Here is a 115343-nt window from a genome sequence, read left to right on the forward strand (position 1 = left end):
CGTGAGAACACGCCGCCGCCTTTGGAGATCAGCTTGGGGTCGTAGTCTTCCCAACTGGAGCGCGGCAATCGGAACAGGCGCTTGCGCTCGGCGAAGCTGACTGCCGGATCGGGATCCGGGTCGATGAAGATATGCAGGTGATTGAACGCCGCCTGCAGGCGGGTATGCGGGGAGCGCAGCATGCCGTTGCCGAAGACATCGCCCGCCATGTCGCCGATGCCGATTGCCGTAAAGGGCTGGGACTGGACATCGATGCCGATTTCACGAAAGTGGCGTTTGACGCATTCCCAGCCGCCGCGTGCCGTGATGCCCATTCTTTTGTGGTCATAGCCGACCGAGCCGCCCGATGCGAAGGCGTCGCCGAGCCAGAAGCCGTATTCTGCGGAGATGCCGTTGGCGATATCCGAAAAGCTTGCCGTGCCCTTGTCGGCGGCGACGACCAGGTAGGGATCATCGCCGTCACGCCGCACGAGCTGCGCCGGGGGCACGATGCGGCCATCCAGGATATTGTCGGTGACATCCAGCAGGGCGCGGATGAACATGCGATAGCATTCGATGCCCTCACGCTGTGATTCCTCGCGGCTGGCGCTCGCCGGGATACGCTTGGGAACGAAGCCGCCCTTCGCACCCACGGGAACGATCAGGGTGTTCTTGACGTTTTGCGCCTTCATCAGGCCCAGCACTTCGGTGCGGAAATCCTCGCGCCGATCGGACCAGCGGATGCCGCCGCGGGCTACCAGGCCCATGCGCAGGTGTACGCCTTCCACGCGCGGAGAATAGACGAAGATCTCGAAGGCCGGATGCGGCTGTGGCAGTTCCGGAATGTTGCGCGAATCCAGCTTGAGCGCCAGCCAGGGTTTGTGGCGCCCCTGTGCGTCGAACTGGAAGTAGTTGGTGCGCAGGGTCGCCTGAATGGCGCCGGCGAAGCGGCGCAGGATGCGATCCTCGTCCAGGCTGCTGACGCCGTCCAATCGTTGGGCGAGTTCCCGCTGCAGCCTGGCGATGATGCGGCGGCGTTGCGGCATCGGCAGCGCAGGATCGAATTGCGCCGCGAAAATCTCCCATAACAGCCTGGCGATCGGGGCGTTGGCGCACAATACCTGCTCCATATAGGCTTGGCTGAAACTGGTGCCGGTCTGCAGGACGAAACGGCAATAGGCACGCAGTACGCTCGCCTGCCGCCAATTCAGGTCCGTGATCACGACCAGACGGTTGAAGCCGTCGTTCTCCACCAGGCCGTTGCGCACCGCGGAAAAGGCCTCCGTCACTCGATGATCGGGTGCTTCGGCCTTAGCAAGGGTGCTCGTGACCGAGGTTTTTGTCGGCCTGGCCATGTCGAACGGCCGTCCGTCGCGCCGTTGCATTTCGACATCTTGGAGCCAGATCGGCTGGGCACCCGGCACGCTGATGAGGTAGGGACGTTCGCTGAGCACGAAAAAGCCCATGTTCTCCAGGATGGGCAGGGTTTGGGACAGCGGAATCTGTTCATTGGAGCAGAACAGGCGCAAATGGATGATGGATCGCGGCGCATCGGGGCGCGGATCCGCGGTCATACGCATCGGCACGAGTTCCGGATCGACGATCACCTCGTTGACTTGCATGATGTCATCGACCGCCAGCGCAACGGGTACATCTTCTTCATAAGCCGCCGGGAAGGCGCTGCGAAAGCTTGTTGCGAGTTGCCGCCCGCGGATTTCACCATGTTTGTCGATGAGCGCGTCGTCCAGCTCATCGGTCCAGGTGCGTACAGTCCGCTCGATCAGTTTTTCCAAGGCATCCGCATCGATCCTGGGAACCCCCTTGTCGGGCAGGCGAATGATCATGTGTACTCGCGCGAGTGCCGATTCCGACAGGCGCACCTGAGATTCGATACTGGTGGCGTGCAGGTGCTCCTTGATGAGAGTTTCCATGCGTTCGCGTACCTGGGTGTCGTATCGGTCGCGCGGCACCAGGATGAGGGCGGAGTAGAAGCGGTTGAAGGTATCGCGGCGCAGGAACACGCGCACCTGCTGACGCTCGTATAGATTGACGATGCCGCGCACCGTGCGCGTCAGACTGGCGATGCCGGCCTGGAACAGTTCGTCCCGGGGATAGGTTTCCAGGACGTAGGCGACGGCCTTGCCGTCGTGGCTGGCAGGATCGAGTGCGAAGTGGTTCAAGATGCGCTCGATCTTGTGGCGCAGCAGCGGGATATCCCGCGGACTGCTGCGATAGAGCGTCGAGGTGAACAGCCCCAGAAAGCGTCTTTCACCGGTGACGCGGCCGGCTGAATCGAAGGTTTTCAGACCTACGTAGTCCAGGCGGCTCGCCCGGTGCACGGTCGACAGAGCGTTGGCCTTGGTGACTATGAGCAGTTCCGCTTCACGCGCACTTTTGCGCAACTCGCCGCGCAAGGGTGTGGCGGTGAGCTTGACGCCGGGCCGGGCTCGCAGGATGCCCAGTCCGGTCTGCGGCAGCGGTTCCAGCAGATCCTCGCTGCGTCCACGGCGCAGACGATATTCGCGGTAGCCCAGGAAGGTGAAATTGTCATCGGCCATCCATTCCAGCATCGCCTTGATCTCACCGAGTTCGCCGGACGGTACTGGAACAGACTGCTGTTCGAGCTGACCGGCGATGTTCAGCGCCCGCTCGCGCATGGGCTTCCAGTCCGTGACCGCCAGGCGCACATCCTGGAGCGTGCGCTGGATTTTTCGCTCGAGCTCGCGCAGTTGCTTAGCGTCTTCGATACGATCGATGCGAATGTGTTGCCAGGATTCGCGTATCGTGCGTCCGGCGACACGGCGGCTGGATGGTGAGCGCGCGCGCAGGCGAATCCCGCTTCGGCCGGCACCGGCTTGGGGGGTATCGGTTACGCCGCCGGATGCGCCGGTGGCCGTGTCCGCCAGTTCGACCAGGCGCCCATTGTGATCGCGGCACACCATCAGCACCGGATGCACCGTCAGATGGATCGCCAGTCCGGCCTGGGTGAGCACCATGCTCAGGGAATCGACCAGGAACGGCATATCCTCCAGTGTCGTTTCAACGATGGTGTAATGTTCGGTGCCTGGTACCGCCGGATCGGTATTGTAGACCCGTACCAATGTCTGACCTGGTCTGCGGATGCCGGCGAAACGTTCATGAGCGAGCGCCGCGGCGGCGAGTCGTTCGTCGGGATGTTCTGCGAGATCCTCTTCGGCTACGCCGCGATAATACTGCCGGATGAATGCCTGCGAGTTCAGCGGATCGCTGCGTTTGCTCAGACGGCGGGCGGCAGCGGCAATCCTTTCGATGATCTTCTGGCGCGCAGCGGGAATGGTGGTGGACATTTTAGCGAATCACCTATGGTACTGAAGTCGGTCGATCCAAATGATCTGGTTCAATATTCGAGTTCTAGGCTCATGGACGGCGATGACGCGAAGCATCGCCGTTCGTCCGGGCCGGCGGCTGTTTATCCTTTGTTATTGCAAAAGAGCCGGCATGCGAGCTGCGGACGGGCTAGGCGGAACGAACCATGCCGCCAGCCGGAGCGGATTCCAGCGATAGGCCGGCCGATGTTTTGGCACATTCCGTCAACACGTCGATGAGCCGTCCGAATGTGCGGCGATCGGCCGGGCTGAGAGAATCGAGCAGCGACTGTTCATAGTTCAGCGCCATGGGAGCGATTCGTTTGTATACGGCATGACCTATGGGCGAGAGCCGCAGCATGGAGCGACGCCGGTCTTCCTTGTCGTAGCTGCGCATCAGGCGCCGTGAGGCGAGCAGGGTGTTGACCCCTCTGCTGACCGCCACCTTGTCCATTGCGCTGCGCTCGGCCACCTCCCCCGCAGACAGATCGGGGTAGCATGCCAGTACGGCCATGATTCTCCATTGGGAGATCGACAGGCCGAACTCGCGTTCGCAGACATCGGCAATACGCCTGCTGATCAGGCTGGAGAGCACCGACAGACGATAAGGCAGGAAATGCTCCAGGCGCAACGGGTCCACGGGATTGCTCATGGACTGGCGGGTGGTGCTGCGGTTCTGTTCGCTCACGATCTGGCTCACGCTGGTTTGCGTATCGGCGCTGCACATCTTGGTTCGTCAGGTATAAATAGTTTCATTTGAAACAAATGGATCAATATCCGGCGTATCCTACCGCGGACCGGGTTGCGGCGCTGCAATATGCGGCAATATGAGTGAGCGGACGGAGTTTTACGAGAACTTGCGCAACTTTCGCGAGATTCGCTACTTACGACAGCGAGGGCAAGGCCATCGGCTGGCTCGCTCGTGCGAGACCCGCCATCGCATCGACCGGATACGGCGCGGTGTCATCTATCGCTCTGGCCACGACTTTTGGATGTAGTCATGTGCAGCATTTCTGCCGGCGGCGCCTGTGGCGCAGGCCGGTTATGTGGTTCGGGCAATGCGGAACTCGCGTCGTGCAGCCAGGGCGAGCCCTGATGCCGTCGCGGCCCATACGGCCAGCGCGATCCAGACCATTACACGCGATATTGAATGCAGAGCAGGAAAATCAGCCGCCAGCGATAACTGGCGGCTCGCGGCAGCGTACATGCCTAGGGGAAAAACCAGGCTCCAGAACATCGGCGTATAGGTTAGAGGCACGCGGCGAAAGCCGTGCTTCCATACGCCGAGAATGATCAGCAGCGGAATCCACCAGGTACCCCAGGCCCACAAAACCAGCGTCGTGCCGTCGATGAACGGCCGCATCGCTTGCAGAAACGGCATGCCGTTCTCGGCGAGAATGAGAGTCGATCCCGCATTGGTGCTGATGGCGGCGGCGCCCATGACCACCCACAGCAATGGGGTGACATCGTCAGGTCCGACATCGTGGAAAAAGATGCGGTAGGCGAACAAGGTGATGAAAATACCGTAAAGCACCAGGCCAACGCCCCATAGCATGTGCAGCAGGACGAACATGCTCTGCGACAGACTGCCTAGATCCGGTGCGACGAGGGTACCGAGGATGACCAGGGACTCCGTTCCGACGATCGCGATGAGCCAGCCGCCGTGGACCACGTTTGCGCGGTGAGCGGTATTGAGAAAGGTCAGCACGGAGAAGCTGAAATAGATGAGTAGCAGCCATACCGATAAAGCGAACATCCACATTGCCAGCGCCAGCGTCGTGAAGCCGCGCTGGTAGATGCCGACACCGAGCACGTTGCCGGCGGCCACCAGCGTAAAGAAGGAGAACACCAGGCGCGGATCCGTCAGGTCTTGCCAGATACGCGGCCAGAAGCGGATGACCCGCAGCATCGTCAGGGCGAGCAGCCAGGGATAGGCGGCGATGTTCACAGCGAACAGAAGATCCGACGGTAACCGGTGCCCGGTGAACAGCAGCACGTTGGAGATGATCCCGGTGGCCATGACGAAGGCAAAACAGCCGGGATAAAGATCCGCGAGCATGCGGCGCAGCCAATTCGCCACGGCGGATGCGCAGGTGCGCTCCATGGTACGGGTTGCGGCGGCGGACGATGCCGGGTTCGAATGACATGAGTGAGTTTGCATTCGCCAATCCTATGCTGCTCGAGGCGCCGTGAGCTGACGTAGCGCAAAAGCTGACGTGGCACAAGCAGCCGGCTGCGGAATTCGTGAGGATCGCTTGACGAAAGATCCGGCTGGGGCTCCCGCCGAGACTCCCGCCGAGACTTGTGCGGCCGATCACAGCGGTTGCGTGACTTGCAGCGCGGTATGGCGCGTGGGCACTCCCAATGGGGTAAAGAGGCAGGCGACTGTCGAATCCGAGTGTGAACCGGGACGCTTATCGGCATTCCCGAAGTCGGGTAGGATGCGCGCGCTGTCGGCCTGGACGCGGCCGGCCTCTCAATCAATTGGTATGGAATAGGAAGAGATGATGAATCAAAAGAAGACTTGCTGGATGTCGAAGATCGCGGCGCAGGCACTGGTGCTGGGCTGTGTCCCGGCGACCGCGGCCCTGGCGGCGGACCCCGGTTTTTATTTCGGTATCAGCGGCGGCCTGGCCACGTTCGACCTGCCATCCAGGGGCAGCCTCGATGCGGAGCTCGAAGAAGAAGGCTTCCTATTGGAATCCTCCTCCCTGGATGATGACGACAAGGCCTGGGGACTGCAGGTGGGCTATCGCTGGAACTCCTATGTGGCCGCGGAGGTCGGCTATGCGAACTTCGGCACCGCCGAGTATCGGGCCACGGATGGTATCGACGGCAATCTGTCGCTACGTGTGCGCAGTTCCGGTCCCACCCTGTCGGTGCTGGGCATGCTGCCTGTGGCCGAGCGCTTCGATCTGCATGCTCGCGCAGGAGTGTATTTCGCCGATACCCGGGTGCGTTACCGGGAGGCAGGCTTTGACATCGGCGAAGACTATTCCGAGGGGAGTAAATCCAGCTCGGAGAATCCGTTCCTGGGCATCGGCGCCGCCTGGAACATCAACGACAGCTATGCGCTGCGCGTCGAGTATCAGCGCTTTTTCGATGTAGGCAAGGACGATATCGGTAAATTCGATATCGATCTGCTGAGTTTCAGCGTCCTGTTCCGCTGAGTTTCCCGCGCCCATCCCGGGTCGCGTGATTCCGGGTAGCCTGCTCCACGGCAGGCTACCCTTGGACGCAAGGTCCAAACCGGCCTGACCTCGCCGGCCAGACCGACCCTGACCGGTCGATTCCGGGGATCGACTCCGCAGCCCCGTCCTGTAAGCCCGGACCCGCGGATCGGCACTGCGAGTTCCATCCTGCATCGGTCCTACGAATCGATCCCGAAGGCCGATTTCGCAACTCAGTCTTGTCCGGGTGCTTCGATCCTGCGCACCGATTCGATGGTGATCGTTTCCACCGGCACGTCCTGGTGCATGCCCTGGTTGCCGGTCTTGGTCGCGGCGATGGCGTCGATCACTTCCATTCCCGAATCGACGCGGCCGAACACTGCATAGCCGTAATTGCCCGGGCGATGATCCAGGAAGTCGTTGTCGACCAGGTTGACGAAAAACTGCGAAGTCGCGCTGTCGATATCGTTGGTGCGCGCCATCGCCAGTGTGCCGCGCTTGTTCTTGAGGCCGTTGGCCGCTTCGTTCTTGATCGGGGCGTGGCCGCGCTTGTTTTGCAGGTCGGCTGTGAGTCCGCCGCCCTGCACCATGAAGCCGGGGATGACGCGATGAAAAACGGTGCCTGCGAAAAAACCCTCATCGGCGTATTTCAGGAAGTTCTCGACCGAGATCGGCGCTTGTTTATCGAACAGCTGCACCGTGAATGTGCCGAGGGAAGTCTTGAATTCGAGCATGGCGAAGCCTTTGAAATGAAATAATCTGAAAAATCTTAAAGAGGGCTGCGTACGGGAGCTGCGTCTGCCGTTCTGCCTCAAGCGGCAGCCAGACCTTCGATCAGGCCTTCGGTGACGCGCTCATGACCGGCCAGGTCAGTATACGAGCGTACGTGAGTGAAGCCGCCGCGCACAAGCCGATCACGTACCGCGGACGCCTGTTGCCAACCATGTTCCAGGATCAGCCAGCCGCCGGATGTCAGATGCCGGGGCGCCTGTGCAATGATCTGCTCCAGCGCTTCCATGCCGGTGCGTCCGGGTATCAGCGCCAGTTCCGGCTCGAAACGACGCACGTTCGCAGCCAGTTCGGGATCGTCCTGGGCGACATAGGGCGGATTCGCGGTTAGGAGGGCGAAACGCTCGCCTGCCAGCGGCGCAAACCATGAACCTTGGACAAAACGGACATTACCGATCTGCAGCCGGCCTGCATTGCGAAAGGCGATATCGAGCGCTTTCCTGGAGACATCCACGCCGATCACTCGCGCGGTGGGCCGCTCGCTCGCCAGCGCCAGCGCGATGGCGCCGCTGCCCGTCCCCAGGTCGACGATCTGCCCGCTGCTGTCCGGTGGCAGATGCGCCAGCGCCCGTTCCACCACCAGTTCCGTCTCGGGCCGTGGAATCAGCACGGCCGGAGAAACTTCCAGCAACAGCGACCAGAAAGCCTGCTGACCGCGAATGTAGGCCACGGGTTCTCCTTTCAGGCGGCGCTTGATCAGCTGCTGAAACGACCAGCCGGCGCTCGCCGGCAGCACCCGTTCGGGGGTGGCGTGAAAGCTGGTTCTGGACAGTCCGGTCACATATTCCAGCAGTAGTTCGGCGTCCAGACGCGCCGAGGGCGAGGAGCGCGCCAGCAGCGCACTGGCGGCGTGCAGGGCTTCGCCGAGTGTTTGCGGGGAATCCGCGATATTCATGTCCGGCGCTGCTGCGAAGAATTTGCGGTATTCATGAGCGGCGCCGTGGTCGGGTGAGATCCAGGGTCGGTGTGCGCATCGGGGCGGTTTCGCCTGAGCGACCTGCGGCATGGCCGGGCCGGACCGCCGAGTTCCAGGCCGAGTTCCGAGCCCGATCCCGGGGTGAGAAATAATCGCTGCAGCTCACGTACAATGCTGGGTGGTTTCGATGCGGACACGGATTGTAGCCGCATCCCGGGCGAGCGTGTGGAGGCCGGCGAATGCATATCTACCAGAACGTCCTCGAGATGGTCGGCCGTACGCCGATGCTGCGTCTGAACCGTCTCGATACCGGCCCCTGCGCATTGTTCCTGAAGCTCGAATCCCTCAATCCCGGCGGGTCGATCAAGGATCGCATCGGCATGTGCATGATCGAAGAGGCCGAGCGGCGCGGTGAGCTCAAGCCCGGAGACACGATCGTCGAGGCCACTGCCGGCAACACCGGCCTTGGCCTGGCGCTGGTGGCAGCGCAGAAGGGCTATCGCATGATCCTGGTGCTGCCCGACAAGATGAGTCAGGAGAAAATCTTCAACCTGCGCGCGCTCGGTGCCGAAGTGGTGCTGACGCGCTCCGATGTCGGTAAAGGACATCCCGAGTATTATCAGGATCTGGGTGCGTCGATTGCCGCAAAAACCGGCGCTTATTTCATCAATCAGTTCGGCAATCCCGACAATCCTCGGGCCCATGAGTTGACGACCGGCCCGGAGATCTGGGAGCAGACCTCCCGGCAACTGGATGCCGTGGTGGTGGGCGTGGGATCCAGCGGTACGCTCGCCGGGCTGGCCGCGTTCTTCAAGCAGCATGCACCTCACGTGGAAATCGTGATCGGTGATCCGCAGGGATCGATCGTGGCGGACTACGTGCGTACCGGAAACTTCGGCGCCAGCGGCGCATGGCAGGTGGAAGGTATCGGTGAGGATTTCATTCCCGCCATCGCCGATTTCTCCTTGACGCGGCACGCTTACAGCATTCCCGATGCCGAGTCTTTCTCGACCGCGCGCGAACTGTTGCAAAAGGAAGGCATACTGGCAGGTTCCTCGACAGGTACCTTGTTGGCCGCGGCGCTGCGCTATTGCCGCGAACAGACGACGCCGAAACGAGTCGTGACCTTGGCGGCGGATACCGGTGCGCGCTATCTATCGAAGCTGTTCAACGACTTTTGGATGGAAGATCAGGGCTTCATCGAGCGTGCGCGCCATGGCGATCTGCGCGATCTGATCGGCCGTCCGCACGGCGAGCGCGCCACGATCACCGTTGGTCCGAATGACGTGCTCACGACGGCGCACAATCGTCTGCGCAACGCGGGCTTCTCGCAGCTGCCGGTCATGGAAGACGACCGCCTGATCGGCGTCGTGACCGAGGACGACATCCTGCGTTTTGCGTTCGGGCGCCCGGAGCGCTTCAATGAGCCGGTGAAGGCGGCGATGACCACCGCATTTCTGCGCGTCGACAAAAGCACCTCCTTGAACAACCTGGTGGCGATGCTGGAGGTACGTTCCTCCGCGGCCGTCATGGATGACGACAAATTCCTGGGATTGGTCACGCGCTCGGACGTGTTGAATTATCTGCGCCGCCAGATGTCCGCGCAGACGCCCGTCCAGGCCACTACCCAGACCACCACTCAGGCCGCAGCCTTATCTGCGGTGGATTCGGCCGCGGCAACGCCCGGGGCATGAGACCGGCTTGTCTTTCGCCCGACTGCCGTTTGCGCCTGCTTCCTTGCGGGGTTTTTCCAGCTGACCATGGCGGATCATCATGTCTTTCAAATCGACCGACACGTTTACCTCTACGTCCAAGCCGGCATCCGGCCTGCGTTTTTCGACGCGCTGCATTCACGCGGGACAGGCGCCGGATCCCGCCACCGGGGCGGTGATGCCGCCGATTTATACGACCTCCACCTATGCGCAGAGCAGCCCGGGCGTGCACCAGGGCTACGAATATTCGCGCACCGCGAATCCGACCCGCGGCGCCTGGGAGCGTTGTATCGCTGATCTTGAAGGCGGCACGCATGGCTTCGCCTTTGCGTCGGGGATGGCGGCGACGGCGACCTTGCTGGAACTGATCGATGGGGGCAGCCACATCGTGGCGATGGATGATCTGTACGGCGGTACGTTCCGTTTGTTCGAGCGGGTACGCCGGCGTACGGCCAATCTGGAGATCACCTTCGCGGACCTGGCGCAGCCGGGGGCGCTGGAGGCTGCAGTGCGTGCCGATACGCGCATGATCTGGATGGAGTCACCGACCAATCCCTTGCTGCGGCTGGTGGATATCGCCGCCGTCTCGGCGTTCGCTCGCCGGCAGGGTATCTTGACTGTGGTCGACAATACCTTCGCGAGCCCCTGGGTGCAGCGCCCGCTGGAGTTGGGTGCGGACATCGTCATGCACTCGGCGACCAAGTACCTGAATGGGCATTCGGACATGATCGGCGGGGTGGCGGTGACCGGCGATGCCGCGTTGGCGGAGCAGATCGGTTTCCTGCAGAACGCGGTCGGCGCGGTGAGCGGGCCGTTCGACAGTTTTCTGGCCTTGCGGGGACTGAAGACCTTGGCGCTGCGCATGCGCCAGGCCAGCGAGAGCGCCCTGCGCATCGCGGACTGGCTGCAGGCGCAGCCGAAGGTGGCGCGGGTTCTATACCCGGGGCTGCCCAGCCATCCGCAACACGCGCTGGCAAAGCGTCAGATGCGCAACGGTTTCAGCGGCATCGTGACGTTTTTTATCAAGGGTGGCCTGGATGAGGCGCGCAGCTTCCTGGAGCATTGCCGGCTGTTCACAATCGCGGAAAGCCTGGGCGGCGTGGAAAGTCTGGTCGATCATCCGGGGCTGATGACGCATGCGTCCATCCCGCCGGACAAGCGCCAGGCACTGGGCATCGACGATACGCTGATCCGCCTGTCGGTCGGTATCGAGGACGTGGAGGATCTGATCGAGGATCTGCGCAATGCCTTGGGTAATGTCCGGGATTAATGCCTCGGTGTTCCAGTGTCAATGCCTCCAGCTAATACCCAGGGTAATACCTCAGGGGCATGGCGGCCGGACACACCGCATCGTGCCGTGGGATCCGATCCTATGGTGAGGAAGCGGTACTGAGTTATACAATGTCTAAATTGCACGCAACTCATTATTGAGAGCCGCCATTGAAAGCCGTCATACAAACCCCTGAAGCCTACGATGACCACGTCATACGTCTGTTCCTGCTGGCTGCGGCCGTGTGGGGTATCGTCGGGATGTCGATCGGGGTCCTGGCCGCGACCCAGCTCGCCTGGCCGGCATTGAATTTCGAGGTGCCCTGGCTCACATTCAGCCGCATCCGTGCGAATCATACATTCGGCGTGATTTTCGCGTTCGGCGGCTCGGCGCTGATGGGGTCCTGCTACTACGTCGTACAGCGCACCGGACACACGCGCCTGGCACTGGGCAAGCTGGCGCTGTTCACGTTCTGGGGTTGGCAGCTGGCATGCGTCCTGGCCATGGCGACGATGCCCTTCGGCATCACCCAGAGCAAGGAGTATGCCGAGCCGGAGTGGTTCGTAGACCTGCTGGTGGCGGTGGTGTGGGTGTCTTTCGGCACGGTGTTTTTCGCTACGCTGGCGCGGCGGCGCATTCGTCATATCTATGTGGCGAACTGGTATTACGGTGCCTTCATCATCGCCGTAGGCCTGCTGCACATCGTCAACAATCTCGCACTGCCCGTGTCCTTGACGAAGTCCTATCCGGTCTACTCGGGCGTCGTGGATGCCATGGTGCAGTGGTGGTACGGCCATAATGCGGTGGCTTTTTTCCTGACTGCCGGCTTCCTCGGGATGATGTATTACTTCGTGCCGCGCCAAGCGCAGCAGCCGCTGTGGAGCTACCGCTTTTCGATCGTCAATTTCTGGGCGCTGATCTCCATCTACATGTGGGCCGGCTCGCATCACCTGATGTACACCGCCCTGCCGGATTGGGTGCAATCGGTGGGCATGGCGTTTTCACTTGTCCTGCTGATGCCCAGCCTGGGTTCGGCGGCAAACGGCTTGCTGACGTTCAACGGCGCATGGGACAAGTTGCGCACCGATCCGGCAGTGAAATTCATGGTGCTGGCGCTGGTGTTCTATGCCGCCTCGACGTTCGAGGGGTCGATGCTGGCGATCAAATCGGCCAACTCGCTGTCGCATTACACGGACTGGACGGTTGCGCATGTGCATTCCGGAGCGATCGGCTGGGTGGCGATGATCACGATCGGTTCCTTGTATGCAATGGCGCCGCGGGCGCTGGATCGCCCGGCGATGCACTCCAAGCCGGCCATGGAACTGCATTTCTGGCTGCACACGGCGGGACTGCTGTTGTACGTGGCCTCGATGTGGGCGTCGGGCATTACCGCGGGATTGATGTGGCGCGCCACGAATCCGGATGGATCGTTGACCTACAGCTTCCTGGCGAGCTTGATCGCCATCAAGCCCTACTACTGGATTCGTGCCTTCGGCGGGCTGCTGATTCTTTCGGGAATGGTGGTGATGGCTTGGAACTTGTGGCATACCGCGGCGATGGCCCGGGCGAAGCTGATCAAGCCGATCCTGGTGCCGCTTCCGGAACATATCCCCGATCCGGTCGAAGGCCAGGTGCCTGCACCGCTGCCGGCACGTACCTGAGGCCGGCCCGAACAATCTGTCTGGGAAATCGAACATGGGATTGCGCTACAAACATTTCGAAGCGATCGAGAAGCGCGCGGGTCTGCTCGGCGTATTGACCGCGGTCATGGTGTCGCTCGGCGGACTGGCGGAGATCACCCCCTTGCTCATACGGGCACATTCGGTGACGCCGCCGGCGAACGTGCAACCCTATGACGCCCTGCGGCTGGCGGGCAAGGACGTCTATGTGCGCGAGGGCTGCTATTTGTGTCACTCGCAGATGATCCGTGTGCTGCGCTTCGAAACTCAGCGCTATGGCGAGCATTCCACCGCCGACGAGTCGATCTATGACCGGCCGTTCCAGTGGGGTTCCAAGCGTACGGGACCGGATCTGGCACGTATCGGCGGCAAGTATTCCGATCAGTGGCAGCGATTGCATCTACTCGATCCGCGGTCGCTGGTGCCGGAGTCGAACATGCCCGCCTATCCGTGGCTCGAGAAGCGCCAGGTCGACGGCCTCGACGTCCAGGCGCGCATGCGCACATTGCGTCGCCTGGGGGACCCCTATACGGATGAGGAAATCGCGGTGGCACCCGAAGCGGTCGCCGGCAAGACCGAGATGGATGCGCTGGTGGCCTACCTGCAAGGGTTGGGGCTGCGCTCCACGGCGTCTGCAGAAATCGCGGCGCTCCAGGATGATGGGGCGGACAGCGAAACTTCCGGGGGTGCCGGAACGGGAGCTGCGCCATGAGTGCGTTCTGGGGAAATTTCGCCGGGGTGGTTACGGTGATCCTGATGGTGTGTTTCATCGGTATCTGGGTGTGGGCCTGGCGGCCTCGTCATCGGCGGGTGTTCGATGCGATGGCTCAGGTGCCGATGGGCGATGCGCTGTCGCTGCACGATGCGGTGACCGCCGCGCCGGAGGCGTCGATGAATGACTCGAGCGGCAATGGCCGGATGCATGAGGACGCGACGCGATGAGCACCTTCTGGTCCGCTTGGGTGATGTTCCTGGTGGTGCTCAATTTAGGCATCACTTTTTTCCTGTTCCTCTGGGCTCCGCGGGTCAAGATTCCGGTCTTGCCCGACGGCACGACCGGCCATGTGTGGGCGCATGGCGCCTTGCGCGAATCGGTGCGCAAGCTGCCGACCTGGTGGATAGGGTTCTCTGCCAGCATGTTTTTGTGGGGATTCATTTATCTGGCGCTGTATCCCGGCTTCGGGGCGTTCAAGGGTCTGCTGGGATGGACTTCGGGCGCGCAGCTAGAACAACAGGTACGTGTCAACGACGCGCTCAGGGAGCCGATATTGCAGCGCGTGCGCGCCGGCACGGTCGAGGCGCTGGCCGGTGATGCGCAGGTGACGGCCATCGGTCATACCTTGTTTCAGGAAAACTGCGCGGCCTGTCATGGCAGCACAGGGCGGGGCAACACCGTGTTAGGCGCGCCGAATCTCGTGGATGACGATTGGCTGTATGCCGGAGATGGAGAAACCATCCTGACCAGCATTCTGGATGGGCGCCGCGGCGTCATGCCGGCATGGGGCGGCGCCCTGGGGCGTGAAGGCGTGAACCAGGTGGCGGCCTATGTGCTGAGCCTGGGTGGAAGCGAGGCGCCCGAGGACTGGGTGGCAGCAGGCCAGACCCATTACGCGACATTGTGCGTCGCCTGCCACGGTGCCGATGGCCACGGCAATCCGGTGCTGGGCGCGCCGAATCTGACGGATGACATCTGGTTGTATGGCGGTGATTTCGCGCGAATCGCCGAGACCATCAGGGATGGGCGTGCCGGCGAAATGCCCTCCTTGCGGGCTCGCCTGGGCGAGGATCAGGCTCGCATCATTGCCGCCTGGGTCTATGCTCAATCGCACGCTGCCGCCGGCAATCCGCCGGTAGATTCGTCGATGGATTCACCGGACGGCGAACCGTCTTCCGGTGCGCAGCCGCACGAGGCCGGATGAGGGATCCCGGAGCGGGCGGGCGGCCGGCTGTATCGCGGTCGCACTGGTATCACCAGCCGGTGGCATGGCTGGGTGTGCTGATCTTTCTGGCCTCGCTGGCCGGATGTGTGTGGCTGATCATCGCCTCGCTGCGCTATGACGAGAATGCATTGCCCGACAGCGGTGAGCAGTTGCTCAAGATGCCTCTGGAGCGGGTGCCGGACTCGGGTGTCCAGCCGCTTCCCGGCCGGTAGCCTCCCGGGGTGGAATCTGTCGCGCAAGGCTCAGGCTTGGAGAATTTTGGCCTGTGGGATGGATGGGTTCTGAAGAGTGGATCGGACTTGGACGGTCCATGACGGCCGCTCGTCAGTCGGCCAGCCTGGAGAGTTCCTCGGCCTGATATTCCTGCTGCAGGGGCTGGATCAGCTCCTCGAGCTGGCCGCTCATGACGTCCGCGAGCTTGTAGACGGTCAGGTTGATTCGATGGTCGGTGACCCGACCCTGCGGGAAATTGTAGGTACGGATGCGTTCGGAACGATCGCCCGAACCGACTTGCAGCTTGCGCGATTGAGCTTCGGCCTTTTCACGCCGTTCGCGCTCCGCAGCCATCAGGCGTGCTTTCAGCAGCGACAGCGCGCGCGACCGGTTCTTGTGTTGGGAGCGTTCATCCTGGCATTCCACGACCATTCCGGTCGGCAGATGGGTGATGCGGATCGCCGAATCGGTCTTGTTGACGTGCTGACCGCCGGCGCCGGAGGCGCGAAAGGTATCGATGCGCAACTCGGCCGGATTGATTTCCACCTCGCCGGCTTCATCCAATTCGGGAAGGATGGCGACGGTGCAGGCCGAGGTATGGATGCGCCCCTGAGCTTCCGTGGCCGGCACGCGCTGCACCCGGTGCGTACCGGACTCGAACTTGAAATGCGAGAAGGCGCCGCGGCCGACGATGCGGCTGATGATTTCCTTGTAGCCGCCATGTTCTCCGGGGCTTTCCGAGAGTATCTCCACGCTCCAGCATTGTTCGTCTGCGTAGCGGGAATACATGCGGAACAGATCGCCGGCAAAGATCGCCGCTTCGTCTCCCCCGGTGCCGGCACGTATTTCCAGATAAATATTGCTGTCGTCGCGGATATCCTTGGGCAATAGCAGCTTGGCCAGTTCCTCCTGTTCGCGTTCGATGCGCGCATCGAGGCTGGCAAGCTCCTCGCGGCCGAGTTCCCGCAATTCCGGATCGGTACCGTCGACCATGTCCTGCGCCTGGCTGCGCTCGATCAGGGTGCGCATATAGCCCTGATAGCGCGATACCACGGGTTCCAGCCGCGCATATTCCATGGACAGTTCCCGGAACCGGGCGGTATCGGCGATCACGGATGCGTCGGCGAGCATGGCGCTCACTTCTTCATGGCGTTCGGCGAGGGTTTCCAGTTTTTTGCGTATCGAGTCTTTCATTCGCTGGGGTCGGCGGCGAGCAGTGCGCGCGTGGTTTCGAGCAGATGCTCTTCGCCACGCTCGGCAGCATCGCGCAGGCGTTGGATGGGACCGTGCAACAGGCGATTCGTCAGTGTCGCACCCAAAAATTCCAGGACTTCCCGCGGGTCGCGTCCGGCGGCCAGCATGCGTCGCGCCTGGGCGGCGGTCTGATCGCGAATCATGTCCGCTTCATCCCGCAGCTGGCGGATGGCCGGCACGGCATGCAATGTTTTCAGTTGCAGTTCGAATTGTGCGGTTTCTGCGGCCAGCATCTGGCTGGCATCCTTGGCCGCGGCACGGCGCGATTCAAGATTCTCATTCACCACATTTTGAAGATCGTCGATTGTGAACAAGTAGACGTCCTGGAGTTCGGCGATGGCGGAGTCGATGTCGCGTGGCACGGCGATATCGACCATGAAAATAGGTTTGCGCCGGCGCGCGCGCACGGCCGCCTTGACGGCTTCCAGCGTGATGAGGGGAGTCGGGCTGGCGGTCGAGCTGACTACGATATCAGCTTCGGGCAGGTGGGCGGCGAGGGCATCGAGGTCGATGGCCGAGCCGTTGAACTCGGCGGCCAGTGATTGGGCGCGCTCCTGGCTGCGGTTCGCAACGATCAGGCGGCGCAGGCCGTTGGCGTGCAGATGCCGAGCCACCAGTGTGATGGTTTCGCCGGCGCCGACCAGCAGCGCGGTGTGATCGGAAAAACGCTCGAACATGGTTCGCGCCAACGACACGGCGGCGGAAGCCACCGAGACGGCGTTCGCGCCGATACGGGTCTGGGTCCGTACCCGCTTGGCGACCGCAAAGGCGGTCTGCATGGCCCGATTCAGGTAGGGACCGGTCACTCCCTGGCTCAGGGCGGTACGGTAGGCGTCCTTGAGCTGGCCCAGGATCTGGGATTCACCCAGCACCAGGGAGTCCAGGCCGCAGGCCACCGAAAACAGGTGCTGCAGGGCGGCGGTGCCGCGCAGCCGGTACAGGGCGCCGCCGGTTTCCAGGTGCAGCGCGCTGAGTTCGTGCCAGCCGGCCAGCCAGTTCACCAGGATGCTGGTGTCGACGTCGGTGACGCAATACAGCTCGGTGCGATTGCAGGTGGAGACGATCAGCGACTCACGCACGCCGGGAACCGTGGTCAGCTCTTGCAAAGCTTCCGGCAGTTCCTCGCCCGCAAAGACTACTTTTTCGCGGATCTCGACGGGGGCGGTGCGGTGGTTTATTCCGATGACGACGAGTGGCATGCCGGTGGTTGTTGCAACCGGATCGGGATTCTCAGGGATGGGGGCTCGGATGACAAGCGACTCACGTTTCCAAGAGGCTGCGCGCCGCCCGGAAGAACGGCCTGGAGGCTGCTATAGTGCGGTGACGATGATCCCAGCTCATGCTTCGACGTCAGCCGCCGCGCTGATACTTGTGATCCTATCCCTGTTGTCGGCCTGTACGCTGCCGGGGCAGCGTGGAGACCGGCCAGCCGGATCCGATGAGGAGATGCTTCCGGCCGATCCGGACGCGCTGGTGCTGGGGGCCGAGGTGGCCTTGCAGCGTGGCCGGTATCTGGATGCCAGCCGCGCCTACGTGCGAGCGGCACTGGCGAGCGAGGATGAGACTGTCGCGGAGCAGGCAGCTCGCCTTGCGTATGAGCATGAACAATGGACGCAGGTTCTGGCAGCAGCGGATCGCTGGCTGGCGCTGAACCCGACCAACGAGGAAGCGCAGCGCTTTGCGGCCTTCGCGGCCTTGCACCTGTACCGGATCGATACCGCCGAGGAGCATCTGGGCATATTGCTGAACACGGCATTCATCAGTCCGCAGGCGGGTTTTCTGGCGCTGCTGCCGCAACTCGTCGAGGAAGCCTCACCGTCGGCAGCCACGGCCGTGTTGCAGAGGTTGGTGCCTCGTTTCGATGACATGACCGAGGCGCACTATGCGCTGGCGCAGGCGGCGATACGGTCCGATAACTACGCGCTGGCGCGGGTGCATGCCCGCCGGGCGCGTGAACTGGGGGCCTACTGGGCGCCGGCCGGCTTGTTGCTGGCGCGGGTGCAGATGCTGCAGGGCGAGACGGATGCAGCGCTCGCCACGGCACGGACCGTGATCGCGCAGGAGGATCTGGATGTCTATCGCCTGGAGTATGCACTGATGTTGCTGCAGGCCGGTGAGGAGACGGAGGGCCGCAGGCAGCTGCTCGCCCTGAGTGACAGCGAGACGGCGGGAGCGATGGTGGAGCGCGCCCTGGCCGATATCGATTTCCAGCTCGGCAATCGCAGCGCGGCCGCCAGGCGTTTCGGCCATCTGGTCTCGACCGGCCGTTTCGTCTACGAATCGTTGTTTTATTTGGGTGCGCTCGCCGAGCAGCAGGACAATCCGGAGGATGCCCTGCAGTTCTATGAGCGCGTCACCGGCGGGGATATGGCGATGGCCTCGCAAGCGCGTGCCGCGCGCCTCAAGGCGCAGCGGGAGGGGCTGGAAGCCGGTTTGGTGCATTTGCGGGAGTTTGCCGCGACCCGGCCGCAGTATCGTATCGATACCCTCGTGGCGCAGGCATCTCTCAGGGGGAGCAATGCCGATTCTGCCGGCGCGCTGGCGTTGTTGGATACGGCTCTGCAGGACTATCCGGATTCGATCGAGCTGCGCTTTGCCCGGGTATTCCAACTGGAGAAAACCGACAAGGTGGCCGAATCGGTGGCCGCGCTCAGGAAGATCGTGGCGGACCGGCCGGGCGATCCGACAGCCGAAAATGCGCTGGGCTATACGCTCGTGGATCGCACCCGGGCGTACCAGGAGGGTTTCGGCCTGATCGAGCGCGCGCTGGCCCAGGCGCCCGACAATGGCGCGGTGCTGGACAGCATGGGGTGGGCCCTGCATCGCCTCGGGCGTCATGTAGAGGCGCTGAAATATCTGGAGCAGGCCAGAGGCCGTATCGATGATCCGGAACTCGATCTGCACCTGGGTGCAGTGCTGCTGGCGCTGGACCGCAAGGCGGAGGCGCGCGAAGTGTGGCGCCAGGCGAGCGAGCGATATCCCGACAACGCCGAGCTGAAGCGGCAGCTGCAAAAGCTTGAATAGCCCGAGGCGCTCATGAACTCTCCATGCTTGCGACCGGCGGCCGATCCTGGCCGGCCGGCGGCGATGCCGGCGTGTTTCCCAGGATCGCTGCTCATGGCCCTGCTGCTGCTCGTGATGACGGGTTGCGCGGGTGTGCCGCGCTCTGCGCCATCCCTGCCGGTGGATCTTGCAAGTCTGGATCGATGGCAGGCCCACGGCAGGCTGGGTGTCTCCGGGACGCAGCGAGGCGGTTCCGGCTCGTTCGACTGGCAGCAGCAGGGTCGGCGTGCCGAGGTCCGTATTCGCGGACCTTTGGGATTGGGCAGTGTGCATATGCAATTGCTTGGGGATGCCGCGCGGCCAAAGCTGCGGCTGGAAACCGGCGATGGCCGGGTGCTCCATTCACAGGCTGCCTGGGATGAGTTGGAAGCGCGTCTGGGCGAGGATGTGCCGGCCGGCAACCTGCGCTACTGGTTGCTGGGCCTGGCGGCGCCTGGAGAATATCGCTGGCATGATGATGAACGCACGGGCGATGTGGTTCTGGAGCAGGATGGCTGGCGTATCGATTATCAGCGCTATTCGACCGAGGCCGGTGCCCGGGTGCCGGTAAAGATGCGTGCTTCCAACGGTCAGGCACAAGTGCGCATCGTCGTGGATCAGTGGCGGTTGGGACAATGAACCGGGGTGCGGCGCTGGGTCCGGATTCGCCCTGGCTGGCGCCTGCAAAACTTAATCTGTGCCTGCATATCCTCGGGCGGCGTGCGGATGGCTATCACCTGCTGCAAAGCGCCATCCAATTCATCGATCTATGCGATCGGTTGAGATTCTACCGGCGCGAGCGAGGCCGGATCGAGCGTATCGACGGACCGGCCGAGGTTCCCGCCGAGGAGGACATGGTCATCCGTGCCGCACGCCTGCTGGCCTCCCGCCATGAGGTTCCATCCGGGGTCGCCATCGCGCTCGACAAGCGTATTCCGATGCAGGCCGGCCTGGGCGGGGGCAGTTCGGATGCCGCCACCGCGCTGCTGGCATTGAACCGACTGTGGGGGCTGGGACTGGGCCTGGAGGTGCTGGCGGAGCTGGGCTTGAGTCTCGGGGCGGATGTGCCGGTGTTCGTGCATGGGCGGGCCGCCTGGGTGGAGGGTATCGGGGAACGTCTCACGCCGGTGGATTTTCCTACCGGGGTTTATTTGCTGCTGGAACCGGGGGTGCGGGTGAGTACGGCCTCCGTGTTTCAGGATGCTGAATTGACACGTAATTCCCCCGTCACGACAATACGCGACTTTCTCTCCGGGGCGGGCCGCAACGATTGTCTCGCCACGGTGTGCAGACGCTATCCAGAGATCGCTGAAGCGCTTGATTTTATTGATAAATTCGGAAATGCAAGGCTGACCGGAACAGGTGCTTGCGTGTTTGCGGCCATGCCTGATGAGCGCGCGGCGCGCGGCGCACTGGCACAATTGCCGCCACGCTGGCGCGGCCATGTCGTACATGGATTGAACCGCTCGCCGGCATGGGATCATCCTGCACTCGATCGCTGAAGAAGTTGGGGCGTAGCCAAGCGGTAAGGCAGCGGGTTTTGATCCCGCCATCCGGAGGTTCGAATCCTCCCGCCCCAGCCATTCCTATGTGGGAGCCTTGATGGATCGTTCAACGATGGCGGTATTCGCGGGCAGTGCCAATCGGCAGCTCGCCCACGATATCGCCCGCCATATGATGGTGCCGCTGGGCCGCGCGTCCGTCGGCCGCTTCAGCGATGGCGAGACGACGGTCGAGCTGCTGGAGAATGTCCGCGGCCGCGATATTTTCATCGTCCAGCCGACCTCGCCGCCGGCAAACGAACATGTGATGGAACTGCTGGTGATGGTCGATGCCTGCCGGCGGGCTTCCGCGGCGCGCATCACCGCCGTCGTGCCCTACTTCGGCTATGCTCGTCAGGATCGGCGGCCGCGCGCCACGCGAGTGCCGATCACCGCCAAGCTGGTCGCGAACATGATCGCGAGTGCCGGTGTCGATCGTGTGCTGACCGTCGATCTGCATGCCGATCAGATCCAGGGCTTCTTCGATATCCCGGTGGACAATGTATATGCCTCGCCGGTGTTGTTGGGCGACGTCTGGCGGCGCAAGTATGACAATCTCATGGTGGTCTCGCCGGATGTGGGCGGAGTGGTGCGCGCCCGGGCCTTGGCGAAACGTCTGGACGATGCGGAACTGGCGATCATCGATAAACGCCGTCCGCGCGCCAATGAATCGGAGGTAATGAACATTATCGGCGAGGTGGCCGGCAAGACCTGCGTGCTGGTCGATGACCTGGTCGATACCGCCGGCACTTTGTGCCATGCGGCGCAGGCGCTCAAGAAGGCGGGAGCGCAAAAAGTGTACGCCTATATCACGCATGCGGTGTTGTCGGGACCGGCGATCGAGCGGATTACGAAGTCCGATCTCGATGAACTGGTCGTGACGGATACGATTCCGCTGTCGGAGGCCGCCAGGCAATGCACGAAGATTCGCCAGCTCAGCGTGGCTGGACTGTTGGCGGAAACGATGCGGCGCATCCGCGACGAGGAGAGCGTCAGCTCGCTTTATATCGATTAATGATGCGCCTGGTGAAGCGACGCTTCGCCAGGAGGCGGGGCGATAGAGGCTGAGCGATAGAGCTTGGGCGATACGGCCCGGGCGATGCCGCGATGACGATACAACGATTGATGGGTGCGCCGCCTGCCTTTGGTCGCGAAGCAGGCGTCGCGTATTGTTCCTTTGTTTGGAGTCCGACATGAAAACTTCTTTTGAACTCGTCGCCGATCCGCGCGAGGTGCAGGGGAAAGGTGCGAGCCGCCGCCTGCGTCGAGCCGGAAAGGTTCCGGCGATCCTGTATGGCGGCGGTGCGGAGCCGGTGCAGCTGGTTCTGGACCAGCAGAACTTGTTGACCATGACCGCCAATGAGCGGTTCTTTTCCACCATCCTGTCCGTGAAAAGCGGCGGCAAGGTGCAGCCAGCGATCCTCAAGGATTTGCAGCGTCATCCGGCAAAGAACCAGATCCTGCACATGGATCTGCTGCGTGTGCTGGAAGATGAGAAGATCCGTATGATGGTGCCGTTGCACTTTGTCGGTGCCGCAGGTTCCCCGGGCGTCAAGACGCAGGGCGGTTCGGTGTCGCATCTGCTCAACGAGGCGGAGGTCAGCTGCCTGCCGAAGGATCTGCCGGAATCGCTGGTGGTGGATCTGTCCGAGATGGAAATCAACCAGATGAAGCGCCTGTCGGATATTCCGCTGCCGGAAGGTGTGGAACTGACGGCGCTGACCCACGGCCGCGACGAAGCGATCGTCTCCATGCATCGTCCACGCGCCGAGGAGGCGGAAGCGCCTGCCGCGGCGGCGGCGGCTGGCGGCGATGCGAAAAAGGACGAGGCTGCGGCGGGCGCCAAGAAGGACGCCGGCAAGAAGTAAGGCTGGCGGCCCTCCGGCGGCTTCAGCGCCGGAGGGCCGCTCGTCGTTGCGCTGTCTCGCGGGGTCCGCCATGGACTTCCTCAAAAGCATCTCCGCGTTCGCGACGAATGCGCTGGCGGCACGGCGTGAGGATTCCGACCGCCGTTGCCATGGATATCCCTCATGCCTGGCACTGCCTTGAAAATCATCGTCGGGCTCGGCAATCCCGGTCCCGAGTATTTGCTGACGCGCCATAACGCAGGTTTCTGGTTCGTCGATGCGCTGGCGGCCCGCCTCGGTGGTCATTTTCGCGGGCAAGGAAAGTTTCACGGCGATATTTGCCGGACAACGATCGCAGCCGGGGAAATCACGCTGCTCAAGCCCATGATCTACATGAATCGCTGCGGCTTGGCAGTGAGGGCCTTGTCCGATTACTTGCAAGTTCCACCTGAGGAAATCCTGATCGTCCATGACGAGCTGGATCTGCCGCCCGGCGAGGCGCGCTTCAAGTTCGCCGGCGGCGCCGGCGGCCATAACGGGCTGCGCGATGCGATCAGTCATATCGGCACCGGCTTCTGGCGCCTGCGCCTGGGCGTCGGTCATCCCGGCGAGCGCTCGGAAGTAATCGATTATGTATTGCGCCGCGCGCCGAAAGCGGAAGAGGACGTCATCCTGGATACGGTGCAGCGGGCCCTGGATGCGCTGGAGACGTTTCTGGAACAGGGATCCGAGCGCGCCATGAACGATCTGCACAGGAAGAAATAATGGCCATCAAATGCGGTATCGTCGGCCTGCCCAATGTCGGCAAGTCGACGCTCTTCAATGCGCTCACGCGGGCGCAGATCGCCGCGGAGAATTATCCGTTCTGCACGATCGATCCGAACGTCGGCGTGGTGCCGGTGCCCGATCCACGTCTGGATTCTCTGGCGAGCATCGTCAAACCTGAACGTATCCTGCCGGCCACGGTGGAGTTCGTGGATATCGCCGGACTGGTGGCCGGGGCGTCCAAGGGAGAGGGGCTGGGCAACAAGTTCCTGTCCCACATCCGGGAAACCGATGCGATTGCACATGTCGTACGTTGTTTCGAGGATGACGATGTGGTGCACGTGGCTGGACGCATCAAGCCTCTGGACGATATCGCGGTCATCGACACCGAGCTGGCGCTGGCCGATTTGGACACGATCGAGCGGGGGCTGCTGCGCGCGGAGAAGGCCTCCAAGGCGGGTGACAAGGATGCGATCCGTCTGCGCGATTTGCTCAAGGGCCTGCGCGATCACCTGGACGCGGGCCGGCCGGCACGTTCGCTGCGCCTGGATGCCGACGAACGCCGGCTGTTGCATGATCTGCATCTGATCACGCTCAAGCCCCTCATGTACGTGGCGAACGTGGCGGAAAACGGCTTCGAGAACAACCCGCATCTGGACGCGGTCAGGGTGCTGGCAGCCGACGAAGGCGCCGAAGTGGTGGCGGTGTGCGCCGCAATCGAGGCGGAGATCGCGCAGCTGGAAGAGGCCGACCGCGCTGATTTTCTCAATGATCTCGGCCTGGAGGAGCCGGGTCTGAATCGGGTCATTCGCGCCGGCTATGCCTTGCTGGGGCTGCAGACCTATTTCACCGCCGGGGTGAAGGAGGTGCGTGCCTGGACCGTGCGGGTGGGCGCGACGGCGCCGCAGGCCGCCGCCGTCATTCATACGGATTTCGAGAAGGGATTCATTCGCGCCGAGGTCATCGCCTATGAGGATTTCCTGCGTTACAAGGGCGAGCAGGGGGCGAAGGAGGCTGGACGGATGCGCCTGGAAGGCAAGGAGTACGTCGTCCAGGAGGGGGACGTGATGCACTTTCGGTTCAACGTGTGACCCTAGAGAGCCATTTCTCAGCATTTCACAAGATTGCTTAGAACCCAGAAAGCAGCGCTAGAACCCCGGAAATTCCGGGGTTTTTCGTTTCCATGGATTGCATGGGATTGCTCGGCCTTGCTCGCGTAAAGTGACTACGCTGGTGTATACGAAGATTGGACGGGGCGATAGAAGGTGTATATGATCCTCCTGTCGTTCCTCATTGCCGATCTCGTGACACCGTGCTTACAGATGCCCACTGCCGTGCTGCCAAACCGAAGGAGCAGCTCTACCGCCTGAATGACCTTCGCGGCCTTTACCTCGAAGTGAAGCCCAATGGGGTCAAGGCTTGGCGCTACCGCTTCAAGCTGGGCGGTAAGGGGTCGTGGTTTGCGCTGGGCGACTACCCCACCGTCAGCCTTGCCGAAGCGCGGGACAAGTGCGAGGAAGCGCGGAAGCTGGTCAAGCAAGGCATCAACCCCGTCCAGCATCGGCAGCTTGAGCGCCTCAAGCGCGAACAGGATTCCGCCAATACCTTCGAGACCGTCGCCAAAGAGTGGCTGGCTCTGCGGGACTGGGAGGACATCACCAAGAAACGCCGCCTGGACATGCTGGAGCGGGTGGTCTTCCCCAGCATCGGCAAGCTCCCGGTGCGCGACATCACCCCGGCGCACGTTCTCGACATCCTCACCAAGACCGTGAAGCGCGGTGCGCCGACCGTCGCCGCCGAAGCGAAACGCACCATGTCCGGCATCTTCGAACTGGCGGTCGCCACCTTGCGGGCAGACAACGATCCCGTCTGGCCCGTCCGCAAGGCGTTGCCCGCCAACAAGACGCAACACAAGACGGCGCTGACCACTGCGCAGATCGGCAAGCTGCTCAACGACTTCGACAACCACCGCTGCGGCTATCAGGTCAATTTCTGCATACAGTTGATGTGGTGGACACTGGCGCGTCCCAGCGAAGCGGCAGAAGCGGAATGGGCTGAATTCGATCTCGATGCCGCGCTTTGGACGATCCCAGCCCGGCGCATGAAAGCCCGCCGCGAGCATGTGGTGCCGCTGCCAACGCAGGCCATAGAGATGTTGCGTCGCCTGCACGCCATCAGCGGCGACCGGACGCACATCTTCCCCGGCAGGGATGACCGCAACAGGCCGATGTCGGTACATTCGATCCGGCAGGCGCTCAAGGTACTGGGCTGGAGTGGCACCTACAGCCCGCATGGCACCAGAACCACGGGCAGCACCCGGCTGAACGAAATGGGCTATCGCCCGGATGCCATTGAAGCGCAGCTTGCCCACGCGGAACCCAACTCGGTGCGCCGCACCTACAACCATGCCACCTACCTCGAAGAGCGGCGGGGCATGATGCAGGCGTGGGCGGACAAGCTCGAAATCTGGAAGCGGGAGAGCACAGGTGAAGTCAGTAGAACACAGTGAGTACCTGCCCGACACGGAGGCAGGACACTCACTATTCAGGGAGCGCCTGATTGCAAAAATTCAGCAACATCGCGATTTCAAGGCGCTGCCACACGAAATTCAGTCGAGCTTCTTTGAGAGGTTAGCTGAACTCACCCTCTTCGGCACCAACAACTGTTCGGTGGAGACACATAGCTCACGGATACGCAAGCTCGAAAAACTGGCCGACAGTTATCGCCGGGTTGCCAATAGCATTGCGCTGCTTTCGGAAATAGATGAGCTGCTGCTCGATGATGCCTTTCAACACAGCATGCCTTTGCAACAGCAAAAGAAACTGATGCGACAGCTGGCTGCCCAAGTTGATGAGCTGATAGGCGGGATGCGGCAGACGTCTACCAGCACGTCTGAGCGGATTTTGCTACGCCTGCAAGGTGCAAGCCTGCTTAAACAATTGGGCAAACTAGGGGTTGCCTGCAAAATCAACAATGACTTTCAGAAAATCACCCAAACTGATGCAGTGCTCAGCGAGGAAACCGAGCAAGCACAACGTTTTCTGCCGGATCTGTCGCAGAGCATGGCCCTTGCCATGCTCTGCACCATGCTGGTTCTCTTCAACAGCGGCCAGGTCGTTGAATGGAGCTACTGCCGCAGACTGCTGTTAGAAGGAGAAAAGGCTCTCAGGCAAGCGGCAGATTGAACCCATTCCAAGCATCAGGGGCTCAAGGTAACGGAGGCAACCCCAACTCAGCCAGATACTGATTGTGGCGCGCCTTGGCGTCTGCAATCTTCTTCTCGGCGGCAACCAGGTCGGCATGAACCGCTGCCAGGTCGATCTCTTCCTCAGTTTGCGCGGTGCTCACGTAGCGCGAGATGTTCAGGTTGAAATCGTTTTTCTCGATTTCTTCCATGCTCACCCGGCGAGAGTAACGCGGCGCTTCCTTGCGGTAGCGGTAGGTGTCGATGATTTGGTCAATGTGCTCCGGCAAGAGCTGGTTCTGGCGTTTGCCCTTCTCATAATGCTCGGCGGCATTGATGAACAGCACGTCGTCCGGCTTCTTGCACTTTTTCAGCACTAGGATGCACACCGGTATGCCAGTGGAGAAGAACAGGTTGGCTGGTAGGCCGATCACGGTGTCGATGTGCCCATCCTTGAGCAGTTTGGTGCGAATGCGCGCCTCGGCCCCACCCCGGAACAGCACACCGTGGGGCAGGATGATCGCCATCACACCGTCTTGCTTGAGGAAATGGAAGCCATGTAGCAGGAAGGCAAAGTCAGCGGCGGACTTCGGTGCCAGGCCGTAATTCTTGAAGCGCACGTCTTCGCCCAGCGCCTCGCTTGGCTCCCAGCGATAGCTGAACGGCGGGTTGGCCATCACCGCGTCGAACTTCGGCATCTTCGCTGGGTTGGTTTCGCGCAACATGTCCCACTCGTTGAGCAGGGTATCGCCATGGAAAATCTCGAACTCCGAGTCCTTCACCCCGTGCAGCAGCATGTTCATGCGCGCCAGGTTGTAGGTGGTGATGTTCTTCTCCTGGCCGTAAATCTTACCAATGCCATGCGGCCCCATCAGGCGGCGCACATTGAGCAGCAAGGAGCCCGAGCCACAGGCAAAGTCGAAGACACTATCCAGATGCGAGCGCTTGCCTGTGGCAGGCTCCTGGCTGTCCAGCGTGACGATGGCCGACAAGATGTCTGAAATGCGCTGCGGCGTATAGAACTCGCCAGCCTTCTTGCCCGAGCCTGCCGCAAACTGGCCGATCAGGTACTCGTAGGCATCGCCCAGCGTGTCACTGTCGGTAGAGAACTGCCCCAGTCCCTTGGCGATCTCGGCGATGATCTTGCACAGGCGGGCATTGCGCTCGCTGTAGGTTTTGCCCAGCTTATCCGACGCCAGATTGATCTCTGAGAACAGGCCCCGGAAGGTGCTGGCGAAGGACTCTTCCTCGATGTACTTGAAGCCTTTTTGCAAAGTGTGCAGCAGCTCGGCATCCTGCGTGCGCGCCATCTCGGCGATGTTGCCCCACAGGTATTGGGGTTCGATCACATAATGCACCTTGCGGCGCATCTGCTTCTCGAATTCCGGCACATCGTCCAGGTTGCATTCGTACCAGAGCTGCAACGGCGTAGAGACTGAGCCATCAATCTGCTGCGGATAGTCTGGCCCCAGCTCCTTCTGAGCGGCGGCCTCGTAGTTGTCCGACAGATAGCGAAGGAAGAGAAAAGCCAGCATGTAATCGCGGAAGTCGTCCGCATTCATCGCGCCACGCAACTGGTCGGCGATGGCCCAGAGGGTCTTGCCTAGCCTTTGTTTTTCGAATTCAGTCATTATTTATCCTGCATGCAATGCAAATTTGTATTTTTCCAGCAACTTGGCGAAGATATCTCTAAATACTGCCTCAACTGCGGGCGGCATAAGATCGCTCTGATAATAATAAGCGTCTTTATGGGAAAGTGAGTTGATAACGTTGGCGGCATTTTCGTGATCTTCAATGCCTATTTGGGCGAGGGTGTACCCAATATTTCCTCTCCCAAAGAATGAAGCAATGTTCTCAAGCGCTTGTCGCAGCATGACGACATGATGGGTGTAAAGCTGGTCTCGGCTAGCCTCTTCAAGAATCTGAAGAAGGTGCAAGTGAAATAGAAAAACACTATTCCTTGGCGTCCCTAAGGCATATGCACCGGCAATGTTTTTTAGGGAAAAAATCTTGGTTAAATTCTTGTACCTATCGCTTTTCTCACCTTTTTTCAAACGATCCACCAAAATTGAAAACAGTCCTATGTGATGGGTCGTTATTATTATTTTTTTCTTGAGATAGTGCCGCTCAATTTGCTGAAACACTGTTTCAGCGGTAACGTAAATATTATGTTCATCAAGGCTAGATACAGGGTCATCAATGAAAATATGCGCGTCCTGAGTATTGGACCACCCATCAACCTCTAAGAGAGCCAAGAAAAAGCACCAAACAAAAATTCTCTCTTCGCCGCGAGAGATTTTTATCGGCACATCTTCATCATCGTTGGTGACGAAAGTGATCGACTCAATTCCGTTCTCAAGATTTTCGTAGGGATTCAGCTTAAAATTAAATTTTGGCGAATACATCGCCAACTTATCCATGACTGCATCTGGATTCTCATACAGAAAGCTATGGAAGCGGTTCAAGCTGCTGGGCAAAATATTGAGCTTTATGTTCGCACCGCCATTGTCTTCATCGTTATCCCAGACAAAAAGGTCTTCGCTGAATGCGTTGTAGTAAACGCCAGTGTGTTGGCCATTATCAGAGTTTTTAGTTGCATTTTTGTATGCCACCGATAATCTGGTTTTTCCTGTGGCATTGAATGCATAAATGAGAATAATGTTCTCACCCAGCTTTTTTAGCTGCTCTGCAATATCTTCAATACTCATTACCCTACCTCGGACATGACGGGAAATAACTGTTCCATCAGGCCCTTCTTGTGGATCATGAGGACATCAATTTTCTGGCTTTGGGCGGCGATGAAATCGTCGAGGGAAGACAAACAGTTGGCGATACGATCTTGCTCTGAAAACTCTGGGACAAGCAATCTGACTGCCGAAAACTGGGTCTTGTTTATAATAGGAACGGCCTGAATACCTGCGAGTTTGGCGATGCGTTCTGCGTTCAAGCTGAGGATGTAATACACGAATCCGCCTGAATGCTCAGAATTTGGGATTACGGAGTTGATCTGCTGATTGGTCGCGCAGTCCCGAACATTTTGAGTCACTTTCCCGATAGTTGACCCGATGCACACAAACAGAACGCTGTTCGCTTTGATCGGACGGGTTTTTTCAAACCCCAAAGCACTCAAAGTGGTCTTTGTGTCGCTCACCCATCGCAGATCGGAAATGTCGGCTGGGGAGACGAATGGGATGCCACCGCCATAGAACTCTGGATGTGCCGTGCTAGGGGTACTTCCAGTAATAATTTCTCCGAAATCACTAATGGATTTCTCCTTCCACTCCCCCAAATTCCGAAATTCCGGAAACCGTAACCGCGGCACAGTTTCGCCTTCGCAGGGGAAAAGCTGCTGCATCAGGCCCTTTTTGAGGGTCTTGAAGGTGTCGAGCTTGTAGGTTTCCGCCGCGATCAGATCATCCAGCGAAGACAGGCAGTCGGCGATTTTTTTTTGTTCGTCCAGCCTGCTTGGATAGTACAACTTCACATTTCCCAGCCGAGTTGGCGATAGTCCGAGCACCTTTGCACCTTGCGCTTCTCGCTGTATCTGTTTTCTCAGCCCCTCAGACGAGAAGAGATAAGCGCCAAAGCCCAGAGCCATAGAACCTTTATTTGGTCTTGCAAGAATGGTGTGCAAACCAGATACAAGCGGGACATCTCCTGCATCAATGATTTCGATGGCCTTGCCGATGTCCGCCATATCCTCGGAAGCATCGGCGAAAACCATGTCACCAGCCATGCAGTAGTTTTCGGGACGAATTGTGGAGTGCGACTCCCCTTCATTGATGTAGGGGACTGGCTCGGCATCAGCATGGAAATGCTGAGCAAACTTTGTATGGATATCTCCGTAATGAATATTCCTGTAGGAGCCATTGGTGTAATTCAGCTTATCCCGAGAAAGGGAGTTGTTTCCCCTGAAGGTATAACCCGCCGACATCGGCAACAAGCGCCACTCATCCTTAAACTCCGGGAACCGCAACCGCGGTACCAACGGCTTTCTTTCATGACCACTCATGCCGCTTGCTCCTGTGGCCGTGCCACGATGGCCTTGAACAGATTTCCAGCCCGGTCGTCGATCAGTTCAATCTGCGGCCAGGCCCGCAAGGCGCGCAGCAGGCCGCTACCCAGTCCGCGATACGGCAAGAGCTTTGCCGCAAAAGAGGCCAAAATCGGGTTGCGCATATTCGAGTTGCCCGCCTTGATGTTTTCGATGGTCAGGTTGTTGGGCAGATGACCAGGGCTGATGATCTCGACCCGATCGGCAAACACCAACACGCGCACCGGCGCGCTGATGAAATAGTCGCGGTGGATGAGCGCGTTGGCGACCAGCTCTTCCCAGACGATGCGCGGAATCTCCGATTGGCCTTGGGAGTTGAAGCCCTGTTCACCCTGAGTGGCACGGGTGTTAGCGACGATGAAGCCGAGCGTCTGCTGGAATACATCGGCCAGCTTACCGGTGATGTCGCGGCTGTCGATGTAGCGCTGGTCTTCGATCTCATTGCCGACAAAAGCCACCGCCTTGACGATGAAGGCAGGCAGTGCGTACTGCGGCGCTTTGGCAAACAGCAGGCTGCCCGCCACATTGAGCTGCCCCTGGTTCATCAGGTTCATGTTGGTCAAGAGCTGCGGCAGCGGTTGCTTGTGCTGGGAGAGCGGCTCGCCAAATTGCTGTTCGAAGAAGGTTGCGAAATAGGGCAGGTCCACATCGCCCGCACTCAAGCCCGCCACGGGCGTCTCATCCGCATGCACCAGCCCAGCCTGCTGGAACAGGCGCTGGATTTCCTCGCGCGAGGTGGCGCGGCGCTTGTCCGAGCCGTTCTTCACCCAGATGGCTCCGTTCTTGTCCATGTAGGGTTTGCTGACGCCTTCAGTAACGGTGACCACCATCACGGTGCCATTGGGGTGCGGCACGTTTTCGGTGAGCGGGTTCACCGCAGGCCGCACATTTTGTGAGGCACTGTTCGAGATGAGCTGGTTCAGGCGGTCGATGTCCGCGTGAGACAAGCCCAGCACCGTGCCGTCGTTTTGCACGCCAATGAAAATCTGCCCGCCAGCGCTGTTGCTGAAAGCGACGATCTCCGCCGCCAGCGCGTCGGCATTGGTGAAGTTCTCTTTGAACTGATGGCGGCTGTCTTCGCCACGGCTCAAGCAGTCGATCAGTTCTGTGGTTTCCATAGGTTGTAAACCTCTTTGCGTCGGTTGAAGGCTTCCTGGCCTCCTTCCATGATGTTGATGATGGCGTCCTGCACCGGACGAGCGTCGATGCTGCCGCTTTGTACGGCGACTTGCTCATCCTGATAGCGGCAGGCATGCACTTGCTCCGCATCACCCAGCACCGGAAAGTTGGCGTTGTGGGTGGCGAAGATGAATTGGGCGTGAGGCTTCATCTCGCGCAGTAGCTTGATCACGTCGTCGTAGATGGTCTGGTTGTCCAGATCGTCTTCCGGCTGGTCAATTATGATCACGTCGTTCTGGCGCTGGCTGAGCACATATAGCAGCAACGCGGAAGCACGCTGCCCGAGCGAGTGGTGCTTGAGTTCCTTGCCGCGATAGCGAATGACGAAACGGTTAGGCACCTGATAGACCACGAACTCCATCAGGTTTTGCATGAAAGTCTTTTCGAAAACCTCCGGCGTGCTGCCCGCTTTTTTCAAGGCGTTTGGCAAATCACGCAGCAGCCCGCCGAAATCGGCGTAATCCTCCATCACTGCGCGCAGGGTGGTTTCGCGGATGTTGCTGCCCTTGAAGAGCTGCTGCATGAAACTGATGGCGGCTTCCTTGTCGCCCTTGAAGTCGGCTTCGATCTGCAAGGCGGTATGGCCAGCGTTCACCCGATCCAGTTCGGCCTTGATGGCGTTGAACTCGCGCAGCCACAGGCCGTTGAGCTTGTCGATCTCGGCAAACAGTGCGTCGCGGATGCTACTTTGCTGGCTTTCCTGCTTGGCCAGCGCCTCCAGCATTTGCTCCGCCTTGGTTTTGCGCTGCTGTTGGGTCAGGAAGTCATCCGGCTGGATGGCCGTCATGCCGGTCTGCTTGAGTTCCTGAGCCAGCTGACGTTCGACCTGGGCAAACTCTTCCTGAAGACTCTGGCGCGCGGCATCGAACTCGCCTTGTTTGAATTGAAGCCGGGAGGTAACAGCGCGGGCCTCTTGCTCGATTTGCTTGAGCTGATCGACTTTGGTAACGAGGTTGGCAAATTCGGCGTAATAAGCAGTGAAGAAGTCGGGGTTCTGCTTGGAGACGTAGCTCGTGGCATTACGCAGATCGTCTTCGTGCTCGGCGATCAATTGCCCCAAGGCGAGCACGAAGCTGTCTGCCCGCTCCTTCATGCGTGCCAGTGCACTGGCATCCTGCTGGAAGCCAAGGCGCTTTTGCAGCTTGTCGGCAACCCCGTACTCTTCAAATTTCTTCAGTCGGAAGTTGGCATCGGTGAGCTGGGACTCGTAATCACGCCTGAGTTCGGCAGTATTGCTGAGTTTGAGCCAGCGCTGCGCAGCATCACGCACATGCTGGCGTTGGGTTTCGATTTCGTCTCGCAGTGTGCGGAGCTTTTCGCCCACCAGCTTTTCCACTAGATCGGTCTCGAAACCTTCGCCGGTGCTGGAAAGGTCTTTCTGCCCGAAGTAGATCGGACGGCGCAGCACGGTTTCCCGGATCGATACACCGGGCTGCAATTTGCCGTCCAGATAGACGTTCGGCGCTTCGCGGAAAATGCGGGAGATGGTGAATTCCTGTCCGTATACGTCACAGGCCGTCAGCGTCACCTTACCGCCGCTGCCCAGAGTGTGGCGGATCAGTTCATCCTTGTACTTGGTGTCCTGCGCTTTCTCCCCGCGAGGAATATCGAGAGCGTAGCGCACTGCTTCCAGAATGGAAGACTTGCCGCTGCCCCGGATGCCGATCAACGTGTTCAGTTCAGGCGAGAAATGCAGCGTTTTCCCGTCAAGGATGCCCCCGTCAAAGTGAATGCTGCGGATGTGCGATGCGAGATGCTTGGGCGGCTCCGTGACGACCCGCGAAGCAGGATCGCTCAAGGCAAACTTGACCGCATCAAAGGACAGTTCACCCAATTTGAGGTAACAGGCTTTACCCTGACCAATCTCTTCGATGCATTTGGCGTCGCAACCTTCGAGCTCGGCGGGGTACCAGCCACCTAGATGCTGCTGCGTTTTAGTCCGGCAGGGTTTGTTTTTCTCTTGCAGCTTGTTGTACGTGCGTACCTTTTGGAAGCCCAACGTGCGACGGCGGAAGAATTCGTTCTGGCCCAGCTCGGCAAGACGCCCCCCGTCCAATTCGGCCCACAGCCCGCTCGGTGCTTCGACATGGGCAAAGACAAGGAAAAAGTCGCGGTGATAGCTTTCCAGCTTCTTGATGGTTTCCAACAGTGACAGAGAGGAACGCCCGTTTTCCTGCTCGTACTGGGCAGGGACTTTTCCTTCAAAGGCAACACCCAGGAAGGGGTTGATATGGTCATGACCATCGGCCAACCAGTCGTCGGAAAAAACGACCAAGGTGTGGATGCCATTGGCCCCGTCATTGACCGACAGCTCGACGCCGGGCAACAGCGCAATATCCTTCTTCTGCGCTGTCTTGCGCAGCGCTTTGAACTCCTCGAAATCGAACTTGTTGTGATTGGTGATGACGCCCAGCTGAATACCTGCTTTCTCCAGTGCGTTCACATAATTGCTGTTGTAGAAGTTGTCATCGCCTGTGTACTTGAACTCACGATCTGCGCGGGTGTGCAGATGGAAGTCCGCACGAACCCACTGCGCCCCCTGTGTAAAGACGGTTCCCATCATCGCCCCTCCTCATAGGCAGCCAAACCAGCAATCTCTCGACCCTGGGCGAGCTTGTGCAGCAGTGGTGTCAGCTCTTCCATCAGGGCCAACTCTTTCTGCGTGCGGGCTTTCCATCCAAGTTCCAGCGGGGCCATCAACTCGGAGAGGCGTTCGCCATCGAAAATGCGGCGGCGCAAAATGTCATCGACAAAGGCTTGCAGCGCTGATGCGTCCAGTGTGTGGCGGTTGGCGAGATCGGTGAGTTCCCGTGTTTTTTTCTCTGCCTTGAAGCGGTCGAATCCGCTGCGGATTTGATTTTCGTCCAGGGCTTCATTGACTGGCAGGCCACGGATGTACTCGGCGATGTCCTCGCGCTCGTCGATGAACTTGGCATCGGACTGAATCAGGCTGATGAGCTGCTCACGGTTCATGGTGAGCTTGCCGGGCTTCTGCTGGGTCAGCTTGGCGATGAGGCCCATGATGTAGTCGTAGTCGATCACGCTTGAGGCGAAGAGTACGAATTCAAAATCAAGCTGCTGCACTTCTGGCGGGGTCTGGTCGCGATCCTGCTGTTCCTTAAAGCGCTTGGCCGTTTCGAGGTACACACCTTTGAAGCCCTGCATCTGATCGGGTGGCGCAATCTGGGTGATCTGCGCCTTCTGCTCATCCGAGAGATCGGTATATTGATCGAGCTGGGTCTTGAGGCGCTGTACTTCCTTGAACAGATTGACGAACTGCGCCCGTGCGGCATCGCCTTTCAGGTTGGCCACGTCTTCCGGCGCATTGCCCACGCCTTGCGACTGCATGAAGTCAGCCAGCTTCTGTGTGGCGGTTTGCAGGTTATCGATGACCTTAGGCGCGGGGTCTACCAGCCAGATTTCACGCGGGTTGTCGATCTTCTCGCCAGAGAACAGTGCAATCGCCTCTTCGACCGGCTTTTGCTGCTGACGGAAGTCGAGGATGTTGCCATAGGGCTTGCTGTCGTTGAGCACGCGATTGGTGCGCGAAAACGCCTGGATCAAGCCGTGATGCTTGAGGTTCTTATCCACGTACAGGGTATTGAGGTACTTGGAGTCGAAACCGGTAAGCAGCATGTCCACCACGATGGTGATGTCGATCTTTTGCGCGGCGGGGAGATCGCTGTTGGCGTACTGCTGATCCTTGATGCGCTTTTGCACATCCTGGTAGTACAGGTCGAACTCGCTGATGCGATGGTTGGTGCCAAAGCGCGTGTTGTAATCGGTCACGATGCGCGTGAGCGCCGCTTTTTTGCCTTCGGGGTCTTGCTGGTTATCTTCTTTCTCTTGCGGCAGGTCTTCCTGAATCTGCTGTACGTCCTTATTTCCCTCGGCAGGTGGGGAGAATACGCAGGCAATGTTCAGCGGACGGAACTCAGGGTCTTGCTCGGTCTTTTGTTTTTGAATCTCCGCGAACAGTTCGAAATACTCGATGGCATCGTTGATGCTGGCCGTTGCCAACACCGCGTTGAACTTGCGGCCATTGGTCGCTGCATCGTGCTTGGCGAGAATGGTTTCAATGACCTTGGGCTTGGCCACACCTTCACCAGGCTTGGGAGGATTCTTGCCTTCGGGCTTGAAGTAATCCACGTGAAAGCGCAGGACGTTGCGATCCTCGATGGCGTGGGTGATGGTGTATTGATGCAGGCAACGCTGGAAGAGGTCGTCGGTCGTGCGGTAACTGGCTTGCTGACCTTCGATCTGCTGGTAGCTGGCGTTCTTCTCGAAGATGGGTGTGCCGGTAAAGCCAAAAAGCTGGGCGTTGGGGAAGAACTCCTTGATGGCTTTGTGGTTGTCGCCGAATTGTGAGCGGTGGCATTCATCAAAGATAAATACCATGCGCTGGTTGCGTAATGGCTCCAGCCGTTCCTTGTAGTTGCGCCTGTTGGCCCCATCCAGAGCCAGGCCCAGCTTCTGAATGGTGGTGACGATGACTTTATCGGCGTAGTCATCCGACAGTAGGCGGCGCACCAGTGTCTCGGTGTTGGTGTTCTCTTCGACGCAGCCTTCCTGAAAGCGGTTGAATTCCTCGCGAGTCTGGCGATCCAAGTCTTTGCGATCCACCACAAACAGACACTTGTCGATGTCCGGATTGTCTTTGAGCAGGGTGGACGCCTTGAACGAAGTCAGCGTCTTGCCTGAGCCGGTGGTGTGCCAGATGTAGCCGTTGCCGCAATTCTGGTGGATGCACTCCACGATGGCTTTGACGGCATAGATTTGGTATGGCCGCATCATCAGCAGCTTCTGCTCGCTGGCCACCAGCACCATGTAGCGGCTGATCATTTGCCCTAGAGTGCACTTGGCCAGGAACTTCTCGGCAAAACTATCGAGCAGCGTGATTTTTTTGTTGTCTTCGCTGGCAAACTGGTAAACCGGCAAGAAGCGCTCATCTGCGTTGAAGCTGAAGTGCCGTGCGTTGTTGTTGGCGAAATACCAAGTGTCGGTGCGGTTGCTGACGATGAAGAGCTGCAGGAAGCACAGCAGCGTCTTGCTATAGCCATTGCCGGGGTCAGTCTTGTAATCAACGATCTGCTGCATGGCCCGGCGCGGGCTGACCGCCAAGGTCTTCAGCTCGATTTGTACCACCGGTACGCCGTTGATGAGCAGCATCACGTCGTACCGGTGATGGCTGTTGTCAGTGTTCATGCGCAACTGGTTGACGACCTCAAAGTCGTTCTTGCACCAGTCCCGGATGTTCACCAAGGTGTAGTTCAGCGGCGTACCATCGTCGCGCTCGAAGCTGTTGATGTTGCGAAGCCGCTGGGCAGCGCCGTAGACATCGGGCGTGATGATGCCGTCGAGCAAGCGCTGAAACTCGCTGTCAGTCAGATGCACGCGGTTCAGCGCTTCGAACTTGGCTCGGAAGTTGGCTTCGAGCGCGGCGCGGTCGCGAATGCCGGGGCGATAGGTGTACTTGAGGTCGCCGAGCTTGGCGATCAGATCGAGTTCGATTTGTTGTTCTGTGGTCGTCATGAACCTTGCCTCAAAGACCCAAACGGTTTGCTACCGCCGTTGTTCTGGCGGGGGAATGCCATGGAGCTCATGTATGCCGACTCCCCGGCTCACCGACATCTTCATCTGCGCCGCCTGCACGCACCCATTCATCCACTTCGGAGAGCTGGAACTTCCACAGCCGCCCCACGCGGTGTGCGGGCAGACCCTTGCGCTCGCGCCAGCGGTACACGGTGTCCTTGGCCACGCCCAAGTGCTGGGCGACGTGATCGGCGGTAACCCACGGTTCTGTACTCATGTCGATGAAGCTCGGAGGTTGCGATTGAAAGTCGTCTTAAGTCGTTTTGAGTCTATCATTTGAATGCTGCGGAAGCATAAAAATTGTTATTGGCTACTGTCGTTGTGAGTTGAATGTGGTAACACGGGGCGCAGAGCCACACTGTCACCACCATGGCTACACACTGTCGCCACAGGGTGACCACATTGTCGCCACCATCCTTGCCACCCATTCAACACATTGTTCGCACAAGGCTGCCACGTTGTTGCCAGCATGCCGCCACACTGTTCACACAGTAAGTCGGCAGCCTGATCTGATCGCACAGATAATTTTCGCTGGTCACAAAGCCCCATGCCCCGTTACTCCCTCGCCTGGGCACAAGATAAGCAATAACAGTCAAGGGATTTGGAATCTACGTTGTGCAACTTTGGAATGTACGTAGCTGGAAATAAGTTTTTCGCTGTCTGATCATGTGCCCGAACAACAGAGCATTGGAAAGAACGTTGCGCCTTGTTGGAAACAACGTAGTGCCAGATAGGGAGTAACGGGGCATGTGACCATGCTAAAAGTCATGCGATCTGCGCCGCAGGATTTGGAAACCCGACGACTGGAAACAGCGTATTTTTTTGCCTACTCAGTTGGCGGCATGTCCGCATTGCCGCTGCTGCGGAAATGGGCGTCAACCACGCGGGCGATGTCAGCAGGCTGGGCTCCTGCGTTGAATGCAAAACGCAGCGCCCGCTCCAGTTGTTGCCAGCCCTGCGCTGAAGAGACATTACTGCCCACTGTTTCAGCTAGGCGAAAAATCAGTCCCTCCAGCAGTTCTTCGTCCCCGACGTCCGCCGCCACCTGCTCCGCCAATGCCAGGAGAACGTTGTGTGCTGATGCCAACGAGTCGATTGGCACCCCGGCCAATGCTGCAGGGGTGGTGATGACACGATCCACCCTGACGACTGTCGCCAAATCAAGGGCTTGATCGACGCCCGGCTCGATCTCCATGCGGATCAGCACATCGCCAGCCAACAGAAAGCGGGTTTTGATAAGCCCCGGCTGTTCATCCTGAAACAACCACACCGGCTGCGTGTTGGCCAGCAGCGCGCTCAGCACGAGCCTGCTGTCATTCAGTGCCCCGCGATCCTGCCACTGGTGCAACACGTCGGTACGCAGGCGACCGCCTTCCACACCGAGGTGGTGCAGCAGGCCGACCAGTCGTTTGGCGGAGATCACCTGCTCCTTGCCACGCAGCCAGACCGAGAGGTTGGCAGTACGGATGCCGGTGGCTTCGGCGATCCGCCCCAGCGTTTCCCCGCGCAGTCGTATCAAGGCGGCGGCAAAGCGTGGCAATTGTTCGTTGGCAATGCTTGGCATGTCGGGCTCTGTGAATTCACTGTAAATCACTATAAGACTTATTGACCGACAAGACGAGCGTACGGAGTTTGGCGATTCGCGCAAACCACTGTTATAGTAATTTATAGTTAGGCTATTTGAGAGGCCATCATGCGTAAGCCAAAGCAAGCCCGTCCGTTGCGCCTGCGGGAATACGAAGCAGCCATTGCTGCACTCAAGGCGCAGCATCCCTGGCTTGCCCGGCAGATCGTCGAACCCGCGCCAGGGCATCTGGCCGTGGTGGCACATCTGTTTGCCCAGGTGGAATACCTGCTGCCACCCGCAGTGGTCGCACGAAAGGGCTCACTGTCAGTGAGCTGCAACCGGGATCGCTTGGCCATTCATTACCAGCCACCGCGACACCACAGCGAACGTGCAGCGGCCGTGCTCGATCTGATTGCCCAGACCAAGCATCTTTCGCAGCAACAATGCCCGGTTTGCGGTGTACAGGTTGTCGGGGACGGCATCCGTCCGCAACGCTGTCCGCAACACGACGGCATCCAAGGATTGTTTGCCGAAGAAGTGCGCCGCAGCCGCCAGCTCATCGTCGAACAGGGGGTACAGCAGGTGGTGCACGATCTGGGCAAGGTGACGACTGAAGATGTACGCGCCGCCATGGCTGTTGAGGATGAGCCCGTCCCGAGTGAAGCCAAACCGGAGCAGGTTCAGGAGCAGCCGACAGAAACCGCTAAATCAATGCCCTTGCCGAGCATCGTCTTTCTCGATGAAGCCGGGCTGGAGGCGTTCGTGGATCGCCACCGACCAAAAGGCGACGACAAGTTCAAGCGTGCACAGGCGATGGCAGAGCGGATCAAGCGGGCGGGCCATGGCAGCCGCCAACTGGGCCTGCTACCCCCGGACTGGAAAGCCCTGCTGGATGAGTTCGCGCTGGCTTTTCCAAACTTCCATGAACTGGCCGAGCTGCTGCGTGACCACTTTGCCTTGTCCAGTCTGGGCGATGGCCGGGTGTCCTGGCCTGCCGTGTTGCTGGTCGGCCCGGCGGGCATCGGCAAAACCGAGGCGGCACGCTGGCTTGCCGATCAGCTCGTGCTACCGTTCCGGGTCTTCGACATAGCGAGTACGCAATCAAGCTCGCCGCTCGCCGGTTCCGAATCGTTCTGGAGTAATTCGGAACCGGGTCAGCTGTTTGAGTTGCTGGCTTACCAACCGCTGGCCAACCCGGTGGTGGTACTCGATGAACTGGACAAAGCCAGTAACGGCAGACCGCAATACGATCCGCTGGCAGCACTCTATACCTTGCTGGAACCGCGCAGTGCGCGGGATTTCAGCGACTTGTCGATCCGCGACTTTGCCATTGACGCCAGTCATGTCAATTGGATGGCGACCGCGAATGAGCTGGAGGCGATTCCGGGGCCGCTACGCTCACGGCTGACGGTGTTGCACATTCAACCGCCCAGGCCGGAGCAGATCAGAAGCATCGCGCAGTCGATTTACAACCGACTCCGCGACGAGTCGAGCTGGGGCACGGCCTTTGCCGAGCGACTGGATGATGATGTCCTGTCCCGCCTGCAAGCCTTGCCACCGCGCAGTGTGCGTCTGGTTCTGCAGCGGGCCTTGGGTTCGGCAGCTCGTGATGACCGAGGAATCGTCCAGGTGCAAGACATCAGACCGCTGGTCGAGATCAGCCGCCGTGGCGTTGGCTTTGTCAGCGAGGGATGGAATTGAGGTTGCTCAGCGTTGTCCGGATAGCCAGGCCGCACCGGCGGCCAGTGCATCGGCCTCGCTGGGGTAAGTGGTCGATGGGCCGCTGATGATGCAGGGCTGGGTTTCGCCGTCGCCTTCCACCGTCCACAGCTCCCAGGTTCCATCGTTTTTCCAGCTGGGGATGGCGGTGTAAGGTTTGTCTTTCAGCGCAGCCAGCGCGGCATCCACTTCGGGGCGAATCTGCAACTCACCCGAGTAGATATAGGGTGTCGCGCAGCGGGCATCAGATCGGCTCATGTTCCTTGCTCCAGAAAAGATCCAGTAGCACGCTCGCCTGCAGGTAAATACCGGGGTTGCGTGCTTCACTCGGGCCAGCAATGTTGAGAATAGCGACGGGATGGCTAAGCAACCAGTCTTGCCATGCCGCCAACAGCTCTTCTGCAGGGTCATGCAAATCGCACAGCAGTAGCGGCTTGCCGTGTCCCGTCGCCAGATCGCGAGTGAGCAGGCTGCCACCTTCGATCCTGTCCCGGTAAATGATCAGTGTGGCATCAGCGTCCAGCACATTGCGTTTGGTGCGCTGGCGATAACCGCTGGATTCGGTCTCCATCAACTGGTAGCGAGCATCCAGTACGCCATCAGCGGCCCGTCGGCCTGCCGGGCACCAGCCGCCGTGCGGAATCTGCCGGGCAATGGCGAAATCAAGCGCCGCCCGGTCTACGCCGGTCTGGCCGCCGGAGAGGATGCGCTGAATGCTCACCCTTGCTCCGTTGCGGCGACCGTGCAAGTCACTTGAACCTCTGCGCCGGGCTGATCTGCCGAGAGCTGGCCGATGCGTCCGCGCTGGCTGGCAAGTGTCAGTTGCTTGCGCACCTGTGCCAGGCTGCGCTTTTCGATCACTGCGGTATAGCTCGCACCCAATTCACCATCCGGGTCGATGAACAGCTCGATCCGCTTCACCGGCAGGCCGAATGCCGTGAAGCTGCGCGCCGGCGTCAGCGACCAACTGCCGGGAGCATTGGGCGCAATGCCGTCCAGTACGTGCAACGGCAAGGCTTGACGGCATTCCACGGCGGCTACGATGGCTGGCTCGATCCGCAACCAGTGGTTGAGGTCTGGGGCAGTGCCATCCATCAGCACCACCGGCATGGCTGCCAGTAGCAACGCTTTCATCCCTTGATATTCCTGATCCAGAAGCGACGGTCATCGACCGTGAAGTTGGGGTCATAGCCGACCAGCGTCAGCAACGAGCCGACATAGTAAAGGCCGAACTGATTCATCAGCCAGCGCTCCATCGCCGGGTCGCTGGGCAGCTTGCTGTACGGTGGAATCGGCCCATCGCTGCGAACCTGGCCGCTGGTTTTGCCGGAGATGGAAAAGCTCTTCCAGGTCAACACGAAGTTGTTCGACTGTTTCGGCAGCTCCGGCGCGCAAAGCGACAGATTGCTGAAGCGCTCGGAGCGCTTGGCGTCGTGCCAGAGCACTGCGTCAAAGCGAATGCAATCACTGGCTTTGAGCGTGAGGCTACGGGTCAGCGTCATCTGATCAGCCGGAATTTGCAGATTTCTGATCACCACCTTGGGCCACTCCGGGGTGCGACCGTCGGTAGACAGATTCTGGCGCAAGGCGTTATGCAGTGGAGTGCCCAGCAAGCTGTTGCGGTTTGCCGCGCTTGCGGGCGTAGCCGCTTGCGCCAGACTGGTTCCAATGGATTGTCCCAGTCCGTTTAGGGAATCCAGCGCCCCCTGCATGTCGGTTGTGGCACAACCTGTCAATACAAAAGGCAGAAACAGCAAGCTCCGGTAGTGTTTCATCGCAGTTCCTCGCGAGGTTATCCGTTGAAGAGGGCATTGAGCCGGGCACACCAGGTTTCCGCCGCCCGGCGGCTCATGGGAAAACTGAGCAGCGGTCGCTGCGGGTCGGCGGTTTGCAGCTCGATGGCGAAGTCTTTGGCACGCACCGTGCGCTCGAAGGTCGGCACGCTCATGCCGCTGGCGTTGATCTGACGGCTACCGCCGTTCATCTCCATGCTCTCGACCTCGCGCCAGGTCATCTGCCAGCCGAGCAGCCAGGAGAAGTCGTGCAGTTTGTATGCGTCATTGACCACATCGCAGGCCGCGATCTTGCAATTCCGGGAGTCAAAAACAAGGAATGCTGGCGCGGGATAACCCAGGAGATGTCCAGCATCGAATGACAGGCCCTGCTGGGCGTTGATCCTAGCGACAAGGGCCTGACAGCGGGCCTGCAAGCGCGCTAGAAAGCGGAAGGACAGCGAGAAGATCACCAGTGAAATCAGTAGATAGAGCATCAGCTCACTGGTCAGTAGCCCCCACAGCGATGTTTGTGACATGCGCGCTGGCCCCACGCCGAACATCGCCAGAACCAAAATCAGCGTAAGACCAGCGACCGCGAGACCTGAAAGCCCAGCCACCGGAACAGCCAGCCCCGCAGCCGCTCCCACTCCCACTCCAACAGTCTTCCAGACGCTTGCCATACGTCACTTCTCCATTTTGTTACTCATAGAGGTCATTCTATGGCGCTTGCATTCAATTGTCACTCATAGTGCGGGCACTTATCGGGCGTAGCCCTATAGAGGGGGTACTCATAGAGTCATTTCTCTTTAAGAAGAGAGAAATATGGCCCTTGATCCCCGACTACGCTTCGGCCTGAAGCTGATAGAAATCAGAAAGACCAAAGGGTGGTCGCAAGAGCGCCTGGCGTTGGAGAGCGGCTTGGCCCGTAGCTATTTGGGTGGGGTTGAGCGCGGCCAGCGCAACATCGCGCTGCTCAACATCTTCAAGCTGGCCGAAGCGCTGGAAGTGGGGCCTTCGGTACTGCTGGAGGCGCCTGCAGCTGGACAGGAGGCAACATCAGTAGCACCGTAACATCGTAGCGCTACGTTATCGTAACGTTACGATGTCATCTGACAGGGGGTGAGTTGCCCCGGCAGGCCTGTCGATAGCATGTTGAGAAAACCGACGCCAAGTAGCCCTGTTTTTTGAGTAACGAGTAGCCGCGCAGCGACCGGAGGGAGCAAAGGATTTTCCACAGCCGCAGGGCGGTAGCTACTAGGTATTTATAAATACTAGGAAAAACCTAAAAGCAGAACTACTAGAGGCGGTCCCTCCATTTCGCTGAATTCCCGCTCCAGTGGGACTTACAGGCGATTTCGCTCGTCAGTCTTGACTAGCGATGTCACGTAAAACGGCTAGTGATGTCACGTACCGATGACTAGCGATGTCACGTGGATAACTTGCAGAAATGGCACCAAAGCCAGTTCTGGCAAGGGTTTTAGCCTTGCTAGTGATGTCACGTGGACAACCCGAAAAGCCCACAGGCTTACCCCCTCCTCTTGGTGGCTGCGATATGCAGGCGTGCAGGGGTGAGGATCAGGTGATCTTTCGTTTCCTCGATGTGGCTCCGAGCCTCGGGATAGAACAGCAGCGCTTCGTTTAGTCGGAGGCGGAAATTGGTCTTGAAGTTGGCCAGCCCCTTGGGAGTATTCGCATAGCCAGAGCCGAACTGCATCATTAGGCCAGTCCATGGCACGTGAACAAGCCGTTTGCCTCCTTTGCTTGCCCCAACGTTCAAGGTGAACATGCGGTAGACCAGCCATGTGTAGATGTCCATCGCCAGAGGCGACTTTCTGAGCGCGCGTAGTGCCTCCATCTTGATTGGTACGGGGGCACTGATCAGACGTTTAAAAAAGTCTGTGCTCAAGGTGATCGAGCTTTCCCATGCCCCTCGTCGCACCGTATCGCGAGAGCTCCAGAAGACGAATGCAGGATTTCCTGTGATTGGACCCGCCTAATTTCCTAGGAATGGGACCACTCGATTTCCTGGGAATGGACCCACCCAATTTCCTCGCAATGGGACCACCCGCCGGAGCTGCTTTTCGAGCCCGGCGGCGCGCGCTGTTGCGCGCCGCCGCGGCCTCAGGAGCGAAACGGCGATGTCAACCCAGGCGATGTCCTATTCGGGGGTAAGCCCCGGAGCGAGCCCCGCCCCCCGGGCGCTCGATCGTGGCGCAGCGCCTTCTACGGCGAGCACCGTCGTTTCCGCAATCACCACCCAGTCGCGGGCGCCGGCCCGCTCACACAGCCAATCCGCTTATCGTCGTGCAATTTGCTCGCACGGGGAGAACTGGATGGCGCGGAGGGAATTGACGGTGCAGAGATATGAAGAAATCAAACGACGGCTCGCCGAGGGCCGCAGCGTACGTGAGATCGCGAGCGCGTTGAGTTGCTCACGCCGCCTGGTGCGCGAGATCCGCGACGGCGTGCGCGTGACACACGCGATCGCCGCGAGTCCGGATCCACTGTGGATGTCGCAGCTGGATTGGCCGGTGATCATTCACGATCTGGGGCTGGGTCATCCGCTGAAGTTCATTTGGGAAGAAAAGGCGCAGACGCTGACGACGTACTCCAACTTCTGGAAGCAGTTTTATCGCAAGTTCCCGCAGTGTCGCAACGCCAGCGTTACCGCCCGAACGTTCGAGCCCGGGGAGCGCGTCGAAGTCGATTACGCCGGCGATCCGATCGAGTGGTACGACATCAAGACCGGCGAAATCCACAAAGCTTATGTGTTCGTGTCCGGCCTGGGCTTCAGCCAATTGCTGTTTGCCTGGGCGGCGGAGGATATGAAGAGCCGCAACTGGATCGCCAGCCATCGACGCATGTACGCCTATTACAACGGCGTGCCTCACGTCACCGTACCTGATTGTTTGCGGCAAGGGGTCGTCAAATGTCACTTGTACGACCCCGATCTGAACGAAAACTATGCACACATGGCCGCGCATTTTTCCACGGCAATCGTTCCGGCGCGCGTCAGAAGGCCGAAGGACAAGGCGATCGTCGAGGGACTGGTAAAAATCCTCGGTCGCTACTTTCGCTTCCGCTTTCGTCACTCACGATTTACCTGCATCGCCGAGATCAATCGAGCGCTCATGGTATGCGTTGAGCGGATCAATGACCAGCGGCACCGACGCTTTGGCGTCTCGCGCCGCGAACGCTTCGAGACAATCGAAAGGGCCGCGCTCAAGGCGTTGCCCACAGCCGAGTACGATGGCGGGGAGTGGAAGGAGGCGAAACTGCATCCCGATTGCTTCCTCGCCGTGGAAGGCGATTACTACAGCGCGCCGCACATCCATCGTCATAAAACGCTACGAATCAAGCTCACCGATAACCAGGTCGAGATCTTCCTGAACCTGGAACGCCTGGCGGTCCATCCACGCTGCCGCATGAAATCCGGCCAGCGGATCAAGATCAAGGAACACTTCCCGCCGAACTCCGATGCCTATTACGAGTCGACACCGCAGCGGCTGTTGTCACAGTCGCGTTTTATCCACGCCGATCTTCACGCGCTCTTCATCGAGTTGTTCAACGACGACGTTTTTGCACATATCCGTCGCGCCATGGGGCTGGTCTCGGCATGCACCAAAGAGATCAATCTTGTTGGACACGAACTTGCCAGCGTACGTATCGCCGCAGCCATTGCCGCCATGCGCCGCTACAACCGGATCCGTGTCCCGTACTTCAAGGAATTGCTCGCTCAGGCGCGTAAACAATCGATGAACTCCCAGCCCGAGCGCGACATCGTGCGCAAGCCCGGCAATCCCATGCTCCGGTACGTTGGCGGCGCAGCGCTGCAGGCCGCTGACAAACCTTCTCTCTCATCTACTGCAGCCCAGGAGAATCTACCGCTATGAGTATTGCCATGGTAAAAAATCAGTTGGCCGAGATGAAGCTGCTCGGTATGCTCGGCGTGCTGGACAACGCACTCGCCGAGGCCACCCGCGATCAGCTCAGTAGCAGCGAGTTGCTCAATCAGTTGGTGCAAGCCGAAGTCGATTACCGGCAACAGCGTAAAACCGCTAATCGCATCAAAGCCGCCCGGTTCCGCGATCGTCCGGCCTTCGAAGACTTCGACTTCACCGCGAAGCGTTCGCTCACTCGAGCACAGATCAAAGAGATCCAAAGCCTCGACTGGCTCGCAGATGCACGGCCACTGATGCTCCTCGGACCCACTGGCGTCGGCAAGACCTTCGTGGCGCAGGCCGCGGGACTTCACGCGTGTGCTACCGGGAAATCCGTCATGTTCACCAGCATCACCAAGTGGCTCGAGAATCTCAATCTGGCACGCTCCAGCGGCACGTATCTGCGCTATCGGGACAAGCTCGCCAAGTTAGATCTGATCATCTTTGATGAGATGGGCAGCCGCAAACTGACCGCCACCGAGGCTCAGGATCTATGCGAGATCCTGGAAGAGCGATCGAGCAGCAAATCCGTGGTGTTCACCTCCCAGTTGCCCCTCGCTCACTGGAGCGAGGTGATCGCGGACACCGTCATCGCAGACGCCATCTTCGATCGGCTGCAGCACTCGGCGCTGACCATCGAGGTCACCGGCGAGAGCTACCGCGGTGTCAAGGCCAAGAAACTTGCTTCGCGCAAAAAGGACGCGTAAAACTCCTCGCCAGCGGCTCCGCCGGTAACCCACGCAAGGTGGGTCCAATCAGAGGAAATCGGGCGGGTCCATTGCGCGAAATCCTGCAACGAACGCCTCCTCCGCGATGAGGATGTTTCTGACGTGCGACGCATCTCCATCTGCGCCACCGACGGTAATCATCGAATGCACCAGTCGCAAGCTCTGGTCACGCACTCGCGCGATGTACCGGCCATCATTGTGCAGATCAAGACTTTGCAAGAATGCCGCCTGGGAACGCCCAAGCGATAGATCGGGACTACCTGTGCGAACGGCTTCAGTACACATCCACGCCAGCAGTAGGCGCGGCAGCCCGCCATACGGTACGCCATAGTCTGGGTTGGCTACGATGGAAAGGCTTAGCTTGCCCGTGCCGCGTTTGAAATGGTTGGTCTTGGGGTCTGTATGAGGAAGCGTGGCCTGCGCCAGAAAGTGTGCGATGTAGCCTGTAGCGCCTGCATTGCGGGCCTGCTCGATCTCCAGCTCCACAGCTTCGCCGATCAAGTGGCGCACCCGTGGAGTCAATGCATGGGCGGCGTCGTGCTGCTCCGCCTGCTTCGCCACCTCAGTGGCATTCTGCCTGATCCGCTCCAGCGGATCGCGCTTGAGCGTGGCTTCTGCCACACCAGCGTCCAGCAAATTGCCCACGCTGCGCATCGCCAAATCCTGACCCTTGACCTGCGAGATCGCGGCGATCAGGGATGGACAGCGTTGTTGCTGGCAGTGCGGGCGGCAGCGGCCTTCTGTCCGAGCCAGGTATCAATCTCGTGCTCCAGCCATCCGACAACCCGCTTGTTGATCTGGATGCATACCGGGAATGTCGGATCATCGCGCGTGATCCGCCAGAGCGTTACGTCGTTGATACCGCCAAGCTTTTCGCAGACGGCCTTGCGGCGTAGAATTTTCATCGTCCTCACCTCCTGCACATTGAAAGTCGATGCAGGAAGTTTCAGATGGCGACCCGGCAGCGGTCACGGATTCCCAGAAGGGAATTTTTGCAGTAAAAAATCCGACGGCTGCGATGCAGGACAGGCAAGCGATGCACGGGCCGCGCTCCGGGTAGCAGCTGCTAAAGTGTATATGAAAGTGACTACAAGATGAGTGATAACAGAGACAATACCGCTACCACACACACTTTCCGGCCAAAATTCCTGTTCAACGTCTGATCAACGTCTGATGACTGTCTGCATGCCGAAAATGGGCTTGTAGACGTTAAAAGACGTCAATAGACACAAAAAAGGCCCGAAACGGGCCGTTTTTGTTGATAAATTTCCGTTTTCGTATTTTGACGAGTTGTCAAAAGCTTTCCCCCCTTACGCCTCAGATGAATTTGATAACTTATTATAAATCAATATCATAGGTCAATTTTTGGGATATACCCCTTCTACTAAGCAAAGACATTTAGGGGTATATATGAGGGTACAGGGGAAAGAAGTTGGGGGTATCGAACTAGGCGGGAAAACATCGTATCTGGACATGGATGACTGGAGAAAAATCAGTACATAGCTGGCCGCCAATGATTAGATTTTGATATAAAAATCAAACAAAATAGTATTTTTAATGCAGAAATCATGTCACGACCTTCTGATTGATTAAATCATGTGCTATTTTTCGCACATGGACAGAAGTTCTAGGCATCAGGTAATCAAGCGCCTGCAGGCGGAGCTACCGCGCGGGGCGCCGTTCGACCTTGCCACCCTGAACCAATTCGGGGTGTCGCCCCAGCTCGCCGCTCACTATGCGGAGGGAGGGTGGCTCGTGCGCCTGGCCCAAGGCGTCTATGCCTTTCCGAACGACGACTTCGGCGTCTACGGGGCGTTGAAGCTCCTGCAACAGCGTGTGCCCGGCCTGCATGTCGGCGGCAAGAGTGCCCTGGCCCTGCAAGGCGTGCGGCACAACTTGGGCAGCCGGGACACGCTGGTACTGTGGGGCGACAGCCGCTTCGCGTTGCCGGTATGGTTCACCTCACGCTTTCCGGCACGCTACGTCTACGCTCGCCTGTTCGATTGGCCAGACACCACTCTGGCCAACAAGACTCTGACCACGCCGCCGGGCCTGCCCGAGCACCTGCAGGTCGCGGTTCCCGAGCGCGCCGTCCTGGAGCTGCTGTACGAGGCCGGCGTCAAGCAAAGCCTCGAAGAAGCTCGCAATCTCTTCGATGGGCTGCGCTCACCCCGCAAGGAGTTGTTCGGGCAACTGCTGTCCTGCTGCACCAGTGTAAAGGCCGTGCGCCTGTTCCTCACCTGGGCGCGCGAGACGAGCCTCGTGGATATCGATGCCCTGCTGGAACAGTACCCGGTTCGCACCGGCAGCGCCGCGCGCTGGATGAGCCGGCTCGATGACGGCAGCCTGTTGAGCCTGAACCCCCATGGATAAGGCCTACGCAGACACCGTTCGCCTGCTGCTGGCCATCGTGCCCGACGTGTTCGCCAACGACATCTTTGCGATGAAAGGCGGCACGGCGATCAATCTCGTCGTGCAGGACATGCCGCGTCTGTCCGTGGACATCGACGTGGTGTATCTCCCGTGGCAGGTACCGCGCGAGGAAGCGCTACAGGCGATCAACCAGGAGTTGGCCGCCATCGCCACGCGCGTTGCGCCGCTCGGCGTACAGACACGTCTGGTCCGCAGCAAGGATCTGGGGGATACCAAGCTGATCGTCGAGAACGAGAGCAGCCAGGTGAAGATCGAGGTCAACGTCGTCTTCCGCGGCACCGTGCTGCCCGCCGAACGGCGGCCGCTGAGCGCCAGGACCAGCGACCTGTTCGGTGTCGAGTTGGAAGTGCCGATCCTGGCGCCGGACGAGCTGTACGCCGGCAAGCTGGTGGCCACGCTGGACCGGCAGCACCCGCGCGACCTGTTCGACGTGTGGCAGCTCTACGAATCGGGTGGTATCAGCGACGGCATGGTCGAATGCTTCGTGGTCTATCTGGCGGGGCACAACCGGCCGACCCATGAGGTGCTGTTCGGCAACGACAAGGACATCGCCGGCGAGTACGGGCGGGCCTTCGTCGGCATGACCGAAGTGGACTGCTCCCTGGAGACGCTGCTGGAGGCCCGCGCCCGGTTGAGGCACGAACTGCCGCGACGGCTGAGTACGCAGCACAAGCAATTCCTCAGTGGATTGACGCGCGCACAGCCCGACTGGTCCCTGCTGCAATGCCAGCACGCCGCGCAACTGCCGGCGCTGCGCTGGAAGCTCAGCAACCTGGAAACCTTCCTCAAGCGACGTCCCGAGGACTTCGCAGCCCAGGCCGACGCGCTCGATGCCGGCTTGAGTCAAACCTGACTGCATACGCTGGAAAGATTTGATCGTCAGACTGCTCGCGCCTGGCCAGCTCTGCCAGCATATGATCATCGTCGTGACGACTTGCGCGTGACGGCGACGGCCATAGGGCGTCCTTACTTGGAGTGCGCTCCCTTCTAGGCGTCTACTTCGTCAGCCACTCCGCATATGCATTCACGTCGATCATCGGGACTGTGCCACTGAACTGCAGCATCGAAATCAACTTGAACAGAAACGCGGTCGCGGGCTTCCCCTCGCGCGTGAACTCGTACTTGCCATGCGTAGTGTCCAGGACAAAGTGTCCGTGTGCAGCCACGCACCCGATGTCCAGGCGGTCCACTTCGACGCTGCCGTCACCTAGCGCCTTCCACAATGCGTCGCCGCAGCACGGCGTCCAATCGCTTTCGAACGTCAGGATACCGCCCAGGATTGGAATCAGCGGCTTGGGTGGATAGGTTCCCTTCGCATAGGGTATTGGAAGGCTCGTACGGTGCAGCCTGCGCACCGTAGCCACCTTTTGCCGCGCATACGCCACATGCTGCGCGTTGATCGTCTGCTTGGCTTCGAAGACCGCGTAGACGCTCTCCGCTGGGATGATCGTCTGTCCCTCGTACTGGAAGATGAACGGCGAGTATTGCCTGTCGTAGACCACGACATCGATCTGCTCGCTGAAGACGCCCTTGCTATCGACCACGAACGCTTTATCGGCGCGGTAGCGCTGCGGGAGATAGGTGCTGAGCATCTGGAGCCAAACCGTCTCACTCGCGTCCCCCTTCGTTCCCGGATGAGCAAACGATTTTCGCGCGATCTGCAGGCGGCTTTGGATGTCATCATGCAGATTGGCCAGAAGAACTGGCAACGACCAATCGCTCATGGCTTTTGCTCCTCGAACGGCGGTGTCGGATGCATCTGCTGCGCGATCTCCAGCGCTCGCGCAGGATCAACTCCGCGCGCGGGATACGCATCAAGGACGATGGCCGGAAGAAGACGCTGCGTCAAATCGGAGAACGTGAACCCGTGACAACCTTTTCCCTTCCCGGTTACGGCCACAAACTTCTCGATCTGCCCGCTGGTCAACCCCAGCGCCTGGAGCGCCCCGCCGAGGACTGCTTTGCGCTGCGTTTCGTTTGGCCTGTCGAACGACAAGATGTCGGCCGCCCGGCGCTTGACGGCGGGATCGAGCGCGCCGAGGCGGTTGGTGCACATGACCACGGCAGCCGGTAGCTGGCCATTGGCCAGCCGATCAATGCCGCGGATGAATGCGTTGACGCCGGCACGGTCTTCATGGTGCATCTGCGCCGATTCGCGCGATTGCGCGAGTGCGTCCGCTTCGTCTACCAGCAGGATGACAGCGCCGCGTGCCCTGCCATTCGTGCTCTTCAGCTTTGCGGCGGCCTCGACCGTGTAGTCGAACGCCGCCGACAACAATTGCGTCATCTCCCCGACGCGTCCCTGCCCTCTGCTCGACAGGCTCAGCGGGAACAGGGTGATCTCGATCTTTTCCTGACGGGCGACAGCATCGCCGATCGTCTCTGCAAGTTCGGTCTTTCCCGATCCAACATCGCCCGCCAGCACCACGAGCGGCGGTCGGCGAAGCACATGTTTCAGCAACGCCTTTGCGTCCGGATGGTGCCTCTGCGCCCAGGCATCGAGACCTGCGGGGTTGACGAGCAGGCCAAGGATCTTGGTGAGACGCGCCTTCTGGTCGTCGAGCCCGACGAGACGCGCCAGCCGTTCCTGCGGCTCGAAGTCCGGGAACGTAAGGCGGCGCTCAAACAGCTCATCGAGTCCCGGTCTCGTATGTGCGGTCATCATCAGTAGGCCCTCACGCTGGCGCGGCTCAGCGCCCGACCGCCGGCTGAATACGTCTTGTCGTCCACCAGGTACCCGTGCACTGTCGGTTGGGTCATGCCGGAGCGATAGAACGGCATGCGCTTCTTGAATGCATCTTTCTCGCTGCTGGAAAGGGCGTCCCACGCGGGCGAGTAGGTGAGGTAGTTGTGGAATTTCGCGCCGGAAACATCCAGCCCCGGCCGAAGCCGACCCGGATCATCGTCGTTTGCCGCCATGCCCGCGAGATCACGCGCGGTGTAGCGAAGTGTGGGCTCGATCCACTCACCGTCACGCAGAAAACCAACCGTGAGCGTCCCGAAATAGCCTGCTTTCAGAAGTTCGATAGCCTCGGTTTCGTAGTCCGCAATTTGGCTGTCGCTCGGACGGCCGTAGAACCGCTGCATGCGCTTGAGGTCAGCCGCAACCTTCGCCGCCATATGCCGCGCATGCGTGATGGTGAACGTCGTTGATTCGGTGATGGTGAAGCTCGACATATTTCCCTTACCCTTGGAACGATGTTCCGAAAACCTTCTGCCAGTAGTACACCGTCTCCTGCTTGGTCGGCGCCGCTAATGCGGAATCGATGGCGTCGCCCGCATCAAGCGCAGCTTCGTAAATCGCACTCGCATTGGCATCGGTGTACAGCTGGCTCACGTTGTTGGCGGCGTTCACCGGATCGATGATCTGGATACGATGATTGAACGCTTCCACCGACGAAGCCGGATAGTTGTCCGTGAAGACGATCTTCTCGCGCAGGTCAGTCCGAGCCAGATAGGTGAAGAAGTGCTGCAAGGCCTCAGGGTAGTCGGCGAACGACAAGCCTTGGTCGCACAGATGTGCAAGGATGAGTTCGATCATGAAGGACTTGAACCTGAAGCCTTCGTCAGCCGCCTTCATCCGCGCGGCCCAGAACTTGATCAGCCGAACCACCTGGGAGAAGTGGTCCGGCTGCGCCCTCTTGCGCTTACGGATGAATTCGAGATGAAGCGGTATGTTGGTATTCAGAAATGAGCCGTCGTCTTGGCTCACCAGATTTCCGTACCAGTTCGGATCTCCGTCATACAGGATCGGCACCACATCAACATCCAGCCCCGTGCCGCGAAACGACACGGTGACGCTGTAGGTCTGCGGCTGCACCTGATCCGGTGAAAAGTTTGGGAACGCCTTACGCAACCGCACCGCGAGGTATTCCAGAAGCGCCACCACGTCGCGCGGCGCATCGGTACCGCTGATATAGCAGGCCACATCGATGTCGTTGAGGGAGCGCAGCGCCGTACCCTTCGCAAGGCTGCCCGCCAACATCATCTTCTTGAGGGTGAAGTCCGGGTGCTCGCTCAGGTAGGTCTCGAGCCGGTCGCGAAGGCGCTTGGCTTGCGCGCGGAACTCGTCCGCCTTCTCCTTCGGCAGGTTGACCCTGTTCTGGGCGAAGCGCGCGATCTCTGTGTGGCTGACGTGTCCTCGGCTCATCGGCTGTTTTCCGTAGGTTGCATGCCTAACTCGACATGATGTGAATGTCTAGTTTATACTGGACCAATAAAAGGAGTCAACATTCTTATGGCGAACTAGACATGACCGAAGAACGCCCGCCTTCCGAGCGCTTTCAGGAACGACTGAAGGCCGCCCGAGAGCTTCGCAAGTGGAGCCAGAGCGACCTGGCCATTCAGGCAAGCATGCCGCCCAGCTCGATCGCCCACTTCGAGTCCGGCTCACGCAAACCCTCCTTCGACACCCTACGGCGTCTGGCGAATGCGCTGGAAGTGACTACGGATTACTTACTGGGCAGGGTCGAAGATCCGTCGCTTTCGGAAGCGGCCGATCCGCTCTTCCGGGATGTCAGTAAGCTGACGGGTCACGATCGAGAGCTGGCGAAGGACTTCCTGAAAATGCTCGCCGACCGAAACAAGCAAGGGAAATAGGCAATGAGTCGCCTGCTGCGCCTCAAGCTCGCCAAGCAACGGGGGGAGGCCCTTCTCGCCGAGGAGGGCATCACCAGCCTGGCAGTCGATCCATTCGACATTGCTGCGCGGCACGACATAGTTGTGCAGGCCAAGCCTGACGTGGCCTCCGGGGTCTCAGGCATGCTGTTACGGCACGGAAACTCCTTCGGCATCCTCTATGCCTCCGACATTCCCAGTGAGGGATTTCAGCGCTTCAGCGTTGCGCACGAGCTGGGGCACTACTTCCTCGATGGCCACATTGATCACGTCCTTCCGAAGGACGGCATGCACGCCTCACATGCTGGTTTCTCATCCGCAGACCCCTATGAGCAGGAAGCTGACAATTTCGCAGTCGGTCTGTTGATGCCTGCCGGCTTTTTCAAGCGCTTGATAGGCCGATCCGCCCTTGGTCTGACGGATATCGAGTCCGCCGCCGAGGCATGTAAAACGTCGCTGACAGCGACGGCGATCCGTTATGCTGAGCTAACGGACGACGCGGTTGCGATCATCATGAGCACGGGCCACACGATCGACTACTGCATCATGTCCGAGGCGATGAAGTCGCTGCCGGACCTGTCGTGGCTAAGGCGTGGCTCTCCGGTGCCGTCGAATACCGAGACGGCGCGATTCAACGCCGATCCTTCCCGGGTATCACGCGGTGAGCGGGCAGATGACGAAATAGACGTGCTTGACTGGCTTGGCGGCAAGCGGTCAAGCATCGTCACGGAAGAAGTGGTCGGCCTTGGTCGCTACGGAAAAACGCTGACGGTGCTTTCGTCACGAAAGATCGGCCACGAGGCCTACGCGGACGAGGGCGACGACGACGAAGATCTTGTCGAGAGGTGGACGCCACGGTTCCGAAGGTAGGACAACGCGTCGAACCCGCCTGCACAAGGGGTGCTCCTGAGCGTAAACCCCGAATGGAGGCACTATCTCTTCTCCCCTGATCTGCCCTCCACCCATAACCGACAGCAGCCGCTGAACCTGGCTGATGAACACTGCAATCAGCCAATCATGGTTCGTTGGCTCTACTAGCGATCATGTCAATCGGCGCTTGCAACCTGGTGGGAATCCAGCAGTGTTCCCGTCTTGCAGGGTTGCCCCATGCCGCATTGATCGTGGCGCCCGCGAAGTAACGGCGGCTGCATGGTTACTTGCTAACTCACCCCGACACACTGTTTCACGAAGTTCCCTCGAACAATGTATACCTATATCTTTAAGATGACAGAACATCGTATATCTCGACAGAACAAGGAATCTCATGGCGGCACATTTATTATTTCCATTTCAACGAACATGAAACAAAACTTGCTACGCAACGTCCACTGGGCTCTTCCATGATCCGTTCAGAACCACTGCGAAAGGGGGTACTCTTGGGGGTACCAGCCGGGATGCGCCGAACCCTACCAAACCCGAAACCCGCATGAAACCTGGGCTCCAGCCCACCTTCCATCACTAAACGTGTGATCAACGTCTGACTTGAAGAGTCATGCCACGCAAGCGAACCTCGATCCCATGCTCCTTGCTCACGAGCCGAAGATGGGGATTGCCGCCGGGTTATTCGCAACAACCCGGCGGGATCGGTCGGCACATGGCCATCACCGCCTGAACTTTCGAGACTCCCGACTTCGCGGGCCGGATGTTCAGCCTGTCGTTCCACGACAGGCGGCGGTTCTCGCAAGGATTATTTATTTACCGGATTTATTGCCGGCCAGCCTGTAGGTTCCAGGAACGGTGCGAAAGGCGACGTTGATACGGTTCCAGCCGTTGATGGCGATGATTGCCATGGTGAGTTCCACCAGTTCCTGATCGCTGAACTGTGCCTGTGCCGCCGCGAAAACCTCATCGGATACGCCGCCGTCCGCCAGGCGAGTCACGGCTTCGGTCCAAGCGAGAGCGGCTCGCTCCCGCTCGCTGTAAAACGGACATTCGCGCCAGGCGCTGAGAAGATAAAGCCGCTGCTCCGTTTCGCCGGCTGCGCGGGCGTCCTTGGTGTGCATGTCCATGCACCAGGCGCAGCCGTTGAGTTGAGATGCGCGATATTTGATCAATTCGAGCAGTTCGTGTTCCAACCCGCAGCCATTGACATGGGTTTGCAGTCCCAGCAATGCCTTCATCGCTGCAGGCGCTGCCATATTCGCGTTGAGTCGAGCTTTCATGGTGGTGGTCTGTCTTTATGAATGGATTGATTGGTGCTCCGGCCGATGAAAAACTGCTCAGCGGCTCGAAGGCATCCGGCGAATGAAGATCCGTTGCGGGATTGCGTTAAATCAGCTCAGGACGGGTTGCGGGCCGAAAATCCATCGGCGTCGGCCAGCGTGGCCTTATGCCGGTATGACAGTGGGCCTGAACCCAAGCGGACGATGCTTCGCGTCAGTCCAAGCAGCGTCTCCTGCGGCGAGGCGTCCACCACGGCTGCGGCCAGAATATCGCGTAACGGCCGCAGTCGTCGCATGCCGCCCATGAGTACATGACGCAGTGGCTGCATGAATGCGCGATCGTCGGTGTAAAACCCGACCACCATGCCGGTTCCCAGAAACAACGGCAGCGCGCCCGCCCGGTGCTTGCGCTGATAGCGTGCCAGCACAGCTGAATCGGCAATGCCGCGATGATGGGCGAGCGCATCGCCCAGCGTAGTTGCGAGGCGGTCGACGCTGGCCAGGCCGAGATTGAAGCCGTGCGCGGTGACGGGATGCATTCCGACTGCGGCATCTCCCACCAACGCGAAACCGGGACCGACAAACCGTTTGGCCCAGGTCGCGACCAGGGGGTATGCGTGGCGGCTACCGATGAGTCGCATCGCTCCGAGTCGGTGTTCCAGTCGCATTTCGATATTATGTGCGAATGCGTCCTCGTCCAGCGCCTGCAATTCAGCTGCTTCTCGTCCGGTCACGGTGAGCACGAGCGAGACGTTGTATTCGTCCAGCGGCAGCAGCGCGCGGGTCTGGCCACGGCCGAACCACTCACGTGCAACACCCTTGTGCGGAACTTCGTGATGCATCCTGCAGACCAGCATGGTTTTGCCGAAATCATGCATGGCGACCGGAACCCCCAGTAGCCGGCGCGTCTGCGAAAACCGGCTATCGGCGGCAACCAACAATGAAGAGGTGAGCCGGCGACCGTCTGCGAGATGCGCGGAATAGATTTCGCCCTTGCGCTCGACGGCCTTGACCTCGGCGTCGGTATGAACGCGTATCGCCTGCGTGTCGTGTACCGCCTGCCAGGCGGCCGCGCGGATGACGTGGTTGGATACGAAGTTGCCGAGACGATCCTTGCCGAAGTTGTCGGCATCGATACTGAAGCCCTCAGCGCCACCGTCACTGACATGCGCCCGGCGCAGCGGATGGATTTCCGCCGTCGGGATCCGCCGCCAGATGTCCAGCCGCTCGAGAATATCGATCGAACCGTGAGAGAGGGCGATCTCTCTACCGTCGAAGGCCGGTTCGACCAAGGCTGCCGCAGGCTGACGTTCAACGACATCGACTTCAAGTCCATGGTTCGCCAGAGCGCGGGCCAGACACAGACCCGCCGGGCCCGCACCGACGATCAGCACGTTGCGAGGGTTGGGGCTGTCCATGTCACGTTCTCCAGTTGCAAGACCAGGTTCTGAGTGTTACGAGAATACTCTCGGGAAGCGGTCATCGTTCCCGGATGCGTATGCGCGATATTGTGAACTTCTATTTCGCGGATTAATATGCACTCGTAATACCAATTAGGCAACGGATATCGTGCAAGAGACATCGTGCAATGAGCATCCGATTTCCTTACAGCCGATCTTCTTAATCGGTATTTACAATGCATATTGACCGTGATACGAATTAGTATCACGAATACCCGTTCAAACAGTGCCTGTTCGATCAGGTGCAGTGGCGAGGGTCCGAGGGAGCGATCGGCATGACGTGGCGCATGGTGCGCAACAGCGTCGTGCCGACGACGATCCTGTCGAGGGAGGGAGTATGTCCGCGCAACGCATCATCCGGTTATCGGTCGCTGTTTTAGCCAGTGGCGTGAGCTTCGCGCTATCCTGGCCCTATTGGCGCAACTTCGAGTATTGGGCGGAATCACGCACCCTGTGGTTGGGTTATTTCATCGTCGGCTTCCTGCTTGCCGTCTATGTTTTTTACGTCTTTTTCAACAGTCTGGGCACACTGTTTGCGCATGACGCACTCGAGCGGGCGGAGCGGGCGGCATCCACCGGCGAGGTTTCGGCGGACGGGGAGGAGGCGTCATGAGCTGCAACCCTGGAGAGCAGTGCCATGAAGATGTAAAGCGCCGCCGCGCGCTCCTGGTTCTAGCGCTGATGGCTCTCATTTTCTTGGCGCTTTCAGCTGTTTCTTTCCTCGATTCACGCGGCCAGACGGTGCCGTCCGCCGTCCAATATGCCGGTTTCGATGCCATTGCGGGCAAGCGCGTGTTCCAGTCCTATAACTGCATGGGCTGTCACACCATCGTCGGCAACGGCGCCTATTTCGGACCGGATCTCACCAAGCTCTATGATCGTGCCGGACCTGCCTGGCTCGCAGCGTTCCTGCCTTCGGCCGGCAGTTGGCCGACGAACGGCGCAGTGAGGCTGCAATTGTTGGATAAGGCCGTCGCTGTCGAAGCGGGTGTCGAGTCCATGGAAGCCTATCTAGAAAAATACCCGGCTGCCGCCGAGCGTATCGCTCGACGCGGCGGCCAGGCATCCCATATGCCGAACCTGCCGATCAGCCGGCAGGAGGTGCATGAATTGATTGCTTTCCTCAAATATACATCCGCCATGAACACCGAAGGGTGGCCGCCGGTACCCAAAGTCGACGGGTTGACCTTCCCGATGGCGACACCGATGCCGGTTGCGGCGCAAAAAATTACGTTTACGTCGTCCGAAGGGGCGGGCCAAGCCGTCACATCACCGGTATCGACGGCTGCGCGTGGCGCCGAGCTGGCCGAGGATAACGGCTGTACGGCCTGCCATGCGCCGACCGCGGCAAAGGTCGTCGGCCCCGGCTGGGGTGGTCTCTATGGCTCGACTGTGCAGCTTGCCGACGGATCGAGCGTGATCGCCGATGACAGTTACCTGACCGAAAAGATCCTGAACCCCGACGCCAGAGTCGTTGCAGGCTACCAAGCCGGACTCATGCCGGCCTTTGCCGAGATCCTCGACAAAAATCAGGTAGGCGACATCGTTGCCTATATCCGCAGCCTTGGGGGGAATTGAGTCATGTTCAGGATCGAATACCAGACCCAGCGTCTTTCCCTGCGTTTCTTCATGGTCATGCTGGTGCTGTTCTTGTTCCAGACTGCTCTCGGTCTGTTACTGTCGGCTCAGCATATCGACCCGACGCTGCTTGCCGGCACACTGAACTTCAATGTCATCCGCACTCAGCATCTCAACCTGGCGATCTTCTGGGTTTTGTGCGGCTTCATCGGCACGATCCTGTTCGTCGGTCCGTTGCTCTCGAAGCGCGAGCTGGCTGCACCGTGGCTGATCAAGGTCCTGTTCTATGCGCTTCTGGCCATCGTCGTATGGAATCTGGCCACGCAAATGCTGGCGCAGCAGGGTATCGCCGGCTGGTGGATGGGACAGCCCATGTTCCAGGAGGGGTTGGAATACTTGGAAGCCGGCCGTATCGCCGATATCGTCATCCTGATCGGTTTCGCCATCCTTTGCTATGTGGTGCTGCGTACCTTTCCGCCGGTGTCGCAATGGAATGAAATCCATTGGGGGCTCGGGATTGGTGTATTGGCACTGACATTGGTTTGGATATTCGGCATGTTTTTTGTCGAGCGGCTCGATCTACAGGAATATTTTCGCTGGTATGTCGTTCACTACTGGGTCGAAGGCGTGTGGGAGGTGATTCACATCTCGCTGGTCGGCTTCCTGTTGGTGCTGTTGTTCAAGGCCAATGTGAAATCGGTCGGCTATGCCGTGTTCTGGGGTATTTCCCTGGTATGGCTGTCGGGTTTGATCGGTAATGCGCACCACTATTTTTGGGTGGGCACGCCGGAATTCTGGCAGTTCTGGGGCTCGCTGTTCAGCGCGCTGGAACCATTGCCGTTGATCTTCTGCTTCTGGCACATCTATCTCGACGCCCATCAGGATGCCAAGCCGATCCCCAATATGCCGGCTTTCGCCTTCCTGCTGGGTTCGGTGGTGCTCGAGCAGGTCGGTGCCGGTATCCTCGGCTTCACCATGACCTTTGCACTCACCAATGTATGGTCGCACGGCACCTGGGTGACGGCAGCGCATGCGCATCTTGCTCTGTTCGGTACCTTCGGCATGCTCGGTCTGGCCGCCGCCTACTATGCCGTACCGATCATGCGCGGCGTGACGAATTTCGATCAAAGATTGGGCAAGTTGGCCTTTTGGCTGGTCTTTACCGGTATCTTGGGGCTTGGCTTCGCCTTCGCCATCGGCGGTACCGTCCAGGTGTTCGTCTATCGCGCGTTGGGGCTGGACTGGTTCGGTGGCGATGTGGCGCCCGCCATGCTGTTCGCCAAGGCTCTGGTATCGCTGTTCGGCATCATCTTCATCGTCGGCGTAGGATTGCTTGTCTACGATCTTGTTACGCTCGGTCTGCGTGAGAATGCAACCGTTCCACAGGATGCTTTTCCTGCTTCCGCAGGCTGGGGTCGACGGCTGAGCGGCTGGGAGACCGGCATGTGGCTGCTCGGCATGTGGATCTTCGGCGGGTTCATCACGCTTGGGCTGCTGTCCTTCAATCTGGACACCGTGCAGCAGGGTAGCGCGCTGTTGTCTTATTTACTGGGGGGTATCGGCTATCCTGGTCTGTTGCTGGTGACGCTGTTCTTTGTCTGGCGCTTCCTGCGCTCGCTGGAGGCGCGTAGTCATATCCACGCTGCCGTACCCCCTGCAGCAGCGGTACCCGCGCCGGCCGGTACGCCCTGAAAGGACCATACCGGCTTTCTTCCGTTGATCGCGAGCAGAGAGCAGAGAGCAGAGAGCTGGGAGGAAGGGAGCTGGGAGAAGCGCCGATCAGCCGGCTATATTTTAGAGTTGCCGGAGTGGGCGAGCCAGTGAAGCGGTTCGGAGAGCGGCTGCGACGGTCCCTTCATAGCTCGCCCACCGCTCGTGCCAATCTCAGCAGCGCCATGGATTCATCGAGCAGCGCGTTATCCTGGTTGTTCCTGGCAGCGACCTGCAGGGTGACGGCATCGAGAACCTGGGTGTTAGTGCCCAGTTCCGCACGGTAAAGCTTGCGTGTGATACGCAGATTCTCATCGGCTTGAGCGGCGGCTTCACGGGCGGCCTCGATCCGGGCGCGCGCCTCCCGCACGTCGAGCCATGCTTGTCTGACCTCCAGTGAGATGCGTGTCTGCAGATCATCGAGACGGCGGCGGGCCGCTGAACTCGCACTGCGCAGCGCAGCGCTGCGATTGCGAATCTGTCCGCCGTCGAACAGGCTCCAGGTCACACCGATGCCTATGCTGGTGAAATCCTTTCTATCCAGAATTTCGTTATCGAAGTAGGTGTAGTTTCCGGTGACGGCGAATTGCGGCAAAAGGGCTCCGCGCTCCGATTTGGACTGCAGGGCCAGGGCCTCCGCCTGGGCGGCCAGCGCGCCGATCTCGCTGCGATTCTTCAGTGCGCGTTCGACCAGCACCTCGATGGATTCCGCCGCCAGCGTCGAGTCCACCATAATGGTATCGGCAAGTTCGGGTACTCGGTCGAGCGGCTCGCCAAGCCGTCGATTGTAGGTGGCATAGGCGACCTCGACACCGTTTTCGGCGTGAACACGCTGCTGTTCGGCATTGGCCAAGGCGACGCGTGCAGCCAGCAGATCGTTACGTGCCACGAGTTCATGCTCGAACATCCTTTGGACGTCGCTCGCATGCGCACTGAGACTGGCGACGCTCGATTGCGCGGTGTGCAGCAACCGCCGGGCGCGCAATACGCCGACATAGGATTCCGCAACGTCCAGACGCAGTGTCGAGCGTGCGGCGCGTTCCATCTCCGCTGCGCCGAGGCTCGCTTGATGAGCGGCGGCGATCCCCCTGGAGATCCGGCCGCCGGTATACAAGGGCAGCGTCAGTTGCAGATTCGCAGCCGCGTAGTCATCACCCGGAAAGATGGGTGCTTGCAGGATCGTACCCAGAGCACCGAAACGGAATTCGGGCGCCGCATCGAAGCGCGTGACCCCGGCGCCTGCAGTCAGGGATGGCCAGCGCGCCGCGCGTGCCGCCTGTTCCGTGGAGCGAGCACTTTCGACCTCGGCGAGCATCGCCGCCAGACCATGATCGTTCCGAGCTGCAAGTTGCCAGGCGTATTCAAGCGTTTCGACAGCCGCACTGGCCGAGGATGATTCGGCCGCCGACGCGAGCGGACAGGCCGCCAAAATACTCGCCATCATGATGGACAGGGGCACGGTACGCATCATGAGTAACCTCCCTTAGCGAAACAGCACCGGGTGGAAAACCTGCCATCCGCCGGCGCCTCGATGACGACCTGCACTGCGTTCACGACTCCTGCTGCATCAGGTGCGTCGGGTTGCGCTCCAGGTAGGCGTAGTAGAGGACCGGGACCACCACCAAGGTGAGTACGGTCGACACCAGAATGCCGAAGATTAGCGACACGGCCAGCCCATTGAAAATCGGATCATCGAGAATGAAGAAGGCACCCGCCATGGCGGCCACTGCAGTCAGCGCGATGGGCTTGGCGCGAATTGCGCCGGCGCGAATCACGGCATCCTCGGGGCTTGCACCGGCACGCAGTTCTCCATCGACGAAGTCCACGAGCAGGATCGAATTGCGCACAATGATACCGGCGAGCGCGATCATGCCGATCATCGAAGTGGCGGTAAATTCCGCGCCGAGCAAGGCATGCCCGGGCATGACGCCGATGATGGTGAGCGGAATCGGTACCATGATGATGAGCGGTAGCGCATATGAGCGAAATTGTGCGACCACCAGCAGATAGATCAGGATCAGACCGACCGAGTAAGCCATACCCATATCGCGAAAGGTTTCGTAGGTGATCTGCCATTCACCGTCCCATTTGATCGCCGGCACGTCGGCGTCGTCCGGCTGACTCACGAATCGTTGCTGGATGCGGATTCCATCGGGCGGATCGTGGTTGATGCGCCCGACCATGGAAAACATCCCGTAAAGCGGACTGTCGAGCCGTCCCGCCATGTCGCCCGTGACATAAGTCACCGGCAGGAGATCCTTGTGATGGATGGCTGCATCCCGGCGTGTGGCGGAGATCGTCACCAGTTCGGAGAGCGGCAGGGTGGTGCCGTCCGCGGCGCGTACTTCGAATGACAGCGCGGCATCGGGGTTCGCCTTGTCGGGGATGCCCAACTCGAGCCGAACCGGGATGGGCGAGTGTTCGTGGCCACCGTGTATGTAGGTCGCATCCGTCCCGGAAAGCGCAGTGGAGAGCGTCTGTACGATCTGATGCTGTGAAACGCCGAGAAGCGCCGCTTTTTGACGATCCACCGTTACGACCCATCGCTGTGCCGGCGCTTCGAGACTGTCGTCCACATCGACGATGTCGGGTGTGGATTCGAATATTTTGCGTATACCGGCGGCTAGGCGCTGGCGCTCCTGCGGATCGGGGCCGTAGATCTCGGCGACCAGCGGCGCGAGCACCGGTGGACCGGGAGGGACTTCGACGACTTGCACCGAGGCTCCGTATTTCTTGCCGATCTCGGCAAGCTGCGGCCGGATGGCGCGCGCGATATCGTGACTCTTGCGCGAGCGGTCATGCCGTTCGACGAGATTGACTTGCAGGTCGCCGAGTTCGGCGCCCGTGCGCAGGTAATACTGACGCACCAAGCCGTTGAAGTTGATCGGGGCCGCGGTTCCGGCATATACCTGATAGTCGCTAACCTCGGGTGTCTGCGCGACGGCATGCGATAGTTCGGTGAGCACCTGTGCCGTGGTTTCAAGCGTAGTGCCCTCCGGCAGGTTCACGATGATCTGGAATTCGGATTTGTCGTCGAAGGGCAGCATCTTCAACACGACGAGTTGTATGACGACGAGCCCCATCGCGATCAGGATGGCGCCGCCTACGGCGGCATACAGGCGATGTCGACGGTGCCGTGCGGATGCCGAGCCGAGAAACGGGTGCAGCAACCGTTCAAAGACTCTGCGCAGCCCGCCGCCCGCGGCATCTTGGTCCTGGCCCGGCGCATGTTCCAGCAATTTACGGCAAAGCCAGGGAGTGAAGACGAGTGCGACGGCTAAAGAAATGAGCATTCCCATACTGGCGTTGATGGGAATGGGGCTCATGTAGGGACCCATGAGGCCGCTGACAAAGGCCATGGGCAACAAGGCTGCGATGACGGTGAAGGTTGCGAGAATGGTCGGTCCGCCGACTTCGTCTACGGCATACGGGATGATCTTGCGCAGGGGGGCGCCCTCGAGGCGCATATGACGGTGGATGTTTTCGACGACCACGATGGCGTCATCGACCAGGATACCGATAGAGAATATAAGCGCGAACAACGAGACTCGGTTGATCGTGAAACCCCATGCCCATGAGGCGAAAAGCGTGGCGGCGAGTGTCACGATGACTGCAGCGCCCACCACCAGAGCCTCGCGCCGTCCCATTGTCAGGACGACCAGCAAAACCACGGATGTGGTGGCCAAAAGCAATTTCTGAATGAGCTTCTTGGCCTTGTCGTTGGCGGTGACGCCGTAGTTGCGCGTCACCGTGGCCTCGATCCCTTGCGGTATGTAACTGCCCTTCAGTTGTTCGATGCGCCGGATGACGCCGTTGGCGACATCGATGGCGTTCTCTCCCGGTTTTTTCGAGACTGCGATCGTGACGGCGGGGGCATGCTCGATTTCCGGTAATCCCCGGGCGGCGGCACCCGGCCCGGTTCCAAACCATACGTATGCATCGGGCTGATCGGGTCCGGTGGTGACACGGGCGACATCTTCGAGAAATATCGGTTTTCCGTCGACGGAGCCGACGATCAGAGAAGCCACCTCGTCGCGATCCGCCAGGAACTGTCCGGCGTCGACGAGAGTCGTCTGATTGTTGCCGACCAGGGTGCCGGCGTGGCGCACGATGTTCGCCGCCTGCAGCGAACGCAACAGATCGTCGACAGTCAGGCCGTGACCGGACAGCTTCTGCGGATCGAGCTCCACCCGTACCACGCTTTGCGGATCGCCCACGGTATATACATTGCGGGTGCCGGGCGCGCGTTTGATCTGCGCCTCGATGGAGCGGGCCACTTGGCCCAACTCATGGGCACTTCGCGTTGTGTCCTGTGTCCACAGGGTGAGGGTGAGAATCGGAACGTCGTCGATGCCTTTGGGTTTGATCAGCGGCTGAAGAATGCCTGCATCGGCCGGTTGCCAGTCCTGATTGGAGTAAATGGCATTGTAGAGCCGGACGATGGCCTCGGTTCGGGGTTCACCGACCTCGAATTGCACACTGAGGACGGCCATGCCGGGGCGGGATACCGAGGAGATATGTTTGACGCCGGATATCTCCCCGAGCACTTTCTCCAACGGCGAGGCGACGAGATTCTCGACTTGCACGGCCGAGGCCCCGGGAAAGGGTACAAAAATATTGGCGAAGGTGACATCGATCTGCGGCTCTTCTTCGCGCGGCGTCACCAGCACGGCGAACAATCCCATCAGGAGCGCGCCTATTGCCAGCAATGGCGTGATTTGATTGTCGAGAAACCGGCGCGCGATCCGGCCGCTGAGCCCAAGTCGTTCGCTCATCGGGCTGAATCCGGTGAATCCGGCCCTGCTAAATCCGATCCGGCGGGGGGCGGCTGGCTGGAATTCGGCCGGACAGACCCATGTCCATGTCTTGCCGCGAACGGCTCCAGCGCGATTCGTTCGCCTGCTGCCAGGCCGGCAAGTACTTCGAGATGATCCTCGAAGCGATGTCCAAGCCGTATCTGACGCAGGGAAGCGCGCTGATCGGCAGCGATCACGTAGACCGCGGTGACTTCACCGCGCTCGACGAGTGCGCGGGCAGGAACGAGCAGTCGCTCGGCCTCGCCGACGACCAGCGCGACTTTCACGAACATGCCGGGACGCAGATCTGTCGAGTTTTCCGGTAGATCGATCCGCGCGCGGAAGGTGTTCGATGGCACGGAAGCTTCCGGAAACAGAGTGAGCTTGCCGGCTTCCATGCGCCGCTCGCCGATATAGATGGCTGCTTTGCCGATGCGCCGTACCGGCTCGACGATCGATTGTGGAATATCCACCGTTACACGCAACTGTTGCAGCGACATGCCGCTCAGCAATGGCGTTCCGGGACCGACCGTCTCGCCTGGCTCGACATGGCGGCGGGTGACGATGCCTGCATAGGGGGCACGGATTTCCGTGTAAGCGATGCCTTCCCGTGCGCCGGCCAATGCAGCGCGGGCCGCGGCGGCTCGTGCGACCGCCGCATCGCGGGCGGCAGTCGCCTCGTCATATATCGCCCTGGCCACGACTTTTTCTTCATACAGGCCGGCAATACGCCGATAGCGGCTTTGCGCCTCGACTTCATGTGCGCCGGCCTCGCGCAGGGCCGCTTCCGCCTGCTGCAGTCCCGCACTGCGCTCCACGGCGCGCAGACGCACGATGACGGCGCCGGCCGGCACGAAATCATCGACATCGAAGAGAACCGCATCCACCCGGCCGGCCGTCTGAGCTGCAACAGTGCTTTGGTTGACCGCCTCGACGAGGCCATCGAGGCGGCGCTCCAGCGGCATGCGCACCGGTGTGAGGATGATGGATTCGAGAGTGAGTGGCGGCGGAGACGGTGAAGAATGTTTCGAATCTGTGCAACCGGACAGGAGCAGCCCTGCCATCGCGATGCTTGCCCAGGCAGCGATGCGAGTCAGGTAAAGCATGATCAAGCAAATGCGGCGCCTGGCTTGCAGCCGAGCTTTTTCAGCATCATCGCCAGCGGGCAGAAACCCGTGAAAGCCGCCTGGAACAGGTTCAGGCCCACGAAACCGGCAAGGATCAGCCAGTAGATGCTCACGAAGTAGCCAAGTACGATGCTCGCCAGGATCATGGCGCCGGCGAATGCAAGCACGATTCGATCTATCGACATGACGCGTACCTCGGTTGAAAGTTCTACGGCTGCACCTGGTTGCCCGTGTCGGCATCGATTCTAATGAACGAATGCAGGCAGGGATACAAGGGTACTGGAACAATTGCAATTATATTAGTACTTGCAAAATTAGCAATAGGTTAATTAGAATAAAACAATGTTCAATCGAGTTGGAAAGAGGCCATGACAGCACGAGCCACCTTGCGCACGGGGCGCGCTGCGAGGCTTGCGGGATCGGTGCATGAAATCAAGCCGCATGCCGAGGAAGCGGCGACGTTCCTGAAAGCGCTGGCCAACGAGCAGCGGCTCGTGATCCTGTGTAATCTGGTGGCGGGACCATTGACAGTGGGCGAACTCAACGAGCGGGTGGATTTGAGCCAATCCGCGCTATCGCAGCATCTCGCCGTGCTGCGCGAATCGAATGTGGTCACGACGACACGGGAGTCACAGAGTATCCGGTATGCGTTGCCGCCGGGCGCCGCGACACGGATCATCGAGGTTCTTTACGACGAGTTTTGCGAACGTTGATGTAGCCGATGTAAAGATTTGGCGGGCAGCAGTTTCAGAGTCGACGAAGACCGAAACGGTATAGCCAGGGCAGGGATGCGCGGCGCAAACCGGTGTCGGCGATCTGGACTGCGGGATCCGGACGACGATGTGCCGATATCGTTTCGTCGTCGAGCGGCAGGCTGAGCGTGCCTGAATCCATAGATTAAAAAGAGGAGATCGGATGATGAAGTCCTCGTACCGGAGGCGGCTGGCGCCGGCTGGAGCCGCCCTGTTGGTATTGGCGGGCTGCGCCGATGCCGCCTTGGAGCCGAACGCAATGAAGCCCGATATCGGAAGCGATGCCGATACGCCGATCGTGACGACGGCGAATCCCGATGGGCGCGATCCGGAGGTTCGCGCCAGGGCGGCGGCGCTGGATTTCAGCGGAAAGTTACGCGGCACCTTGCAACAGGCCATACAGAGCGATGGGGTGGAGGCAGCGGTCGATGTCTGCAAGATCGCCGCGCCGCAGATTGCCGAGCAGGTCATGCTCGAACATGGCGTGCGCCTCGGACGAGTGGCGTTGCCGGGCCGTAATCGTAATCCCCGACAAGCGGCCGATGGCTGGCAGCTCGGGGCGCTACAGGACTTCCAGGCCGCAGTGGAACGCGGTGGAGCCGCGGCAGAGCAGGTCATGGTGCAGCGTGACGGGCTGCCGGACGGTGTCGTTTTGCGCATGATTCGCGGCATCGAGACCGAAACAGGCTGCCTGGCCTGTCACGGTAGCGCCGTGGCACCGTCCGTCCGCGAGGCGATTGCCCGGCATTATCCCGGCGATGCCGCGACCGGTTTCGAGATAGGCGATCTTCGTGGCGCATTATGGGTCGAGGTGCTGCCCGGCGCTGCGCAGGATGGAAGTGATCGTCATCGAGGAGATGCTAGATGAGTGGGTCGGAACCGATTCGGATTACTCTGGAGCAGCAGGAGGATTACGCCTTCCGCGTGAGCTTCGACGAGACGTCGCTGGCGCCGCTGCTCACCGATGAGCCGCCGCCGCTGGGCAAGGATCAGGGGCCGAATCCCTCGCGCTTACTGTTGACGGCAATCGTCAATTGTATGGCTGCCAGCCTGCTGTTCTCGTTGCGCAAGTTCAAGAACACGCCGGGCAAGTTGCGGGCGACGATCAGTGCGGCGACTGAGCGCAATGCCGATGGGCGCTGGCGGATTCCGACGGCACAGGTGATCTTGCAGTTGGCTGATGCCGCGGCGGACTACCAGCAACTACCGCGTATTCTCGAGCAGTTCGAGAATTTCTGCGTAGTCACTCAGAGCGTGCGCGCCGGCATCGATGTGCAAGTGATGATTCAGGATGCCGAAGGCAGAGTAATACACGATCAGAGCGGGAGCGTAGCGACCTCATGAGCCAGACCCTGCAGGTGGCATGCCCTCATTGCCACGCAGTCAACCGCCTGCCGTCGACGCGTCTTGGCGATGCGCCGCGCTGCGGCGGCTGCCACCGTGCGCTGTTCGAAGGTCATCCAGTGGCCTTGGACGAAGCGGCCTTCGCTGCCCATGCCGTCAAAAGCGATCTGCCGCTGGTGGTGGATTTCTGGGCGCCGTGGTGCGGTCCCTGCCGCACGATGGCGCCGCATTTCGAGGCGGCGGCTGCGCGGCTGGAGCCTCAGGTCCGGCTGGCCAAGATCGATACCGAGGCGCAACCGGTGCTGGGCAGCCGCTTCCAGATCCGCAGCATTCCCACCCTGGTGCTGTTCCGAGGCGGCCGTGAGCAAGCCCGTCAGTCCGGTGCCATGGGCACTGCCGATATCGTCCGTTGGGTGCAAGCTCACGTTTGAACGCCAGAGGCATCAGAAGATGCCGAGTGCGACGCCGGCAGCCATCGATTGGCCCAGTTCATTGCAGCGTCGGCGGTCGTCATCGCCGATGTCGCCGACGACGATGATCGGTTCGCTGATCCTTTTCCAGCGATACCCCGGCACGATACGCTCGATGGAGTTCACGGCGCCGGTGCCGTCGTTGCCGGCGCTGACGACCAGTGCGTAGGGTAGCCCGTTGACTTTATCTTGCGTCGGATAGAACGTTCGGTCGAGGAAATCCTTGACCGCGCCTGACATGTAGCCGAAGTGCTCGGGTGTGGCGATGATCAATCCCTGCGCCCACAACAGATCATCTACGCCTGCCGTCAGGGCGGGCAAGGAGCGCAGTTCGATCGTTTCACCAGATTGCTCGAGACCCTGCTTCACTGCCTCGACAAGTTCATAGGTGCGCCCGCTTTCATGGCCGCCATAGATCAGCAGAATACGGGGGGTTGTCATTTGGTCGCTCCATTGGCGGGCACTGAAGCATAGAATACAGATTCGGGATCATGGATGACGTTGCAGCGCACCATCATGAATCGCGCCCTTTTGCGGTGCCACCGTCACATGCCAGTGGAGTAAGCCTTTTTGGTGCCTGGCCGGTGACGGTGCAGCAAGGCGCTGATAGACTTCGCGGTAACCTGCACAGGACGTGGATGCCTTGCAGCTGGATGACTTTTCATTCCAGTGAAGAGCCCGGACTTGCGAGCCCGGACTTGAACCCGCACGAGGAATCCCGCGAGTGTGTTGCCCTGGCCGGACGACCGGGTCGAATGATTCGAGGAGATAAGGATATCTCTTGCTGCCGCAACGTCTCACATGGATCGACGAGACCAGCCGACACTCGCACAGCTTCCTGGAGCAAGCCGATCGGTGCCTTTTCTTTGGCGAATTCGACGCGGGTGCGGGTTTCGAAGCCAGCCCGACAAATGATCTCATCGCCAATTACAAGAGAACGCCTGGGGAGATCGCGTCCAGTGCGCATGCCTCACAGCTCCAGCGCTACAAGAACCTGGCCATTCGCGACATCGCCGCAGGTCTTCGGCGGCAATTCGGCCCGGCCGACGTCGCGCACCTGACATTCGTGCCGATACCCCCTTCGAAGGTCGTTGGCGATCCGGATCATTGCGATCGCCTGGAGCGCACGCTGTGGATGGCTTTCGCCAGCCCGCCAGCACGAGAACTCGGGTACGCAGATGCCGACATCCGTTGCCTGCTGCGCCAGACCCGCAGCACGAATCCCGACCATCGAAGCCACGGCGACCGATGTCATTACAAAGCGCTGCTGGCCATCACCCGGATCGACGCCACGCAGTTGACCTCACCAGTGCGGGATCAGATCGTGCTGTTCGACGACGTGCTGACTTCCGGCAAGCACTACAAGGTAGGCAAGACTCGTATTCTGGAAGTGTTGCCGGACCACCCGGTGATCGGCTTGTTCGTGGCGCGCGTGCCGCATCGTGGCGGCCGAATACCGACATAGATGCCAAGCTGCCCGACGGCCGTGGCCGCTTCGCCTTCATAACCTGGGGGCAGCACCTCGGCGTCTGCGGGTTCTCCTACTGCGAGCATCTGTTTGCAGTCGGGGTGACCAGCCGCAGCGCGCCGGTATTTGACCGGGGGTGGACTGCGGACTGCGGACTGCGGGCTACGGGATCGGGCTGCGGGAGCGGGGCTTCGCCCGGAATGATCGCGGCTTCTGGCGCAAGCCGGCCCATCAAGTCCTTCGGCAGTCACCATATCGGCTGGTATAGCTCTTGTAAGCCGCTGATTTATAAGGGCCAGGTGCATATGGTGGAAGGGAGGGACTCGAACCGGCATCCCAACCACATGACCTGACGAGAGAATTTCCCGGTCGGCGTAAGTCGGTACCGTAAGAAATACCGTCATGAGCCTAGCCCGGGGCAATCTCGAATCTCAACAAAGCTCAGGCGGGCTCGACGAAGCTCTGTCGCGCTCACCGACGGGACATTCTAGCCCAATTCCGTCTTGCCTCTGATCTCATACCGCAGGAAATCCGAGAGCCTTTTCGCTTCGCCAATGTCGTCGTGGGGTATCAGCAGGTACTTCCACGGATTGGTGCCAACTGCCGCAGCGTGTTCCGACGCGTACTTGCACCAGCGCACCGCAGCGGCGGCCTTGGCCTGTACTTCTTGGGTATTGATTTCGCCCCTGGCCTTGGTTTCAACCATGAGGGTTACCGTATCCGTCTCTGCCACGAAGTCAGGCACGTACTCCGGCTGCTCGGTTCCGAGCTTGTAGTAAATCTGGAACTGCCCTTTCGCCGGCTTGAACCACTTCAAGGCATCCCGCTCCAGAATCACGGCAAAGCGCCGCTCTGTGTCCGAATCGAACTTCTGCACCGGATAAAGACACTTCGAGAATCCGCCAAACAGCATCTGCTTGATGCGACTCAACTCGGTGATGGTTTCCCGGTAGTTCTGGATGGCCTGACCGGCAGTGACCGTGTAGTTGCACGGCTTCAGTTCCGTGAACCCGCGACTGACCTGCGCTTCGTAACGGGTCGCGGACTCCCAGAAGTGGGCCATCATCTGGGCATGGATTTCCCGCGCGATCAGCCGGCGATCCCGGTCCAGTACGCTGACGGCCTCCGACTCAGAAAGGTAGCTGTGCAGGTGCTTCACCATCTGGCCGGCCAGGTCGTAAAGCAGCTCCGAATGGGTGAAATAGTCGATATCGTCGAAATCGACCAGGGCGTGGACGATGTAGTCCTCAGGGCGTTGCTCCTTGAGGCCGATTTCGCTGGCGAGCGTGAACTGCTCGTTGGTGCGCAGCATCTGACCCACGATCTCGCGCTGGCCGGGCTGCAAATGAAGCTGGCTCACGTCCAGCATAAACGGATGAAAGCCGGTCGTGACCTCGCCAGCAGGAACAACCGCAATGCGGGGAATATCGATAGTCTGCTGCGCAACGACTTCCGCGGTCTTGGCTACGACAGCCGAGATGTCGACGGGCGGCGTGGCCGAATCTGCGCCGGTCAACAGATTTCCCTGAATCGGTTTCAGCCGCGCAGAGACTTCAGCCGCGATTTCCTTCTGAACCTCCGGCTTGAGAAGGGCGCCACTGGTCGGCACCAGGTCCGGCCTGGATTCGTACTTGCCGATGATCTCCAAGGCAACTCGCGCGGCCTGCTTCTCGGCTTCGGTCGTGAAGGCAGGCGCTGGTTCCGCGGAGGAACCGCCGGGCGTGGATGCTGGCCCCGGGCCAATCTCCCGAACCGGCCATCCCGAAAATCCCAGCCGCAGCGATGCGCTGGATTCCACCTGAACGCTGACCTTCTGGTCATCGGAATCCGGCGCTTCCAGGATGACCTGCTTCAACCGGATCGGCGAATCGCCACGGTTGGCTTCGTCGATGATCTCCTGAAAGCGGTCATGGGCCACGATATTGAGCCGGTCCACGGCCGCCACGCCGGTACGCCTGCCGTAAGGCAGACGCAGGCCTCGCCCGATGCTCTGCTCGATCAGTGTCCGGGCATTGGCCGCGCGTAACGGGACGATAGTGTAGAGATTGGTCACGTCCCAGCCTTCCTTGAGCATGTTGACGTGAATGACGATCTCGGTTGGCTCGTCCACGCTCTCCACAGCCAGCAGGCGCGTAATCATCGCTTCCTCTTCTGCGCCGCTGCGGCTGGAATCGACCTGGATCACCTTGCCCTTGTAGCGTCCTTCGTAGAAGGCCTCGGACTCCAGCAGCGCCAGCAGTTGCCCCGCGTGCGTGGTGTCGCGAGCGATTACCAGCATGAACGGCTTCACTGGCTTCAGACCGCTCTCGCGAGCGTAAGTAAGCAATTCGACCTTGGTGGTTTCGTGCAGGCGCACGCCGTCTTCCAGCTTGGTCTTCTCAATCTCATCTGGCGTGTGAGACCTGGCATCGAAATTGCGCTGGGTTATGACCGCCGGCTCCTTGACGAAACCATCCTCCATTGCCCGCGCCAGTGGGTAGTCCATCACCACGTTCTTGAACGGCACGGGACCGCGACTGGATTCCACGAACGGCGTCGCGGTGACTTCAAGGCCGAACAGCGGTTTCAACTCGTTGATGGCGCGCACACCGGCGCTGGCCCGGTAACGGTGCGATTCATCCATCAACAGCACCAGATCTGGCAGATTTGCCAGACGGTTGAAGTAGCTATCGCCCAGCACTTCGCGCATCCGCTTGATGCGCGGCTCCTTGCCGCCGCGCACTTCGGAGTTGATCTTGGATATATTGAAAATATTGACGTGAACCTCGCCGAACAGCTCTCCGCCTGTGAGGTTCTGCTGATCGTAGTCATCCCCGGTAATGACCCTGGGGGCATTGACCAAAAATTCGCCAATCCCCTTGAATACATACTTCGGCGTATTCGGTGTGAAGTCCGCAATCAGCTTGTTGTAGATGGTCAAATTCGGCGCGAGTACGAAGAAGTTGTTGATGCCATGCGCCAGGTGCAGGTAGGCGATGAATGCGCCCATCAGTCGCGTCTTGCCTACACCCGTGGCCAGCGCAAAGCACAGCGACGGGAACTCGCGCTCGAAGTCCTCCAGCGTCGTGAACTGCGCCTTGAGCGTCGCCAGCACCGCCGCCACGTCGCGCTCGTGGGTGAGCAGCTCAGGCGCGGTGTCCAGTGCCCGCTTCAGTCGCACCAGCGATTCCGTCTGCGGCGGGCGCAGGGAAAGCCGCCCGGTCACATGGTTCTGCACCCGGTCGCTCATTCCTCGCCTCCAGGTCTCTTCTTCGGCAAGGCTTTCCTGCTCTTTTCGATCCGCTTCACCGGCTGCGCAATCGCCGCCTCGAAGTCCTTTTCCGCCTGAGAAGGCAGTGCGCGTATCTGCTGCTGGTATTCGGCATACACTGCCTGCGCCTTCGACAAGGCAGCCTCGGCGGAAACTGTCCCCGCGTTGGTCAGGATGTCCTTGCGCGTCAATCGCAGGAAGTCATCCAGTTCCTTGGCCCAATCCCGCATGGTCATCGGCTGCCGCGCCTGTGCCTGCAATTCGGCCACTTCGATGTAGGCCGTCACGATGCGGTTGAGCGTGTCCAGTTCTTCCGCGTTGAGGTAGTTCTTTGCGACGCCCACATCGGCCTTGCGCACCGGCGCACCCCTGGAGGCACCCGCCCAACTGGTCAACCCCATGTGCGGCGCCTGCGCATCCACGCGCTGCACGATCAGTTCGGCGGCGGTGTGACCATGCGCGGCCCAGTGCATCTTGTTCTGCACGGTGGCGAAGAACTGCTGTGAGGTTTCCGCGTGGGGATCGTAGTCGATGCTGGTGGCGTAAATGTCCAGCACCTTGCGCCAGAACTCCTTCTCGGAAGAACGGATGTCGCGGATACGCGCCAGCAGTTCCTCGAAATAGCCGCTGTCCTGCTCGCCCTTGAAGCGTTCGTCGTCGAGCAAAAAGCCCTTTCCCAGATAGCTTTTCAACTGTTCCGTCGCCCATCGCCGGAACTGCGCGCCCCGATGCGAACGCACCCGGTACCCCAAGTGCAAGATCACCTCGAGATTGTAGTGATCGACCAGCCGTTCCACGGCCCGCGTCCCTTCGCGGGCAACTATTAGGAATTTCCTAATAGTTCGATCCGCTGCCAACTCCCCGTCCCGGAACAGGTTTTTAAGGTGCGCATTGATGGTCGGAACCCTAACCTGGTACAGGTCGGCCAGCTGCTTCTGGCTCATCCAGACCGTACCTTCATCCAGCCGAAGCTGGATGCGCGTCTGGGCATCCTCCGTCTGGTAGAGCAGGAACTCGCCTTGCCCGACCATTTGTCCAGCAGGCTGCCGGGCAATTTCCTTGTCTTTGCTCATTCCACCCCCTCGCCGCCAAACAGGTCCAGCTCGGGCGCTGTTTTTCGCCCTTTCCCGCGCGTGGGTGGGGCGTGGAAGGAGAGCGTTTCCGGTTCGGGCGCCGCCATCGGCAGATTCGCCACGTTCAGGCTGTAGTCGTCATGCCCCCATTCGCAGCGGGCCAGCACCATCTTCGGAATCTTCTTCAGCGTCAGGTTCGGCCAGCGTTCTGCCGTCTTCGCCGCCGTCACGCCGTGAAAGGCCGAGCAGCACACCAGCAGGCTTTGCTCCGCGCCCACTTCCTCGGCCAGCGCCTGCAACTGCTCTGCGGAAAGGTTCTGTGTGGTGACATAGATGAAATCCCGCTCGCTGCTGTGGCCGTGTTGCCACCAGCGCGTTTCCGACGGCGCGTAGGCAAAGCCTTCCAGCTTGGCCAGCGCCTCTGCCAGCTGCGCCGAGTTGTAGGCCGGATTGATGACGGGATTGCCCCAACGATCGTTCACGATGAGGCTGGGCGCGAGTTTGTAGTAGCGGAACCCGCCACCGCCCCGCCAGCCCACGCTCTCGGTAATTCCGCCCTTGTCTTCGCCATCAATCACCTTCTTCAGGCGCGGGAGGATGTGCGTGTGGATGTGCTCACCCAGCTCCACCATGATCCAGCGGCGGCCCATCTTGTGCGCGACAGCGCCTGTTGTGCCGGAACCGGCGAAGGAGTCGAGAACGAGGTCGCCTGAGAGAGTTGCTACTTCTATAACTCGCTGAATGATTTTTTCAGGCTTAGGTGTATCGAAAGCCTTTTCGCCTGCGAACAAGCCTTTCATTTCTGCGCTGGCGTTGCGGGTACTTCCCGCAAACTCATACGGCCACCATGTCTGTGGAACTACGCCACTTTTCACTTCCGACAGAAACTTCTTCTCAACAGGAAACTCTGCATTCCCGTCTTTCCCCCAATAAATACGTTTCTCACTTTGAAGTTTCTTGATTTCGCCCGGCGGTCTGCGCCATGAACTGCCTTTGGGTGGAAATACTCGACGACCAGCATCATTGGTTAGCGCGTAGTAATCTCGTTCACGAAACTCTGCCCGTGTCAGTGGCGTACCAAGCCAAGGACCCCGTGAGTCCTCATCAGGGTTCTTGTAGTTAGCAATCTGTTTCTCGCTTCGCGGAACCAAGAATGGCTTCCATGACTCGGACCTCCTGAAGACAAGAAGCATGTTGTGCGTCTGTGCAATCGTAGAAGCGTTGTTTCCAGGCGTATCCTTTGATTGCCAAACGATGTTCGCAACAAAGTTCGCTCGCCCAAACACCTCATCACACAACACCTTTAGATAGTGAGCCTCATTGTCATCAATCGTGATCCACAGCGAGCCATCGTTCGCCAGCAGCCGCTTGATGATCTCCAGCCGGTCGCGCATCAACCCCAGCCAGATGGAATGCTCCAGCCCGTCGTCGTATTGAGCAAACGCACTGCCCGTGTTGTAGGGCGGATCTATGAACACGCACTTCACCCTGCCCGCGAACTCCGCTTCCAGCGCCTTCAATGCCAGCAGGTTGTCCCCGAAGATCAGTCGGTTGTCGAACAGGTCGTTCTCCGTCACACGATGCTTCGCATGATAGGACTTCGCGGGATCTTCGAGTAGGATTCTCGGCTCCAGCTTTGGCCGTCTGTCCTTACCTATCCATGTCAGTTCTAGTTTCTGCTTGCTCACAGCATCACTCTTAAATCTGTGGTGCTTTGCTCGACAAGTAGTCTATCAAGCGCTTGCGCGGATACACGTCCGCCGCATTCTGAATATTGCGTAGTGGAGCTATCGCCCGGTCGTTGTCCAACGCGAAGTGCGTCTCCATCAAATCGGCCAAAAACGACGCGACGCTGCCCTGATTGCGGAAGTAAGCCAGTGGCCCCTGATAGAGCAGCCTTTGCTGCCCAAGATCGAATGTCTGCTGCCGCAACTGATCGAGTGGTTGGCTAAGCAGTTCAGGAATCTTACCTTGGTCGATGGCCGCCGTGGCACTGATACGTTGGCGCAAGCGCTTCATGGTCACTGTCGTGATGACATGAATGGCGTGGCGGTAAATCAACTTCTCTTGGCTGCGCGCTGCCGCCTTCTGTTCGTAATCCACTACCAGCGCGCGGATAGCCCGGTGGCACAACACCGCATTGACCAAGGCAGTACCCGTGAGAGTAGCCGGGAACAGAGTCTGGTATTCGGCGGATTCCGGGTTGGCTAGCCGCGCTGGTTCACTCTTGAGCCAAACGGCATAGCGCGGATCATCCTGCCGCGAGGCGAGCACACGCAGCGCCTCGTCGAGCGAAACAGCATTGGGTCCGGTCGCCGATGCTTCGGGACGATAGTGGTAGGCGAATCCGAGATGGGCAATTTCCTGCCGCAATCGCTCCTGATTCTCGTCCAGCGAGGCGAAGTTCGCCGTCTGCACCGGATTCTGGTGGTTACGGGCCTTGGTAACGCGCTTGCCGAACGGGCCATCCGCCGGTGCCTTGATCAGGGTGAGCATCACCTTGGCATCCTCTATGCTGCTGCCTGGATGCTGGGCCACAAACTCGGCTGCCGACGCGACCGTCTGCGCGCCATTGATGACGGACAGACCGCGCACCTTGAATTTCCTGAAACCGTTTCCGGGATTCTTGCCCTTCGGCTCAATATCGTCGCAGACTGCCGTCACTCCGTTATTGAGGTAGAAGAAGCTGCCCGGATCGTCGCGCAAGGTTGCCTTGATGGCCCTGTTGACATCGGATCGGCTGCTGCCGAGGAAGTAGCGGATATTGCGCTCATAGAGCGCTTTCCCCTTGTCCTTGTGCAGCGTAGCCAGATCGGCCAAGCGGGCAATTCCATAGTACGTCGTGCGGGGGGATTCGATCCTAACGTGCTTCTGCAAGGCGATGTCGGTGTGAACGGGCGGATAGGCCTGTTCCGCCAGCAGATCTCGCGTGATCTCGGCTGCAGCGTAATACTCCACTTGCTTGTCGAGACGCTCTTCGTCGAGATCATCGTCTTCTAGCAGCAGTTGCAGCGCGTCGATAGCGGACTTGGATACGCTGTCCCCGGTATAGGGAACAACCAGTTTAATATGACTGCATACATCGAGCGCGCTTTCAATCTCGGCCTTGCGATTCTGGACGTTCTCGTTGAAACTTGTGAAATCCTGCTTCAACAAAAAGCGAACGCCGCTGCAGAACGACTGGGCTTCGTCCTGTTTGAACTGCTCGGATTCCTTCAGCTTGGTCTGCAGCAGATACAGCGTTTGTGTTGGCGCATGGTAGTGGATCGCATCCAACCCCTTGTCGTTGAAGTCATCCACGACGGATGCTGCTGCATCTTTGGGAGCAAGGTTGAGCAGCTTGTTCAACGCAAAGGCACTGAAAGCACGCGAAAGCTGCTTTGCGGCTTGTTCCTCCGGCTTCCCTGCTCCCAAGAGGGGTGGAAGGAGAGGCACGAAGCGTTCCGCCAGGATCTTCTGCAGGATTGCCATGTAGTGAGGCTCAAGCGCTGGCATGTCACTCAACTCGGCTTCTTCAGAGGATGCAGACGACGGGTCTCCCCGGTCGTGGCCCAGTAGCTTCCGGACCTATCGTTCCGGGGCCAACCGACGTCGTGATCCACCAGCGCGTCGATCAGGGTGAGAACTTCCTTCCCGAACGCTATCGAGTCGCTGTCGAGAAGCGCGAAGGACAAAGCATTGAAATGACATCCAGTGACATTCCGAACCTGGGCTATGCGCGCAAGTTCGCTTAGGTGTGGTTCAAGCCTCTTTTCAATGTAGTTTACCGTCCCTGACGGATCTTCCTGCCGGTGCTCAACGCGCAACGCCTTCTTCAGCTTGCTGTCCACGGCAGGCAACAGATCGCCAAGCGTATACGTGGCGCCGGCGCGCCTCGAAACGCTGCATTCATACAGCTGAGTAAGGAAGTCCAGAACAGCTTCCAGAATCACGCCTGATTTGGCACAGATCGCTTGGTGATCCGGAGATGACTCGCCAAGCAATTGCCGCAGCCTTTCGGTCTCCGGGATGCTGCGGCTATGCGAAATCCCCGAGCTGAACGACCAGCGGACGAGTTCGAGGAACTGGCATTGCCCGCTCTTCAGCCAACCCCATCTGAACTTATGCCGCCACGGTCCGTAATGGGTCGTAATCAGGCAGTGCCGAAACTTGCTGGTTTCCTCATAGAGCATCTCGACAATGCGATCAACGTGCGGTTCGTCGACGCTCCCGAGCACATCATCAAGTACCAGAATCTTCTCCTCTGGCACTTCTCTCTCCGCCAGGGCGAGAAAGACACAGAGGCCAAGCGTGTCAAGGTGGGAGTCGCTGAAATAGGCTTGGGGCGGTGCATCCTGCTGACCGCAGAACTCGGTTGATATTTCCAGTGATGCGCGCTTGGCGGCATCCATTGCCAAGCCGATCTTGTTCAGCCCTTCGCCCAGATGCACTGCCTCATACAGCACACCGACCCGGTTTGATATCGCCTCCAGGATTCCATCCGTGAACTTCCTGCGTTCGTTCTCGACCAGTTCCAGGGTCTTCATCAAACGAGGAATCAGCGCTTCGAGATCTTTCGCGCGCTTCTCATTGTTCTGTAGTGCCGTCAGCGCCCCTCGGAGAGCGGCGACGTACCTCTCGTCGGCCACGCAAGCGTCGGAAATGCTCTTCCACTTATCCCGTTTACCTTGATGGCCTGACCTCCACGCTTCCCACTGCGCAGTGTCCGGGGGCACAGGGAATGCAGGAATCTCCATGTCAGCAGGAACCTGGCCGCTGTTACAGTAATTCTCGAGGGCCGCTGCAGCATTGGCGGCGTCAGATTTTGCATCCTCCCATCGCTGCTTGGCTTGCTGGGCATCAGTTTCCCGGCTTCCTACGGTCTTCTTCGCCGCTTCCAGCTTGTCGTACAGTCCCTGCGACTGCATGCGCTTGTTCACTTCCTCGACCAAGCCGGCCGCTTTCTCGCTGCTTTCGCACAAAGGACAGACCGAAGGGTTCGGATGCCTATGAAAATGAGCCTGCGCAGCCTTCAGAATGTCCAGCACTTCCAGGTAGTCGCTGGCGACAGATTCTGTCAGTGCGGCCAGTTCTGCATGTGCCCCTTGCAAAGAGTCTTCTGCACTACTGAGCTGGGTAGCCAGCTCAGCAATCTTGGACGGATGCGCAGCAAGTCCGTCCCAAAGAGCAATCATGCGATCAATAGCTGATTTTCGTTGACCGAGGTGACTCCTATCCTTCTGAACCTCCTGCGCTGCCCATGTGATGGCTCCGGGGGCGGGACTTCCCGCCTCAATCCAAAGCCTTTCGATCTGTTCCGTGTTCTCGGATACACGAGTCGATGCCGTGCTGAATTCAGAACTCTTGTTGCGAATCAATTCGCGCAATGTACCTTCGGATGCCTCCACTCCGGAAACATCCACGAATCGACTGATTTCCTTGTAGCGATCGGCCGGTTTTGCCTCAATCAACCTTAGTATTTCGCTTCTTCTCAGGACTGCCACCTTGGGGCGGAGCGCCTGATTGCTTACGGAGACATCAGCCTTCCCCAAAGCGACAATGCAGTCACCCGAGGACGTCTCCAGCGTCACCTTGATATCAGCAGCCTTCTTGCCAACGGAGTGCCAATATCTCCTCGTTTGGCCTAGACCTCTGGTATCGAGCGACCCTACGTTTCCATTTCCCAACAGATCAAAGGCATCGCATACGGTAGATTTTCCGGTGCCGTTTTCGCCGTAGATGATAGTGAGCTTTTTTCCTCTCTCGAATCCCAGCCTGAATGGCGTAACAGAGCCTCGGAGATTCTCAATTAGCAGAGCAGCCAGAGAAGGCACCGTCATTGGCCCTCTCCCTTGCTAGACGCCTTCTCCACGGCGAGCAGCCAGTCCTCGGCCTTCATGCTGCCACTAGCGATCTTGGCTTTGTATTTTCCAGCATCACCGGGTAGCAGAAGACGGCGCTCCACTAACTGAGGCGCAATGATCTCTACCAACTCCTCGGACGGCGATTTCATGACATCCTCACCATTTCCTAGCGTAGCTGTCTTTCACAACCGAGGCGATGTACGAATTCAGACCGCGCCCCTGCGCGGCGAGAATCTTCATTCTCTCAACGACCGTTTTCCCAGGCCGGTTGGCATCGTAGAGGTAGTTGCGGTACGTCCCACTCCTGAAAACCACGAGGATGGATTCTTCCGTTGCCTCATAAGACACGACATTGGAATTCCCATTGAGATTCCGGTAAGGCGTCATTTCAGGTCCCACTCGATAGTGAACAGCGTCCGTTCGTCCACGTATTGCTGAAGCTGCACTTCCAACTGACCGATCAGACCATTGCGCTGTGACTCGACCTCATCCTGCCGGACAAACAACTCGCGCCGCAGCTTGCTGCGTTTGCCTTCCAGTTCGCGCTGCTGTTTCTGGTGGGCCAGCTTTTCCTCCAGCGTTGGCGATATCGCCGCCGTGCGGCGAACTTCCTTGATCTCCCGGTCGATCTCCTTGATTTCCTGCTCCAGCCCGAGTTTGAGATCGTCCGCCCAAGCGTCCAGCTTCTGGACCTCCTGCTCGAAATAGCCGAGGTTGCGCTGGTTGATCTCCCGCAGCAACGTAACTTTGCGGGTTTCTACATCGGCCACCAGCGTCGGATCGGCCGCATTGCTGAACAGGCCTGCCGATTGCGTGGTAGCCGGTAGGCGCAACAGTTTCTCGGGGTCTTCCTCCGCAAGCACAGCACCATCGCTAGTGCTGGCCGCAACCAGCAGGTGCTGCTCCTGACTGCCCAGCGTCTCGACGGATACCAGCTTTAAGGTAAGCCATCCGGTTTTGCCACGATACGGCTCCAGCGTACTGATCCTTGTGCCATATCCGTCGTAGTTAAATACTAGCTTGGCGCTGTCGAGCGCACGGTCCTTGGCCTGGCTGGTTATCCACAGCGCCAGCGGATGATTGACGCGGTACAAGTGCGCTTCACCGGACCGGCGCGGCAACTCATAGCGCCCCAATTCAATGCCCCCGCCGCCATCCACCATGCCATCCGGCAGGCGCAGAAGGTCGAAGCCATTGTCGTCGAACGTGGCACAACCGCCAAGCTCCGCGCGGGTCAGCTCCATCAACATTCGCTCGAAGCGGTTACGCGCGTTCTTGCTGTCTTCGGCGCTGATGCGCAGCCTTTCCTGCACCTGCTCGTCGAAGTTCTCCAGCAGCACCTGGCGCGTCCTGACCATTGCGTCATTGATTTCGCCGGAAAGATCCAACTGAAGCTGCTCGAAACTGGCCCTGATTTCGCCGGGGCTACGGCAATTCCGGTAGATGTCGGCAATGCGCCGTTCGAAATCCACGCCAGAGCCGATGGCGCCCAGCACTTCATCGCTGGCTCCGAAAACACCCTCGAAAAGCTGGAACTTCTGGTCCAGCAATTCGTACACACGGGCGTCGGCCTCGTTGCTGCGATCCACGAAGTTCACCACTACCACATCGAACTTCTGGCCGTAGCGATGGCAACGGCCAATGCGCTGCTCGATGCGCTGCGGGTTCCACGGCAGGTCGTAGTTGATGACTAGCGAACAGAACTGAAGATTGATGCCTTCAGCCCCTGCTTCGGTGGCAATCATGATCTTGCCGCGTTCCTTGAAGTGCTCGACCAGCGCGGCGCGGGTGTCTGCCGTTTTGGAGCCAGTGATGCGATCGGTGCCTTCGTGCGTTTTGAGCCACGCCTTGTATATGGCCTGGGCACGCGCATCGCTGTTCGTGCCATTGAATAGCACGATGCCCTCGCCGTAGTGGGTATCTGCCAGCAGACTGAGGAGATATTCCTGGGTGCGCCGGGATTCGGTGAAGATGATTGCCTTGTGCGCGGCGCCCAATCTTTCCAGTTCGGCGAAAGCTCGGTCCAGGGCAATTAGCAGCGCCTTGCCTTTGGCGTTGTCCCGAATGCTGGTCGCCAGCGCTTTGAACCGGCGCAGCTCGTCGATTTCCTCCGAGATAGCATCCCGCTCGCCCTGGGTCGGGACTGGAACTTCAGCGTCCTGAACGCCCCATTCGTCGGCCGTTTCATCGAGCGATTCGTAGTCCTGGTCCAGTTCGTCAGTGAGGTCTGGAACTGCCTTCGTATTCTCCAGCACCCCTTGCAAGCGCGTAGCCATCGTTTCCAACGCGCCGGCGATGGCATGGGTGCTGGACGCTAACAGTTTCCACAGGATCAGCGAGATCAGTTGCCGCTGGGCATTGGGCAGCGCGTTCAGATTGGGGCGACGCAAGTACTCGGCGACAAGCCGGGAAAGCTCCTGTTCCTCGTCCGAAGGCGTGAACTCCTGGACGATGGCTTTGCGGGCCGTGTAGGAAACATACGGCTGCACCTGCTTGCGCAGCGTGCGCTTGCATACCGACCCAAGGCGCTCGCGCAGGCCGGCAAATGCCGCTTCTCGCCCGTTGTTGGTGAACTGCGCCCGGAAACTGTCGATGTCGCCGAATACCCGGTCATCAATGATGCTGACCAGGCCATACAGTTCCAGCAGCGAGTTTTGTAGCGGCGTCGCGGTCAGCAGCACCTTAGAATGGACTCGTGCCAGCGATTCCTTGAGGGTCTTGGCGATGACATTGCTGGGCTTGTATACGTTGCGCAGGCGGTGCGCCTCGTCGAGCACGACCAGATCCCACGCAATGTCCTTGATGTCGTTAGCTTTGGCCTTGGCGAACTGGTAGGAACAGATCACCGGACTGGAGGATTGGAAGGGGTTCTGCTGCTGCTTGCGGATGGCGTTGTAGCTCCTGGCTTCCAGAATCACGCCCTGCAAACCGAACTTGTCCTGTAGCTCCTGGTGCCACTGCTTGCGCAGGTTGGCCGGAACGATGATGAGGATGCGCCGGCGCCGCTCCGCCCACCGCTGCGAAATGACCAGGCCCGCCTCGATGGTCTTTCCCAAGCCCACTTCGTCGGCCAAAATCACCCCACGCGAAAGCGGGTTGCGGCAGGCGAACAGGGCGGCATCGACCTGATGCGGATTCAGGTCCACCTGGGAATCCACCAAGGTCGATGCCAGGGATTCGACCGAATCACTGGCGGTCCGCCGGGTCAGCAGCCAGGCGAAGTATTGGGCTTGGTGTGGCGTGAGGTTTGCCGTCACGACCACGACTCCCTGTTCCCTTTGGCTGCCGAAATGACCCGTCCTCCTGTCAGCACAGCCTTCGCGGTTGAAGACCTTTACCCTATTGATTTTTAAAGACGATCCGGGGCCCAATCATACCCGAACTTGCCGCCGAGCGGCCCGTGAAACCATCACAGTATCCTTGCCTCCCGCTGCCACGCCCAGACCTGCGCCCCTTGCACGCGCAGGTGCCGCGCGAAATGTCCTCGTGGCCACAATGTGGCCTATGAGCAAGCGCGTAGCTATCCTGCAAGACAAGGAGAATGCTCCCAATACCTCGACATGGGCCGGCAACGCGTCGTTCAGAGGGTTGGCCGATCCCGGAGCAGTAAACGGGGATTTTTCCCCGAATACCTGCTGCTGCTTTCGCAGCCGTGTTGGCGGATTATCGCCACATGCCGGCTACCGAAAACCCCAACCACAGCAATCTGCCGGGACCGGCCTTCTACCGCCTTCGAGACGTGCTGAGAATCACGGGCCTGAGCCGCCCGACGTTGTATCGACGGATCGCAGCCTGCCGATTCCCTCGCCCCGTGCACCTGGGTGGCCGGGCCTGCGGATGGGCACATGCAGCATTGCAGGACTGGATTGCGGATCCGGAAGGCTACTGCGCCCCGGGTACTCAGGCGGCCTTTTGGCCTTCCCCCACGCCTTGCAACCGCAAGCGATCCAGGTGATCGGCCCACGCCTGCATCATCTTTGCACGCGGCTCCAGATACAGGGCATGGTTGTAGGCTGCACTGACTTCATTGCGCTCCTGGTGGGCAAGTTGCAATTCGATGTGCTCGTGCGGCCAGCCCTGTTCGTGCAGGATGGTGGACGCCACTCCCCGGAAGCCATGCCCGGTCATCCGTCCCCGATAGCCCATGCGGTACAGGGCGAACAGCAGCGTGTTGGTGCTCATCGGTTTGCTGGGATTGATGTCACCGGGAAACACCAGCTCGCGGTCAAAGGAAATCTCCTTGAGACGTTTCAAGATCGCCTGAGACTGCGTGCTCAACGCCACGACATGCGGCGTCTTCATCTTCATGCGTTCTGCCGGAATGTCCCACTGAGACGCTTTGAAATCGAACTCCGGCCAGCGGGTGCCGATCAGTTCGGAAGTGCGCACGAAAGTCAGCGCCATCAGCTGCAGGGCCAACCGTGTGTGCTCGCCGCCCACGTAGCTGTCGATGGCGTGCAGCAGGTCCGGCAGCTCCTTCGCCGTGACGCGCGGGTGGTTGCGCCGCTTGCGCGGGATCAGGATGTCGGCAGGCCGCACCTCCGCCACCGGGTTGCGCAGCGCGAGGTCGTTTGCCACCGCATAGCGCATGATCTGCCCGCAGTTCTGCAACAGCCGCCGCGCAATCTCGAATGCGCCGCGTTTCTCGATCTTGCGCACGGCATCGCGGAAGTCCGCTGGCGAAAGCCCGGCAATCGGCCGGTGGCCGATCTGCGGAAAGATGTCCGTCTCCAGACGTGTCTTGACGGACTGCGCGTAGTGCTCGGTGCGTCCGGCCTTCCAGTGGTCGTGCCACGCGCGGGCCACAGCCTCGAAATCCTGGCTGACAGCCTGCTTCGCTGCGGCAGGGTCCACCCCCTCCGCCAGCAGCCGCCTGGCCTCGTGGTGCCGCTCCCTGGCCCGGACCAGCGGCACGTCGGGGTATACGCCCAGAGCCAGCGTCCGGCGCTTCCCGTGGAAACTGTAGTCGTAGCGCCAGTACCGGCCGCCGCCCGGCGTCACCAGCAGGTACAACCCACGGCCATCGGTCAGCTTCTGCGGACGGTCGGACGGCTTCGCGCCGCGAACCTGGGTATCGGTCAGCATTTACGGTATCTCCCACAGTCACCGGCGCCGATACCGTAAAAAGTACCGCCGCCTTGTTGAGACAAGGTGAGAGCTTGGGAGATGCCAAGAACGCCGGAAACCCTGAGTTTCCCAGTATTTGTGGCAGAAACCGAGACCGCCTGAGCCGGCGCGAGATCAAGAATTGGTGGAAAGGGAGGGACTCGAACCCTCGACCCCGGCATTATGAGTGCCGTGCTCTAACCGGCTGAGCTACCTTTCCATCCGGCTCAAACCCTGGAGTCGGCCCTGGCGGGCCGGGGCTGCATGACCCTTGCGGGGGCGCGATTGTCCCGGTGAGGGTCGGGCCTGTCAATACGAGCCGGATGGCGAGCCGGATATAGGCCGGCGATCTCGATGGATTCATCCGCAGGCGCAAAAGCGCTGCGGGTGGCTCCGTCCCGGAATTTGGCACGGGGTTTCACGCACCGCCGCAAACGCGGGTAAACTCCCTCTATCGGTGCCCCAGAAAGCGCCGCAGGGGAGTCGCTATGCGTGGTATGCAATGGTTGCTGGTCCCGGGGCTGATGCTGGCCGCCGGCACGGCGAATGCGCAGGTGTCCGCGACAGTCACCGCCGCGAGCGACTACGACTTTCGCGGCACCTCGCAGTCCGCCAAGGATCCTGTCTTGCAGGCGAGCCTGGACTATGCCATGGATAACGGCTGGTACGTGGGGGCCTGGGCGAGCAATGTCGATTTCGGGGATGACACCGATTACGAGATCGATCTCTATACCGGATTTTCCGGCGGGAGCGACGGGGGTCTGCTGTGGGATGTCGGGCTGATCTACTACGCCTTTCCCGATTCATCCGAGTACGATTTTTTCGAAGCCTATGGGAGTATCGGCAACGGCTGGCTGGAGGGCAAGCTGTGGTATGCGAATGATTATGGCGGTAACGAGACCGATGGGAACACATCCGCCTTCTACCTGGAAGGCAACGCCACGATTGCGCTGCCGCGGGACTTCTCGCTGCTGCTGCACGTCGGCCTGGCTACGGGCGATTACTGGGATGATGAGTTCGGCGACGATCAGATCGACTATTCGATCGGCGTAGGCTACACCCTGGGCAATTTCGATCTGGCGCTGAAGTATGTCGACACCGAAACCGACATTGTCGAACGCGGCAATGTGCTCAATAACGAGGGCCGTTTCATATTCACCGTCTCCACGACCTTCCCTTGGGGAAATTGATTCCGCAACGGGTCGACGTCGTGACGACTGAAAGGGCTCTGATAACCGGACGGGCTGGCGGGCGGCTGAGAGTGGAATGAGTGGCCGGAATTTACACCGGGAAATCCGTCTCGATGATTCGTCTTTAGTTCAAGGTTTCACGCCAGGCCTGGAACATCAGCACGCCCCACAAGTGCGTATGCCATTTGCGTTGGCCATTGAGGAATTCGCGCCAGATCGTTCGGATCGGTACGGGTTCCAGGTGACCTTCCTCACGCAGACGCCGTTCGTCGAGTTGCGCCTCGGCCCAGTCGCGTAATGGTCCGCGCAGCCAATCCCCCACCGGCGCGCCGAATCCAGACTTGGGACGCTGCACCAGCGGTTCGGGTAGATAGCGTTGCAGCAGACGCTTGGGCAGGTATTTCAATGTGCCTTCGTGCCACTTCAGCGTCATCGGCAGCGACCAGGCGAACTCGACGACACGCCAGTCGAGCAGCGGCGCGCGGGCTTCCAACGCAAATGCCATGCTGGCGCGGTCGACCTTGGTGAGGATGTCCTCAGGCAGGTAGCAGGCGAAGTCCAGAGCCATGAGCGCATCGGCCGGGGTGCCGGTGACCGGCATCGCCGATGGATCGTCGTAGGCGGTAAGGGCGCGGCAGGCGCCGATCACCACGGCTTCGGGACGGCGCCAGCGGCTGACCCGGTTTCGTGCCACGCCTTGCAGCTCCCTGGCAGCCAACTCCGCGCGCAGCGCGGCCAACCCGCCCAGGCGCGCTTGCTCGCCTGGATCGCCGGCCAGGCGAGCCAGAACGGCGCGTGGCAAGCGTGCCAACCAGGCCTCGCTGCGCAGCGTGCGTGCGTAGCGGCGATAGCCAAAAAACAGCTCGTCGCCGCCGTCGCCCGATAGCGCGACGGTGACATGTTGGCGGGCGAGCCGGCACAGCAGCGCAGTGGGCAGTTGCGAGGAGTCGGCGAAAGGTTCGTCGTACATCCCTGCCATATCCGGTACCAGCGCCAGCGCGGCCCGGCCATCAGCTTGCAACTGGCTATGGTCGGTGCCCAGATGTCGGGCGACGGCGGCCGCGTGGGCGCTTTCGTCATGGGCGATGTTGTCAAAGCCGATCGAAAAGCTGCGTACCGGCCGCGACGATCGCGCCTGCATCAGAGCGGTCACCAGCGAGGAATCCGTACCCCCCGACAGGAATGCGCCCAGCGGCACGTCGGCGCGCATCCGTAACGCTGTCGCATCGCCGAGCAAGGCGTCCAAGGCGTCCAAGGCGTCCTCCTCGTCCCCCTCGAAGCCACGAGCGATCGCCTCCTGCTGGCGCTGCAGTGCGCTCCACCAGCGTTGCGGTGCGCCCGCAGGGTCATGGGCGCCGGCGCCAGCGCACACCTGCGGCAGGTCGATGCGCAACAGACATCCAGCCGGCAGCTTGTAGACTCTCCGCAAGATGGCATACGGTGCCGGGATGTAGTTTAGGCGCAGCAGCAGAGCCAGAGCGTCCGGGTTGACCTCCGGGTGCAAGGCCGGATGGGCCCGTAGCGCTGCCAGCTCGCTGCCGAACAGAAACGCGCCGTCTCCAGCCCAGCCATAGTACAACGGCTTCTTGCCGACCCGGTCGCGGGCCAGCCAAAGCACCTGTTCGCGGCGGTCCCACGCGGCCAGGGCGAGCATGCCGTTGCCGGCCGCCAAGGCGGCCGGCACGCTCCATTCGGCGATCGCGGCCAGCAATACCTCGGTATCCGAACGACCGTGGAAAGTATGCCCCAGTGTGGTCAATTCTTCGCGCAGGGCTGCATGATTGTAGATCTCGCCGTTGAATGCGATCACCCAGCGCCCATCGGCCGAGAGCATGGGCTGATGTCCTTCCGGACTCAGGTCGACGATCGACAAGCGACGATGCGACAGCACCACTCCGGCACCCGCATCGGCCCAGGTGCCCTCGTCGTCCGGCCCGCGATGGGCGATGGCCGAGCCCATCCTTTTGCCCAATGCATGCAATGCGTCCGCGTTTGCATTTGCGGCGGGTAACCACGCCCCGGCAATTCCACACATGTATCGCCTCAGACGTCCAAGGCTTCGACAGAGCCGGCAGCCGGCGGCGTGGTGACCGGCTGACCGTTCTGTAGCAGCCACAGCATGATCGCCTTCTGGCGCGCGTAATTGGCACCCACATAGGCGTACACTAGTCCATGCCAGCCGTCGAGGAATCCGCCGCGCAGCAGATAGCCGCGCCAGAAACGCCAGAACGGCGACAGCACCAGCTTGTGCAGCGAGGCGCGTTTGCCGCGTGCGAAATCGTGTTCAGCCATCATCCGCGCATAGCGTTCGGTCTTGGTCAGCTGGTGCTGCAGTGATCGATAGGGATAGTGAATGAGATCGCCGGCAAGCGTGAGCACCGGACCGTCGACACTGACGGATTCGTGGACTTCACGTTGACCGCGCCAGCCGCCGCGGCGGCGGTCGAAGAAGCGCATCAGGCGGTTGGGGTAGGCGTTTCCGTGCCGCAGGAAGCGGCCAAAATAATTGGACATCAGGGTGCAGCGGTAGCCGGCAGCTCCTTTGAAATTCGTCGTGCGCGCGGCCTCGATCGAGGCGCGCAATTCGTCGCCGACACGCTCGTCCGCATCCAGGCAAAGGACCCAATCGTGGCTGGCCTGTTCGACGGCGAACTGCTTCTGACTGCGGTAGCCGTCGAATCGCCGCTGCAGCACCTTCGCCCCCATCGCGCGTGCGATAGCGACGGTCGCGTCGGTGGAGTATGAATCCACCACGATAATTTCGGCACAGAAGCTCAATGACGCCAGGCAATCGCCTATGCGATCGGCTTCGTTGAACGTGATAATGCACGCCGAGATCGGTGGCGGGCTTCCGGAAGCGAATTTTTCAGAGGAAGCGTTGATGGCGGAATACCTGTTGTTCGCGACGGAGCGTTATGCGCTGCCCATCCTGCAGCCCGTGGCTGACGCCTTGCAAACCAGCGGCCAGGGTGTGCATGCCTGGCTGGTGGGCGGCGCCGCCGGCGCGCGGCTGCCGGCACCGGTGCGGATGATCGCCGATGCGCGCGCAGCCGTCGACCTGTGTCCGCGTGCGGTGTTCAGCGCTGCCAACTGGATACCGCCGTTCGTCACGGGGGCCAAGGTTCAGTTGTTCCATGGCTTCAATGTGGAGAAGCGCGCGCCGGCGCGCGGGCATTTTCGGGTGCGCGGCTTGTTCGACCTGTATTGTACCCAGGGCCCGGCAACGACCGGCCCCTTCCGCGAACTGGCCCATCAGGCAGGTTATTTTAAGGTCGTGGAGACCGGCTGGCCCAAGCTGGACCCGCTGTTCGGCCGCGATGATCCGTTGGCCGACCGGCTGCGTGCCGCCGCCGGTGGCCGGCCGGTGGTGATGTTCGCCTCGACGTTCACCCGGCACCTGAGCGCAGCGCCGCATCTGCTCGAGATGATCGCCGCCCAGATTGCCACCGGACGGTGCTACTGGCTGCTGACCCTGCATCCCAAGTGCGCGCCGGAGTGGTTCGAACGCTATCGTGCGCTGGCCGGTAGTCACGCCGAGTTCGTGGAGACCGAGCAGTTGATCAGCGCTCAGCGCGCCGCCGACGTACTGGTTGCCGACACCACCTCGGTGGTCAGCGAGTTCGTGATCCAGCGCAAGCCGGTGGTGACGTTCCGGAATCGGGCGCCCAAGCCGCATATGCTCGATTTCGATGATCCCGCCGTCTTGCCGGCCATGCTGGAGCGTGCGTTCACGCCCGACGCCGCGCTGACCGCGGCATTGGCCGCCTATGCCGACAGCATTCATCCATACCGCGATGGTCAGGCTTCGCAGCGGGTCATCGCGGCAACCGAAGCCTTGCTGGCCGGCGAACTCGGCAATTTACGGCGCAAGCCGCTGGGGTCGCTGTTGCGCGGACTGCAGATACGACGTGAGCTGGGTTACTGGGGGCCGGCTGCCCGTTGACGGCATGGCAGGTTCAGGGGGTCGCGCGCAGGATATCCGCGAGCGTGGTGACCAACTGGTCGATCTGCACCGGCTCGATGATCAGGGGTGGGGACAGGGCGATGATATCGCCCGTGGTGCGGATCAGCACGCCTTTCTCGAACGCAGCGACGAAGACATCGTAGGCGCGGGTACCGGGTGCGCTGCTGCGCGGCTGCAGTTCGATGCCGGCCACCAACCCCAGGTTGCGCACGTCGATGACATGCGGCAGACCGCGCAGTGAATGCACCGCATCTTCCCAGATGCGAGACAGGTCGGCGGCTCGTGTGAGCAGGCCTTCGCGTCGATAGATCTCCAGCGTGGCGAGCGCCGCGGCACAGGCGGCCGGGTGGGCCGAATACGTGTAGCCGTGGAACAGCTCGATCGCATCTTCCGGGGCGTGCATGAACGCGTCATAGATGGACTTGCGCACGAACACCGCACCCATCGGGACGGCACCGTTCGTCAAGCCCTTCGCCGAGGTGATCATGTCGGGAACGACATCGAAATAGTGGGCGCCGAACGGTGTTCCCAAGCGGCCGAAGCCGGTGATGACCTCGTCGAATATCAACAGGATGCCGTGCCTGTCACAGATCGAACGCAAGCGCTGCAGGTAACCCTTGGGCGGCAGGATCACGCCTGCCGAACCGGCAATCGGTTCGACGATGACAGCGGCGATCGTCGAGGCGTCATGCAGGGCCACCAACCGCTCCAGCTCATCTGCCAGATGCACCCCCCACTCGGGCTGGCCGCGCGAGTAGGCATTGTGTTCGATGTCCAAGGTGTGGGAAAGATGATCGACGCCGGGCAGAAGGCTGCCGAAAAATTTGCGGTTGTTGACGATGCCACCGACCGAGATACCGCCGAAACCGACGCCGTGATATCCCTTTTCGCGTCCGATCAGCCGAGTGCGCGCCGCTTCGCCTCGGGAGCGATGATAGGCGATGGCGATTTTCAATGCTGTATCGACCGATTCGGAACCGGAGTTGGTGAAGAACACATGATCCAGATCGCCGGGAACGAGTTCTACCAGCCGATTGGCCAGTTCGAATGCCTGCGGGTGTCCCATCTGGAAGGTCGGCGCATAGTCCAGCGTAGCCAGCTGGCGGCTTACGGCCTCGGTGATTTCCGGGCGGGCGTGGCCGGCGTTGACGCACCATAGTCCAGCGATGCCATCCAGGATCTGCCGGCCGTCGTCGGTCCAGTAGTGCATGCCCTGGGCGCGCGCCAGCAGCCGCGGATGGGCCTTGAAGCGGCGATTCGCCGTGAACGGCATCCAGAACGCATCCAGGGTTGCGGGCGTCGGCACGGTGGGTATGGTCATGGCCTGTGGGAGATCGAGCAGGTGGCGGAAAGTCCGAGCGGGAGAATTCGCGGCGAGACGACTCGGGGGTGATGATACGCTATGCGCCGAAGGCCGATATCGCGCAGACGGGTTTCCAGGGATGAGTCTGGCGACATGATCGGCCGGTATTGCCTATATTTCGGAACGGGCGGGCCGTTTCCCGCATCCCTCGACCCAAGAAAGGCCGGTAGACTTACGGATCCAGTCGTCGGGGCTGCCCCCGGATCGCCATCATGAAAGTTACCGTAGCCGCTACACAATTCGCCGCCGGCGAAGATCGCCGCGCCAACCTCGACAGCGCCGAACGGTTGGTCCGTCAGGCCGCCGCCGCGGGCGCGAACATCATCCTGATGCAGGAATTATTCGAAACACTCTATTTCTGCAAGGGCCACGATCCGGCCAATTTCGAACTGGCGCTGCCGATCACCGAGAATCCCGCCGTGCAGCGGTTTCAGGCGCTGGCGCGCGAGTTGAATGTGGTCCTGCCGGTCAGCATGTACGAACGCGCCGGCAACGTATTCTACAACAGCGTGGCGGTCGTGGATGCGGACGGGACGCTGCTGGGCGTATATCGCAAGGCCCATATTCCCGAAAGCCCGGGCTATCACGAGAAATTCTATTTCTCGCCTGGGGATACGGGCTTCAAGGTCTGGCGCACGCGCTTCGGGACGATCGGCGTGGCGATCTGCTGGGACCAGTGGTTCCCGGAGTCTGCGCGCGTCATGGCCTTGATGGGTGCAGAGATGCTGTTCTATCCCACGGCCATCGGCTCGGAGCCGCAGGATTCGGGCATCGATTCGCGCGACCATTGGCAGCGTGCGATGCAAGGGCATGCAGCCTCGAACGTGATGCCGGTGGTGGCGTCGAATCGCATCGGCATCGAGCGAGGGGGATCGTGGGAAGTTACTTATTACGGCTCTTCCTTCATTGCCGATCATGTCGGTGCGATCGTTGCACAGGCGCCGCGTGCGGGCGAAAGCATGGTCACTGCCTGTTTCGATCTGGAACAGATTCGTACCTATCGGCGTGCCTGGGGCGTGTTTCGCGACCGGCGTCCCGATCTATACGGTCCGATCATGACACTCGACGGCAGGCAATGAGTCTGTCGGCTGCTCGACACGCCGGCCGCCGCGCCGTGGCGGCGGCAAACCGGTAGTACCCATGCAATTCTTTGCTTCCTGTCCCCCCGGCGTTGCCGATCTGACCGCCGCGGAACTGCGCGAGTGCGGCGCGGCTCGCACGCGCGAGTTCAAGCTGGGTGTGCAATTCGACGGAGAACTGGAGAGCGCCTATCGTGCCTGCCTGTGGTCACGCACCGCGAGCCGCGTGCTGTTGCCGCTCGGGACCTTTCCCGCCGCGACCGCAGAGGCTCTTTACGAGGGTGTGGGGTCGATCGATTGGGGCGGGCATCTCGATGCTGCCGGCAGCTTGGCGATCGAATTCGGTGGTGCCTCCAGCGGTATTACGCATACACATTACGGCGCATTGAAGGTCAAGGATGCGATCGTGGATCAGTTCCGGGCCCGTACGGGGCAGCGTCCATCGATCGATCTCGATCGGCCGGACATCCGCATCGACGTACGTCTGGATCGCGAACGCGCGACTGTCAGCCTGGATTTGTCAGGTGAGAGCCTGCATCGGCGCGGCTACCGCGTGCGCGGCGTGGCGGCACCCCTGAAGGAGAATCTGGCGGCTGCCATGCTGATGCGTTGCGGCTGGCCGGCGATGGTGGCGCTGGCGGCGAGTACAGCGGTGCCGGTTGGCGCGGAGCCGGGCATGCAGTCAGGATCTGCTCCCTTGCCGCTACCGGACGGTGGAGGATCGGACCTGGCTTTCGTCGATCCTCTGTGCGGCTCGGGCACCCTGGTGATCGAGGCGGCGCTGATCGCATTGGACATCGCCCCGGGCTTGTTGCGCCGGCGTTTCGGCTTCACCGGCTGGCGCGGGCATGACCGGGTGCTGTGGCAGCGTTTGGTCGAGGAGGCGCGCGCGCGACGCACGGCCGGCCGTACGCATCGTATCGGCTTGTATGGCTACGACAGCGATGCCGGTGCGGTCCGGGCGGCGAACGAGAATGTCGAACGGGCCGGGTTGCGCGACGTGGTGCGCATCGAGCGCCGCGAACTGGCGCGCCTGGTCCGGGAGAGTGGGGCGGCGCAGGGACTGTTGGCGACCAACCCGCCCTATGGCGAGCGCATCGGCGAGCAGGCGCAACTGCAGCCGTTGTACGAAACCTTGGGCAGACAGCTGCGTGAACATTTCGAGGGCTGGAAGGCCGCCGTGCTGACGGGCAATCCACCCCTGGCGAAGGCGATCGGTATCGAGGCGCGGCGCACCCATACCTTGTTCAATGGACGTATCGAATGCCGGCTGCTGCGTTTCGATGTCCTGCCGGCACAGTACCGTTCGCGCGAGAAGTCCGCAACGCCGCTGGAGGAGATTCTGGCGCGGCCGGGTGCACAAATGTTCGCGAACCGTCTGAGCAAGAATCTCAAGACGATGGGCGATTGGGCACGCCGCGAATCGATCGATTGCTTCCGCATCTACGACGCCGACATGCCGGAATATGCCTTCGCGATCGATTGGTACGGGGATGGTGAGGGCAACCGATGGGCCGTTGCGCAGGAATATGCGCCGCCCCGGACGGTCCAGCCGCAGGCTGCGCGCCAGCGTCGCCAGGAAGCGCTGGCGGTGATATCGAGGGTACTGGACATTCCCGCCGAACGGCTCTTCGTGCGTGAACGGCGCCGCCAGAAGGATGGTGCGCAATATGAGAAAGTCGCACACGAACGCGAATTCGAGATCGTTCGTGAACAGCCCTATCGATTTGCGGTCAATTTCAGTGATTATCTCGATACCGGCCTGTTCCTGGATCATCGGCTCACGCGGCGTTATCTCGGAGCGCTGGCGCGCGGAAAGCGCTTCCTGAATTTATTCGCTTACACCGGCGCAGCGACGGTATATGCCGTCGGCGGCGGCGCCGTGGCCTCCACGACGGTGGATATGTCGCATACCTACCTGGACTGGGCCAGGCGCAATCTGGCGCTCAACGGCCTGACCGGCCCCGCACATGAGTTTATACAGGCCGACTGTATGGCCTGGCTGGCGCAGCAGAGCGAGTCTTCCCCCTGGAAACGGCCGCGATCCACGCATACGGATCCCTGGGCCCGAGCGCAACTTCGGTATGGGTCGCAGTCTGGCGACGAATCGAAATTCCAGGAGAGGGTGCAGCAATGGGATCTTATGTTCATCGATCCGCCAACCCACTCGCGTTCCAAGCGTATGGAAGGTGACTTCGATGTCCAGCGTGACCATGTAGAGCTGCTGAGGATGGCGGCTAATCTGCTGGCACCGGACGGCGTCATTGTATTTTCCAATAATTATTCCCGCTTTCGGCTGGATGCGCAGGCGCTTGCCGGCTTCGATATCGAGGATATCGGTCCCAAGACCCTGCCGCGCGACTTCGCGCGCAATCCCCGCATCCATTCCTGCCATATCCTGCGTTTTCACTCGGTGAAATGAGCTCAAGCGTGTCTGCGCAGCGGTGCTCCCGCAACAGGGACTGCGGGTATACCGGATTGATATGAGGGGTCGATTACCGCAAAATCACAGGTTCCTTGCCCCTGTCCAGATTATTTCGAGCGGATCATTGATGTCCGTCGACGGGCTCGTGGCGGTCATAATGTTTTTCATCATTTCGAAGTACCTGTATGAGCGGTGATTCCTTCCAGGTCCAGTTCCATCCCAGACTGGGCATCGTCATCTACGACCCGGTGGCGCAGATGGGGCTGGCGCGTGAGCAGATGCGTCTGTTCAAATTAGGCGCGATGAGTGCGAGTACCTTCGTACGCAGCATCGTGAGCAAGGACATCGTGGCCTGCGAAGACCAGACGATGGCCGAGCATGCCGACGAGGTGGACGCCTACCGGACGGCGCGCAGCCGCCGCCGCAAGCCCTACTGCGAACAATGCCGGCGTCATTTCGGTTCGGTGGACTTCACGGTTTGCGGCGAGTGTCATGCGATCCGCTGCACCTGCGGCACCTGCGGTTGTGCCTCGAGTTCCCGCCGGCGCAAGGCCGCCTGAACAAGGCTGCTTGAAGACGCAGGCCGCCCGAAAAGGTACGGGTTCATCTCTTCGCCGCATGGCCCGCCGACGAATCCGGCGCCTTGGTTTCCCGAACCACCTATGATGAACCTGTTTCGTGTCTTTACGATCGAAGCGGCGCATCGCCTGCCGAATGTACCGGCGGGGCACAAGTGCGCGCGCCTGCACGGTCACTCCTTCCGCATCGAATTGCACCTGCGCGGCACAGTGGACGCGCATACAGGCTGGGTGATGGATTTCGCCGATGTGCGTGCGGCCTTCCAGCCGGTCTATGATCAACTGGATCACCATTATCTGAACGACATCCCGGGATTGGAGAATCCGACCAGCGAGAATCTGGCGCGCTGGGTGTGGGCGCAGACGCATCCCCGGCTGCCGTTGCTGCACAAAGTCATCATCCACGAGACCTGCACCAGCGGTTGCGAGTATCAAGGTCCCCGATAGCGGCCGACCGGAAACATTGGGTCGCAAGACGCCCAGGCCTTGCGGCAGGCCGCTCTCCGGCTCAGAGCAGATCGCGCAGCCGATACCAGAGCATCGCCAGCATCAGTGCCGGTGTCCGCAACAGCCGGCCGCCCGGGAAGCGGCGATGCCGCAAGCGGGAGAACACATCGAAGCGTTCGGCCTGGCCGGCGATCGCTTCCGCGATCAGCCGCCCGGCCAAGCCGGTCAGCGCGATACCGTGGCCGGAGAATCCCTGCAGATAATAGATATGGGGAGCCAGGCGCCCGAAGTCCGGCGCACGGTTCAGGGTGATATCCACGAAACCGCCCCAGGCATGCTCGATGCGCAGATCCGCCAGTTGCGGGAAGACCTGCAGCATACGCTTGCGGGTCGCGCGCGCCGTATCGAAGGGATCATGCCCCGAATAGCTCACGCGTCCGCCGAACAGCAACCGGTCATCCTGGGAACGGCGGAAATAGTCGAGCACAAAATTGATGTCCGCCACGGCGATGTTTTCACGCAGCAACTGGCGCATGCGTTCCTCGCCGAGCGTCTGAGTGGCGATGATGTAAGTTGCCACCGGCATGATACGCGCCCGCAGGGCGGGTACCAGTCCGTCGAGATAGGCGTTGCAGCACAGCGCCACCTGGCGAGCCCTGACCCGGCCGCCGGTGGTGACGAGCGTGGCGGGATCCGCAAGGTCCAGCGAGACGACTTGGGTGTGTTCGTGAAGGCGTGCACCGGCCGCTTGCGCGGCTGCCGCCAGGCCGAGCGTATAGTTCAAGGGATGCAGATGGCCGCTGCCGCGATCGAGCACTCCGGCGCAGTAGCGTTGCGTAGCCAGCAGTGCCTCGACACCACTGCGTTCCAGGAACTCCAATTGCGAATATCCGTAGCGATCCTGCAACGTTCGCATGTCCTGCTGTAGTTCATCGCGCTGGCGGGGCTTGACTGCGACATGCAGGTGACCCCATTGCAGATCGCAATCGATCGCATGGCGGCGTACCTGCTCGCGCAGCAGATCGAGGGCTTCCAGAGACATGTCCCACAAACGGCGTGCGTCCTGTTCGTCCATCTGTTGCTCGAGCACCTGCTGGCCGCAGGCATACCCGGCGATCGCCTGGCCGCCACTGCGTCCCGAGGCACCCCAGCCGATGCGGTGCCCTTCCAACAGGGCGACGCGATAGCCGCGTTCCGCCAGGTGCAAGGCGGTCGAACAGCCGCTGATTCCACCGCCGACGACACAGACATCGACCTCTATATCGTCCCCGAGGGGCGGATGAGCGGGGCCTGGATTGGCGGTGGCGGCGTAGTACGAAGAGACGTGGTCGTCGGACATGAGGATCGGAGTATGGAGACGGCAGCATAACGACTGGTGGGCCAAGCCGGCAAGCGGCCGGCTGTCGCGTGCAGCCGTCTGGAACGGTTGCGTCACGAAAAACTCTGTTCAGACGTGACGGCGGGATCTGTGCTTAAATGATCTGTGTTGCGGGCGTCCTCTTTATCGCCCGTTGAAGATGCCAAACGTGCCGACACGCAAACCCCTTATTGGTATTCCAGCCGATCGACGCCTGCTGGGCAATCATTACTTCCACTGCGTGGGAGAGAAATATATTCAAGCCGTGGTGCAGGGTGCCGGCGCACTGCCTGTGCTCATCCCGTCGTTGGGCGAGGGGCTGGGCGACATGAACGAACTGCTGGAAAACTTCGATGGCATCCTGCTGACCGGCAGCCCCTCGAACGTGGAGCCGTATCGCTACCAGGGTCCGGCAAGCGCGCCGGGTACGCTGCACGATACCCATCGTGATTCGACGACGCTGGAAATGATTCCTGCGGTAGTCGCTGCCGGCTTGCCGCTGTTGGCGATCTGCCGAGGCTTCCAGGAGATGAATGTCGCCTTCGGGGGGAGCTTGTGGCAGAACCTCCATGAGGCCGGGTTGCGCGATCATCGCGAAGATCCGCAAGCGCCTCTGGATATGCAGTACGGTCCGGCGCACGAGGTTGAGCTGGTGCCGGAGGGGTTGCTGCATCGACTGGCCGGCGCGGCGCGGCTCAAGGTCAATTCGCTGCATACCCAGGGTGTGCAACGGCTGGGCGATGGCCTGGAGGTCGAGGCACGTGCCGTCGGCGACGGCCTCGTCGAAGCGTTTCGCGTACGCAACGCGCCGGGCTTCGCATTGGGCTTGCAGTGGCATCCTGAGTGGAAGTTTCAGGACAACCCGTTTTCACGCGCCTTGTTTGCGGCCTTCGGCGAGGCGGCCAGGGCACGCGTGCGTGGGAGTATTCCTCAGGGCATCTATTCATGAGCGTCATCCAGCAATTCTTCAAGGAACATGCGATCTCCGAGGTCGAGGCGGTCATCCCCGACATGGCCGGTGTGGCACGCGGCAAGATCATGCCGGCGGAAAAATTCGCGGAGGAGGAGGGTACGCGCCTGCCGGAAAGCATTTTTCTGCAGACGGTCACCGGCGATTACCCGGACGATGAGCGCGCGATCAACCCCTCGGAGATCGACATCGTGCTGAAAGCCGATCCGGCTACGATCCGTGTCGTTCCCTGGGCTGCCGAACCCACCGCCCAAGTGATCCATGACAGTTACTATTCCGACGGCAAGCCGGTGACGATGGCGCCGCGCTATGTTTTGCAGCACGTGCTCGAGCTGTACGCCCAGCGCGGCTGGGATCCGGTCGTGGCTCCTGAACTGGAGTTCTTCCTGGTCGAGCCGAACGTCGACTCGGACTATCCGCTGAAGCCTCCGATCGGCCGCTCGGGTCGTCCCGAGATCGGACGGCAGGCCTATTCGATCGCGGCGGTGAACGAGTTCGATCCCCTGTTTGACGACATGTATGCGTTCTGTGAGGCCCAGGACATCGAGATCGATACCTTGATCCACGAGGACGGGGCCGCGCAGATGGAGATCAATCTGCTGCATGGAGACGCACTATCCCTGGCGGACCAGGTGTTTCTGTTCAAGCGCACGGCCCGCGAGGCGGCGATGCGTCACAAGATGTACGCAACGTTCATGGCCAAGCCGATGGCGCGCGAACCGGGCAGTGCGATGCACATTCACCAGAGCATCGTGGATCGCCGCGACAGGCTGAACATTTTCAGTGATGCCGAAGGACGTCCATCGCCGCTGTTCTATGCTTATATCGGCGGGTTGCAGCGCTACCTGCCGGCGGCGATGTCCCTGTTTGCTCCGAACGTGAATTCCTACCGGCGCATCACTCGCCACTATTCCGCGCCGATCAATACCCAGTGGGGCCATGACAACCGCACTGCCGGCCTGCGGGTGCCGGTGTCGAGTCCGGTTTCCAGAAGGGTCGAGAACCGTATCGCCGGAGCCGATGCCAATCCTTATCTGGCGATCGCCGCCTCCCTGGCCTGCGGCTATCTGGGCATGATCGAGGGACTCAAGCCCAGCGATCCCATCGCCGGCAGCGCCTATGACCTGCCGTTCACCCTGCCGCGAAACATTGAGGATTCCCTGCGGCTGCTGCGGGACTGCCGGCCGCTGATCGACATTCTGGGCGAACGCTTTGTGCTGGCGTACGCGGCGGTCAAGGAAACCGAGTACGAAACCTTCCTGCAGGTGATCAGTTCCTGGGAACGTGAGCATCTGCTGCTGAACGTCTGAGTGGAAGCCCGTAAAGGAGCCTGCCCGGTATTCCTTGCATCGCCGTCTATCCGCACGGGCACGAGTGCGTTACGCTTTATCGTGAACAGGCTGAGCCGGTACCGGTGCAAGATGCCCGGTCCATCCGAACATCACGGGAGATTTTTGGCGATGAACAACTCACAGCGCGTCGCACTGACGGTTGTGTCCGCGGCGCTGGCGCTGGGGAGCTGCGGTCAGAAGCAGGACGCCCGACAGGCGGAAGAAACCGGCGCCGCCGGGATGGAAGAGAAGGTTCTGCACGTCTTCAATTGGTCGGATTATATCGCCGAAGACACCATCAAGAATTTCGAAGCGCAGACCGGTATCAAGGTCACCTATGACGTGTTCGATTCCAATGACGTACTGGAGACACGGCTGCTGGCGGGCAACTCCGGCTTCGATGTGGTCGTGCCTTCGGCGTCCTTTCTGGAGCGCCAGATCAAGGCGGGCGTATTCCAGAAGTTGGACAAGAACCAGATTCCGAACCTGAAGAACATGGATCCGGATATCGAGCAGCAGGTGGCACTGCATGATCCGGGCAATCAATACTCGGTCACCTACATGTGGGGTACGACGGGGCTTGGTTATAACCCGGAAAAGATCAAGGCGGTCCTGGGCGATGTTCCGCTGGACAGCCTGGATTACCTGTTCGATCCGCAAAAGGCCGCCGGATTCAAGGACTGTGGGATCTCGGTACTCGATGCACCCGACGAGTTGCTCAAGATCGTACTGGCCTGGATGGGACGTGACCCCAATAGCGAGAAGGAAGATGATCTGAAGGCGGCCGAAGAGAAGCTGATGGCCATACGGCCGCTGATTCGCAAGATCCATTCTTCGCAATACATCGAGGATCTGGCGAACGGCGATATCTGCCTGGCGCTGGGTTGGAGCGGTGACATCCTGCAGGCGCGTGATCGAGCCGAGGAGGCGGGCCGGGGCGTGGAGGTCGAATATGTCATCCCGAAGGAAGGCACGATCATCTGGTTCGATATGCTGGCTATTCCGGCGGATGCCAAGCACCCGCGCAACGCCCATGCCTTCATTAATTACCTGATGGATCCGCAGGTTGCAGCGAGAAATTCCAATTTCGTCAATTATGCGAACGCCAATGCGGCTTCGCTGGAATATCTGGATGATGCCGTCAAGAACGATCTGGGTATCTATCCGCCGCCTGAGGTGAAAGCCAAGCTGTTTCCGTCGCTGGCTTACAGCGAGGGATTCCAGCGACTCATGAACCGCATGTGGACCCGGTTCACGACGGGGCGCTAACGCCTCCCTGGCGGGCCGTCTAGTGATAGGTAGTCTTCGCCCATGGCCCTTGCCTGCCGTGCCTTCGGATTCACGGTAGGCAAGGGCCATGGGCTGAGACTACAGTCCGCCGATCGGGCGGCCAAGACCTGATCAAGCTTGATTCCGAGGCACGGTAGTCGAGGATCATGAGCGGAATTTTCTATCCCGAAGCGCGTGCCGTTCTTGAATAATCATTTCAATTAATCAACGGTGTTTCATGGCGAGCAATGCGCGCCCTCAGCCGGTGCTTCCTCCCTGGAGCGATCCCCAGTCGGAACCTTACGTGCGTATCGAGCACGTCACAAAAAAATTCGGTGAATTTCCGGCCGTCAATGATGTTTCACTGAAAATCTACAAGAAGGAATTGTTTTGCCTGCTGGGCGGTTCGGGCTCCGGCAAGACCACTCTGCTGCGTATGCTGGCGGGATTCGAGGAACCGACCAGCGGCAGAATCTTCATCGATGGAGTCGACATGACCGGCGTGCCGCCGTATGAGCGGCCGGTGAACATGATGTTCCAGTCCTATGCGCTGTTTCCTCATATGAGTGTGGAACAGAACGTGGCATTCGGACTGAAGCAGGACCGGATTCCCAAGGCGCAGATCACCGAGCGGGTGGCCGACATGCTGAACCTGGTGAAGCTCTCGCAGTTCGCCCGGCGCAAGCCGCACCAGCTTTCGGGCGGGCAGCGCCAGCGCGTCGCTCTGGCGCGCTCCCTGGTGAAGCGGCCCAAGCTGCTGCTGCTGGATGAGCCGCTGGGGGCGCTGGACAAGAAGCTGCGCGAACACACCCAATTCGAACTGGTGAACCTGCAGGAAAAGCTAGGTGTCACTTTCGTGGTCGTGACCCATGATCAGGAAGAGGCGATGACCTTATCGACGCGTATCGGCGTGATGAATCAGGGGGAGATCGTCCAGGTCGGCAGTCCCAAGGACATCTACGAATATCCCAATAGCAAATTCGTCGCGGAGTTCGTCGGCAACGTCAATATGTTTCAGGGCCGGCTGATCGAGGATGAGCCGGATCATGTGCGAATCGACAGTCCTGAAATCGGCGCTACGATCTACGTCGATCATGGCGTCAGCTCGGCGCCGGATGCCGTGGTATGGGCGGCGATCCGGCCCGAGAAAATGCTCATCGGTATCGAAAAGCCCGTGCAGCAGGACAATGTCGCCCGCGGCGTGGTCAAGGAGATCGCCTATCTCGGCGACATGTCCGTGTATCTGGTGCAGTTGGATTCCGGGAAGATCGTGCGCGTGACCCAGCCGAACGTGTATCGGCATGCGGACGATCTGGTGACCTGGGATCAGACCGTGTACCTGTCCTGGCACGCCTCCAGCGCCGTGGTGCTGGGCAAGTGAGCAGGGGATCGCCGGGCATTCATCGGTACGTTGCAGGGGGGCAGGCGCTCGTACGTGCCGTGCGAGATCTGCCGGCCTGCCGCTGGGTGCGCACGCGCCTTTTGCACCAGGGAACAGGGGGCCGTACCGCGGTGATCGCCGTGCCGTACCTGTGGCTGCTGCTGTTCTTTATCGTGCCCTTCGTCATCGTTCTGAAGATCGCATTCTCCGAAACGCAGATTGCCCTGCCGCCTTATCAGCCGCTGCTGTACTGGACCCGGGACCGGGTGCTGGAGATCAAGCTCAATATAGGCAACTTCCTGTTCCTGCTGGAAGACGATCTGTACTGGAAAGCCTACCTGAATTCGATCAAGGTCGCGGCCGTGTCGACGCTGTTGTGCCTGTTGCTGGGTTATCCGATGGCTTACGCGATTGCACGGGCCCGCGCCACCTGGCGCATCATTTTGTTGATGATGGTGGTGCTGCCCTTTTGGACCTCGTTCCTGCTGCGGGTATATGCCTGGATCGGTATCCTCAAGAACAATGGGTTGATCAATAATTTTCTGATGTGGATGGGCGTCATCGATCAGCCTATCGTGATGCTGCAAACAGACTTTGCGATCTATGTCGGCATCGTCTATTCCTATCTACCGTTCATGGTCCTGCCGCTGTATGCAGTCCTGGAGAAAATGGATCTGACCTTGCTCGAGGCGGCGGCGGACCTGGGCAGTCGTCCATTTCGCTCCTTTTTGACGATCACTCTGCCATTGTCCATGCCCGGTGTCGTGGCCGGCTCCATGCTGGTGTTCATTCCCGCGGTCGGTGAATTCGTAATTCCCGCCTTGCTGGGCGGCCCGGATACGCTGATGATCGGCAAGGTCTTGTGGACTGAATTCTTCAGCAATCGTGACTGGCCGGTCGCCAGCGCCGTGGCGATCGCATTGCTGGCGCTGCTGGTCGTGCCGATCGCGTTTCTGCAGCGATCACAAAGGGCACAGGAAGGCAGGTTCTAGTCATGTCGCCGCGCCTTCCTTTTTTTCGCCTGAGCGCCCTGGTCTTCGGTTTCGCGTTTCTGTACATCCCGATCCTGTCTTTGATCGTATATTCGTTCAACAAGTCGCGGCTGGTGACTGTCTGGGGCGGATTCTCCACCGAATGGTACGTACGGCTGTTCAGCAACGAGCAGATTCTGAACGCCGTCTGGCTGTCCTTGAAGATTGCGGCCGTCAATGCCACGGGAGCGGTCATCCTCGGAACGCTGGCCGGATTGGCCTTGACCCGTATGGGCGGGTTCAGGGGCCGGACCTTGTTGTCGGGTATGACGACGGCACCGCTGGTGATGCCGGATGTGATCACGGGCTTGTCCTTGTTGCTGCTGTTCGTCGCCATGGAGCAGCTGCTGGGCTGGCCGCAGGGTCGAGGTGTCACGACGATCACGATCGCACACATGACCTTGACGCTGGCCTATGTCACGGTCATCGTGCAGTCGCGTCTGTCGACCCTGGATGATTCACTGGAAGAGGCGGCCATGGATCTCGGTGCGCGCCCAGCCACGATTTTTTTCGTGATCACCCTGCCGATCATTGCGCCTGCGCTCCTGGCGGGCTGGCTGCTGGCGTTCACGATTTCGCTGGACGACCTGGTGATCGCCAGTTTCGTTTCCGGCCCGGGTTCGAGTACCCTGCCGATGGTGATTTTCTCGAAGGTGCGCCTGGGTGTGAGTCCGGATATCAACGCGCTGGCGACCATCATGGTGGCGTTGGTGACCCTCGGTGTCGTCATTGCCGGTATCCTGATGGCTCGCCGGGAGGCGCGGCGTCAGCGCGACATCCAAATGGCAGCCGGCTAGGATCCGCCGGTTACGCGGTGGCACCAGCGATGCCATGCAGGGCGCCGATGGATGTCCGGCGCAGAAGCCTCGAGATTGGAGCAGGCCCATGAAGAATTCGACTCGCTTGAATCATCCGCCGATCGTTGCCGTGGCGACGGACAATCGGCCGCTGGTGGCGCCGATCTACCAGTCCGTCAAGTTCACATTCGATGATGTCGTTCAGACGCAGCGCCACTCGCGCGGCGAGCGTGAAGGGTTCGCCTATTCGCGGGTATCGAATCCGACCTTGCAGCAACTGGAACTGACCCTGGCACAGTTGCAGGGTCGTGACGCCTGTCTGTTGACCGCATCGGGGGTTGCGGCAGTCAACCTTGCCATGTTGTCTCTATGCAAGCAGGGCGATCATGTAGTGTCGTTCGCCGAACTCTACCAGCCGACACGCTACATGATCCGGCGCCTGCTGGGACGCTATGGCGTATCCCACACGATTCTGTCGCTGGAGGATATCGAGGGTATCGAGCAACTGCTGGCGTCCACGCCGACTCGGCTGGTGATGTTCGAATCGCCGAGCAATCCGGTCCTGAAGATTGCGGATATCGGGCGTATCACGGCCGCGGCCCGTGCTCACGGCGCGCTCACGGTCATGGATAATACGTTCGCAGGATTCCATAACCACGGGCAGTTCGATATCGACGTGTATGTGCACAGTCTCACCAAATATGCGGGGGGACACGGCGATGTCATGGGCGGCGCGGTGATCGCCCGGCAGGAACTCATCGACGCCATGCGCACGGATTTCATCGTCATGGGTGCGACGCTGGATCCGCATGCGGCCTTCCTGATCCAACGAGGAATGAAGACCTATGCGCTGCGTTACGAGCGGCAATGCGACAATGCCTCGAAGGTGGCGCGTTGGCTGGCGTCGCAACCCGGCGTGGCGCGTGTGCGTTATCCGGGTCTTGCCGCACATCCGCAATATGCGCTTGCACGGGCGCAGATGCATGATTTCGGGACCGTCGTGACCGTGGATTTGGAGGGCGGTGAGACGGCTGTGAACCGCTTCTCGGAGGCCTTGCGCCTGTTCACGATCTCGGCCAGTCTGGGTTCGACCGAATCGCTGGTGCAGCCCGGCCGGTTGATGTGGCCGTCGGATCTGGATGCGATACAGCGCCAATGGGCCGAAATCACGGCGGCGACGATGCGTTTGTCCATCGGCATCGAAGATGTCGAAGATCTGCTCGAGGATATGCGGCAGGCGCTGCATCAGGCCGGGCGGGCAGCGCCTGTATAGTTCTGGATCAACAGCGAGGCGGTTCAGAAGCTGCCGAACACGTGTACCCGATGCCGATGATAGGGTAGCACCTCCAGTACGTCGCCTTCCTGCAGACGTTGCTGAATCTCACGCCACCACTGCGCCGTCATGACCTCGCCGTGCACCTCGAGGAAGACCGTTTTCAGGCGCTCGTCGAAGCCCAGGAAGTTGATGAATGTCTCCGGGAATACGTCATTCTCATTGACGTGAAACCAGGCCTCCGCGCGCATCTCGTCCTCCTCATGGCGGGCTTGCGGCACCTCCCGGAAGCGGCAGTCGGAGACCGCGCAGAGTTCGTCGTAGTCATAAAAAATCACACGTCCGTGGCGCGTCACGCCGAAATTCTTGAGCAGCAGATCCCCGGCAAAAATGTTGGTGACGGCCAGGTCGCGTATGCATTGGCCGTAATCGAGCACCGCCAGTTCGGCGTCTCGCGGTGAGGCGTCACGAAGATACAGGTTGAGCGGAGTCATGCGGCGCTCGATATACATATGGCCGATGACCAGTTCGTCTCCCTCGAAATGAACCGTATTGGCCGCTTCGTTATTCAATTCCTCCAGCACGGCTGCGGAAAAGCGGGCCACGGGAAACTTCAGGCGCTTGAACTCCTGGGCATCGACCAATCGCCCGGCCCGGTCATGTTTGAACACCAATTCGTATTTCTGCAGGACCTCCTCCCTCAGGACGTTCTTGGGATAGGCGAAGCGGTCGCGAATGATCTTGAAGACCACATCGTAGGAGGGCAGCGTAAAGCAGATCATCACCAAACCCCGCTCCCCCGGCGCATGTATGAACTGATCTTCACTTTGTTGCAGATGCCGGAACAGTTCTCGATAGCGTTCGGTCTTGCCCTGTTTGGCTCGACCTAGGACGGTATAAAGCTCGCTGACGGCCTTGAGCGGCAGGATGCTTTTCAGAAATACGACCGCCTGCCCCACATGGGTCAGATCCGCATGGAAGTAGGAGCGGGTGAAGCTGAACAGGATACTGACGGTGTCCTCATCCATCATGACGGCATCGATGACGATGCCACTGTCGGAGTTTTTCAGGGCCAGCACGAACGGGCGCATCCAGCCAGGACCGCTGATGCGGCCGACGACATAGGCGCGGGTCATCTGAAAGAACACCGTGCGAATGAATTCGATCTGCGTGACCTGCAGCGGCGGCTGCGAGGCGGTGGCATCCCGTTCGAGCTGTGCGCGTACTTCGTTCGTGATGATCTGGATGCTGCGTTCGAAATCCACATAAGGAGTACGGAATCGATACTCGGTCAGTACATCCTCGAACAACAGCTCCAGGGAGCCGCGATTCACATATACGGAGGTCTGAATTTGTGCGGTGATCGCCGCTATGGGGTCGAAATCCAGGGCAACGAACTCGACGGCAGCGTCGACGCCGACCGTGCCGAAGGTTCTGCGCGTGACGGAGTTGAAGAAAGTCTTGTCGAATTCGCGGTCGGGCAGGGTTTCGATGAGCATGGTGAAGCGGCGCTTGATACTGCTCCATACTGCGCGCTCGTTCACGTCCTCGCCAAGCCGGTTGCGCATCTGGGCGACGGCGCGATTGACGCATTTCTCGTACAGTTCGATGCGCTCCACTGCATCACGCTGGCTGCCGCGCCAGTCGCGCTCCTCGAATCGGTGGGGCGCACGCCGGGTGATTGCGCGGTATTCGGTATTGTAGTCGGCGAACGCCCGGGCCAGGGCCGAGGCGCATTGCTCCACCAGGAGGTCTCGCGGAGAGTTGCCCGGCGGCAGGGGAAGGCTGGAGGATTCGATTATGGACGACATGGCGGATTATCGATCATCTGCCCTTGGTCTTCGATAACAATCGTCACACGAACCTTTCGTGGATCTCTGCAAAAAGATACGGGGCGCACGCGGCGCCCCGTATCGAATCGACAACCGAGGCCCGAAATACGTGCCTCGGAACGAGCGGCCGCAGCCGTGGATCATAGATTGCGAATCAGCGCATCGCCGAATTCGCTGCACTTCACTTCCTTGGCTCCTTCCATGAGGCGGGCGAAGTCATAGGTCACCGTCTTCTGGGCAATGGTTCTGTCCATGGCGGTGATGATGGCATCGGCTGCCTCGACCCAGCCCATATAGCGCAACATCATTTCGCCGGACAGGATCACTGAGCCGGGATTGACCTTGTCCATGTTCGCATACTTCGGTGCCGTGCCGTGCGTGGCCTCGAATACCGCGTGACCGGTGACGTAGTTGACATTGCCGCCCGGGGCGATGCCGATGCCGCCGACCTGCGCCGCAAGGGCGTCGGAGAGATAATCGCCGTTGAGGTTCATGGTTGCGATGACGTCGAATTCCTCGGGACGGGTCAATATCTGCTGCAGGGTAATGTCCGCGATGGCATCCTTGATGATGATCTTGCCGGCTTTTACGGCTGCATCCTGTTCTTCATTCGCGGCCTTTTCGCCCTTGGCGGCCTTGGTGCGCTCCCATTGATCCCAGGTGTAGGTCTGGTCGGCGAATTCCTTCTCCGCCAGTTCGTACGACCAATTGCGAAAGCCGCCTTCCGTGAACTTCATGATATTGCCCTTGTGCACGATCGTCACGCTCTTGCGCTGGTTGGCGATCGCGTACTCGATGGCGGCGCGGAACAGGCGCGCCGTGCCTTCCTGGGAGACTGCCTTGATGCCGATACCGGAGGTATCCGGGAAGCGGATCTTGGCGTACTGTTTCGGGAAGGTTTGTTTGAAAAGTTCCAGGAACTTCTTGTTCTCCGGTGAACCGGCCTCGAATTCGATGCCGGCATAGATGTCTTCGGTGTTCTCGCGGAAGATCGCCATGTCCACTTTCTCGGGCGCCTTGACGGGAGAAGGTACGCCTTTGAACCAGCGTACCGGGCGCAGACAGACATACAGGTCGAGCATCTGGCGCAATGCGACATTCAAGGAACGGATGCCTCCGCCGATCGGCGTCGTCAGGGGGCCCTTGATCGACACCAGGTATTCGCGGCAGGCGGCGACGGTTTCGTCGGGCAGCCAGGTATTGAACAGATCGTTGGACTTCTGGCCTGCATAGACTTCCATCCACTGGATCTTGCGCTTGTCACCATAGGCTTTCCGGACAGCCGCATCGAGCACGCGTACCGACGCACGCCATATGTCCGGGCCGGTGCCGTCGCCTTCGATGAAGGGGACGATGGGTTGGTCGGGAACGGTCAGCTTGCCGTTTTGAATCGTGATTTTCTGGCCTTGTGCAGGCACGTTGAGTTTGGGCGCCGACATCAACAGACTCCATGGGGGAGGGGTTTGAAGGGCGGAATTCTAGCACAGCAGGGTTCCGGGCACCGGCGCGTCGGCCAGGGTGAAAGAAACAGGCCGAAAAGCAGGTTTTCAGGCGAAATCCACCGTGGCTGTCACCCCGGCCGGGCTGTTTTCGAAGCGTATGGACCAGCCGTAGCGCTCGCAGATCCGTCTGACCAGGTACAGGCCCATGCCATGTCCGCCGGGGTGGGTGGTGAAGCGGCGCACCGTGGCGGACAGCGCATCCGGCGGTAAGGTTCCGGCATTGCTGACGGTCAGGACTCGTCCCTGCCAGCGGCAATATATTTCCTGGCCGACACCATGCTGCACGGCGTTGCGCACCAGATTGCCGATTGTCATCGCTACCATACTTTCAGGAATCGCGAGCCGCAGATTCGAATCCGCCTGGAGATCCAGCCTGATGCGTTTTCCCGGCGCGACGTTGCGTTGATCTTCCACGACACGCATCAGCACGGCAGGCAGATCGCATTGGGTACCGTCCGGGATATCGGCGTGCTCACGCGAGAGTGCGAGCAGCGCATCGGTAAATTCGCTCATTTCACGTACTGCTCGCTGGATGCGCCCCAGCGGCTTGAGCATGTCGGGACGATGGGCGGCGAGTTGAGCCTCGAGCAGTTCGACCGCGCCGCGCATGACCGCCAGCGGCGTGCGCAGTTCATGGCTGGCGGCGGCGGTGAAGGACTGTTCGCGTTCGACGAAGCCGTCGAGTCGTTCCATGAACATGTCGACGGAGCGTGCGATCGGCGCCAATTCGTTGCCGGCGAACTGCGCACCGATACGCACATGCCGCTCTCCCGGGTCTATCTGGGTCAACCGATCGGCCAGCGCGGTGACCGGTTCGACCAGCCGCCGGGAGATGGCCGCGGCGGCCAGCCCCGCCAGGAAGACGATCGTTGCGACGCCCAGAGCCAGGATGAGTACGGCGATCCATTCCTGGCGCGACAGCGTGGTGACGTCGTAGGTGATGTACAGGCGGCCGAAGTCGCCATCGCGCACGAGTACGTCCAGGAGTCTTCCGCCGGAGCGTACGCGGTGCATCTCGCCGGGGCGCAGCATCGCGATATGACGCGGTAATTCGGCGATGTCCGTGGATCGGTAGATCCGCAGTCGCGCCGAGCGCAGCGGTTCGGCGCCGCGATCCACGCGCATGCGCTGCTCGAAATGTGTCAGTTCCTCGGAAAGTAGATCCCAGGCGATGCTGCGCTTGAGCCGTTCATCGGCGAGGTAGGCGAAGGCGCTGAGCACCAGTCCCGCGACAGCCACCAGCACAATCATGGTTCCCGCGATGCGGGCTCGCAGGCTGAGCCGTGCGAATTTCTCCGCCAGTCTACGGACGGGACGGTTCCGCGGAGAGTCGATAGCCCGTGCCATGTATGGTGTGCAGCAGCTTGACGGAGAAGTTCTTGTCGATGGCGGCACGCAGCGCGTGCATGTGTGCGCGTAGAAAATCACCCTGCGGAGGCTGATCGCCCCACAGTTCCCGCTCGAGTTCGGCACGGGTCACGACCCGGTTCGCATTCTGCAACAGCAAAACCAGCAGGCGCCGCGTCGTCGGATTGAGCTTCAGGGATTCTCCGCCGCGTTCGGCTTCCAGAGTATCCAGGTCGAATCTAAGGTCGCCGATGCCGAGCACACGCGCAGATTCCGGCAAGTTGGCACGGCGGACCAGCGCTTTGATACGTACATCGAGCTCGGCGAGCGAAAAGGGTTTGACCAGGTAGTCGTCGGCGCCGGCCTCGAAACCCTCGATCTTGTCGGCGAGCAGATCCTTTGCGGTCAGCATGAGTACCGGCACCCGGGTATGTCCCGCCTGACGCAGGCGGCGGCATAGCGACAACCCGTCGAGTCGCGGCAGCATCAGATCCAGAACGATCACGTCGTAGTGTCGCCCGAGCGCCATCTGCAGGCCGGTCTCTCCGTCGCTGGCGTGTTCGACCACGCTGCCGCCGCGAGCCTGAAATGATTCGGCGATGTTGGCGGCGATGTCGTGATGGTCTTCTATGAGCAGCAGGCGCATGGGTCTGACGTGAGCAGGAGCGTCCAGCATACCCGGGAAGAGTTGGCGGCGCAGCCCGTTCCGCCACGGTAGATGGCCGGAAGTGCATGATTTTGCCCCGCGGCTTTACCGAGCGATACGGCGGATGCCGAAAACTCGAAAAAACTCTACAAATGCTTGGAAATTCATATTGGCAGAAAAGCATGTATGGATATACAGTCTCGATTGAATCCAAGCGTGTTCGAGTCCGGACGGCAGTGAGGCGGTTGTAGCGCGATTCCAGTGACTCATATTCGAGCGGACGGTCAACCGGCACCGGAGAAATCAGCGCTGGTTGCCGATGCGGTGCTGCTCGAGAAGGTCAGGTTCGAGAAGCTGGATTCGAGAAGGCAGGTTCATGACTAAGAAAACAGTGACTTCGAAACTCCGTCGTCCGGCCGGGCCGGTACGCCGCTCGCCGGCGGTGCCGGCCGAGGCGCGGATCCTGCCGGTGGAGGACGTGGAGGAAGAAGAGTATGAGCCGGCGGATCTTGCAACTTTGATCGAGTCCGAGCGTAGGGTGCTTCTGGAAGCGCATTCCTTGATGCAATGCCTGAAAGAGGTGCTGACCGGGGCGGATTTCGACGAAGCCCTGTTCTATGCCGACCTGGCGGGTGTGGCTGCAAAGATGGTGAATGAGTCAGTGGCACGCCTCGACGCCACGCAGGTCATGCCCATGATCGAGGCGCTGCGGCCGGCCTTGCGCACCAAGGCGCGTGCGAGGCAGTCTCGTATTCGAGTATCGTCCGGGAAACTCGAGGTCAGGGAAGCCAGGCCGGTGTACCTGTGCTAGCCCTCCATCGGTCATGCGGAGGCTGTGGCCGTGGCGTCAGTATTCTGTATAGCTTTTTTCCTCGACGATCCTGGAGCCGAGATTGATATTGATGCGGCGTTTCACAGCCGAACGTTCGTCGTTGGTGACGTAGACGGCGCGCGCCAGATCGATGAACTCCTGATCGAAGCTGTGCCGGCGTTCCTTGTCGCGGATGCGGTCCTCGATGTCCCAGAGTTTCTCATTGATGCTGCGCAATGCCGTTCGCTCAACATCGATATCCGACGCTGCATGGGCAGAATTACGCCAGGTCGCTTCCAGCAGGTCGAGTTCGATCCGCACGTTCGCGAGTTTTTCCGGGTCGCTGATGCGATCCGACTTGATTTGCAGGATGGTGATCTTGTCGATCAGTTCACCGGGAGAAACCGGTACCAGGATGTCAGTATTCATTGCGGCAGGTTAAGCGTCAGGACCGCGGCAAACAAGCCCGCTGGCGTCGCCGGGCGCTATCGCATCGCGGCTATGATGCCGCAGGACGGCCTGGTGACTGCGTCGTCACGGAAGCCGAGGAGTCCGTCCGTCCGTCCGTCCGTCCGCGGCACACCGGACTTTCCAGAAGATCGTGCAGCTTTCGGATGACCTGCTCGGGCGTGATCAGATCCATGACGCCGGCACGTTCGATCTTGGTGGTCCAGGGCAGTTTTGCGGCGGGTTTGCCATGATACTTGCGGGCGGCCGCGTCGTATTGGTCCACGCACCATTGCCGGCTGAGATAGGGGCCGCTGCGCGCCGGATTGGTTGCCGCATACAGACCGATCACGGGGGTGCCCACCGCGCCGGCCATGTGCGCCGGTCCAGAGTCCGGCGTCAGCAATACGGCGGCACGTTCGATCGTCGCCAGGAATTCCAGAAGCGTGTCCTGGCCGATCGTGTTGCGGCATTCGCGGCGCATATGTCCAAGAATCGAGTCGCCCATGCGCCGCTCGGTCTCGCTGCGGCCGCCGCACAGCACCACCTGCATTCCCAAGGTCGCCACCGCATGATCGGCGACTTGTGCATAGTGTTCGGCACGCCAATTGCGCAGCGGATGGCTGGCGCAGGGGCTGATGAGCAGGGTGGATACGGCAGGGTCGGGGATGATCCGCCGGGCATAGTCGCGGGCCGCGTCGGGGATCGGAATATCCCAGCGCAACTGCCTGTCGACCTGGAAATACTCGGCGAACCCGAACAGGGAATCCAGGACATGCTGCCGCCGCCTGGGATGGATGCGCCGGGTCGTGAACAGCCACTGCAGTTCGCGTGCGCGCGCACGATCGAAGCCCAGTCTGATGCGCGCGGGCACCAGCGTGGAGAGTATGCTGGCGCGCAGGGCCAGTTGCATATGCATGAGCACGTCGAAGCGGCGCCCGCGCATGGCGTGCGCCAGGTTGCGGGCTGACTTCAGAAGACTGCCCTTGTCGAGCACGATGAACTCGATGTCGGGTATGTGGCCGAACAGCTTGGCTTCCACGCGTCCGATGATCCAGGTGAAGCGCGCCGTCGGCCAGGCGCACTGCAGGCTGCGCACCACGGGCAATACGTGACAGGTATCGCCGATGGCCGAGAGCCGCAGGATGCAGACGCTTTCCGGAGGGTTGATGGATGCGGAGGGCATTACCTTACTCTTCATGTATCGCTATTCTTGCACGTACTTGCCGCCAACGGCCGCCGTCCTGGGTTCGTGATACCCGTGCCGATCCATCCTGTCGATCAATCCAGCCATTCCATGGTCCATGACGACCCGGACGGCTCGTACGAGAATTCCTGCAGCGATGCGGGAGGCGGCGGCAATTCCACGGCAGCGCCCATCGAGGAACGGTTTTTCGCTGTCCCCGGCGGCGGTATCCTGTACGACCCCGCATGCGTGGAACTGCCGACGGACCGGTCTGCGGATCGTCTGGCCAATGCTCTGTTCGATCGTTCCCATTGGGCGTCGCTGGGTGTGCTGGAGGAGTTCGCGGGCGGGCGCGGTTCGGTTGCGTTGATTCGCATGGGTATGCGCGCCGGTTCCAGCAATGATGGGCAAATCGCGAACGCGCAGGCATGGGTGCTGAGGCATTATCGGCGCGGCGGCTGGGCGGCCCGATTTTCCGCCGATCGCTACTTCTGGCTGGGGACGGACCGCGCACGTTCGTTCCTGGAATGGCGTCTGCTTGCGCAACTGCGCCGCCAAGGACTCCCCGTACCGCATCCGGTCGCTGCGCGCTATGTGCGCAGGAACTGTACTTATCGGGCGGATCTGCTCACCTCCTGGTTGCCCGCGACACGTACCTTGGCGGAGGCGATCACCGGGGCGGAACTGCCGTCTGCCCTATGGTCCATGGTAGGCCGGACGATTGCGGC

Annotated in this window: 100 protein-coding genes, 2 tRNA genes and 1 pseudogene (2 of these 103 only partly in view); 50 read left to right on the forward strand and 53 right to left on the reverse strand. The window is 60.3% G+C overall.

Translation table 11 applies throughout. The annotated features are described in order from the left end of the window. The 3 genes from ACG33_RS02465 to ACG33_RS02475 all read right to left on the reverse strand — a co-directional run. Positions 1-3305 carry the 5' portion of an NAD-glutamate dehydrogenase gene (locus tag ACG33_RS02465; RefSeq protein WP_066918411.1) on the reverse strand. It extends 1660 nt beyond the left edge of the window, so the window shows 3305 of its 4965 coding nt (coding positions 1-3305); the start codon lies at positions 3303-3305; its stop codon lies off the left edge, out of view. Positions 3306-3474: 169 nt separating this feature from the next. Beyond that, positions 3475-4011 (reverse strand): MarR family winged helix-turn-helix transcriptional regulator, encoded by a 537-nt coding sequence (locus ACG33_RS02470; protein WP_210399149.1) that lies wholly within the window; start codon positions 4009-4011, stop codon positions 3475-3477. 354 nt (positions 4012-4365) lie between these two features. After that, on the reverse strand, positions 4366-5484 hold the full coding sequence (locus tag ACG33_RS02475; RefSeq protein WP_083536374.1) for a tellurite resistance/C4-dicarboxylate transporter family protein: 1119 nt from the start codon (positions 5482-5484) through the stop codon (positions 4366-4368). A 343-nt stretch (positions 5485-5827) separates the two neighbouring features. Between ACG33_RS02475 and ACG33_RS02480 the strand changes: the two genes are divergently transcribed. Beyond that, entirely contained in the window at positions 5828-6493 is a 666-nt protein-coding gene (locus ACG33_RS02480; protein ID WP_066918416.1) for an outer membrane beta-barrel protein, read from the forward strand. Positions 6494-6726: 233 nt separating this feature from the next. Here ACG33_RS02480 and ACG33_RS02485 read toward each other — a convergent pair whose 3' ends face one another. Beyond that, positions 6727-7227, reverse strand: coding sequence for a peptidylprolyl isomerase (locus tag ACG33_RS02485; RefSeq protein ID WP_066918418.1), 501 nt, complete (start codon positions 7225-7227; stop codon positions 6727-6729). A gap of 77 nt (positions 7228-7304) precedes the next feature. Beyond that, positions 7305-8177 carry a peptide chain release factor N(5)-glutamine methyltransferase gene (gene prmC / locus ACG33_RS02490; protein ID WP_066918420.1) on the reverse strand — a complete coding sequence of 291 codons (873 nt, stop codon included), beginning with the start codon at positions 8175-8177 and terminating at the stop codon, positions 7305-7307. Between the two features lie 260 nt (positions 8178-8437). Between prmC and ACG33_RS02495 the strand changes: the two are divergent. The 7 genes and pseudogenes from ACG33_RS02495 to ACG33_RS15995 all read left to right on the forward strand — a co-directional run. Next, positions 8438-9796: pseudogene (locus tag ACG33_RS02495) on the forward strand (pyridoxal-phosphate dependent enzyme); the annotation flags it as partial. Between the two features lie 175 nt (positions 9797-9971). Then, positions 9972-11180 (forward strand): trans-sulfuration enzyme family protein, encoded by a 1209-nt coding sequence (locus ACG33_RS02500; RefSeq protein ID WP_083536376.1) that lies wholly within the window; start codon positions 9972-9974, stop codon positions 11178-11180. A 170-nt stretch (positions 11181-11350) separates the two neighbouring features. Beyond that, positions 11351-12841, forward strand: coding sequence for a cytochrome-c oxidase, cbb3-type subunit I (gene ccoN, locus ACG33_RS02505; RefSeq protein ID WP_237392666.1), 1491 nt, complete (start codon positions 11351-11353; stop codon positions 12839-12841). A 40-nt stretch (positions 12842-12881) separates the two neighbouring features. Beyond that, entirely contained in the window at positions 12882-13571 is a 690-nt protein-coding gene (ccoO, locus tag ACG33_RS02510; RefSeq protein WP_066922723.1) for a cytochrome-c oxidase, cbb3-type subunit II, read from the forward strand. Further along, complete coding sequence (locus tag ACG33_RS15580; protein WP_083536377.1) at positions 13568-13801, forward strand: cbb3-type cytochrome oxidase subunit 3; 234 nt, start codon at positions 13568-13570, stop codon at positions 13799-13801. The genes ccoO and ACG33_RS15580 overlap by 4 nt, the downstream gene beginning before the upstream one ends. Further along, positions 13798-14778, forward strand: coding sequence for a cytochrome-c oxidase, cbb3-type subunit III (gene ccoP, locus ACG33_RS02520; protein ID WP_083536378.1), 981 nt, complete (start codon positions 13798-13800; stop codon positions 14776-14778). Before ACG33_RS15580 ends, ccoP begins: the two co-directional genes overlap by 4 nt. After that, complete coding sequence (locus ACG33_RS15995) at positions 14775-15011, forward strand: hypothetical protein (protein WP_157071640.1); 237 nt, start codon at positions 14775-14777, stop codon at positions 15009-15011. Before ccoP ends, ACG33_RS15995 begins: the two co-directional genes overlap by 4 nt. Positions 15012-15123: 112 nt before the next feature. Here the strand turns inward: ACG33_RS15995 and prfA are convergent, their stop codons facing one another. Together prfA and hemA are read right to left on the reverse strand one after the other, a co-directional pair. Further along, positions 15124-16206 (reverse strand): peptide chain release factor 1, encoded by a 1083-nt coding sequence (gene prfA, locus ACG33_RS02525; protein ID WP_066918422.1) that lies wholly within the window; start codon positions 16204-16206, stop codon positions 15124-15126. Next, positions 16203-17465 carry a glutamyl-tRNA reductase gene (hemA, locus tag ACG33_RS02530; RefSeq protein ID WP_066918424.1) on the reverse strand — a complete coding sequence of 421 codons (1263 nt, stop codon included), beginning with the start codon at positions 17463-17465 and terminating at the stop codon, positions 16203-16205. The genes prfA and hemA overlap by 4 nt, the downstream gene beginning before the upstream one ends. Before the next feature lie 247 nt (positions 17466-17712). On the opposite strand from hemA, the gene ACG33_RS02535 reads away from it, so the two are divergent. From ACG33_RS02535 to ACG33_RS02580, 10 genes are all read left to right on the forward strand, one after another. Continuing rightward, the gene (locus ACG33_RS02535) at positions 17713-19290 is read left to right on the forward strand and encodes a tetratricopeptide repeat protein (RefSeq protein ID WP_066918426.1); all 1578 of its coding nucleotides are present in this window, start codon (positions 17713-17715) and stop codon (positions 19288-19290) included. Positions 19291-19383: 93 nt separating this feature from the next. Then, entirely contained in the window at positions 19384-19947 is a 564-nt protein-coding gene (gene lolB / locus ACG33_RS02540; RefSeq protein ID WP_066918428.1) for a lipoprotein insertase outer membrane protein LolB, read from the forward strand. Next, positions 19944-20810, forward strand: coding sequence for a 4-(cytidine 5'-diphospho)-2-C-methyl-D-erythritol kinase (gene ispE / locus ACG33_RS02545; protein WP_066918429.1), 867 nt, complete (start codon positions 19944-19946; stop codon positions 20808-20810). The genes lolB and ispE overlap by 4 nt, the downstream gene beginning before the upstream one ends. Positions 20811-20816: 6 nt before the next feature. Next, a tRNA-Gln gene (locus ACG33_RS02550) sits at positions 20817-20891 on the forward strand. Between the two features lie 19 nt (positions 20892-20910). Beyond that, a complete protein-coding gene (locus ACG33_RS02555; protein WP_066918431.1) occupies positions 20911-21864 on the forward strand; it encodes a ribose-phosphate diphosphokinase in 954 nt (317 codons plus the stop codon). 178 nt (positions 21865-22042) lie between these two features. Continuing rightward, positions 22043-22717, forward strand: a complete 675-nt coding sequence (locus ACG33_RS02560) for a 50S ribosomal protein L25/general stress protein Ctc (protein ID WP_066918434.1) — start codon at positions 22043-22045, stop codon at positions 22715-22717. Between the two features lie 162 nt (positions 22718-22879). Next, positions 22880-23461 carry an aminoacyl-tRNA hydrolase gene (pth, locus tag ACG33_RS02565; RefSeq protein ID WP_066918436.1) on the forward strand — a complete coding sequence of 194 codons (582 nt, stop codon included), beginning with the start codon at positions 22880-22882 and terminating at the stop codon, positions 23459-23461. Beyond that, positions 23461-24552 carry a redox-regulated ATPase YchF gene (ychF, locus tag ACG33_RS02570; RefSeq protein WP_066918438.1) on the forward strand — a complete coding sequence of 364 codons (1092 nt, stop codon included), beginning with the start codon at positions 23461-23463 and terminating at the stop codon, positions 24550-24552. The genes pth and ychF overlap by 1 nt, the downstream gene beginning before the upstream one ends. 221 nt (positions 24553-24773) lie before the next feature. Further along, positions 24774-25970 carry a tyrosine-type recombinase/integrase gene (locus ACG33_RS02575; protein WP_033985744.1) on the forward strand — a complete coding sequence of 399 codons (1197 nt, stop codon included), beginning with the start codon at positions 24774-24776 and terminating at the stop codon, positions 25968-25970. Beyond that, entirely contained in the window at positions 25948-26646 is a 699-nt protein-coding gene (locus ACG33_RS02580; RefSeq protein WP_033985742.1) for a hypothetical protein, read from the forward strand. The genes ACG33_RS02575 and ACG33_RS02580 overlap by 23 nt, the downstream gene beginning before the upstream one ends. 22 nt (positions 26647-26668) lie before the next feature. Here the strand turns inward: ACG33_RS02580 and ACG33_RS02585 are convergent, their stop codons facing one another. The 8 genes from ACG33_RS02585 to ACG33_RS02620 form a co-directional block, all read right to left on the reverse strand. Further along, a complete protein-coding gene (locus tag ACG33_RS02585) occupies positions 26669-28276 on the reverse strand; it encodes a type I restriction-modification system subunit M (protein ID WP_066918440.1) in 1608 nt (535 codons plus the stop codon). A gap of 3 nt (positions 28277-28279) precedes the next feature. Next, on the reverse strand, positions 28280-29353 hold the full coding sequence (locus tag ACG33_RS02590) for an AAA family ATPase (RefSeq protein WP_066918443.1): 1074 nt from the start codon (positions 29351-29353) through the stop codon (positions 28280-28282). Continuing rightward, the gene (locus ACG33_RS02595) at positions 29353-30657 is read right to left on the reverse strand and encodes a restriction endonuclease subunit S (protein ID WP_066918444.1); all 1305 of its coding nucleotides are present in this window, start codon (positions 30655-30657) and stop codon (positions 29353-29355) included. Before ACG33_RS02595 ends, ACG33_RS02590 begins: the two co-directional genes overlap by 1 nt. Beyond that, a complete protein-coding gene (locus tag ACG33_RS02600; protein WP_066918446.1) occupies positions 30654-31817 on the reverse strand; it encodes an RNA-binding domain-containing protein in 1164 nt (387 codons plus the stop codon). Before ACG33_RS02600 ends, ACG33_RS02595 begins: the two co-directional genes overlap by 4 nt. Continuing rightward, on the reverse strand, positions 31799-34441 hold the full coding sequence (locus tag ACG33_RS02605) for a TrlF family AAA-like ATPase (RefSeq protein WP_157071642.1): 2643 nt from the start codon (positions 34439-34441) through the stop codon (positions 31799-31801). Before ACG33_RS02605 ends, ACG33_RS02600 begins: the two co-directional genes overlap by 19 nt. Next, complete coding sequence (locus tag ACG33_RS02610; RefSeq protein WP_066918450.1) at positions 34438-37410, reverse strand: type I restriction endonuclease subunit R; 2973 nt, start codon at positions 37408-37410, stop codon at positions 34438-34440. Before ACG33_RS02610 ends, ACG33_RS02605 begins: the two co-directional genes overlap by 4 nt. Before the next feature lie 67 nt (positions 37411-37477). Then, complete coding sequence (locus ACG33_RS02615; protein ID WP_023109365.1) at positions 37478-37687, reverse strand: helix-turn-helix domain-containing protein; 210 nt, start codon at positions 37685-37687, stop codon at positions 37478-37480. A 609-nt stretch (positions 37688-38296) separates the two neighbouring features. Further along, positions 38297-39034 carry a hypothetical protein gene (locus ACG33_RS02620; RefSeq protein ID WP_066918452.1) on the reverse strand — a complete coding sequence of 246 codons (738 nt, stop codon included), beginning with the start codon at positions 39032-39034 and terminating at the stop codon, positions 38297-38299. Positions 39035-39163: 129 nt separating this feature from the next. On the opposite strand from ACG33_RS02620, the gene ACG33_RS02625 reads away from it, so the two are divergent. Next, positions 39164-40738: an AAA family ATPase gene (locus ACG33_RS02625; protein WP_066918454.1), complete on the forward strand. Its 1575-nt coding sequence runs from the start codon at positions 39164-39166 to the stop codon at positions 40736-40738. A 6-nt stretch (positions 40739-40744) separates the two neighbouring features. Here ACG33_RS02625 and ACG33_RS02630 read toward each other — a convergent pair whose 3' ends face one another. The 5 genes from ACG33_RS02630 to ACG33_RS02650 are packed head-to-tail and all read right to left on the reverse strand — an operon-like array spanning position 40745 to position 43211. Further along, on the reverse strand, positions 40745-41014 hold the full coding sequence (locus ACG33_RS02630) for a hypothetical protein (protein WP_066918456.1): 270 nt from the start codon (positions 41012-41014) through the stop codon (positions 40745-40747). Then, positions 41001-41477 (reverse strand): putative molybdenum carrier protein, encoded by a 477-nt coding sequence (locus ACG33_RS02635; protein WP_066918458.1) that lies wholly within the window; start codon positions 41475-41477, stop codon positions 41001-41003. Before ACG33_RS02635 ends, ACG33_RS02630 begins: the two co-directional genes overlap by 14 nt. After that, the gene (locus tag ACG33_RS02640) at positions 41474-41890 is read right to left on the reverse strand and encodes a hypothetical protein (protein ID WP_066918460.1); all 417 of its coding nucleotides are present in this window, start codon (positions 41888-41890) and stop codon (positions 41474-41476) included. Before ACG33_RS02640 ends, ACG33_RS02635 begins: the two co-directional genes overlap by 4 nt. Then, complete coding sequence (locus ACG33_RS02645) at positions 41887-42513, reverse strand: hypothetical protein (protein WP_210399151.1); 627 nt, start codon at positions 42511-42513, stop codon at positions 41887-41889. The genes ACG33_RS02640 and ACG33_RS02645 overlap by 4 nt, the downstream gene beginning before the upstream one ends. A 35-nt stretch (positions 42514-42548) precedes the next feature. After that, the gene (locus ACG33_RS02650; protein WP_066918464.1) at positions 42549-43211 is read right to left on the reverse strand and encodes a hypothetical protein; all 663 of its coding nucleotides are present in this window, start codon (positions 43209-43211) and stop codon (positions 42549-42551) included. Positions 43212-43353: 142 nt separating this feature from the next. On the opposite strand from ACG33_RS02650, the gene ACG33_RS02655 reads away from it, so the two are divergent. Then, a complete protein-coding gene (locus ACG33_RS02655; RefSeq protein WP_066918466.1) occupies positions 43354-43602 on the forward strand; it encodes a helix-turn-helix domain-containing protein in 249 nt (82 codons plus the stop codon). A 454-nt stretch (positions 43603-44056) separates the two neighbouring features. On the opposite strand, the gene ACG33_RS02660 is transcribed toward ACG33_RS02655, so the two are convergent. Beyond that, positions 44057-44437, reverse strand: coding sequence for a replication protein RepA (locus tag ACG33_RS02660; RefSeq protein WP_237392667.1), 381 nt, complete (start codon positions 44435-44437; stop codon positions 44057-44059). Between the two features lie 448 nt (positions 44438-44885). Between ACG33_RS02660 and istA the strand changes: the two genes are divergently transcribed. Beyond that, the gene (gene istA / locus ACG33_RS02665; RefSeq protein ID WP_168159999.1) at positions 44886-46424 is read left to right on the forward strand and encodes an IS21 family transposase; all 1539 of its coding nucleotides are present in this window, start codon (positions 44886-44888) and stop codon (positions 46422-46424) included. Then, complete coding sequence (gene istB / locus ACG33_RS02670) at positions 46421-47179, forward strand: IS21-like element helper ATPase IstB (RefSeq protein WP_066918470.1); 759 nt, start codon at positions 46421-46423, stop codon at positions 47177-47179. Before istA ends, istB begins: the two co-directional genes overlap by 4 nt. A gap of 48 nt (positions 47180-47227) precedes the next feature. Here the strand turns inward: istB and ACG33_RS02675 are convergent, their stop codons facing one another. Continuing rightward, the gene (locus tag ACG33_RS02675) at positions 47228-47854 is read right to left on the reverse strand and encodes a replication initiation protein (protein WP_210399153.1); all 627 of its coding nucleotides are present in this window, start codon (positions 47852-47854) and stop codon (positions 47228-47230) included. Positions 47855-47892: 38 nt separating this feature from the next. Next, entirely contained in the window at positions 47893-48105 is a 213-nt protein-coding gene (locus tag ACG33_RS02680; protein WP_017245590.1) for a helix-turn-helix transcriptional regulator, read from the reverse strand. A gap of 709 nt (positions 48106-48814) precedes the next feature. On the opposite strand from ACG33_RS02680, the gene ACG33_RS02685 reads away from it, so the two are divergent. Further along, positions 48815-49573 (forward strand): type IV toxin-antitoxin system AbiEi family antitoxin domain-containing protein, encoded by a 759-nt coding sequence (locus ACG33_RS02685; RefSeq protein ID WP_066922725.1) that lies wholly within the window; start codon positions 48815-48817, stop codon positions 49571-49573. After that, entirely contained in the window at positions 49566-50486 is a 921-nt protein-coding gene (locus ACG33_RS02690; protein WP_066918473.1) for a nucleotidyl transferase AbiEii/AbiGii toxin family protein, read from the forward strand. Before ACG33_RS02685 ends, ACG33_RS02690 begins: the two co-directional genes overlap by 8 nt. A 142-nt stretch (positions 50487-50628) precedes the next feature. Here ACG33_RS02690 and ACG33_RS02695 read toward each other — a convergent pair whose 3' ends face one another. The 4 genes from ACG33_RS02695 to ACG33_RS02710 are packed head-to-tail and all read right to left on the reverse strand — an operon-like array spanning position 50629 to position 53783. Continuing rightward, entirely contained in the window at positions 50629-51357 is a 729-nt protein-coding gene (locus ACG33_RS02695; protein ID WP_066918475.1) for a DUF6602 domain-containing protein, read from the reverse strand. Further along, the gene (locus ACG33_RS02700) at positions 51354-52295 is read right to left on the reverse strand and encodes an AAA family ATPase (RefSeq protein ID WP_066918477.1); all 942 of its coding nucleotides are present in this window, start codon (positions 52293-52295) and stop codon (positions 51354-51356) included. Before ACG33_RS02700 ends, ACG33_RS02695 begins: the two co-directional genes overlap by 4 nt. Positions 52296-52297: 2 nt before the next feature. Continuing rightward, positions 52298-52810: an HORMA-1 domain-containing protein gene (locus ACG33_RS02705; RefSeq protein WP_066918479.1), complete on the reverse strand. Its 513-nt coding sequence runs from the start codon at positions 52808-52810 to the stop codon at positions 52298-52300. A gap of 7 nt (positions 52811-52817) precedes the next feature. Continuing rightward, positions 52818-53783, reverse strand: a complete 966-nt coding sequence (locus ACG33_RS02710; RefSeq protein WP_066918481.1) for a CBASS oligonucleotide cyclase — start codon at positions 53781-53783, stop codon at positions 52818-52820. Positions 53784-53884: 101 nt separating this feature from the next. On the opposite strand from ACG33_RS02710, the gene ACG33_RS02715 reads away from it, so the two are divergent. Together ACG33_RS02715 and ACG33_RS02720 are read left to right on the forward strand one after the other, a co-directional pair. Further along, positions 53885-54232, forward strand: coding sequence for a helix-turn-helix domain-containing protein (locus tag ACG33_RS02715; protein WP_066918483.1), 348 nt, complete (start codon positions 53885-53887; stop codon positions 54230-54232). A gap of 3 nt (positions 54233-54235) precedes the next feature. Continuing rightward, entirely contained in the window at positions 54236-55120 is an 885-nt protein-coding gene (locus tag ACG33_RS02720; protein ID WP_066918485.1) for an ImmA/IrrE family metallo-endopeptidase, read from the forward strand. Positions 55121-55941: 821 nt separating this feature from the next. Here the strand turns inward: ACG33_RS02720 and ACG33_RS02725 are convergent. After that, positions 55942-56412, reverse strand: coding sequence for a carboxymuconolactone decarboxylase family protein (locus ACG33_RS02725; RefSeq protein WP_066918487.1), 471 nt, complete (start codon positions 56410-56412; stop codon positions 55942-55944). Between the two features lie 116 nt (positions 56413-56528). Further along, positions 56529-57830 (reverse strand): 5-demethoxyubiquinol-8 5-hydroxylase UbiM, encoded by a 1302-nt coding sequence (gene ubiM, locus ACG33_RS02730; protein WP_083536381.1) that lies wholly within the window; start codon positions 57828-57830, stop codon positions 56529-56531. 379 nt (positions 57831-58209) lie between these two features. Between ubiM and ACG33_RS02735 the strand changes: the two genes are divergently transcribed. Genes ACG33_RS02735 through ACG33_RS02745 form a run of 3 tightly spaced genes read left to right on the forward strand, consistent with a single transcriptional unit; the run spans position 58210 to position 61142 of the window. Then, positions 58210-58485, forward strand: coding sequence for a hypothetical protein (locus ACG33_RS02735; protein ID WP_066918489.1), 276 nt, complete (start codon positions 58210-58212; stop codon positions 58483-58485). Continuing rightward, positions 58482-59450, forward strand: coding sequence for a c-type cytochrome (locus tag ACG33_RS02740; RefSeq protein ID WP_066918491.1), 969 nt, complete (start codon positions 58482-58484; stop codon positions 59448-59450). The genes ACG33_RS02735 and ACG33_RS02740 overlap by 4 nt, the downstream gene beginning before the upstream one ends. Positions 59451-59453: 3 nt before the next feature. After that, on the forward strand, positions 59454-61142 hold the full coding sequence (locus tag ACG33_RS02745) for a cbb3-type cytochrome c oxidase subunit I (protein WP_066918493.1): 1689 nt from the start codon (positions 59454-59456) through the stop codon (positions 61140-61142). Positions 61143-61305: 163 nt separating this feature from the next. Here the strand turns inward: ACG33_RS02745 and ACG33_RS02750 are convergent, their stop codons facing one another. The 4 genes from ACG33_RS02750 to ACG33_RS02765 all read right to left on the reverse strand — a co-directional run bounded on the left by ACG33_RS02750 (position 61306) and on the right by ACG33_RS02765 (position 67268). Beyond that, positions 61306-62631, reverse strand: coding sequence for a TolC family protein (locus ACG33_RS02750; RefSeq protein WP_066918495.1), 1326 nt, complete (start codon positions 62629-62631; stop codon positions 61306-61308). A gap of 79 nt (positions 62632-62710) precedes the next feature. Then, positions 62711-65935 carry an efflux RND transporter permease subunit gene (locus ACG33_RS02755; protein WP_066918497.1) on the reverse strand — a complete coding sequence of 1075 codons (3225 nt, stop codon included), beginning with the start codon at positions 65933-65935 and terminating at the stop codon, positions 62711-62713. Then, entirely contained in the window at positions 65932-67062 is a 1131-nt protein-coding gene (locus ACG33_RS02760) for an efflux RND transporter periplasmic adaptor subunit (RefSeq protein ID WP_157071643.1), read from the reverse strand. Before ACG33_RS02760 ends, ACG33_RS02755 begins: the two co-directional genes overlap by 4 nt. Positions 67063-67064: 2 nt before the next feature. Beyond that, positions 67065-67268: a YgaP family membrane protein gene (locus ACG33_RS02765; protein ID WP_066918499.1), complete on the reverse strand. Its 204-nt coding sequence runs from the start codon at positions 67266-67268 to the stop codon at positions 67065-67067. Positions 67269-67451: 183 nt separating this feature from the next. Here ACG33_RS02765 and ACG33_RS02770 point away from each other — a divergent pair, with 183 nt between their 5' ends. The 4 genes from ACG33_RS02770 to trxC all read left to right on the forward strand — a co-directional run bounded on the left by ACG33_RS02770 (position 67452) and on the right by trxC (position 69610). Then, entirely contained in the window at positions 67452-67796 is a 345-nt protein-coding gene (locus ACG33_RS02770; protein ID WP_083536382.1) for an ArsR/SmtB family transcription factor, read from the forward strand. Positions 67797-67998: 202 nt separating this feature from the next. Continuing rightward, the gene (locus ACG33_RS02775) at positions 67999-68703 is read left to right on the forward strand and encodes a Tll0287-like domain-containing protein (RefSeq protein ID WP_066918501.1); all 705 of its coding nucleotides are present in this window, start codon (positions 67999-68001) and stop codon (positions 68701-68703) included. Then, on the forward strand, positions 68700-69179 hold the full coding sequence (locus tag ACG33_RS02780) for an OsmC family protein (protein WP_066918504.1): 480 nt from the start codon (positions 68700-68702) through the stop codon (positions 69177-69179). Before ACG33_RS02775 ends, ACG33_RS02780 begins: the two co-directional genes overlap by 4 nt. Then, entirely contained in the window at positions 69176-69610 is a 435-nt protein-coding gene (gene trxC / locus ACG33_RS02785; protein WP_066918506.1) for a thioredoxin TrxC, read from the forward strand. The genes ACG33_RS02780 and trxC overlap by 4 nt, the downstream gene beginning before the upstream one ends. Before the next feature lie 12 nt (positions 69611-69622). Here trxC and ACG33_RS02790 read toward each other — a convergent pair whose 3' ends face one another. Next, positions 69623-70090 carry a flavodoxin family protein gene (locus tag ACG33_RS02790; RefSeq protein WP_066918508.1) on the reverse strand — a complete coding sequence of 156 codons (468 nt, stop codon included), beginning with the start codon at positions 70088-70090 and terminating at the stop codon, positions 69623-69625. Between the two features lie 340 nt (positions 70091-70430). Here ACG33_RS02790 and ACG33_RS02795 point away from each other — a divergent pair, with 340 nt between their 5' ends. Next, positions 70431-71114, forward strand: coding sequence for a hypothetical protein (locus ACG33_RS02795; protein WP_066918510.1), 684 nt, complete (start codon positions 70431-70433; stop codon positions 71112-71114). A gap of 490 nt (positions 71115-71604) precedes the next feature. Here ACG33_RS02795 and ACG33_RS02800 read toward each other — a convergent pair whose 3' ends face one another. The 7 genes from ACG33_RS02800 to ACG33_RS02830 all read right to left on the reverse strand — a co-directional run bounded on the left by ACG33_RS02800 (position 71605) and on the right by ACG33_RS02830 (position 84540). Continuing rightward, on the reverse strand, positions 71605-74346 hold the full coding sequence (locus ACG33_RS02800) for a DEAD/DEAH box helicase family protein (protein ID WP_066918512.1): 2742 nt from the start codon (positions 74344-74346) through the stop codon (positions 71605-71607). Beyond that, positions 74343-75440: a virulence RhuM family protein gene (locus ACG33_RS02805; protein ID WP_083536383.1), complete on the reverse strand. Its 1098-nt coding sequence runs from the start codon at positions 75438-75440 to the stop codon at positions 74343-74345. The genes ACG33_RS02800 and ACG33_RS02805 overlap by 4 nt, the downstream gene beginning before the upstream one ends. Then, the gene (locus ACG33_RS02810; RefSeq protein ID WP_066918516.1) at positions 75437-77128 is read right to left on the reverse strand and encodes a site-specific DNA-methyltransferase; all 1692 of its coding nucleotides are present in this window, start codon (positions 77126-77128) and stop codon (positions 75437-75439) included. Before ACG33_RS02810 ends, ACG33_RS02805 begins: the two co-directional genes overlap by 4 nt. A gap of 10 nt (positions 77129-77138) precedes the next feature. Then, positions 77139-78935 carry an AIPR family protein gene (locus tag ACG33_RS02815; RefSeq protein WP_066918518.1) on the reverse strand — a complete coding sequence of 599 codons (1797 nt, stop codon included), beginning with the start codon at positions 78933-78935 and terminating at the stop codon, positions 77139-77141. 5 nt (positions 78936-78940) lie between these two features. Then, the gene (locus ACG33_RS02820; RefSeq protein WP_083536384.1) at positions 78941-81259 is read right to left on the reverse strand and encodes an AAA family ATPase; all 2319 of its coding nucleotides are present in this window, start codon (positions 81257-81259) and stop codon (positions 78941-78943) included. Continuing rightward, the gene (locus tag ACG33_RS16000; RefSeq protein WP_157071644.1) at positions 81256-81432 is read right to left on the reverse strand and encodes a hypothetical protein; all 177 of its coding nucleotides are present in this window, start codon (positions 81430-81432) and stop codon (positions 81256-81258) included. The genes ACG33_RS02820 and ACG33_RS16000 overlap by 4 nt, the downstream gene beginning before the upstream one ends. Positions 81433-81666: 234 nt before the next feature. Next, positions 81667-84540 carry an SNF2-related protein gene (locus tag ACG33_RS02830; protein WP_157071645.1) on the reverse strand — a complete coding sequence of 958 codons (2874 nt, stop codon included), beginning with the start codon at positions 84538-84540 and terminating at the stop codon, positions 81667-81669. Between the two features lie 416 nt (positions 84541-84956). Here ACG33_RS02830 and ACG33_RS15585 point away from each other — a divergent pair, with 416 nt between their 5' ends. Further along, the gene (locus ACG33_RS15585; RefSeq protein WP_083537136.1) at positions 84957-85238 is read left to right on the forward strand and encodes a helix-turn-helix transcriptional regulator; all 282 of its coding nucleotides are present in this window, start codon (positions 84957-84959) and stop codon (positions 85236-85238) included. On the opposite strand, the gene ACG33_RS02835 is transcribed toward ACG33_RS15585, so the two are convergent. Continuing rightward, the gene (locus ACG33_RS02835; RefSeq protein ID WP_066918524.1) at positions 85184-86368 is read right to left on the reverse strand and encodes a tyrosine-type recombinase/integrase; all 1185 of its coding nucleotides are present in this window, start codon (positions 86366-86368) and stop codon (positions 85184-85186) included. The two genes, ACG33_RS15585 and ACG33_RS02835, sit on opposite strands and share 55 nt — an antisense overlap. 164 nt (positions 86369-86532) lie before the next feature. Further along, positions 86533-86609: transfer RNA gene (locus tag ACG33_RS02840), tRNA-Met, on the reverse strand. 268 nt (positions 86610-86877) lie between these two features. On the opposite strand from ACG33_RS02840, the gene ACG33_RS02845 reads away from it, so the two are divergent. Further along, positions 86878-87579 (forward strand): TorF family putative porin, encoded by a 702-nt coding sequence (locus ACG33_RS02845; protein WP_066918526.1) that lies wholly within the window; start codon positions 86878-86880, stop codon positions 87577-87579. A 124-nt stretch (positions 87580-87703) separates the two neighbouring features. On the opposite strand, the gene asnB is transcribed toward ACG33_RS02845, so the two are convergent. After that, positions 87704-89614, reverse strand: a complete 1911-nt coding sequence (gene asnB, locus ACG33_RS02850; RefSeq protein WP_066918529.1) for an asparagine synthase (glutamine-hydrolyzing) — start codon at positions 89612-89614, stop codon at positions 87704-87706. 8 nt (positions 89615-89622) lie between these two features. Next, positions 89623-90462, reverse strand: coding sequence for a glycosyltransferase family 2 protein (locus ACG33_RS02855; RefSeq protein ID WP_066918531.1), 840 nt, complete (start codon positions 90460-90462; stop codon positions 89623-89625). On the opposite strand from ACG33_RS02855, the gene ACG33_RS02860 reads away from it, so the two are divergent. Next, the gene (locus tag ACG33_RS02860; protein WP_407696491.1) at positions 90458-91522 is read left to right on the forward strand and encodes a CDP-glycerol glycerophosphotransferase family protein; all 1065 of its coding nucleotides are present in this window, start codon (positions 90458-90460) and stop codon (positions 91520-91522) included. The two genes, ACG33_RS02855 and ACG33_RS02860, sit on opposite strands and share 5 nt — an antisense overlap. A 13-nt stretch (positions 91523-91535) precedes the next feature. Here the strand turns inward: ACG33_RS02860 and ACG33_RS02865 are convergent, their stop codons facing one another. Further along, a complete protein-coding gene (locus ACG33_RS02865; RefSeq protein ID WP_066918533.1) occupies positions 91536-92864 on the reverse strand; it encodes an aspartate aminotransferase family protein in 1329 nt (442 codons plus the stop codon). Positions 92865-93118: 254 nt separating this feature from the next. On the opposite strand from ACG33_RS02865, the gene aguB reads away from it, so the two are divergent. The 4 genes from aguB (at position 93119) to queD (ending at position 97435) form a co-directional block, all read left to right on the forward strand. Further along, positions 93119-93985, forward strand: a complete 867-nt coding sequence (gene aguB, locus ACG33_RS02870; RefSeq protein ID WP_066918535.1) for an N-carbamoylputrescine amidase — start codon at positions 93119-93121, stop codon at positions 93983-93985. A gap of 61 nt (positions 93986-94046) precedes the next feature. Beyond that, positions 94047-96407, forward strand: coding sequence for a bifunctional 23S rRNA (guanine(2069)-N(7))-methyltransferase RlmK/23S rRNA (guanine(2445)-N(2))-methyltransferase RlmL (rlmKL, locus tag ACG33_RS02875; protein ID WP_066918538.1), 2361 nt, complete (start codon positions 94047-94049; stop codon positions 96405-96407). Positions 96408-96595: 188 nt separating this feature from the next. Beyond that, complete coding sequence (locus ACG33_RS02880) at positions 96596-96970, forward strand: hypothetical protein (protein WP_066918540.1); 375 nt, start codon at positions 96596-96598, stop codon at positions 96968-96970. A gap of 105 nt (positions 96971-97075) precedes the next feature. Further along, positions 97076-97435, forward strand: a complete 360-nt coding sequence (gene queD / locus ACG33_RS02885; protein WP_066922733.1) for a 6-carboxytetrahydropterin synthase QueD — start codon at positions 97076-97078, stop codon at positions 97433-97435. 61 nt (positions 97436-97496) lie between these two features. Here queD and ACG33_RS02890 read toward each other — a convergent pair whose 3' ends face one another. Further along, complete coding sequence (locus ACG33_RS02890; protein WP_066918542.1) at positions 97497-98774, reverse strand: NAD(P)/FAD-dependent oxidoreductase; 1278 nt, start codon at positions 98772-98774, stop codon at positions 97497-97499. 187 nt (positions 98775-98961) lie between these two features. Between ACG33_RS02890 and ACG33_RS02895 the strand changes: the two genes are divergently transcribed. From ACG33_RS02895 to ACG33_RS02925, 7 genes are all read left to right on the forward strand, one after another. After that, a complete protein-coding gene (locus ACG33_RS02895) occupies positions 98962-99741 on the forward strand; it encodes a gamma-glutamyl-gamma-aminobutyrate hydrolase family protein (RefSeq protein ID WP_210399156.1) in 780 nt (259 codons plus the stop codon). Next, entirely contained in the window at positions 99738-101072 is a 1335-nt protein-coding gene (locus ACG33_RS02900; protein ID WP_066918544.1) for a glutamine synthetase family protein, read from the forward strand. Before ACG33_RS02895 ends, ACG33_RS02900 begins: the two co-directional genes overlap by 4 nt. Before the next feature lie 150 nt (positions 101073-101222). After that, entirely contained in the window at positions 101223-102362 is a 1140-nt protein-coding gene (locus tag ACG33_RS02905; protein WP_083536386.1) for a polyamine ABC transporter substrate-binding protein, read from the forward strand. 238 nt (positions 102363-102600) lie between these two features. Further along, the gene (locus ACG33_RS02910) at positions 102601-103743 is read left to right on the forward strand and encodes an ABC transporter ATP-binding protein (protein WP_066918546.1); all 1143 of its coding nucleotides are present in this window, start codon (positions 102601-102603) and stop codon (positions 103741-103743) included. A gap of 59 nt (positions 103744-103802) precedes the next feature. After that, complete coding sequence (locus tag ACG33_RS02915; RefSeq protein ID WP_083536387.1) at positions 103803-104735, forward strand: ABC transporter permease subunit; 933 nt, start codon at positions 103803-103805, stop codon at positions 104733-104735. 2 nt (positions 104736-104737) lie between these two features. After that, positions 104738-105571 carry an ABC transporter permease subunit gene (locus ACG33_RS02920; RefSeq protein ID WP_066918548.1) on the forward strand — a complete coding sequence of 278 codons (834 nt, stop codon included), beginning with the start codon at positions 104738-104740 and terminating at the stop codon, positions 105569-105571. 88 nt (positions 105572-105659) lie between these two features. Beyond that, a complete protein-coding gene (locus ACG33_RS02925) occupies positions 105660-106844 on the forward strand; it encodes a trans-sulfuration enzyme family protein (RefSeq protein ID WP_066918550.1) in 1185 nt (394 codons plus the stop codon). A gap of 23 nt (positions 106845-106867) precedes the next feature. On the opposite strand, the gene aceK is transcribed toward ACG33_RS02925, so the two are convergent. The 4 genes from aceK to ACG33_RS02945 all read right to left on the reverse strand — a co-directional run bounded on the left by aceK (position 106868) and on the right by ACG33_RS02945 (position 112171). After that, positions 106868-108655, reverse strand: a complete 1788-nt coding sequence (gene aceK / locus ACG33_RS02930; RefSeq protein ID WP_066918552.1) for a bifunctional isocitrate dehydrogenase kinase/phosphatase — start codon at positions 108653-108655, stop codon at positions 106868-106870. Between the two features lie 161 nt (positions 108656-108816). Further along, the gene (gene icd, locus ACG33_RS02935) at positions 108817-110115 is read right to left on the reverse strand and encodes an NADP-dependent isocitrate dehydrogenase (RefSeq protein ID WP_066918554.1); all 1299 of its coding nucleotides are present in this window, start codon (positions 110113-110115) and stop codon (positions 108817-108819) included. A gap of 108 nt (positions 110116-110223) precedes the next feature. Continuing rightward, positions 110224-111525, reverse strand: coding sequence for a sensor histidine kinase (locus ACG33_RS02940; protein ID WP_066918556.1), 1302 nt, complete (start codon positions 111523-111525; stop codon positions 110224-110226). Then, entirely contained in the window at positions 111482-112171 is a 690-nt protein-coding gene (locus ACG33_RS02945; RefSeq protein WP_066918558.1) for a response regulator transcription factor, read from the reverse strand. The genes ACG33_RS02940 and ACG33_RS02945 overlap by 44 nt, the downstream gene beginning before the upstream one ends. 376 nt (positions 112172-112547) lie before the next feature. Between ACG33_RS02945 and ACG33_RS02950 the strand changes: the two genes are divergently transcribed. Then, a complete protein-coding gene (locus tag ACG33_RS02950) occupies positions 112548-112982 on the forward strand; it encodes a hypothetical protein (protein WP_157071646.1) in 435 nt (144 codons plus the stop codon). 36 nt (positions 112983-113018) lie between these two features. On the opposite strand, the gene ACG33_RS02955 is transcribed toward ACG33_RS02950, so the two are convergent. Further along, on the reverse strand, positions 113019-113411 hold the full coding sequence (locus tag ACG33_RS02955; protein WP_066918562.1) for a DUF6165 family protein: 393 nt from the start codon (positions 113409-113411) through the stop codon (positions 113019-113021). Positions 113412-113481: 70 nt separating this feature from the next. Further along, complete coding sequence (locus ACG33_RS02960) at positions 113482-114630, reverse strand: glycosyltransferase family 9 protein (protein ID WP_083536389.1); 1149 nt, start codon at positions 114628-114630, stop codon at positions 113482-113484. Between the two features lie 96 nt (positions 114631-114726). Between ACG33_RS02960 and ACG33_RS02965 the strand changes: the two genes are divergently transcribed. Next, positions 114727-115343: the 5' portion of a 3-deoxy-D-manno-octulosonic acid kinase gene (locus ACG33_RS02965; RefSeq protein WP_210399157.1), read on the forward strand. Its footprint extends 301 nt past the window's final position; only the first 617 of its 918 coding nucleotides appear in the window; its start codon is at positions 114727-114729; its stop codon lies beyond the right edge, outside the window.

This window comes from Steroidobacter denitrificans (genome assembly GCF_001579945.1).
In the GTDB taxonomy this organism is placed as follows: Bacteria; Pseudomonadota; Gammaproteobacteria; order Steroidobacterales; family Steroidobacteraceae; genus Steroidobacter; species Steroidobacter denitrificans.

Excerpts from the sequence above, each read along its gene's own strand:
- ACG33_RS02475 (WP_083536374.1), bottom strand. The coding sequence starts at position 5,484 with ATGCAAACTCACTCATGTCATTCGAACCCGGCATCGTCCGCCGCCGCA.
- ACG33_RS02480 (WP_066918416.1), top strand. The coding sequence starts at position 5,828 with ATGATGAATCAAAAGAAGACTTGCTGGATGTCGAAGATCGCGGCGCAG.
- ACG33_RS02485 (WP_066918418.1), bottom strand. The coding sequence starts at position 7,227 with ATGCTCGAATTCAAGACTTCCCTCGGCACATTCACGGTGCAGCTGTTC.
- prmC (WP_066918420.1), bottom strand. The coding sequence starts at position 8,177 with ATGAATATCGCGGATTCCCCGCAAACACTCGGCGAAGCCCTGCACGCC.
- ACG33_RS02500 (WP_083536376.1), top strand. The coding sequence starts at position 9,972 with ATGTCTTTCAAATCGACCGACACGTTTACCTCTACGTCCAAGCCGGCA.
- ACG33_RS15580 (WP_083536377.1), top strand. The coding sequence starts at position 13,568 with ATGAGTGCGTTCTGGGGAAATTTCGCCGGGGTGGTTACGGTGATCCTG.
- ccoP (WP_083536378.1), top strand. The coding sequence starts at position 13,798 with ATGAGCACCTTCTGGTCCGCTTGGGTGATGTTCCTGGTGGTGCTCAAT.
- ACG33_RS15995 (WP_157071640.1), top strand. The coding sequence starts at position 14,775 with ATGAGGGATCCCGGAGCGGGCGGGCGGCCGGCTGTATCGCGGTCGCAC.
- prfA (WP_066918422.1), bottom strand. The coding sequence starts at position 16,206 with ATGAAAGACTCGATACGCAAAAAACTGGAAACCCTCGCCGAACGCCAT.
- hemA (WP_066918424.1), bottom strand. The coding sequence starts at position 17,465 with ATGCCACTCGTCGTCATCGGAATAAACCACCGCACCGCCCCCGTCGAG.
- ACG33_RS02535 (WP_066918426.1), top strand. The coding sequence starts at position 17,713 with ATGCTTCCGGCCGATCCGGACGCGCTGGTGCTGGGGGCCGAGGTGGCC.
- lolB (WP_066918428.1), top strand. The coding sequence starts at position 19,384 with ATGGCCCTGCTGCTGCTCGTGATGACGGGTTGCGCGGGTGTGCCGCGC.
- ispE (WP_066918429.1), top strand. The coding sequence starts at position 19,944 with ATGAACCGGGGTGCGGCGCTGGGTCCGGATTCGCCCTGGCTGGCGCCT.
- ACG33_RS02555 (WP_066918431.1), top strand. The coding sequence starts at position 20,911 with ATGGATCGTTCAACGATGGCGGTATTCGCGGGCAGTGCCAATCGGCAG.
- ACG33_RS02560 (WP_066918434.1), top strand. The coding sequence starts at position 22,043 with ATGAAAACTTCTTTTGAACTCGTCGCCGATCCGCGCGAGGTGCAGGGG.
- pth (WP_066918436.1), top strand. The coding sequence starts at position 22,880 with ATGCCTGGCACTGCCTTGAAAATCATCGTCGGGCTCGGCAATCCCGGT.
- ychF (WP_066918438.1), top strand. The coding sequence starts at position 23,461 with ATGGCCATCAAATGCGGTATCGTCGGCCTGCCCAATGTCGGCAAGTCG.
- ACG33_RS02585 (WP_066918440.1), bottom strand. The coding sequence starts at position 28,276 with ATGACTGAATTCGAAAAACAAAGGCTAGGCAAGACCCTCTGGGCCATC.
- ACG33_RS02590 (WP_066918443.1), bottom strand. The coding sequence starts at position 29,353 with ATGAGTATTGAAGATATTGCAGAGCAGCTAAAAAAGCTGGGTGAGAAC.
- ACG33_RS02595 (WP_066918444.1), bottom strand. The coding sequence starts at position 30,657 with ATGAGTGGTCATGAAAGAAAGCCGTTGGTACCGCGGTTGCGGTTCCCG.
- ACG33_RS02600 (WP_066918446.1), bottom strand. The coding sequence starts at position 31,817 with ATGGAAACCACAGAACTGATCGACTGCTTGAGCCGTGGCGAAGACAGC.
- ACG33_RS02605 (WP_157071642.1), bottom strand. The coding sequence starts at position 34,441 with ATGATGGGAACCGTCTTTACACAGGGGGCGCAGTGGGTTCGTGCGGAC.
- ACG33_RS02610 (WP_066918450.1), bottom strand. The coding sequence starts at position 37,410 with ATGACGACCACAGAACAACAAATCGAACTCGATCTGATCGCCAAGCTC.
- ACG33_RS02615 (WP_023109365.1), bottom strand. The coding sequence starts at position 37,687 with ATGAGTACAGAACCGTGGGTTACCGCCGATCACGTCGCCCAGCACTTG.
- ACG33_RS02620 (WP_066918452.1), bottom strand. The coding sequence starts at position 39,034 with ATGCCAAGCATTGCCAACGAACAATTGCCACGCTTTGCCGCCGCCTTG.
- ACG33_RS02625 (WP_066918454.1), top strand. The coding sequence starts at position 39,164 with ATGCGTAAGCCAAAGCAAGCCCGTCCGTTGCGCCTGCGGGAATACGAA.
- ACG33_RS02630 (WP_066918456.1), bottom strand. The coding sequence starts at position 41,014 with ATGAGCCGATCTGATGCCCGCTGCGCGACACCCTATATCTACTCGGGT.
- ACG33_RS02640 (WP_066918460.1), bottom strand. The coding sequence starts at position 41,890 with ATGAAAGCGTTGCTACTGGCAGCCATGCCGGTGGTGCTGATGGATGGC.
- ACG33_RS02650 (WP_066918464.1), bottom strand. The coding sequence starts at position 43,211 with ATGGCAAGCGTCTGGAAGACTGTTGGAGTGGGAGTGGGAGCGGCTGCG.
- ACG33_RS02655 (WP_066918466.1), top strand. The coding sequence starts at position 43,354 with ATGGCCCTTGATCCCCGACTACGCTTCGGCCTGAAGCTGATAGAAATC.
- istB (WP_066918470.1), top strand. The coding sequence starts at position 46,421 with ATGAGTATTGCCATGGTAAAAAATCAGTTGGCCGAGATGAAGCTGCTC.
- ACG33_RS02675 (WP_210399153.1), bottom strand. The coding sequence starts at position 47,854 with ATGCGCAGCGTGGGCAATTTGCTGGACGCTGGTGTGGCAGAAGCCACG.
- ACG33_RS02680 (WP_017245590.1), bottom strand. The coding sequence starts at position 48,105 with ATGAAAATTCTACGCCGCAAGGCCGTCTGCGAAAAGCTTGGCGGTATC.
- ACG33_RS02685 (WP_066922725.1), top strand. The coding sequence starts at position 48,815 with ATGGACAGAAGTTCTAGGCATCAGGTAATCAAGCGCCTGCAGGCGGAG.
- ACG33_RS02690 (WP_066918473.1), top strand. The coding sequence starts at position 49,566 with ATGGATAAGGCCTACGCAGACACCGTTCGCCTGCTGCTGGCCATCGTG.
- ACG33_RS02695 (WP_066918475.1), bottom strand. The coding sequence starts at position 51,357 with ATGAGCGATTGGTCGTTGCCAGTTCTTCTGGCCAATCTGCATGATGAC.
- ACG33_RS02700 (WP_066918477.1), bottom strand. The coding sequence starts at position 52,295 with ATGACCGCACATACGAGACCGGGACTCGATGAGCTGTTTGAGCGCCGC.
- ACG33_RS02705 (WP_066918479.1), bottom strand. The coding sequence starts at position 52,810 with ATGTCGAGCTTCACCATCACCGAATCAACGACGTTCACCATCACGCAT.
- ACG33_RS02710 (WP_066918481.1), bottom strand. The coding sequence starts at position 53,783 with ATGAGCCGAGGACACGTCAGCCACACAGAGATCGCGCGCTTCGCCCAG.
- ACG33_RS02715 (WP_066918483.1), top strand. The coding sequence starts at position 53,885 with ATGACCGAAGAACGCCCGCCTTCCGAGCGCTTTCAGGAACGACTGAAG.
- ACG33_RS02720 (WP_066918485.1), top strand. The coding sequence starts at position 54,236 with ATGAGTCGCCTGCTGCGCCTCAAGCTCGCCAAGCAACGGGGGGAGGCC.
- ACG33_RS02725 (WP_066918487.1), bottom strand. The coding sequence starts at position 56,412 with ATGAAAGCTCGACTCAACGCGAATATGGCAGCGCCTGCAGCGATGAAG.
- ubiM (WP_083536381.1), bottom strand. The coding sequence starts at position 57,830 with ATGGACAGCCCCAACCCTCGCAACGTGCTGATCGTCGGTGCGGGCCCG.
- ACG33_RS02735 (WP_066918489.1), top strand. The coding sequence starts at position 58,210 with ATGTCCGCGCAACGCATCATCCGGTTATCGGTCGCTGTTTTAGCCAGT.
- ACG33_RS02740 (WP_066918491.1), top strand. The coding sequence starts at position 58,482 with ATGAGCTGCAACCCTGGAGAGCAGTGCCATGAAGATGTAAAGCGCCGC.
- ACG33_RS02745 (WP_066918493.1), top strand. The coding sequence starts at position 59,454 with ATGTTCAGGATCGAATACCAGACCCAGCGTCTTTCCCTGCGTTTCTTC.
- ACG33_RS02750 (WP_066918495.1), bottom strand. The coding sequence starts at position 62,631 with ATGATGCGTACCGTGCCCCTGTCCATCATGATGGCGAGTATTTTGGCG.
- ACG33_RS02755 (WP_066918497.1), bottom strand. The coding sequence starts at position 65,935 with ATGAGCGAACGACTTGGGCTCAGCGGCCGGATCGCGCGCCGGTTTCTC.
- ACG33_RS02760 (WP_157071643.1), bottom strand. The coding sequence starts at position 67,062 with ATGCTTTACCTGACTCGCATCGCTGCCTGGGCAAGCATCGCGATGGCA.
- ACG33_RS02765 (WP_066918499.1), bottom strand. The coding sequence starts at position 67,268 with ATGTCGATAGATCGAATCGTGCTTGCATTCGCCGGCGCCATGATCCTG.
- ACG33_RS02770 (WP_083536382.1), top strand. The coding sequence starts at position 67,452 with ATGACAGCACGAGCCACCTTGCGCACGGGGCGCGCTGCGAGGCTTGCG.
- ACG33_RS02775 (WP_066918501.1), top strand. The coding sequence starts at position 67,999 with ATGATGAAGTCCTCGTACCGGAGGCGGCTGGCGCCGGCTGGAGCCGCC.
- ACG33_RS02780 (WP_066918504.1), top strand. The coding sequence starts at position 68,700 with ATGAGTGGGTCGGAACCGATTCGGATTACTCTGGAGCAGCAGGAGGAT.
- trxC (WP_066918506.1), top strand. The coding sequence starts at position 69,176 with ATGAGCCAGACCCTGCAGGTGGCATGCCCTCATTGCCACGCAGTCAAC.
- ACG33_RS02790 (WP_066918508.1), bottom strand. The coding sequence starts at position 70,090 with ATGACAACCCCCCGTATTCTGCTGATCTATGGCGGCCATGAAAGCGGG.
- ACG33_RS02800 (WP_066918512.1), bottom strand. The coding sequence starts at position 74,346 with ATGAGCGACCGGGTGCAGAACCATGTGACCGGGCGGCTTTCCCTGCGC.
- ACG33_RS02805 (WP_083536383.1), bottom strand. The coding sequence starts at position 75,440 with ATGAGCAAAGACAAGGAAATTGCCCGGCAGCCTGCTGGACAAATGGTC.
- ACG33_RS02815 (WP_066918518.1), bottom strand. The coding sequence starts at position 78,935 with ATGCCAGCGCTTGAGCCTCACTACATGGCAATCCTGCAGAAGATCCTG.
- ACG33_RS02820 (WP_083536384.1), bottom strand. The coding sequence starts at position 81,259 with ATGACGGTGCCTTCTCTGGCTGCTCTGCTAATTGAGAATCTCCGAGGC.
- ACG33_RS16000 (WP_157071644.1), bottom strand. The coding sequence starts at position 81,432 with ATGAAATCGCCGTCCGAGGAGTTGGTAGAGATCATTGCGCCTCAGTTA.
- ACG33_RS15585 (WP_083537136.1), top strand. The coding sequence starts at position 84,957 with ATGCCGGCTACCGAAAACCCCAACCACAGCAATCTGCCGGGACCGGCC.
- ACG33_RS02835 (WP_066918524.1), bottom strand. The coding sequence starts at position 86,368 with ATGCTGACCGATACCCAGGTTCGCGGCGCGAAGCCGTCCGACCGTCCG.
- ACG33_RS02845 (WP_066918526.1), top strand. The coding sequence starts at position 86,878 with ATGCGTGGTATGCAATGGTTGCTGGTCCCGGGGCTGATGCTGGCCGCC.
- asnB (WP_066918529.1), bottom strand. The coding sequence starts at position 89,614 with ATGTGTGGAATTGCCGGGGCGTGGTTACCCGCCGCAAATGCAAACGCG.
- ACG33_RS02865 (WP_066918533.1), bottom strand. The coding sequence starts at position 92,864 with ATGACCATACCCACCGTGCCGACGCCCGCAACCCTGGATGCGTTCTGG.
- aguB (WP_066918535.1), top strand. The coding sequence starts at position 93,119 with ATGAAAGTTACCGTAGCCGCTACACAATTCGCCGCCGGCGAAGATCGC.
- rlmKL (WP_066918538.1), top strand. The coding sequence starts at position 94,047 with ATGCAATTCTTTGCTTCCTGTCCCCCCGGCGTTGCCGATCTGACCGCC.
- ACG33_RS02880 (WP_066918540.1), top strand. The coding sequence starts at position 96,596 with ATGAGCGGTGATTCCTTCCAGGTCCAGTTCCATCCCAGACTGGGCATC.
- queD (WP_066922733.1), top strand. The coding sequence starts at position 97,076 with ATGAACCTGTTTCGTGTCTTTACGATCGAAGCGGCGCATCGCCTGCCG.
- ACG33_RS02890 (WP_066918542.1), bottom strand. The coding sequence starts at position 98,774 with ATGTCCGACGACCACGTCTCTTCGTACTACGCCGCCACCGCCAATCCA.
- ACG33_RS02900 (WP_066918544.1), top strand. The coding sequence starts at position 99,738 with ATGAGCGTCATCCAGCAATTCTTCAAGGAACATGCGATCTCCGAGGTC.
- ACG33_RS02905 (WP_083536386.1), top strand. The coding sequence starts at position 101,223 with ATGAACAACTCACAGCGCGTCGCACTGACGGTTGTGTCCGCGGCGCTG.
- ACG33_RS02910 (WP_066918546.1), top strand. The coding sequence starts at position 102,601 with ATGGCGAGCAATGCGCGCCCTCAGCCGGTGCTTCCTCCCTGGAGCGAT.
- ACG33_RS02920 (WP_066918548.1), top strand. The coding sequence starts at position 104,738 with ATGTCGCCGCGCCTTCCTTTTTTTCGCCTGAGCGCCCTGGTCTTCGGT.
- ACG33_RS02925 (WP_066918550.1), top strand. The coding sequence starts at position 105,660 with ATGAAGAATTCGACTCGCTTGAATCATCCGCCGATCGTTGCCGTGGCG.
- aceK (WP_066918552.1), bottom strand. The coding sequence starts at position 108,655 with ATGTCGTCCATAATCGAATCCTCCAGCCTTCCCCTGCCGCCGGGCAAC.
- icd (WP_066918554.1), bottom strand. The coding sequence starts at position 110,115 with ATGTCGGCGCCCAAACTCAACGTGCCTGCACAAGGCCAGAAAATCACG.
- ACG33_RS02940 (WP_066918556.1), bottom strand. The coding sequence starts at position 111,525 with ATGGCACGGGCTATCGACTCTCCGCGGAACCGTCCCGTCCGTAGACTG.
- ACG33_RS02945 (WP_066918558.1), bottom strand. The coding sequence starts at position 112,171 with ATGCGCCTGCTGCTCATAGAAGACCATCACGACATCGCCGCCAACATC.
- ACG33_RS02950 (WP_157071646.1), top strand. The coding sequence starts at position 112,548 with ATGACTAAGAAAACAGTGACTTCGAAACTCCGTCGTCCGGCCGGGCCG.
- ACG33_RS02955 (WP_066918562.1), bottom strand. The coding sequence starts at position 113,411 with ATGAATACTGACATCCTGGTACCGGTTTCTCCCGGTGAACTGATCGAC.
- ACG33_RS02960 (WP_083536389.1), bottom strand. The coding sequence starts at position 114,630 with ATGAAGAGTAAGGTAATGCCCTCCGCATCCATCAACCCTCCGGAAAGC.